Annotated in this window: 84 protein-coding genes (1 of these 84 cut by a window edge); 32 read left to right on the top strand and 52 right to left on the bottom strand. The window is 62.7% G+C overall.

From position 1 onward, the window contains the following. Nucleotides 1–230: 230 nt before the first annotated feature. On the bottom strand, nucleotides 231–929 hold the full coding sequence (locus J2Y68_RS21470) for a TrmH family RNA methyltransferase (RefSeq protein ID WP_397335520.1): 699 nt from the start codon (nucleotides 927–929) through the stop codon (nucleotides 231–233). A gap of 41 nt (nucleotides 930–970) precedes the next feature. Beyond that, complete coding sequence (locus J2Y68_RS21465) at nucleotides 971–2,143, bottom strand: hypothetical protein (RefSeq protein WP_309996860.1); 1,173 nt, start codon at nucleotides 2,141–2,143, stop codon at nucleotides 971–973. 303 nt (nucleotides 2,144–2,446) lie between these two features. Here J2Y68_RS21465 and J2Y68_RS21460 point away from each other — a divergent pair, with 303 nt between their 5' ends. Continuing rightward, on the top strand, nucleotides 2,447–3,277 hold the full coding sequence (locus J2Y68_RS21460) for an HAD-IIA family hydrolase (protein WP_090826227.1): 831 nt from the start codon (nucleotides 2,447–2,449) through the stop codon (nucleotides 3,275–3,277). A gap of 12 nt (nucleotides 3,278–3,289) precedes the next feature. After that, nucleotides 3,290–4,051, top strand: a complete 762-nt coding sequence (locus J2Y68_RS21455; RefSeq protein ID WP_309996855.1) for a tyrosine-protein phosphatase — start codon at nucleotides 3,290–3,292, stop codon at nucleotides 4,049–4,051. A 3-nt stretch (nucleotides 4,052–4,054) separates the two neighbouring features. Here the strand turns inward: J2Y68_RS21455 and J2Y68_RS21450 are convergent, their stop codons facing one another. The 20 genes from J2Y68_RS21450 to J2Y68_RS21355 all read right to left on the bottom strand — a co-directional run bounded on the left by J2Y68_RS21450 (nucleotide 4,055) and on the right by J2Y68_RS21355 (nucleotide 30,269). Continuing rightward, entirely contained in the window at nucleotides 4,055–5,179 is a 1,125-nt protein-coding gene (locus tag J2Y68_RS21450; protein ID WP_309996852.1) for a thioesterase domain-containing protein, read from the bottom strand. Nucleotides 5,180–5,284: 105 nt separating this feature from the next. Further along, on the bottom strand, nucleotides 5,285–5,857 hold the full coding sequence (gene pyrE, locus J2Y68_RS21445) for an orotate phosphoribosyltransferase (RefSeq protein WP_309996847.1): 573 nt from the start codon (nucleotides 5,855–5,857) through the stop codon (nucleotides 5,285–5,287). Nucleotides 5,858–5,862: 5 nt separating this feature from the next. Then, entirely contained in the window at nucleotides 5,863–6,876 is a 1,014-nt protein-coding gene (locus J2Y68_RS21440) for a LacI family DNA-binding transcriptional regulator (protein ID WP_309996869.1), read from the bottom strand. Nucleotides 6,877–7,004: 128 nt separating this feature from the next. Beyond that, nucleotides 7,005–8,288, bottom strand: coding sequence for a multiple monosaccharide ABC transporter permease (gene mmsB, locus J2Y68_RS21435; RefSeq protein ID WP_309996845.1), 1,284 nt, complete (start codon nucleotides 8,286–8,288; stop codon nucleotides 7,005–7,007). 5 nt (nucleotides 8,289–8,293) lie between these two features. Beyond that, the gene (gene mmsA / locus J2Y68_RS21430) at nucleotides 8,294–9,823 is read right to left on the bottom strand and encodes a multiple monosaccharide ABC transporter ATP-binding protein (protein ID WP_211713805.1); all 1,530 of its coding nucleotides are present in this window, start codon (nucleotides 9,821–9,823) and stop codon (nucleotides 8,294–8,296) included. 107 nt (nucleotides 9,824–9,930) lie between these two features. Next, nucleotides 9,931–11,079: a multiple monosaccharide ABC transporter substrate-binding protein gene (gene chvE / locus J2Y68_RS21425; RefSeq protein WP_309996840.1), complete on the bottom strand. Its 1,149-nt coding sequence runs from the start codon at nucleotides 11,077–11,079 to the stop codon at nucleotides 9,931–9,933. A 334-nt stretch (nucleotides 11,080–11,413) separates the two neighbouring features. After that, nucleotides 11,414–13,678, bottom strand: a complete 2,265-nt coding sequence (locus J2Y68_RS21420; RefSeq protein ID WP_309996837.1) for a gluconokinase, GntK/IdnK-type — start codon at nucleotides 13,676–13,678, stop codon at nucleotides 11,414–11,416. Further along, nucleotides 13,668–14,897 (bottom strand): D-mannonate dehydratase ManD, encoded by a 1,230-nt coding sequence (gene manD / locus J2Y68_RS21415; protein WP_235521359.1) that lies wholly within the window; start codon nucleotides 14,895–14,897, stop codon nucleotides 13,668–13,670. Before manD ends, J2Y68_RS21420 begins: the two co-directional genes overlap by 11 nt. A 133-nt stretch (nucleotides 14,898–15,030) precedes the next feature. After that, a complete protein-coding gene (uidB, locus tag J2Y68_RS21410; RefSeq protein ID WP_309996833.1) occupies nucleotides 15,031–16,452 on the bottom strand; it encodes a glucuronide transporter in 1,422 nt (473 codons plus the stop codon). A 335-nt stretch (nucleotides 16,453–16,787) separates the two neighbouring features. Further along, nucleotides 16,788–18,158, bottom strand: a complete 1,371-nt coding sequence (locus J2Y68_RS21405) for a mannitol dehydrogenase family protein (protein WP_309996830.1) — start codon at nucleotides 18,156–18,158, stop codon at nucleotides 16,788–16,790. Further along, nucleotides 18,155–19,561 carry a glucuronate isomerase gene (uxaC, locus tag J2Y68_RS21400; RefSeq protein WP_309996827.1) on the bottom strand — a complete coding sequence of 469 codons (1,407 nt, stop codon included), beginning with the start codon at nucleotides 19,559–19,561 and terminating at the stop codon, nucleotides 18,155–18,157. Before uxaC ends, J2Y68_RS21405 begins: the two co-directional genes overlap by 4 nt. A 92-nt stretch (nucleotides 19,562–19,653) precedes the next feature. After that, nucleotides 19,654–20,700: a LacI family DNA-binding transcriptional regulator gene (locus J2Y68_RS21395; RefSeq protein ID WP_309996824.1), complete on the bottom strand. Its 1,047-nt coding sequence runs from the start codon at nucleotides 20,698–20,700 to the stop codon at nucleotides 19,654–19,656. Nucleotides 20,701–20,778: 78 nt separating this feature from the next. Beyond that, the gene (locus tag J2Y68_RS21390) at nucleotides 20,779–21,945 is read right to left on the bottom strand and encodes a Gfo/Idh/MocA family protein (RefSeq protein WP_309996821.1); all 1,167 of its coding nucleotides are present in this window, start codon (nucleotides 21,943–21,945) and stop codon (nucleotides 20,779–20,781) included. Between the two features lie 27 nt (nucleotides 21,946–21,972). After that, nucleotides 21,973–22,809, bottom strand: a complete 837-nt coding sequence (locus tag J2Y68_RS21385) for a sugar phosphate isomerase/epimerase family protein (protein WP_309996817.1) — start codon at nucleotides 22,807–22,809, stop codon at nucleotides 21,973–21,975. Between the two features lie 88 nt (nucleotides 22,810–22,897). Beyond that, nucleotides 22,898–23,785, bottom strand: a complete 888-nt coding sequence (locus tag J2Y68_RS21380; RefSeq protein WP_309996814.1) for an ATP-binding cassette domain-containing protein — start codon at nucleotides 23,783–23,785, stop codon at nucleotides 22,898–22,900. Further along, complete coding sequence (locus J2Y68_RS21375; RefSeq protein WP_309996811.1) at nucleotides 23,782–25,653, bottom strand: dipeptide/oligopeptide/nickel ABC transporter permease/ATP-binding protein; 1,872 nt, start codon at nucleotides 25,651–25,653, stop codon at nucleotides 23,782–23,784. Before J2Y68_RS21375 ends, J2Y68_RS21380 begins: the two co-directional genes overlap by 4 nt. Continuing rightward, nucleotides 25,650–26,591: an ABC transporter permease gene (locus tag J2Y68_RS21370; RefSeq protein WP_235521368.1), complete on the bottom strand. Its 942-nt coding sequence runs from the start codon at nucleotides 26,589–26,591 to the stop codon at nucleotides 25,650–25,652. The genes J2Y68_RS21375 and J2Y68_RS21370 overlap by 4 nt, the downstream gene beginning before the upstream one ends. Nucleotides 26,592–26,597: 6 nt before the next feature. Then, nucleotides 26,598–28,136 carry an ABC transporter substrate-binding protein gene (locus J2Y68_RS21365; protein ID WP_235521369.1) on the bottom strand — a complete coding sequence of 513 codons (1,539 nt, stop codon included), beginning with the start codon at nucleotides 28,134–28,136 and terminating at the stop codon, nucleotides 26,598–26,600. 246 nt (nucleotides 28,137–28,382) lie between these two features. Then, the gene (locus J2Y68_RS21360; RefSeq protein WP_309996804.1) at nucleotides 28,383–29,390 is read right to left on the bottom strand and encodes a Gfo/Idh/MocA family protein; all 1,008 of its coding nucleotides are present in this window, start codon (nucleotides 29,388–29,390) and stop codon (nucleotides 28,383–28,385) included. Between the two features lie 33 nt (nucleotides 29,391–29,423). Then, nucleotides 29,424–30,269, bottom strand: coding sequence for a sugar phosphate isomerase/epimerase family protein (locus tag J2Y68_RS21355; RefSeq protein WP_309996803.1), 846 nt, complete (start codon nucleotides 30,267–30,269; stop codon nucleotides 29,424–29,426). A 200-nt stretch (nucleotides 30,270–30,469) separates the two neighbouring features. Here J2Y68_RS21355 and J2Y68_RS21350 point away from each other — a divergent pair, with 200 nt between their 5' ends. The 7 genes from J2Y68_RS21350 (at nucleotide 30,470) to J2Y68_RS21320 (ending at nucleotide 35,460) form a co-directional block, all read left to right on the top strand. Beyond that, entirely contained in the window at nucleotides 30,470–31,489 is a 1,020-nt protein-coding gene (locus J2Y68_RS21350) for a LacI family DNA-binding transcriptional regulator (RefSeq protein WP_257370084.1), read from the top strand. A 59-nt stretch (nucleotides 31,490–31,548) separates the two neighbouring features. Beyond that, nucleotides 31,549–32,370: an ammonia-dependent NAD(+) synthetase gene (gene nadE / locus J2Y68_RS21345; RefSeq protein WP_309996801.1), complete on the top strand. Its 822-nt coding sequence runs from the start codon at nucleotides 31,549–31,551 to the stop codon at nucleotides 32,368–32,370. A 218-nt stretch (nucleotides 32,371–32,588) separates the two neighbouring features. Then, on the top strand, nucleotides 32,589–33,239 hold the full coding sequence (locus tag J2Y68_RS21340; RefSeq protein ID WP_309996800.1) for a PadR family transcriptional regulator: 651 nt from the start codon (nucleotides 32,589–32,591) through the stop codon (nucleotides 33,237–33,239). A 76-nt stretch (nucleotides 33,240–33,315) separates the two neighbouring features. Beyond that, complete coding sequence (locus J2Y68_RS21335) at nucleotides 33,316–34,074, top strand: MerR family transcriptional regulator (protein ID WP_309996799.1); 759 nt, start codon at nucleotides 33,316–33,318, stop codon at nucleotides 34,072–34,074. Between the two features lie 44 nt (nucleotides 34,075–34,118). Further along, nucleotides 34,119–34,724: a TetR/AcrR family transcriptional regulator gene (locus J2Y68_RS21330; protein WP_309996798.1), complete on the top strand. Its 606-nt coding sequence runs from the start codon at nucleotides 34,119–34,121 to the stop codon at nucleotides 34,722–34,724. Between the two features lie 56 nt (nucleotides 34,725–34,780). Beyond that, nucleotides 34,781–35,185, top strand: a complete 405-nt coding sequence (locus J2Y68_RS21325; protein ID WP_309996797.1) for a VOC family protein — start codon at nucleotides 34,781–34,783, stop codon at nucleotides 35,183–35,185. Continuing rightward, entirely contained in the window at nucleotides 35,182–35,460 is a 279-nt protein-coding gene (locus J2Y68_RS21320) for a winged helix-turn-helix transcriptional regulator (protein ID WP_309996796.1), read from the top strand. The genes J2Y68_RS21325 and J2Y68_RS21320 overlap by 4 nt, the downstream gene beginning before the upstream one ends. A 16-nt stretch (nucleotides 35,461–35,476) precedes the next feature. On the opposite strand, the gene J2Y68_RS21315 is transcribed toward J2Y68_RS21320, so the two are convergent. Next, nucleotides 35,477–37,063, bottom strand: coding sequence for a molybdopterin-dependent oxidoreductase (locus J2Y68_RS21315; RefSeq protein ID WP_309996794.1), 1,587 nt, complete (start codon nucleotides 37,061–37,063; stop codon nucleotides 35,477–35,479). Nucleotides 37,064–37,167: 104 nt separating this feature from the next. Here J2Y68_RS21315 and J2Y68_RS21310 point away from each other — a divergent pair, with 104 nt between their 5' ends. The 4 genes from J2Y68_RS21310 (at nucleotide 37,168) to J2Y68_RS21295 (ending at nucleotide 42,281) form a co-directional block, all read left to right on the top strand. After that, entirely contained in the window at nucleotides 37,168–38,679 is a 1,512-nt protein-coding gene (locus tag J2Y68_RS21310) for an aldehyde dehydrogenase family protein (protein WP_309996792.1), read from the top strand. Further along, the gene (locus tag J2Y68_RS21305) at nucleotides 38,680–40,320 is read left to right on the top strand and encodes a GMC family oxidoreductase (protein ID WP_309996789.1); all 1,641 of its coding nucleotides are present in this window, start codon (nucleotides 38,680–38,682) and stop codon (nucleotides 40,318–40,320) included. A 180-nt stretch (nucleotides 40,321–40,500) separates the two neighbouring features. Then, the gene (locus J2Y68_RS21300) at nucleotides 40,501–40,695 is read left to right on the top strand and encodes a hypothetical protein (RefSeq protein ID WP_211713825.1); all 195 of its coding nucleotides are present in this window, start codon (nucleotides 40,501–40,503) and stop codon (nucleotides 40,693–40,695) included. A gap of 8 nt (nucleotides 40,696–40,703) precedes the next feature. Beyond that, nucleotides 40,704–42,281, top strand: a complete 1,578-nt coding sequence (locus J2Y68_RS21295) for an APC family permease (RefSeq protein ID WP_309996786.1) — start codon at nucleotides 40,704–40,706, stop codon at nucleotides 42,279–42,281. Between the two features lie 9 nt (nucleotides 42,282–42,290). Here the strand turns inward: J2Y68_RS21295 and J2Y68_RS21290 are convergent, their stop codons facing one another. Further along, a complete protein-coding gene (locus J2Y68_RS21290) occupies nucleotides 42,291–43,508 on the bottom strand; it encodes an acyl-CoA dehydrogenase family protein (protein ID WP_309996783.1) in 1,218 nt (405 codons plus the stop codon). Nucleotides 43,509–43,641: 133 nt separating this feature from the next. On the opposite strand from J2Y68_RS21290, the gene J2Y68_RS21285 reads away from it, so the two are divergent. Both J2Y68_RS21285 and J2Y68_RS21280 read left to right on the top strand, forming a co-directional pair. Beyond that, nucleotides 43,642–45,360, top strand: a complete 1,719-nt coding sequence (locus tag J2Y68_RS21285) for an AMP-binding protein (RefSeq protein WP_309996780.1) — start codon at nucleotides 43,642–43,644, stop codon at nucleotides 45,358–45,360. A gap of 37 nt (nucleotides 45,361–45,397) precedes the next feature. After that, the gene (locus J2Y68_RS21280; protein ID WP_211713829.1) at nucleotides 45,398–45,907 is read left to right on the top strand and encodes a MarR family winged helix-turn-helix transcriptional regulator; all 510 of its coding nucleotides are present in this window, start codon (nucleotides 45,398–45,400) and stop codon (nucleotides 45,905–45,907) included. Nucleotides 45,908–45,909: 2 nt separating this feature from the next. Here J2Y68_RS21280 and J2Y68_RS21275 read toward each other — a convergent pair whose 3' ends face one another. From J2Y68_RS21275 to J2Y68_RS21240, 8 genes are all read right to left on the bottom strand, one after another. After that, a complete protein-coding gene (locus tag J2Y68_RS21275; RefSeq protein WP_309996776.1) occupies nucleotides 45,910–46,878 on the bottom strand; it encodes a cyclase family protein in 969 nt (322 codons plus the stop codon). Continuing rightward, the gene (locus J2Y68_RS21270; RefSeq protein ID WP_309996773.1) at nucleotides 46,875–47,129 is read right to left on the bottom strand and encodes a hypothetical protein; all 255 of its coding nucleotides are present in this window, start codon (nucleotides 47,127–47,129) and stop codon (nucleotides 46,875–46,877) included. The genes J2Y68_RS21275 and J2Y68_RS21270 overlap by 4 nt, the downstream gene beginning before the upstream one ends. Nucleotides 47,130–47,138: 9 nt before the next feature. Beyond that, entirely contained in the window at nucleotides 47,139–48,476 is a 1,338-nt protein-coding gene (locus J2Y68_RS21265; RefSeq protein WP_309996769.1) for a TRAP transporter large permease subunit, read from the bottom strand. A gap of 90 nt (nucleotides 48,477–48,566) precedes the next feature. Next, nucleotides 48,567–49,358 (bottom strand): DUF1932 domain-containing protein, encoded by a 792-nt coding sequence (locus tag J2Y68_RS21260; protein WP_309996766.1) that lies wholly within the window; start codon nucleotides 49,356–49,358, stop codon nucleotides 48,567–48,569. A gap of 95 nt (nucleotides 49,359–49,453) precedes the next feature. Further along, on the bottom strand, nucleotides 49,454–50,086 hold the full coding sequence (locus J2Y68_RS21255) for an RraA family protein (RefSeq protein ID WP_309996764.1): 633 nt from the start codon (nucleotides 50,084–50,086) through the stop codon (nucleotides 49,454–49,456). Between the two features lie 42 nt (nucleotides 50,087–50,128). Next, nucleotides 50,129–51,130: a tripartite tricarboxylate transporter substrate binding protein gene (locus tag J2Y68_RS21250; RefSeq protein WP_309996761.1), complete on the bottom strand. Its 1,002-nt coding sequence runs from the start codon at nucleotides 51,128–51,130 to the stop codon at nucleotides 50,129–50,131. A gap of 45 nt (nucleotides 51,131–51,175) precedes the next feature. Further along, nucleotides 51,176–52,678: a tripartite tricarboxylate transporter permease gene (locus J2Y68_RS21245; RefSeq protein WP_309996759.1), complete on the bottom strand. Its 1,503-nt coding sequence runs from the start codon at nucleotides 52,676–52,678 to the stop codon at nucleotides 51,176–51,178. 2 nt (nucleotides 52,679–52,680) lie between these two features. Continuing rightward, the gene (locus J2Y68_RS21240) at nucleotides 52,681–53,184 is read right to left on the bottom strand and encodes a tripartite tricarboxylate transporter TctB family protein (protein WP_309996758.1); all 504 of its coding nucleotides are present in this window, start codon (nucleotides 53,182–53,184) and stop codon (nucleotides 52,681–52,683) included. 156 nt (nucleotides 53,185–53,340) lie between these two features. Here J2Y68_RS21240 and J2Y68_RS21235 point away from each other — a divergent pair, with 156 nt between their 5' ends. Continuing rightward, nucleotides 53,341–54,141, top strand: coding sequence for an IclR family transcriptional regulator (locus J2Y68_RS21235; protein ID WP_309996756.1), 801 nt, complete (start codon nucleotides 53,341–53,343; stop codon nucleotides 54,139–54,141). An 89-nt stretch (nucleotides 54,142–54,230) separates the two neighbouring features. Here the strand turns inward: J2Y68_RS21235 and J2Y68_RS21230 are convergent, their stop codons facing one another. The 7 genes from J2Y68_RS21230 to J2Y68_RS21200 form a co-directional block, all read right to left on the bottom strand. Next, nucleotides 54,231–54,527, bottom strand: coding sequence for a DUF4190 domain-containing protein (locus J2Y68_RS21230; RefSeq protein WP_309996753.1), 297 nt, complete (start codon nucleotides 54,525–54,527; stop codon nucleotides 54,231–54,233). Between the two features lie 150 nt (nucleotides 54,528–54,677). Next, entirely contained in the window at nucleotides 54,678–55,457 is a 780-nt protein-coding gene (locus J2Y68_RS21225) for an enoyl-CoA hydratase (RefSeq protein ID WP_309996866.1), read from the bottom strand. Between the two features lie 36 nt (nucleotides 55,458–55,493). Further along, nucleotides 55,494–56,417, bottom strand: a complete 924-nt coding sequence (gene mmsB, locus J2Y68_RS21220) for a 3-hydroxyisobutyrate dehydrogenase (RefSeq protein WP_309996751.1) — start codon at nucleotides 56,415–56,417, stop codon at nucleotides 55,494–55,496. A gap of 37 nt (nucleotides 56,418–56,454) precedes the next feature. Further along, on the bottom strand, nucleotides 56,455–57,519 hold the full coding sequence (locus J2Y68_RS21215; protein WP_309996747.1) for an enoyl-CoA hydratase/isomerase family protein: 1,065 nt from the start codon (nucleotides 57,517–57,519) through the stop codon (nucleotides 56,455–56,457). Then, complete coding sequence (locus J2Y68_RS21210) at nucleotides 57,519–59,018, bottom strand: CoA-acylating methylmalonate-semialdehyde dehydrogenase (RefSeq protein ID WP_211713834.1); 1,500 nt, start codon at nucleotides 59,016–59,018, stop codon at nucleotides 57,519–57,521. Before J2Y68_RS21210 ends, J2Y68_RS21215 begins: the two co-directional genes overlap by 1 nt. A 160-nt stretch (nucleotides 59,019–59,178) precedes the next feature. Continuing rightward, nucleotides 59,179–60,570 (bottom strand): cryptochrome/photolyase family protein, encoded by a 1,392-nt coding sequence (locus J2Y68_RS21205; protein WP_309996741.1) that lies wholly within the window; start codon nucleotides 60,568–60,570, stop codon nucleotides 59,179–59,181. A gap of 97 nt (nucleotides 60,571–60,667) precedes the next feature. Then, nucleotides 60,668–61,009 (bottom strand): hypothetical protein, encoded by a 342-nt coding sequence (locus J2Y68_RS21200; RefSeq protein ID WP_309996738.1) that lies wholly within the window; start codon nucleotides 61,007–61,009, stop codon nucleotides 60,668–60,670. Nucleotides 61,010–61,279: 270 nt separating this feature from the next. Here J2Y68_RS21200 and J2Y68_RS21195 point away from each other — a divergent pair, with 270 nt between their 5' ends. Further along, the gene (locus J2Y68_RS21195; protein ID WP_309996735.1) at nucleotides 61,280–63,436 is read left to right on the top strand and encodes an amylo-alpha-1,6-glucosidase; all 2,157 of its coding nucleotides are present in this window, start codon (nucleotides 61,280–61,282) and stop codon (nucleotides 63,434–63,436) included. 121 nt (nucleotides 63,437–63,557) lie between these two features. Here the strand turns inward: J2Y68_RS21195 and J2Y68_RS21190 are convergent, their stop codons facing one another. Both J2Y68_RS21190 and J2Y68_RS21185 read right to left on the bottom strand, forming a co-directional pair. Beyond that, nucleotides 63,558–64,985, bottom strand: a complete 1,428-nt coding sequence (locus J2Y68_RS21190) for a ferredoxin reductase (RefSeq protein WP_309996732.1) — start codon at nucleotides 64,983–64,985, stop codon at nucleotides 63,558–63,560. Next, nucleotides 64,982–66,286, bottom strand: coding sequence for an aromatic ring-hydroxylating oxygenase subunit alpha (locus J2Y68_RS21185; protein ID WP_309996729.1), 1,305 nt, complete (start codon nucleotides 66,284–66,286; stop codon nucleotides 64,982–64,984). Before J2Y68_RS21185 ends, J2Y68_RS21190 begins: the two co-directional genes overlap by 4 nt. Nucleotides 66,287–66,455: 169 nt before the next feature. Between J2Y68_RS21185 and J2Y68_RS21180 the strand changes: the two genes are divergently transcribed. Continuing rightward, on the top strand, nucleotides 66,456–67,388 hold the full coding sequence (locus tag J2Y68_RS21180; RefSeq protein WP_211713840.1) for a LysR family transcriptional regulator: 933 nt from the start codon (nucleotides 66,456–66,458) through the stop codon (nucleotides 67,386–67,388). A gap of 22 nt (nucleotides 67,389–67,410) precedes the next feature. Here J2Y68_RS21180 and J2Y68_RS21175 read toward each other — a convergent pair whose 3' ends face one another. Both J2Y68_RS21175 and J2Y68_RS21170 read right to left on the bottom strand, forming a co-directional pair. Further along, the gene (locus J2Y68_RS21175; RefSeq protein ID WP_309996725.1) at nucleotides 67,411–67,635 is read right to left on the bottom strand and encodes a hypothetical protein; all 225 of its coding nucleotides are present in this window, start codon (nucleotides 67,633–67,635) and stop codon (nucleotides 67,411–67,413) included. Between the two features lie 295 nt (nucleotides 67,636–67,930). Further along, nucleotides 67,931–68,611: a GntR family transcriptional regulator gene (locus J2Y68_RS21170; protein WP_309996724.1), complete on the bottom strand. Its 681-nt coding sequence runs from the start codon at nucleotides 68,609–68,611 to the stop codon at nucleotides 67,931–67,933. Between the two features lie 131 nt (nucleotides 68,612–68,742). Between J2Y68_RS21170 and purU the strand changes: the two genes are divergently transcribed. The 9 genes from purU (at nucleotide 68,743) to J2Y68_RS21125 (ending at nucleotide 81,914) form a co-directional block, all read left to right on the top strand. Further along, a complete protein-coding gene (gene purU / locus J2Y68_RS21165; protein ID WP_309996721.1) occupies nucleotides 68,743–69,660 on the top strand; it encodes a formyltetrahydrofolate deformylase in 918 nt (305 codons plus the stop codon). A gap of 48 nt (nucleotides 69,661–69,708) precedes the next feature. Continuing rightward, nucleotides 69,709–72,201 carry a GcvT family protein gene (locus tag J2Y68_RS21160; RefSeq protein ID WP_309996718.1) on the top strand — a complete coding sequence of 831 codons (2,493 nt, stop codon included), beginning with the start codon at nucleotides 69,709–69,711 and terminating at the stop codon, nucleotides 72,199–72,201. A gap of 101 nt (nucleotides 72,202–72,302) precedes the next feature. Further along, on the top strand, nucleotides 72,303–72,929 hold the full coding sequence (locus J2Y68_RS21155) for a cyclodeaminase/cyclohydrolase family protein (RefSeq protein WP_309996715.1): 627 nt from the start codon (nucleotides 72,303–72,305) through the stop codon (nucleotides 72,927–72,929). Then, nucleotides 72,926–73,810, top strand: a complete 885-nt coding sequence (locus J2Y68_RS21150; protein ID WP_309996714.1) for a bifunctional 5,10-methylenetetrahydrofolate dehydrogenase/5,10-methenyltetrahydrofolate cyclohydrolase — start codon at nucleotides 72,926–72,928, stop codon at nucleotides 73,808–73,810. The genes J2Y68_RS21155 and J2Y68_RS21150 overlap by 4 nt, the downstream gene beginning before the upstream one ends. A 10-nt stretch (nucleotides 73,811–73,820) precedes the next feature. Beyond that, nucleotides 73,821–76,151, top strand: coding sequence for an FdhF/YdeP family oxidoreductase (locus tag J2Y68_RS21145; protein ID WP_309996712.1), 2,331 nt, complete (start codon nucleotides 73,821–73,823; stop codon nucleotides 76,149–76,151). A 142-nt stretch (nucleotides 76,152–76,293) separates the two neighbouring features. Next, nucleotides 76,294–77,511, top strand: a complete 1,218-nt coding sequence (gene fdhA, locus J2Y68_RS21140; RefSeq protein ID WP_309996709.1) for a formaldehyde dehydrogenase, glutathione-independent — start codon at nucleotides 76,294–76,296, stop codon at nucleotides 77,509–77,511. A 108-nt stretch (nucleotides 77,512–77,619) separates the two neighbouring features. Beyond that, a complete protein-coding gene (locus J2Y68_RS21135) occupies nucleotides 77,620–78,879 on the top strand; it encodes a molybdopterin molybdotransferase MoeA (protein ID WP_309996705.1) in 1,260 nt (419 codons plus the stop codon). Between the two features lie 39 nt (nucleotides 78,880–78,918). Next, on the top strand, nucleotides 78,919–79,725 hold the full coding sequence (locus J2Y68_RS21130; protein WP_309996702.1) for an IclR family transcriptional regulator: 807 nt from the start codon (nucleotides 78,919–78,921) through the stop codon (nucleotides 79,723–79,725). A gap of 212 nt (nucleotides 79,726–79,937) precedes the next feature. Then, nucleotides 79,938–81,914: a BCCT family transporter gene (locus J2Y68_RS21125; protein WP_309996699.1), complete on the top strand. Its 1,977-nt coding sequence runs from the start codon at nucleotides 79,938–79,940 to the stop codon at nucleotides 81,912–81,914. Nucleotides 81,915–82,043: 129 nt separating this feature from the next. Here J2Y68_RS21125 and J2Y68_RS21120 read toward each other — a convergent pair whose 3' ends face one another. From J2Y68_RS21120 to J2Y68_RS21110, 3 genes are all read right to left on the bottom strand, one after another. Then, nucleotides 82,044–82,733 (bottom strand): fasciclin domain-containing protein, encoded by a 690-nt coding sequence (locus tag J2Y68_RS21120; protein ID WP_309996696.1) that lies wholly within the window; start codon nucleotides 82,731–82,733, stop codon nucleotides 82,044–82,046. Between the two features lie 338 nt (nucleotides 82,734–83,071). After that, nucleotides 83,072–83,206 (bottom strand): SOS response-associated peptidase family protein, encoded by a 135-nt coding sequence (locus J2Y68_RS21115; RefSeq protein ID WP_309996863.1) that lies wholly within the window; start codon nucleotides 83,204–83,206, stop codon nucleotides 83,072–83,074. A 332-nt stretch (nucleotides 83,207–83,538) separates the two neighbouring features. Next, nucleotides 83,539–83,919, bottom strand: a complete 381-nt coding sequence (locus J2Y68_RS21110) for a SpoIIAA family protein (RefSeq protein ID WP_309996693.1) — start codon at nucleotides 83,917–83,919, stop codon at nucleotides 83,539–83,541. A gap of 986 nt (nucleotides 83,920–84,905) precedes the next feature. Here J2Y68_RS21110 and J2Y68_RS21105 point away from each other — a divergent pair. Further along, nucleotides 84,906–85,727 carry a matrixin family metalloprotease gene (locus J2Y68_RS21105; RefSeq protein ID WP_309996690.1) on the top strand — a complete coding sequence of 274 codons (822 nt, stop codon included), beginning with the start codon at nucleotides 84,906–84,908 and terminating at the stop codon, nucleotides 85,725–85,727. 231 nt (nucleotides 85,728–85,958) lie between these two features. Continuing rightward, nucleotides 85,959–86,501 carry a GNAT family N-acetyltransferase gene (locus J2Y68_RS21100; RefSeq protein WP_309996688.1) on the top strand — a complete coding sequence of 181 codons (543 nt, stop codon included), beginning with the start codon at nucleotides 85,959–85,961 and terminating at the stop codon, nucleotides 86,499–86,501. Between the two features lie 254 nt (nucleotides 86,502–86,755). Here the strand turns inward: J2Y68_RS21100 and J2Y68_RS21095 are convergent, their stop codons facing one another. The 5 genes from J2Y68_RS21095 to J2Y68_RS21075 form a co-directional block, all read right to left on the bottom strand. Beyond that, complete coding sequence (locus J2Y68_RS21095; protein WP_309996686.1) at nucleotides 86,756–86,980, bottom strand: hypothetical protein; 225 nt, start codon at nucleotides 86,978–86,980, stop codon at nucleotides 86,756–86,758. A gap of 30 nt (nucleotides 86,981–87,010) precedes the next feature. Further along, nucleotides 87,011–87,904 carry a hypothetical protein gene (locus J2Y68_RS21090; protein WP_309996683.1) on the bottom strand — a complete coding sequence of 298 codons (894 nt, stop codon included), beginning with the start codon at nucleotides 87,902–87,904 and terminating at the stop codon, nucleotides 87,011–87,013. 579 nt (nucleotides 87,905–88,483) lie between these two features. Further along, nucleotides 88,484–89,044, bottom strand: a complete 561-nt coding sequence (locus J2Y68_RS21085) for a suppressor of fused domain protein (protein ID WP_309996681.1) — start codon at nucleotides 89,042–89,044, stop codon at nucleotides 88,484–88,486. 703 nt (nucleotides 89,045–89,747) lie between these two features. Next, entirely contained in the window at nucleotides 89,748–89,873 is a 126-nt protein-coding gene (locus J2Y68_RS21080) for a hypothetical protein (RefSeq protein WP_309996678.1), read from the bottom strand. Between the two features lie 15 nt (nucleotides 89,874–89,888). Continuing rightward, on the bottom strand, nucleotides 89,889–90,263 hold the full coding sequence (locus J2Y68_RS21075) for a VOC family protein (RefSeq protein ID WP_309996675.1): 375 nt from the start codon (nucleotides 90,261–90,263) through the stop codon (nucleotides 89,889–89,891). 215 nt (nucleotides 90,264–90,478) lie between these two features. On the opposite strand from J2Y68_RS21075, the gene J2Y68_RS21070 reads away from it, so the two are divergent. Continuing rightward, nucleotides 90,479–91,051: a GNAT family N-acetyltransferase gene (locus J2Y68_RS21070; RefSeq protein ID WP_309996672.1), complete on the top strand. Its 573-nt coding sequence runs from the start codon at nucleotides 90,479–90,481 to the stop codon at nucleotides 91,049–91,051. On the opposite strand, the gene J2Y68_RS21065 is transcribed toward J2Y68_RS21070, so the two are convergent. Then, nucleotides 91,044–91,811 (bottom strand): IclR family transcriptional regulator, encoded by a 768-nt coding sequence (locus J2Y68_RS21065; protein WP_309996669.1) that lies wholly within the window; start codon nucleotides 91,809–91,811, stop codon nucleotides 91,044–91,046. The two genes, J2Y68_RS21070 and J2Y68_RS21065, sit on opposite strands and share 8 nt — an antisense overlap. A gap of 172 nt (nucleotides 91,812–91,983) precedes the next feature. Here J2Y68_RS21065 and J2Y68_RS21060 point away from each other — a divergent pair, with 172 nt between their 5' ends. Both J2Y68_RS21060 and J2Y68_RS21055 read left to right on the top strand, forming a co-directional pair. Beyond that, on the top strand, nucleotides 91,984–92,700 hold the full coding sequence (locus J2Y68_RS21060) for a CoA transferase subunit A (RefSeq protein WP_309996667.1): 717 nt from the start codon (nucleotides 91,984–91,986) through the stop codon (nucleotides 92,698–92,700). An 18-nt stretch (nucleotides 92,701–92,718) separates the two neighbouring features. Beyond that, nucleotides 92,719–92,767: the 5' portion of a CoA transferase subunit B gene (locus J2Y68_RS21055; RefSeq protein WP_309996664.1), read on the top strand. The gene runs 653 nt beyond the window's last position; 49 of the gene's 702 nt are visible here — the first part of the coding sequence; it begins with the start codon at nucleotides 92,719–92,721; the stop codon falls past the right edge of the window.

Genomic DNA, 92,767 nt, shown 5'->3' with positions numbered 1-92,767 from the left:
CGACGACGTCACATTCACCGCGGGGAAAGCGAAACCGCCAGCCTTCGCACGATCGATCATCTCGGAGTAAATCTCTGGGGTTGCAATGGGCATGGTGACTCCTATGCTGAATTCGTCTGTGGGTTGGTAACCCTGGAGTAGACCGCTTACGGCTAGCACCCATCCTAGCGATATCCGCCGGGGCCCCGTGTTTCGGGTCACTGAGGCTCTTAACACTTCCGCCGAGTTGGTCAGGACACCGGCTGCTGGAACACGTGCCGGCGGACCCAGGCGTGCATGGCGATCGCCGCGGCCGACGCCGCGTTCATGGAACGTGTGGACCCAAACTGCTCAATGGACAGCGTTGCGACGGCGGCGTCGTGCACCTCGGGTGTGAGGCCGGGGCCTTCCTGTCCGAACACCAGGACGCACTTCCTTGGGAGGTCGTAGGTTTCCAGCGGCACGGAATCCGGGAAGATGTCGACGCCGATGACCGCCAGCCCCTCCCCCTCAGCCCACTGGACAAAGTCCTCAACCGTGGGGTGATGGCGGACGTGCTGGTAGCGATCGGTGACCATGGCCCCACGACGGTTCCACCGCCGTCGTCCAATGATGTGGACCTCCTTGGCGAGGAACGCGTTGGCGGTCCGCACCACTGTGCCGATGTTGAGGTCGTGCTGCCAATTCTCAATGGCGATGTGGAAGTCGTGGCGCTTGGAGTCGAGGTCCGCCACGATGGCCTCGTGCTTCCAGTACCGGTACTGGTCCACAACATTGCGGCGGTCACCGTCCCTCAACAGGTCCGGGTCCCAGTGCTCACCTTCGGGCAACTCGCCTTCCCAGGGCCCGACGCCGACCTCGGGTTTCGCTTCTGCCTCGCCATCAGATGTTGTCCCGATTGGGACCTCGGCAGGGGCGGGCAGGGCAGCGTTGGGGGGAAGGTCAGTCACCCCTCAACTTTAGCCCTGCCCATGCTCCCGTTCGGCCGGACCTAGCCCATCTTCCACTTGTTGATGCGGTAGGAGTTGGCCAACTGCTCAAAGAGGCCCGGGTGGGCATCCCAGTATTCCTTGTGTCCGCTGACCCCGAGCATCTGCGGGGTACCCCACGGCGTCACGGAGAACAGGTTCACGGCCTGGATCGCTTCGCCACGTGCGTTGCTGCAGGTGAAACCGATGACAACTGCGGCACCACGGCGGAACTCGCGTACTTCCGGCATGCTGGTCTTGAAGTCCGAGGCGCACTTGTGGCCCACCAGGTTCTGGGGAAGTTCGGTAGCGGTCATGCCCTTGTAACGGGCTTCGATGTCCTGGATGGCCTTCTTGATCTCTGCAGGATCCTTGCCGAACTTGCCCTCTTCGGACTCAGCGAAGAAAGCGTAGGCGAGCGCGATTCCGTCGCCGTCGGCCTCAACCGTCCCTTGGGCCTTCTTCTGGATTTCCTCGCCGGTGGTCGGATCCTTGGTAATGCCGAACGACTCGTCGTGTGTCCATTCCGCAAGGTACTGGAAGGACGATTCGCCCGTTACCCACTTGCTGAAGAGCGGGTCGCCGTCGGCCGGAACGTTCGTGGGGCCGGCGAACCCTTCCCATACTGCAGGCAACGGAATGGCGTCGGCGGGCATGTCGGTGGACGCGGACGGGTCGCTGGACGGTTCGCTTTCCGCGGACGGCTCGGCCGCTGCTTCTGAGGCCTCGTCGGATGAGGTCACGGAGGGAGCCGGGGTGTTTTCCGCGACCGGCTTGGTCATGGAGGGAATCAGCCAAGTGAACGCCACCACCAGGGCAACAATCACGACGACTGCCACGCCGCCCAGGATGAGGAACAGGGACTTCTTGTTGTGGTCGCCCGGGTTCTGGCCGGGTCCGCCGGGGTAGCCGGGCTGCGCGGGTCCGCCGGGGTAGCCGGGCTGCGCGGGTCCGCCGGGGTAGCCGGGCTGCGCGGGTCCGCCGGGGTAGCCGGGCTGGTTGGGCTGCGCGGGGAAAGCCTGGGTGGGTGCTGGCTGTGTTGGGAAGGCCTCGGTTTGGCCCTCCTGCGCCTGGCCGGGTTGGTATTGCTGTCCCGGCTGGTACTGGCGATAAGGTTCCTGACCGGATCCATAGCGTGGCTGTGGCACGCCTTCCGGGTTGTAGGGAGGCTGGGGTGCCCCGTTGTCGTTGCTCATGGCTGGCCCTTTCAGATGCTGTGGGACATCGGTTTGGTCTGGGAAACCGATGGACAATCAGGAAAAAGGGGACCTGCTGTAGCACGGGCGGCTTCTGGATCCACTGTGTCGATCCCCCGACCCACGGTGGCAGCATGCATGCGCCGCACCCAAGCGTAGTTCAGTCCCAGCAACACAGCACAAGTCACAGCCGTTATCCACATGGGTAGAACTATCCACATAGGCGGCATCCCGGGATGTCTGTCTGCCGGAATGATGGAAGACTGGGACGCAGTGCATGAACAACCCCAGTCGGAGGCAAATATGGCAGAAGAATCCACGCCCCACACGTCCACGTCGGTTTACCGAAACGGTCACGAGATCGAATGTTGGCTCACGGACATGGACGGCGTCCTGGTACATGAAAACCAGGCGATCCCCGGCGCGGCCGAGCTCATCCAGCGCTGGGTCGACACCTCCAAGCGCTTCCTGGTGCTGACCAACAACTCCATCTTCACCCCGCGCGACCTCGCAGCCCGCCTCCGCGCTTCCGGCCTGGAAGTCCCGGAAGAGAACATCTGGACGTCAGCGCTGGCCACTGCGCAGTTCCTCAAGGACCAGGTCCAGTCCTCGGATTCGGGCAACCGCGCCTACACGATTGGCGAAGCCGGACTCACTACCGCACTGCACGAAGCCGGGTTCATCCTCACGGACACCGACCCCGACTTCGTGGTGCTCGGCGAAACGCGCACGTACTCCTTCGAAGCGATCACCATGGCCGTCCGCCACATCCTGGCCGGTGCCCGCTTCATCGCCACCAACCCGGACGCCACGGGGCCCTCCAAGGACGGGCCCATGCCGGCGACCGGGGCCATCGCGGCCATGATCACCAAGGCCACGGGCCGCGAGCCGTACATCGTGGGCAAGCCCAACCCCATGATGTTCCGCTCGGCAATGAACCAGATCGATGCGCACTCCGAGACCACCGCAATGATCGGTGACCGCATGGACACAGACATTGTTGCGGGCATGGAAGCGGGCCTTCACACGGTCCTGGTGCTTAGCGGCATCACGCAGCGGGAAGAAATAGTGTCCTTCCCGTTCCGGCCCAACCAGATCCTGAACTCCGTGGCCGACCTCAAGAGCCAAATCTAGAAGGATAGAACCATGGCTGTGCTCAATCTGCGTCCCTTGGCCGGTGGCCGGATACTCAGGGGGAGCCAGCCATTCGGTTTGGATGCCGCTGCAACGTCGGGTTTCCTTGCGGCGCACGGCATCCAAACCATCGTGGACCTGCGGAGCGAGCTTGAGCGTTCTTTGGTCCCATGGCTCGTGGGTGATGTCGGAACTGCTTCGGGCAGCATCGAGTCGCCGGACGTGGCCGGGCCCGACGACGGCGGTAGGCTTGCCGCCGTCGTGCCGCCCGACGTCGAGCTCATCAACAATCCGCTGGACCCGAATACCGTGGCCGGGTCGCTGCAGGCTGTTGAAACGGCCGAGGACCTCGGTGAACTGTACCTGGGCTGGGTCCGGTTGCGACCGGAGTGGGTAGCCGACGCGTTGCGGCCCGTCGCCCGCGGCAAGCGCACCCTGGTGCATTGCTCGTTGGGTAAGGACAGGACGGGAGTGGTGTCCGCCATTGGCCTCCTGGCAACCGGCGGCACCGAGGACCAAGTGGTGGAAGACTACACGGCAACCACCGCCAACCTGCCCACGGTCCTGGAGGTCATGGCTGAAACGTGGCGCCTGAGTGTGCCCTCAACACCTGCCAGCTATTTCAGCCCTGACCTCATGATCCTGCAAAGTCCGGAGGCAGCGATGAGGCACTTCCTGGCCGGCTTCACTCACGAGTTCGGGGATGTCCGCGGTTTCCTGCAGCACGCCGGCCTCACCGCCGACGAGGTCCAAGCGCTCCGGAACGGCCATTAATGGCTAGGCAGGCCTGATGACTTTGCCATTCGGTTCCTTGTAGGACGGTATCTCGGGTTCAGGAGGCAGCGGCTCAAGTTCGTTCTGGACTTTCTCCAGCAACGGCCGGTAGAGGCCGCCGTTCCATTGCGGGCTGGCATGCGCGGGCCGCGCACCCTCGGTGCTGAGCGTGGGCAGTGCCATGTTGGCTCCGAACACTTTGCTCCAGCCAGCGCGCGCCGACTCGTAATTCACGGTGCCGTCGTCGGAGTTGCCCAGGAAAGCCATCCGGGCTCCACCGATCTTGCCCGCGAACCGCAGCCCGTCAAAGTGGTAAATATAGGCCGACTCCGTCTGGATAAGAACGCTGGACGGCGCGATCGGGGACAACTGTTCCATGGTTTGGTCCAGGATCTGCCGCCAGGTCCGTTCGTCCTTATGAGCCACCCGCTCCCCCAGTTCGTAGCCGCCACGCAGGACCGATGGAATGCGGAAACCGTTCTCGTAAAGAAACACCACACCGTCGAACCAACTCTGGTCCAGCACGTCGGCACGGCTGAAGGGGCTCGAGTCCAGGACGATCAGCTGTGTTTCCACGCCGTGGAGCTCCAGCAGCCGGGCGGCAACCTGGGTTGCGAGCATGCCGCCGAAACTGTGTCCGTAGAAGTACAGCTTCTCCAGCCCGAGCTCGCGGACATGGAGGATGAGTTCGCGGACGATCTCGTCCACGTCCAGTCCCAGGTTGGAATATCCGATCGCCGCGAGCCGTCCGCGCTGGTGCAGTGCGGGGCGGAGCGAGTTGAGGATCCATTGGGCCTCTTCCCAGCTGGTCTTGTACCCAGGGAACAGGATCCAGCTGGCCTTCGGGAAATACAGGTCCGAGTAGGAGTCGGGCACGCGCAGGATCTTGGTGGCCCTCCGTTCTGCCTGCACATGCCGGGTGAAGAGCATGTCCCCGGCCAGTGCGGCCGATACCCCGGCCGTCACAAGGAAGTTCCGGCGGGACGTCTTCTTTAGCCTGGCAGCGTAAGGCAGGATCCGGGCCCAGGAGCCCGGATCCTCGATTTTCGCCGGCTGCGGAGCCACCGGCGTCGGGAGGTCTTCATTCACCTCCGGTGGCGCCGGGAGCTTCCCTACTTGAACGTCCACGCAGCAAGCATAGGCTTCGCGGGCACCGCCTCGCAGCCCCGTGGATTATGTACAGCCAATGCCCTTAAGATGCCCCTGTCAGGGCATCGGGTGCACAGAAACTCTTTAGTCGAGGCCCAGCTCGTCCTTGCCAAAAGCGAAGAGGTACGGCACGCCGGTTTCGGCTTCGATTTTCTCCTTGGCGCCGGTGTTGCGGTCTACAATCACTGCGACGGCCACGACGTTGCCGCCGGCTTTCCGGACACCCTCGACGGCGGTCAGCGCGGACCCGCCCGTGGTTGACGTGTCTTCGAGGACAACAATGTTGCGTCCCTCCACCGAGGGTCCTTCAACCTGGCGACCCATGCCGTAGGACTTCTGTGCCTTGCGGACAACGAAGGCGTCCACGGCACGGCCGGCGTCTGCGGCCGCGTGCATGACGGCGGTACCGACGGGGTCGGCCCCCATGGTGAGACCGCCAGCGCACTCAACTGAAACGCCGGCGTCGTCAATCATCGCCAGCATGACCTGTCCCACCAGTTTGGACGCTTCGTGGTGGAGCGTGATGCGGCGCAGGTCGATGTAGTAGTCGGCTTCCTTTCCGCTGGAAAGGATCACTTTGCCGCGGACAACCGCCAGCTCTTTGATGAGTTCAAGAAGGCGGGCACGGGCAGCGGCAGTGTCAGGCGTGGAAGTCATGGGTCCTAGTTTAGTGGGGACGGAGCCAGGTCGACGTCGGGGCCCGGGGCAGCTGTTGTGGAACGGACCACCAGCCGGGGGCTGACGATTTGCGCTTCGCTGCCGCTTTCGCCGCCGAGCTGTTCCAGCACAGCCTCCATGCATCGTCTGCCGAGTTCTTCAAAGTCCTGCTTGACGGTGGTTAGCGGTGGTATGAAGAACTCCGCCTCTGGCTGGTCGTCGTAGCCCACTACGCTGATATCGCCGGGTACCCGAAGCCCGGCCTCCTGGACTGCACGGAGGACACCCACAGCCATTTGGTCGTTGGCGACGAACACGGCAGTGACGGTACGGTGTTCCACGAGGGCCACGCCTGCTCGGTAGCCCGAAGCAGCGTCCCATCCGCCCTGGAGAAGCACAGCGGCGTCCAGGCCGGCGCTCCCAAGGGCTTCCTGCCATCCCTTGATGCGTTCGGCGGCGTCGATCCAGTGCGGCGGTCCGGATATGTGCGCAATACGACGATGCCCCAGCCCGATCAGGTGCTCAACGGCGAGGCGGGCGCCCATGCGCTGATCGAGGGAAGCACCAGCCAGCTGGGTTCCGGCCCCGGAGCCGGCCGCCACAATTGGAACGGGCACCGAAACGTCCCGCATGACCGCGAGGACATCGGGGTGCGGAACCAGGATGACTATGCCGTCCACGGATTGGTTGCGGAAGTGTGCGATGGCGTCGTTGATGCTCTCACTGGTCACCTCCCGGAGATTGGCGATGCTCACAAAGTAGCCCGCTTCCCTGCCGGCCTGCTCCACTCCGAGGAGGGTATTCGCGGGCCCGAACTGGCCCGTTTCGCAGGCCAGGACCCCGATGGTCCGGGACCGTCGGGTGACCAGGCTGCGTGCGGCCGTGTTGCGGCGGTAGCCAAGGTTCGCGATGGCGGATTCCACGCGTTCCTTGGTCTTGCTGCTGACGTTAGGGTGGTTGTTCAGCACCCGGGAGACGGTTTGGTGCGAGACGCCGGCCATCCTGGCAACGTCGCCCATCACGGGAGCCCGGCCGGGGGATGCATCCGGAGACATCCGTACCTCGCTTCTGCGTTGAAGGAGCAGGATCGGCCCGCGTTTCGCTCCGTGATTACGGAACGGAACGCGGGCCACCCTGGACGCTGCGCCTATTTGGCGTCGACACCGACCGGTTCGGCCTTGGCCGCCGGAGCAGCTTCGGTGGCCGGGGGTGTGGTCTTCCATTTGAAGCGACGGCCCATACCGGAGCCTCCCCCGGTCCCGGTCCGGTTCTTGTTGAAGATGTCGAAACCGACGGCGAGCAGGAGCACCAGGCCCTTGATGAGCTGCTGGTAGTCCGTGCCAAGGCCAAGGATGGACATGCCGTTGTTGAGGACGCCCATGATCAGGCCGCCGATCATGGCTCCGGCCACGGTGCCGATGCCGCCCTGGACTGCCGCCCCGCCAATGAAGGCTGCAGCGATGGAGTCGAGCTCGAAGCCGGTGCCGCCTGCCGGTTGTGCTGAGTTCAGGCGTGCGGTGAACACCAGGCCGGCCAGTGCGGCGAGGACGCCCATGTTGACGAAGAGCCGGAAGGTGACCTTTTTGGTTTTGATGCCGGACAGTTCGGCTGCGTGCAGGTTGCCACCGATCGCGTACGTGTGCCGCCCGAAAATGCTGTTGTTCATCAGAGCCGAGTAGAGGATCACCAGGACTGCCAGGACAATGAGGACGATCGGGGTTCCGCGGTAGCTGGCCAGCAGGAAGGTGATGATGAGCATCAGCACTGCGATGAACCCGTTCTTGACGGCAAACCAGGCCATCGGCTCATTTTCCAGGTTGAACTTGCGGCGCACCCGGCGTTCCTTCAGGGCCTGGAACAGGATGGCTGCCGTACCGCCGACACCCAGGATGACCGTCAACCATTCAAGGACGGACGTGCCGCCGGAAATGTCCGGGAGGAAGCCACCGCCGAGGGCCCGCAATTCGCTGGGGAACGGGGTGATCTGCTGGTTTTTCAGGGTGATCAGGGTCAGGCCACGGAAAATCAGCATGCCTGCCAAGGTGACGATGAAGGCCGGGATGCCTACGTAGGCAATCCAGTAACCCTGCCATGCTCCCACCAGTGCACCCACCAGGAGGCAGGCCGGGATGGCAAGCCACCACGCCCAGCCCCAGTGCACGATCATCACGCCCGCCACTGCACCGATGAAGCCGGCGATGGACCCCACGGAAAGGTCAATGTGGCCGGCAATGATGACCATCACCATGCCGATGGCGAGGATCAGGATGTAGCTGTTCTGTACTACCAGGTTGGTGACGTTCTGCGGTTCCAACAGGATGCCGTTGGTCAGGACCTGGAAGAGGATGACGATGAGGATCAGTGCGACGAAGATGCCAACCTGGCGGAGGCGGCTTGTAAGGAAGCCAAGGGATTCTCGTAGGGCGGACATATTCGCTATTCCTTCTCTTTGGTCATGTAGTGCATGAGGGTTTCCTGGGTGGCTTCGGCGATGGGAACTTCGCCGGTGATGTGGCCTGCAGACAGCGTGTAAATCCTGTCGCAGATGCCCAGGAGCTCCGGAAGCTCAGATGAGATCACAATGACGGCTTTGCCCGCCGCTGCAAGCTCGGCAATGATCGTGTAGATCTCGAACTTGGCGCCGACGTCGATGCCACGGGTGGGTTCGTCCAGAATCAGGACGTCCGGGTCTGAGAACATCCATTTGCTCAGCACCACCTTCTGCTGGTTGCCGCCCGAGAGCTTGCCCGTGATGGCGGCAACGGAAGGGGCTTTGATGTTCATGCTCTTCCGGTACTGGTTGGCTACCGTGGTTTCTTTGTTGCCGTCCACCCAGCCTCGCTTGGCGAGCTTGCCCAGCGACGCCATGGAGATGTTCCGCTTGATGTCCTCGATCAGGTTGAGGCCGTAGTGCTTCCGGTCCTCGGTGGCGTAGGCAATACCGTTATCGATGGCGTCGGACACCGTGGAAGTGTTGATTTCCTTGCCGTACTTGTAAACCTTGCCCGAAACGGCGCGGCCATAGGTTCGGCCGAAGACGCTCATGGCCAGTTCTGTTCGGCCTGCTCCCATGAGTCCCGCCAAGCCAACAACCTCGCCCTTACGAACACTTAGGTTGGCGTTGTTGACCACCATGCGGGAGTGGTCCTGAGGGTGCTGGACAGTCCAGTCTTCAATACGGAGGACTTCCTCACCGATCTTGGGAGTCCGTTCCGGATAGAGGCTTTCGAGGTCGCGGCCCACCATTCCCCGGATGATGCGCTCCTGGGTGATCTGGCCTTGGTCGAGCCGCAGGGTCTCGATGGACTTGCCGTCGCGGATGATGGTGACGGCGTCGGCAACCTTGCGGATTTCGTTGAGTTTGTGGCTGATGATGATGCTGGTGACGCCCTGTCCCTTGAGGTGCAGGATAAGGTCCAGCAGGTGGTCCGAGTCTTCATCGTTAAGGGCAGCCGTGGGCTCGTCCAGGATGAGGAGCTTCACCTCTTTGGAGAGCGCCTTGGCAATTTCAACCAGCTGCTGCTTGCCAACGCTGATGTGCTGGATGGGGGTAACCGGGTTTTCGCTGAGGCCTACCCGGGCCAGCAGCTTTGCGGCTTCCAGGTTGGTTTTACGCCAGTCCACCCAGCCGTTGTTGGCCAACTCGTTGCCGAGGTAGATGTTCTCTGCGATCGACAGGTAGGGGCTCAGGGCCAGTTCCTGGTGGATGATCACGATGCCGCGCTTCTCGCTGTCCGTGATGCTGGAGAAATCGCAGGGTTCGTTCTCGAAGAGGATGTCGCCGTCGAAAGTGTTGTGGGCGTAGACGCCGGACAGCACTTTCATGAGGGTGGACTTCCCGGCTCCGTTCTCACCGCAGATGGCGTGGACTTCACCTCTGTTGACGTCCAGGGTGACGTCCTGAAGGGCTTTCACCCCGGGGAAGGTCTTGGTGATTCCTCGCATTTGAAGAATGGGTACGTTCATCGTCAATTCCCGCTGACTGGTTGAAACTTGGCCGGGCCGAGGACTCGACAGGCTCTAAGGGAGGCGCGGCTCCGCCGTACTGCTGGACGGCGGAGCCACGCAGGGTGCTACTTGACGTCGGATTCCTTGTAGTAGCCCGAGTCGATGAGTTCCTTCTGGAAGTTGTCCTTGGTGATGATGACGGACTTCAGGAGGAAAGCCGGGACAACCTTGACCTTGTTGTTGTAGGTCTTGGTGTCGTTGGTTTCCGGCTCAGTTCCCTTGAGGACCGCGTCAACCATCTTCACGGCCTGTGCGCCGAGCTGGCGGGTGTCCTTGAAGATCGTGGAGTACTGCTCACCGGCGATGATGGACTTCACTGAGCCCTTCTCAGCGTCCTGGCCCGTTACTACGGGCAGGCTTCCGGTGGAGTAACCGCCGGTGCTGGTCAGTGCGGAGATGATGCCGATGGACAGGCCGTCGTACGGGGACAGCACACCGTTGAGCTTGGTGCCCGAGCTGTACGCCGAGGTGAGGATGTCTTCCATTCGCTTCTGGGCTACGGGTGCCTGCCAGCGGAGGATGGCTGCCTGTTCGAACTTGGTCTGGCCACTGGGAACCTTCAACGTGCCTGCATCCAGGTAGGGCTTGAGGGTGTCCATGGCGCCAGTCCAGAAGAAGTTGGCGTTGTTGTCATCCGGGCTGCCGGCGAAGAGCTCAACGTTGAACGGGCCCTTGCCTTCAACCTTCTTGCCGCTTGCGTCAACAAGACCCAGGCCGGTCAGCAGGGACGTAGCCTGCTGGACGCCCACGGTGTAGTTGTCGAAGGTGGTGTAGTAGTCCACGTTTGGTGTTCCGTTGATGAGGCGGTCATACGCGATGACCTTGACGTTCTGCTCTTTGGCCTTGGCCAGGACATCGGTCAGGGTGGTGCCATCGATCGCGGCGATGATGAGTGCCTTGGCACCCTTCGTCAGCATGTTCTCGATCTGGGAAACCTGGGTGGGAATGTCATCGTTGGCGAACTGAAGGTCGGTCTTGTATCCGAGGTCCTTCAAGGACTTCTCAACGTTGGCGCCGTCAGCGATCCAGCGCTCGGACGTCTGCGTCGGCATCGAAATGCCCACCAGCGAATCGGCGGGTTTCGCGGTGCTGCTGGATTCGGCACCGCCTCCACGGCTGCCGCAGCCCGTGGCTCCCACGGTCAAGGTGAGGACAACCGCTACGGCGCCCAGGAGTTTCTTCAATCTCACGTTGCTCTCCTTCCGCGGCAGCATTGCCGCGAACTCTGATGCAGCCGGAGCATCTGCGCGTCCGGCACGGTAACGCTTTGGTGGGCCTGTGGGCTTGGGGGCGGCACATGCCACTTCAAGGTGGTGCGACTGCCATTGTGAACGCTAACAATACCGTCGGTCAAGTGCTGTAGATCACGAAATGGTTGCAAGCTACTGCTGGGTACCCAACCCTTGACTTGAAACGTTGTTAGCGTTCACAATTAGCGTCCGATTCTTCGCGGAACGCCAAAAACCCGGCACCCCCTTGTGGGCGGTACCGGGTTCAGGCGTTCCTCCGTGATGGCACGAGGAACTCTCCCCTGCTGGGAACAGGGAATCAGAGGCGGGTGTCGAACGAATCGCAGAAGACGTTCTGGTTGAACGTCCCCTGGAACCCGGACTTGCCCTGGATCTTCTGGATGGTTGCCCGGATGGCTTCGAGCGAATCCGCGTGCGCATGGATTGCGGTCTTGACCATGGGAACGTCGATCAGATGGTTCGGCTGGTTCAAGGAGACGAACACCGTGGGGACCTCGGTGGCGTACCAAGGAATTTCAGCAGCCATGGGCGAAGACCACTTGATGCGGATAGCCGCCTCCTGGGCAAAGCCCTTGACGTTGGCGAACACGAAAGCAGCGTCGAACCGCTCCGCGTAGTCACCTGTGGCTTCCTCGGAAAGGACCCGCATGAAGTTCATGCCGGATTCCCCCGCTGCTTCGCGCTGCTCAGCGGTCTTGAACACGCTGACCTCAAAGCCTGCAGCTTCAAGCTCTTCCCGGACGGTGTCCAGATAGCCCAACGGATCGGCGCGGGTGAAGTCGGCTCCTCCAGAAATCCCGTAGAGGCGGATCCTGGGATGCGTCTGGGGAGTGAGGGGCAGGTTGCGGGCCGTGTCCTTCACCAGGGTGACGGTCTTGTCAGCCACCTCGGCGGCGACTGCACGATGAGCTTCACTGCCGATGACGGAGAGGGCATCCGCGGAAGGAACCAACGATTCCCGGGAAGCGAGGTGCAGTCCCAGACTCGCCTTCAGGCCCAGAATCCGCCGAAGTGCATCCTGGAGGCGGGACTCGGAGATCACGCCGGACTTGTAGCCGTCCAGCATGTACTGGAAGTCTTCCTCGGGGTTGCGGAAGAACAGGAACATGTCGCAGCCGGCTGCGATGGTTGCAGGCACTAAATCGCGCCGCTTCATGGCCTGAGTCAGTCCGACCATCAAGGAGGCGTCCGTGAGGACCAGCCCGTTGAATCCAAGCTCGCCGCGCAGCAGATCCTGCAGCAGCTCCGGAGCCAGCGTCGCGGGCAGAACCTCGGCGTCAGTCAACCCAGGCCGGAAATGCCTGGACACCTCGGGCGCGCCGATGTGGCCCACCATGATGGACTGCACGCCGTGGCCAATCATTTCGCGGTAGACGTGCCCGTACGTCTTGTTCCACTCGTCGTAGGCGAGCGTGTTGTAGGACGTGACCACGTGCTGGTCGCGCTCATCGATGCCGTCGCCCGGGAAGTGCTTCATGGCGCAGGTAGTGGGTGATTCGCTGATGCCGTCGAAGTACTCCTTGGCCCGCTCCACAACGATCTCCGGAGTGTTGCCAAACGCCCGCGTCGAGATCACGGTGTTCCGCCAGTTGTAGTGGATATCCACGATCGGCGCGAAGGCCCAATTGCAACCTAGCGCAGCAGTTTCGACGCCGGCAACCTGGCCCATGCGCCGCGCGATCGACTTGTCCGGGTGCGAACCCGCCTGCAGGTGCGTGGACACGAAGGTGCCGTCGTCGCAGCTGCCCGCGCCGCCCATTTCCGGGTTGGAGGCTATGAGCAGCGGGATGCGGGTCTTGGATTGCGCGTAGCGGATATGTTCCTGAACGGCTGAGGACGGACCTGGCCGGTACCGCATGCCGCCCACATGGAAGTTCTCCAGCACGCCGTCGAGGTACTCCGGGGAGTAATCGTTGTTGTGGTTGATGAACAGCTGGCCGATCTTCTCTTCCAGCGTCATGGAGCCGATAGTGCTCTCCACCCACTCCATAGCGGCATCGTCAAGGTTGAACGGGGCCGCTTTGAGGTCCACCAGGAACGGGCCGGAACCTTCCTTCAGCCAGGTGTTGATCTGATCCACCATGTCCTCCACGGGTTGGGCGATGTCCACAACAATCCCTGCTTCATCGGCCCGCAGCAGCTCGAGCGTTGCCAATTGGGAGTCCAGCAAAGATGCCGGCATGAAGTGCCCGGGTCGGGCGTTCATGCGCTGGTTCAGCAGGTCGCGCGTGCCTTGCAGGTGTACGAACACCACCGACGGATCAGCGCTGCGGATGATGTCCCGGTAAGAACGCTTGAGCGCGCTGCACGCGATGATCAAAGAAACGTCCGACGCCGGGAATCGCCTGCCGATTTCCGCCAGCCAAGGTGCGCGGTCGTCGTCGTTCAGCGGAGTACCCGAAGCCATCTTGTCGATGTTCGCCTGGGGGTGCAGGGAATCGCCGTCGAGAAATTCAGCACCGATCCGCTCGGCGAGGGCGGCACCAATGGTGCTCTTGCCACAGCCGGCTACTCCCATCACCACAATGTGGTGGCGAGCGCCGAAGCCCGGTTTACCAATCATGAACCGTACCGTCCACGAGGCGGTTGTAGGGCAGGTAGGCCTGCTGGTACGGGAAGGCCGCTGCGGCTTCCTCGTTGAACTCGACGCCGATGCCCGGCTCGTCGCCGGGGTGCAGGTAGCCGTCCTTGAAGGTCATGGACTGCTGGAAGACCTCGTTGGTCTTGTCCGAGTGCTGCATGTATTCCTGGATGCCGTAGTTGTGGATGGCCAGGCCAACATGCAACTGGGCGGCGAAGCCCACCGGGGAGATGTCCGTGGGGCCGTGGAAGCCGGACTTGATCTGGTATTGGGCAGCGAAGTCCATGACCTTCTTCAGCGGGGAGATTCCGCCGAAGTGGGTGGAGGCGGCGCGGACGTAGTCGATCAGCTGTTCCTTGATGATGGTCTGGTAGTCGTACACGGTGTTGAAGATTTCGCCGATAGCCAGTGGCGTGGTGGTGTGCTGGCGGACCAGGCGCAAGGCTTCCTGGTTTTCAGCCGGAGTGCAATCCTCCAGCCAGAAGAGGTCGTATGGTTCCAGCGCCTTGCCGAGCTTGGCCGCCTGGATGGGAGTCATGCGGTGGTGGCCGTCGTGCAGCAGCGGGATTTCAGGGCCGAACTCATTGCGTACGGCTTCGAACACGGTGGGCAGGTGGCGGAGGTAAGCGCGGGTGTCCCAGTCTTCTTCCTGCGGGAACGCGCCTCGTCCGGCGGGCTCGTAGTCGTAACGTTCGCCTGAGGCCTGGGCCTGCGCGGCAACACCGTACACGGCCTTGATGCCGGGAATGGCGGTCTGGATGCGGATGGACTTGTAGCCCAGTTCCAGGTGCTCACGAACGGAATCAAACAGCGACGGGATGTCCGCCCCGGAGGCGTGGCCGTAGGCACGGAGCCCGTTGCGCGATGCGCCGCCCAGCAGCTGGTAGACCGGCATCCCGGCCAACTTGCCCTTGATGTCCCACAACGCCATGTCGACGGCGGCAATGGCCGCCATGGTGACCGGGCCCCGGCGCCAGTAGGAGCTGCGGTAGAGGAACTGCCAGGTGTCCTCGATCCGGTGCGGATCCTTGCCGATGAGCAGCTGCGCTACGTGTTCTTTGAGGTACGCGGCGACGGCGAGTTCGCGGCCATTGAGGGTGGCGTCGCCGATGCCCGTCACTCCGTCCTCGGTGGTGATCCGGAGGGTAACGAAGTTTCGGGACGGGCTGGTCACGAAGACTTCAGCGGCAATGATTTTCACAGCTTTTCCTTTCGGGATTCTGCTGGGTGAAGCGTTGCACTCGCATCGACGCGATGCGCGCTTCAGAGATTAAGTAGGATTTTAGTTTGGATTGCAGTTAATGGCAACCGGTTGCCGTTGGTTTTTGATAAATTTAGAGCCTCGACGTTTTGCCCAGTGGGGCAGGGTCAGAAGTGCCGGCGCCGGGTTCATCCGAAGCATGGGCCGCCGGCTCCCCGTGCTGCTCCAGCGAGCGGCGCGCCCGGATCTCCCCCACGATCTGCGCGTGCAGAACATCCGTGAGCTTGTACCTGGACATCACTGCAATGGCCAGAATCGTCATGATGGCTGGGAGCGCACCGGCGGCAAACTGGATGCCCAAGACGGCTTCGGCACTCTGCGCCGCGCCGGACTTGTAGCCTCCGAAGGCGAGGCAATAAGCGGCGAGGGCGCCGCCAACAGCCTGGCCGGTCTTCCTCGTGAAGGAGAACAGCGCGTAGGTGATCCCCTCGGTGCGGACGCCCGTTTTCCACTCGCCATATTCAACGGTGTCCGCTTCCAGTGCCCACACCACAATGTTGACGGCCATGACACCCATCAGGCTGATGACCAGTCCCGAGAATCCCACCCAAGTCATGAATGCGGGCGCGAAGAAGACGATGATGCCGCCGACCATGGAGAGGATGCCCGCGGTGATGTACACGTTCTTCTTACCCAGTTTCCGGACTAACCTCGGCATCATCGGCGCCATTGCCAGCGTCATGACAAGTTGGACAATTGCCAGCACCGGGTACAGATCCAAGCGGCCCAGGACGTCGCGCAGATAGTAGAGCTGCACGGACGACAGGGCCATGTAACCGGTCAGGAAGAGGAACGAACTCATGCACAGCATGAGCAGCGGACGGTTGGTCTTCAGGGTGTCCATACTCTGCTTGAAGGAAACATTCGGCACCGGGCGGTGGACGCGCTCCTTGGCCGTGAGCACCGTGAAGAAGTACAGCGCAGCGCCGACCACCACGAAAATCAGGGTGATAGTGGTGAACGTTGACTGAAGGTCGGCACCCGGCTTGATCAGCGGAGCCACGAAGATTCCCAGCGCAGAACCCACCAGCAGTGCGCCCACCGCACGGGCCGAGCCAAGCTTGGCGCGATCCCCCGGGTCCTGCGTCATGGCGCCGGCCAGGGAGCCGTACGGAATATTGACCAGCGAATACGCCAGGCCCAGCGCCGCGTAGGTTACGTACGCGTAGAGCAGCGTCCCCGTCTCGCCCAGTTGGGGCACGGAGAACGTGGCCACGCTGAGGAGCAGGAGCGGGATGGACCCAAACATGATGAAGGGCCGGAACTTGCCGAACTTCTTACTGTAACTACGGTCAACCAGGCGTCCAGCGAAAACGTCGGCGAAGGCGTCGAAGACCCTGACCACCAGGAGCAGCGTGCCTGCTGCGGCAGCCGAAATTCCTGCGACGTCAGTGTAGTAAACGAGCAGGAACATGGTGGCGGTAGTGAAGGCCAGGTTGTTGGCGGCGTCGCCTGCACCGTAGCCGGCGATGCTGAGTTTGCTGAGCTTTTTCAATTCGGGCTCCTTTACCCTTCGCGTCATTGCGGTCCGAGTCGACTCAACATGGGCAAGGGCCAACGGAATCGGGGGTTCGGCTTGTGCAGCTGTTGTAATTCTAATCACTTTGGCAAGCCGTTGGCAATCGGTTGCCGCAAATTTCCTTGAAAGTTTTACCAAGGCGTGCGGAGTTGCGAGGCCCGCCTTGGGCTCCACAACGACACCGGACCCGCTCGCCAAGCCCCACGATGCGCGTGCTGGCAGCCGGCTAACGCTTGCAGAGGGTAAAACAACAGCGGCCCAGACCCCGTGAAATACCAGGGCTGAGCCGCTTCGTCATGTGTAGCCAGAGCTTAGGCCGCCGTCTCCGAGACCCCGGCGTTGGAGGCGGGAGCAAAGGCAATGCTGAGCCTATGGACAAGCTCAACGACGGCGGGATCACCGGCAAGTTCCGGGTCCAGCAGCGCCAACAACGCGGAAGTCCGGGCTTCACCGGAGAGCTGGTTCGCGTCAGCCACGGACTCGGACTGCGGGTCCTGCAAACCGGGGCTGGTTGCCACGAACGCCGCCCAGACGGCAATCATCCTCGCAGCCGCAGCCCCTTCCCGCCCTGCAGTTCTCTCCGCGCGCAGCACAGGAATCGCGCGCATCCGCAGCTTAGTGGTTGCGTCCATGGCGATCTGCGCCAAATGGTGCGCGATCCGCGAGTTACCAAAGCGCTCCAGCAACGCGGCCCGGTAGCCGGGTACCCCCAGCTCATCACCGGGAAGGTGGCGGGACGCCTCGTCCCAGAACTCCTCCACCGCCTTGCGGCACACTGAGTCGTTCAACGCCTCGGCCACTGTCGTGTGACCCCGCAACTGCCCGGCATACGCCAGGATCGAATGCGCGCCGTTCAGGAGCCACAGCTTGCGGTTCTCGTACGGTTCGATGTCATCCACGAAGACCGCGCCAGCGTCCTCCCACCGCGGTCGGCCAGCGGGAAAGTCACCGCTGAGAACCCAATTATGGAACGGCTCGGTGACCACAGGGGCTTCGTCCCGGTACCCGCACGAGGCCGCTACGGCGTCGAGGTCCGCCTCGGTGGTGCGCGGCGTAATCCGGTCCACGGAGGTGCTGACGAAACTGGCGTTTTCCTCAATCCAGGCGGCAAGTCCGGCGTCGAAGGCCCCGGCGATGCCCAGCACCCCATTCCGGGCGACGTTGCCGTTGTCGGAGAGGTTGTCGCAAGAGACCACGGCGAGCGGTCCGGCGTCGGCGTCCCTGCGTGCGGCGAGGCCAAGGACCAAGCGGCCCAACGGCGTCGTGGGCTTTTCACCGGCAAGCAGCAGCGGAACGTCGTCGTCACCGAGCCCGTAGGCTGCTTCAGTGATGGTCAGCGTGACCACCGCAGTCCGCGGCGCGGCGAGCAGTTCCACAAGGCGGTCCATGTTGGCGCCATCGGCGGCTTCTACGATGCTGCCAACAACCTCAAAGGCATCACCGGAATCTGCGCGTTCAACAAGGGTGAACAACCCTTCCTGCGCGGCGAGGACTTCAGCGGCATCCGGGCGCCGACCGGTGAAGGAAGCGATGCCCCACTCCCCCGAATCGCCGGCGTGCTGCGTGTACCAGGCCTGGTGGGAGCGGTGGAACGCACCCAGACCGAGGTGCACTATGCGAACGGGTGCTTTGTCGGCAGGCGAAACGCCCCGGTTAAGGCGGGGCAGGTTACCGGCGGTCACAGCTTGAACACCCTGCGCGGCGAGGAATCGACGACGTCGAGGATCAGCTCGTGCGCGCGGTCTTCCGTCACGCGGTGCTCGGCGACAAGGCGTGCCAGGAACGATGCTTCAATCCTGCGGGAAGCGTCGTGCCGGGCAGGGATGGAGCAAAACGCGCGGGTGTCATCGATGAAGCCTGATGACCGCGAGAATCCGGCGGTTTCCGTGACTGCTGAGCGGAACCGCAGCATGGCGTCCGGTGCGTCAAGGAACCACCACGGCGCCCCGATGTACACGGAGGGGTAGAAACCGGCCAGCGGCGCCAGTTCGCGGGAAAAAACGGTCTCGTCCAGCGTGAAGAGCACCAGGTGGAAGTCCTTGGCCGTGCCGAAGTCCTGCAGCAGCGGACGGATGGCCTCGGTGTAGTTCACCGCGAACGGAATGTCATGGCCGGTGTCGGCCCCGAATTCACTGAAGGTGGGCCCGTGGTGGTTTCGGTAGGAACCCGGGTGGATGGTCATGACCAGCCCGTCCTGCACGGACATCCGGGCCATCTGGTACATCATGTGCGCCTCGAACGCATCCCGGTCCTGTGCCGTGGCCTGACCGGCACGCGCCTTCTCGAAGAGCGCCCCGGCCTCAGCTGCGTCCAGTTTGAGCGTGGCAGGAGTGCGGACGCCGTGGTCCGCGGACACCGCGCCATGCTCCACGAAATAACGACGGCGGTTTTCCAGGGCTGCGATGTAGCCGGCGTAGCCGCTTGCGCCCTCACCGGCGGTTTCGATCAACGCGTCAACGTTGGCGCTCCAGCTGGGGTGGGCCACGTTGAGATAGGCATCCGGGCGGAAAGTGGGCAGGACGCGGCCGTTGAAACTGGGGTCCTCGGTGAGGGCCCGGTGGCTCGCCAGGTTATCCAAGGGATCGTCCGTGGTGGCCAGGACCTCAATGTTGAAGTCCTTGAAGAGCTGCCGCGGACGGAAGTCCGGCTCCACCAGCTTTGCCGCGATCGCGTCGTAGCTCGCATCGGCTGTCATGTCGCTGAGGTCGGCTCCGAGCTTGAATACGTCGTCGAACTGGGTGCGCAGCCAATAGCCGGAGGCGGTGCCATCAAAGAGCGGCCAGGCCTCTACGAACTGCCGCCAGATTTCGCGTGATTCCGGTGCGGAGGCAGTGCCAGTCAGCAACTGGCCCATCGGAACACCATTGGCGTGGATCAGGCGGGTGACGTAATGGTCGGGGCTGACCAGCAGTGCGGCGGGATCGGGGAACGGCGTGTTCTGCTCGATGACAGCGGCGTCAACGTGGCCGTGCGGGGAGATGATGGGCAGGTCCTGAACGCGCTCCAGCAAGGAGCGCGCAATGCTGCGGGTCCCGGGATCTGCGGGCAGGAGCCTGTCAGGGTGTGCGGCAATGGACTGTGACATAGGTCAATCTTGCGACCCGCTTGCCATCCTTGTCAACCGGTTGCCAAAAATTGCCAACTAGTTGCTACGAGGTACTTCCTGAGCGGGGTTGCCTAGGTGAGCAGCCTGCCGCTGGAGCCGCGCACCACGAGTTCGGTTTCCACGCTCACTGCCTCTTCTGGAGCATCGTGACCTTGGAGGACGTCCAGCAGGATAGTCACGGCGCGGGTGCCGCACTCCCCCAAAGGTGAACGCACCGTGGTCAGTGCAGGGGTGGTGAAGTCCGCGCCAAAGATGTCATCGAAGCCAACAATGCTGATCTGGTCGGGAACACGCATGCCTCCGGCCTGCAGCTCCTGCATCAAACCGATGGCAAGGAGATCGTTGTAGGTGATGACCGCCGTCGCCCCGCTTTCCAGGACTTCGCGCGCAACCTGCCTGCCGCCGTCGACCGTTGGCTTGGACGATTCAAGGCGCGCGGCGCTGAGCTTGGACCATTCCGCAGCGGCTTTGACACCTTCCCAACGGCGGCCCGTCATCCACGATTGCGCCGGCCCGGCGACATACGCGAGCTTCTGGTGGCCATTGGCTGCAAGGCTCCGGACGGCCTCGCTGATGCCCTTGTTGACGTCCGGAACCACGCACGGCACGCCTTCGATTTCGCGGTTGATGACCACCACCGGCTTGTCCGCTGACAAGGCGCGGATATGGTCGTCGTCCATGCGTGGACTCGCCAGGATGAGGCCGTCTACCGTGCTCAGGAGGCGTCGGGCAGCGGTAACTTCGGTCTCCGGTGACTCTGCGGATTCAGCCAGGACCAGCGTGTAATCGCGGGCTGATCCGGTGGTTTCCGCGCCACGGATGATGTCAAAGAAGGTGGGGTTGGTGATGTCCGCGACAATCAGCCCGATGGTCTGGGTGCGCCCCGTCGGCAACGCGCGGGCGAACGGGTTCACCTGGTAGTTCAATTGCTCAGCCGCGTCCTCGATGATTTTCTGTGTCTTCGCGCTGACCCTGCCCGGCTTACTCAAGGCGCGCGACACCGTGGATGGGTTCACCCCTGCGAGCTTTGCGATGTCATAGATGGTGGCCGAGGACTTTTCCCCTCGGCCACGCTTGGTGGGGGCGGTTGCTGCTCCGGGGCTCGTCACGTCGGTCACCGCTCCATCGTAGACCGCGTGGCAACAAAACAGGCCGGTTGCCAGAAGAATGTTGACAACCGGCCCGCTTCGAATGGGCTAGGAACGCTCGGGGAACTTGCCTTCTTCAGCGATGCGCTTGTTCAGCTCCTGCAGGAACTCGTCCTCGTCGAAGTCCAGGGCGACTTCCTTTCCGGTCCAGCTGGAGAGGTGGATGGCGTTGGCCAGGCGGACACCGTTGATGCCGTCGGAACCCGGGGCAAGCAAAGGCGTGCCGTCGAGGATGTTGGCAGCGAAGTTCTCCAAAACACCTGCGTGTTGACCGCCCCATACCGACTCAAACTCAATCACTTCAGTGCTGTACAACTCTTCGCGGTTCAACTGGCCCATGAAGAGCTTCCGAACGTCGTCCATGCCCATGGAGTCGCTGATCTCACGTTCAGGTTTGACCAGGCGGGTGACAGTGGCAACCTTGCTGTCCTCCACGACGATCTTGCCTTGGTCGCCAAGGATTTCGAACCTGTCGGTTCCCACAATGTCGTGGGTCGCCGTGACGAAAACGCCAGTGGCGCCGTCGCCATAATCCACTACCGCGGTAACTTCATCCTCGACGGCGATGTCCCGCCGGAAGCCGAACGCCACCTTGGAATACACGGACTTGGGGACCCCGCAGATCCACTGCCACAGGTCCAGCTGGTGCGGGGCCTGGTTGACCAGGACGCCGCCGCCTTCGCCGCCCCACGTGGCGCGCCATTCGCTGGAGTTGTAGTAACCCTGCGGACGCCACCAGTTGGTGATGATCCAGTTGGTGCGGCGAATGCTGCCGATCTCGCCGTTGTCGACGATTTCCTTGAGCTTCTTGTAGAGGGGGTTGTTGCGCTGGTTGAACATGATCCCGAAGGACAGCTCTGGTTTGGAAGCAGCGAACTCATTCAGTTCCTTGACCTGCTTGGTGTGAACGCCGGCGGGCTTCTCGACAAGGGCGTGAACGTTGCGCTTGAGGGTTTCAATGCCCATCTCGGGGTGCAGGAAATGCGGCACGCAGGTGACGATAGCGTCTACGGAACCACTGTCCAGCATCGCGATGTAGTCGTCGTAGAACGGAACCTCCGGGTACTGGGACTCGGCGAGTTCCTTCTTGGCAGGGTCAACGTCGCAGATGGCACCGATCTCCATGTTCGGTACGAGTCCGTCTTTGATGAACCTGGCGTACGCGCCACCCTGCTGGCCCAGGCCGATAATGCCAAGGCGTACTTTCTTGCTCATGAGTGTTTTCTCCTGTGTTGGAAAGGTCTAGAAAAGGTCGCCGTGGCCCATGGCCACCAGGTTGTCGTACGAGGTTTGGAGCGCGTCCCAAACGGTGCGGCCGTACAGCTCGTCCTGTTCCACGAGCAGGTACTGGGCGCCTGCAGCCACAGCGGCGGGCACGATCGATGGGAAGTCCAGGTTGCCCTCGCCCACTTCGGCGAACTGGACAACATTCTTGAACTCGGCCATGAAGGCCGGGAAGTCGCCCTTCTCCAGGAGCCCGAACGCGGCCTCCGGCATTTGTCCGATCCGGTAGTCCTTAAGGTGCACCATGGCCGTGTTGCCCGCGTACTTTTCCAGTGTGCGGACCGGATCCAGGCCTCCCCGTTGGACCCAGTGGACATCGATTTCCATCCCCATCGCCGGGGAGTTGTCCGCGATGATGTCCAGCATGTATTTACCGTCAAACTTCGCGAACTCGATGTGGTGGTTGTGGTAGTAAAGACCGATCCCGTGTTCCTGCAACCGCTCGGCGTACCCGTTGGCCTGCTTGGCGAACTCCACCACGGCGTCCAGGGACTTCATGGCCGGGAACGGCAACATACCGATACGCAGCAGCGAGGTGTCCAGCCGCTTCGCATCGTCCACAATCTTGTCGAAATTCTCTGCCAGGGATTCCACCGGCATTCCCTTGCGGCCTTCCACGTTGACCGAGAGCGCGGCGATGTCCATGCCCAGCTCCGAGCGTGAGCGGCCGAGTTCTTCAACGTTTTCCGGGGTCATGGGGATCTGGGAGATCTCCACTGCGTTGTATCCGATTGCGTTGACTTTCCGCAGGGTTTCGAAAGCTCCGACTTCGGCGAAGCTATCCTTCAACATCATCGCCTGTACGCCTATTTTTGCCACTGTGTTCCTCCGTGGTGTTGTGGGCCCGCGAGGACCCTTTGGTATCCGCTGGCTGTCGTTGCCCTCAGGCCACGGCACCTGCCTGTTCGTTTTGACGTTGTTGGTTGGCCAGCAGCCGGTGCCTGTCTGCCCGGCGTTGTTCCTGCCGGTCGGGGTCGGGCACGGGTGAGGCGAGCAGGAGCCGCTGCGTATAGGGGTGTTCGGGATCCCGGGTGACAACCTCCGCCGGGCCCTGCTCCACGATTTCGCCGTGGTACATGACGGCAACCCGGTGGCTGATGTGCCGTACGACGTCGAGGTCGTGGGACACAAACAGGTAGGAAACGCCGGTGTCCCTCTGGATCTGCAGGAACAGGTCAAGGACACGGGCCTGGGTGGAAAGGTCCAGTGCGCTGACGGGTTCGTCGCACACGATCAGCTTGGGAGAGAGCGCCAACGCCCGGGCAATCGCGACGCGCTGCCGCTGACCGCCGCTGAATTCACGGGGGAGACGGTGGATCGCGTCCGATGGCAACCCCACCTGGTCCAGCAGCTCCCTGACCCGCTTCTTGGCTGCCGCCGGCTCCATGCCCTGCACGGCCAGCGGTTCGGCGAGGATGTCGCCGATTTCCAGCGCCGGGTTCAGCGAGGTGTAGGGGTCCTGGAAGACCACCTGCAGGTCGCGGCTGAGGGTTCGGCGCTCCTTGCGCGAAGCATTGCTGATGTCGTTGCCTTCGAAGACGACCTTACCGGCGGTCACCGGTGCAAGGCCCAGGACAGCGCGGCCAAGGGTGGTCTTCCCGGAACCTGACTCCCCCACCAGCCCCAGGGTCTCTCCTTGGCCAATAGTGATGTTGATGTCGGTCAGGGCGCGGAATGGCTTGGCCCGGAATCGCTTGCTTGGGTACTCGACCACCAGGTTTTCCACTGACAACAGTGGCGCATTTTTCGGTGCTTCAACAGAGGTACTCATGCCACCGGCTCCTTCTGTGGGGTGACAAGCATGGTCATGGGGGTCTTTCCTTCAAGCATGGATCCCAGGAGTGTCTGCGTGTACTGCTCTTTCGGGTTGCGGAGAATGTCCCGGACTGTGCCTTCTTCCACCAACCTGCCGTTCTGCATCACGGCCACGCGGTCGCAGAGGTCGGCGACTACACCGAAGTTGTGGGTCACCAGGATGACGCCGATGTTGAGCCGCTGCTGCAGCTCGCGAAGGAGGTCCAACACATCCGCCTGGACAGTGACGTCCAGCGCGGTGGTCGGTTCGTCCGCTATCACCAGGTCCGGTTCGCAGCTGATGGCGCCGGCGATGAGCACACGCTGTGCCATACCGCCGGAGACCTCGTGCGGGTAGGCATCGAAGGTGCGTTCCGGGTTGGCGATTCCGACGTCGGTGAGCAGCTTGAGTGCCCGGGTCCGGGCCTCGGCTTTGGTGATCCCAAGGACGCGCACCATCGGGGTGACCAGTTGATAGCCGATGGTGAAAGCGGGATCCAGGTTGCTCATGGGTTCCTGCGGAATATAGGAGATCCGCTTGCCGCGCAGCTTGGACAGCCGCTCCTGGTTGACGCGGTCATCGCCGGGAGCCACCGTGTAGTTGCCGTCGAACTGGATGGAGCCACCCACAATCCGGGCGTTGTCCGGCAGCAGGCCAAGGATGGAGAACGCGGTTTGGGACTTGCCCGAACCCGACTCGCCAACGATGCCCAGGATCTCGCCACGGTCCACGTGGAACGAGACATCGTCCACAACCTTCTTGACCGAACCGTCCGCCTGCGGATAGCCGACGCCGAGGTTTGTCACCTTGATCAGGTGGTGCTCGGTTCCAAGCTCGACGGCGGCCACGGACTTCCGTGACGGGCGTGCCTTGGCGGGTTCCGCCGTCGTGCCTTCAGCTGTTGCAACCGACCGCTTCTTGCGGTGCTTGATCTTTTCGCCGTCTTCCAGGGCGTCACGGATGGCGTTGCCTAAGAGGACGAGTCCACCGATGGTCAGTGCCATGGCCAGGGCCGGCCAGAGCAGCAAGGTGGGAGTGAGGTAGACGTTCTTGAAGCCTTCGGAGAGCATGACGCCCCACGTGGCCTTGGTGGGATCGCCCAGGCCAAGGAACTCAAGGCCGGACTGGATGGCGATGGCCACACCGGCGATCGCCGCGGTCTGGATGATGATGGGGGCGCGGACCACGGAGAAGATGTGCCGGGCGATGATGCTCAGGTCCGAGAGCCCGGAGACCCTGGCTGCGTCGACGTAGAGCTCGTTGCGGACCGACTGGACCGCGGTACGGGTCAAGCGGAAGTACGACGGACTGATCAGGACACCGAAAGCGATCATCGAAATCCATACCGAGGGCCCGAAGGCAGCACGAATGGTGAGCAGGACAATCAGGCCGGGCAGGCTCATGAGAATGCTGACCACCCAGTTGGAGACGGCCTCGAACTTTCCGGCGTAGTAGCCGGCGATCAGGCCGGCCGGCAGGCCGATGGCGATAGCGACGCCGGCACAAAGCAGCGCGGACAGCAGAGTGAGTTGGGCACCGAAGAGCAGGCGGCTCCAGGTGTCACGGCCGGCGCTGTCCGTGCCCAGGATGTTTACGGAGTCTGCAGGGGCAAGGGTCTTGGAGATGTTGGCGAAGTTCTCCTCGAACGGCGCAAGGACCGGAGCGAAGATGGCCAGGATGGCGATGGTCCCCAGGATGACCAGCGAGGCTATACCCAGCGGGTTCCTGATCAGGCGGCGCATCACGGTGGAGCGGACCACTGTGCCGCTCTGGCCGGTTCCCGGCTTCGCCGCAAGGCCTGCGGCGTCCGCGGTTACTGCTGATGAATCTATGGAGTCGCTCATGAGACACGTACTTTCGGGTTGAGCCAACCATTGAGGATGTCCACCAGGAGATTGACGACGATGACCACTACCACGGTGTACATCACCACCCCCATGACGACGGGAAGGTCGGACTGGCCGGTCGCTGCTACCGCGAGGGGGCCCATTCCGGGGAGGGCGAAGATCTGTTCGATGATCACCACGCCGCCCAGCATGCCGATCAACTGCAGGCTCAACACCGTCAGGCCTGCCGGAGCAGCGCTGCGCAGCACGTGCTTGAAGAGGATTTCCCGCTCGCCGATACCGCGGCTGCGCAGGGTCCGGACGTAGTCACGTTCGAGCTGCTTGATCACGGCGCTGCGGATTTGCTGCGCTCCGCCGGTGACCCCGTTGATGAGCAAGGCAATGACGGGAAGCGTCATGGACACCACCCACGCTTCGGGTCCCACTTCCGGAGAGATGGTGCTGGTTGCCGGGAAGAGGCCCAGCTGGATGGCCAGGATGGTCACCAGGAAGACGCCGATGACATACCCCGGGATGGAGTCGCCAACGATTGCGCCGATCTGGACCACCCTGTCCACCCAGCCGCGCTTCACGGCTGCGGCAACGCCGATAAGCGCTGCGCAAAGGGCGATCAGGATCATTGCGGTGAAGACCATGGTCATGGTCACGGGGATCCGGGTGGCCAGTGAGTTGGCCACAGGCTCGGACGTGAACCACGAGGCTCCAAGGTTTCCTGTCAGGGCATCACCCAACCAGGCGAAGTAACGGGTCACAAGCGGCTGGTCGAGCCCCAGTTCCTGTTCCTTCAGGGCAACTTGTTCCGGGGTGGCTTGGTCGCCAAGGATGTTCTGGGCGATGCTTCCGCTGGAGATGTAGAGCAGCGTGAAGGTGAGCGCCGAGACGACGAACAGCACCACCAGACCGCTTCCCAGCCTTTTCGCAATGAACTTGATCATGGGGTCCTACTTGGCAGGCGAGTAGTTGTAGATGGAGGGAACGGCTTGCTGGGCCTGCGGCGTGACGTTCACTTTGTCGTTGTGGTAGTACATCTGGTTCACGCGGAACAGAGGAGCGAACCATGCCTGTTCAACCACGTACTTGTTGACTTCCTGCGCCAGCTTGCCGGCATCTGCCCCACCGGTGCGCACAGCCTGGATCTTGGCCTCGAGCTCGGGGCTGGTGGTCTTGAACGGGTTGTAGAGGGCCTTGGTGGAGACGATCTGGTCGATCGCTACCGTGGGCTCGCCCTGGAAGAGGTTGAAGTACATCGCGTTGTACTTCTGCGCTGCGACATCTGCGGTGAACGTGTTGGTAATGGCGGCGCCGGGGTTCAGGGTGATTCCGACATCCGCCAGCTGCTGCTTGAGCACGGAGATCAAGGTTTCGGCGCCGGGCAGGGTGGGAACATCGATGCTGACCTTGCCCTCAAAGCCGGATTCCTTCAGGAGCTCCTTGGCCTTGGCGGGATCGTAGGTGTAGTAGTTCTCCAGTTCCTCGGTCCAGGCGCCGCTATCCTTGCCAAAGGGCTGGGACGTGGGGGTACCTTGGCCCAGCATGACCTGGTCGAGGATGGTTTTGCGGTCGAAAGCGTAGTTGATGGCCTGGCGGACCTTCACGTTGCCCAGGGCCGGGTTCTTGGTGCCATCGCGGTCCAGGAGAAGCAAGCCTGCCCAGTCAACCTGGTTGGCTTCGAGCTTCATCTTGGCGCCCTCAGCCTGCTTGCCGTTCTTCGGGTCCAGCAGCGTGGCGTCGATCTGGCCGGACACCAGCGCGTTGGTGCGGGCTGTGGGATCCAGGAGGACCTTGAGGGTGAGCTTCTTGTATTTCTGGAGGTCCTTGTTCCAGTAGCCTTCCCGGGCGGTGAAGACAGTCTGGGAATCCTTCACAGAAGCTGCCTTGTCCATGACGTAGGGGCCGGAACCCACGGGCACGGTCTTGATGGCGTCGGTACCCAGCGCGGCGGGGCTTCCCATGAGACCGGCCGCCTGGCTGAGGAAGAATTCCAGTGCCGGCTCGGGAGCGCTGAGGTTGATGTCGATCGTGTCGGCGTCCACCACGGCAACGTCGGAGACTGAGCTCAACTGTGCCATCTGCGGGCCGTTGGCCTTCTTGAAGTGATCCAGGTTGGCTTTGGCCGCGGTGGCGTCGAACTTGGCGCCGTCGCTGAAGGTGACATCCGTGCGGAGGTCCACTGTGAGCTTGGTGTTGGTGTCGTTGTACTTCCACGCGGTTGCCAGCATGGGGCTGAGCTTGCCGTCCGGTTCACGCAGGATCAGGGAGTCGTAGGCAGCCTGGTACGGCTGAAGTGCGTGGCCGACGTGGGCCTGGGCCGGATCCCACGAAGTGAGGTCTCGGAGGGTGCCCAGCGTCAGCGCCGTGATGGTTTTTCCGCCGCCGGCGTTCGAACCAGCTCCGGCCGCGCCGCCGCCACCGCATGCGGTGAGCGCCAGGGAGGCACTGAGTACGATGGCGGCTGCTGCCGCCTTGGGACCTAACTTCATTGTCGGCTCCTACTATGTTCTTGCCTGATGCGAGTCAGAGCATTTGGGTGTGGTCTGCACCACATATTTCCGGGTGTGGGATTTACAGTACGGACTTATTGGGGGCTTGGCAACCGATTGTCAAAAGTTTCTTAACTTGTTGCCAAGCCGCTGATGAAAGTGAGACAAGATCGCGGAGGTGGGCACGAAAATGGCCGGAACCCCCAACGGTTTCCGGCCCCAATCGCCAAACGGTTGCACTGGATCTCAGGCCACACGCCCGGGCATGTCCGGGTAGCTTTGCGCGTAGATGTCCTTAATGATCGCCAGTGATTTTCCGGCCTCAGCCGGGTTGATCCAGAAGGGTCCAGGCTCTCCAAGGCGTGCATAGAAATCGGTAATGAGTAGCTCATGCGAGACACCCCAGTAGGCGCGGCCGCCTGATTCTGCCACCCGCTCACGAACAACCTCCACGGTCCCGTCGGCGTAAGTAATGGTCAGGTCGCCGCGCAGGCTGAGCGTCGCCTTCTCCGTCACGATGTCCAGCGTCACCGGAGCGTTAACCGCGTTGGCCAGCGTCGCGTAGAAGACGCTCCGGGCCCCGCCAACGTGCTCCGCCACGAATTCGGCAGTGTCCTCCACCTCGATGACACCACTCAACGACCGGGTCGATGCACGACCCTCCACCTTGGCAACATCGCCCACCAACCACTGCAGCAGGTCCACGGTATGGATCGCCTGGTTCATCATCAGGCCACCCCCACCCCCGGCCCAGGTTCCACGCCACGGCCGGCTCCGGTAATAGTCACCGTTCCGGTGCCACATGACGGTGGCGGACGCGCCGATCACTTGACCCAGCCCGCCGTCGTCGAGCATTTTACGCATAGCCTGCGACGTCGCGTTGTAGCGGTTCTGGAAGCAAACGGCGATTTTCGCCGGACTGCGCTCGGCCACCTCGATTAGCCGCTTGCCCTCCGCCAGCGTGTGCGCGAGCGGCTTCTCGACGATCACATTGACGCCGCGCTCAAGGCAGTCGGCGGCCACTGAAGCGTGAAGATGGTGCGGCGTACAGATATGCACGACGTCGGGCCGCACCTCGTTGAGCATCTCCAGGTAGGCCGCGTACCCGGGTACGTCGTGGGCGGCTGCCGCCGCCTTCAGCCGCGCCGGGTCGGTGTCGCACACCGCCACGAGTTGGACGTCGTCCATTGTGGCGATCGCTGCAAAGTGGACGGTTGAGATGTCACCGCAACCAATGATTGCCGCTGTAGTCATTCCTGCTCCTTCGAAGGATGCTGCTTGAGTGGGTCAGGCGAGGGTGACGCCGTTCTTTGCTGCGAGTCCAGCGAAGGCGCGGGCCGCGACGCCAAAGGCGACCGGGCCGGAGTAGCCGCCCAGCTCGTGGGCACTGGCAAGGTGCGGTTCCAGCGAAGCGAAGCCCGCGTACCCGTCAGCTGCGAGCGCGGCAATGGTTGCATCCAGTTCCCCGTCGCCCTCACCGGACGGAACCACTTCACCGGTGGTAGCGATCGCATCCTTGACCTGGAGGTATTCAAGGTACGGGCGCAGCATGGCGTAGCCCTCGGTGTACGGCTTGACTCCCACCTGGACAAAGTTCGCGTTGTCCCAGGCAACCCGAAGCGCCGGCGAGTTGACCGTTTCCATGATGTCCAGGACGCGGTCCGGCGTATCACCGAAGATGCCCTTTTCATTCTCGTGAAGAAGGACGACGCCGGCCGCCGCTGCTACCCCTGCCAGTGCAGACATCCGCTCCATGACTGCATCGCGAATGTCTTCCTGGCTCTGGCCCTCAGCGCGATAGAAGGAGAAAATCCGAATGTACTTGGTCTCCAGCGCTTGGGCGACCGAAATGATCTGACGGAGCCGGGCCACCTCGTGTTCCACCGGCAGGGTGACATCCACCTTGCCGATCGGACTGGCGACGGCGGAGACTTTGAGGCCCTTTTCATCGAGGATGGCCTTAAGCCGTTCGACGTCGGCCGGCGCAAGTTCGGAGACGTTGGTGCCCCACGCGCTACGAACCTCGATGTGGCTGGCACCGAGGGCCAGCAGCACGGCGGCCTGGATTGTGGGATCGGGATCTACTTCGTCGCCGAAACCGGACAGGTTCCACACGGCATGGGGTTGAGTCACGAAATCTCCTAAGTAGTCCTGTGGCAGCTCCGGCGGGGCCCGGTGACGCAGTTCACAGGCAAGTCATGTTCCCCACGAGTTTAGCCACCTTGGCACGGCCTTGACAACCGATTGCCATTCTCTGCCAAGTTGTGGCACTCTTGATCAACGGTGTGGCACTTGTCACAGCCGCATGATCTGACGTTCAGAGAGGAACGCCCATGGCGACGCAGCCCGTGGCTGCAGGCAGGCCTGCAACCATCCATGACATTGCCGCCCTATGCGGCGTCGCGGCATCAACCGTTTCCAGGGCCCTCGCCAATCCGGACCGCGTCAACATCCGCACCCGTGAGCGCATCCAGGCAGCCGCCGCCGAACTCAATTACACCCCCAACTCCCAAGCTAAAGCGCTGAGCTCAGGCCGGACCGGAGCCGTGGGGGTCCTTGTACCGGACATCACCAACCCGTTCTACTTCGACCTCATCCGGGGAACGCAGCTCCAACTCAAGGCAGCCGGGTACACGCAGCTGCTGGTGGACACCGAAGAATCTGACGAAGTCGAGGCAAGCACGCTGGAGCAGCTGCGCAAGAGCGCTGACGGCGTGATCGTTGCAGCGTCCCGACTCAACGACGAAGCCCTCGCCGATGCTGCCGCGCGGATGCCCATGGTCACCGTCAACCGCGACGTCGACGGCGTCCCGGCAGTCCTTATCGACACCCCCTCGGCCATGCCTCAGGCCCTGGACCATCTGATTTCACTGGGGCACACGTCCGTTGCCTACGTAGGCGGGCCGGCTGTATCGCAGTCCAGTGCCCGACGCTGGGGTGCCCTGTCCGCGGCCGCGGAAAGCCGCGGCGTCGAGGTCCGCAGCCTCGGTCCGTTCGCCCCCAAAACCCAGTCCGGTGCCGCCGCCGCCGACGCCGCCGTACACAGCGGCGTCACGGCGTGCATCGTATTCAACGACCTCATTGCCATTGGCATGCTGCAGAGACTCCGGGAACGGGGACTGCGGGTGCCGGAGGATATGAGCATCGTGGGATGCGATGACATCTTCGGCGCGGACTTCTGCAATCCACCTCTAACCACCATGAGCTCGCCCATCGAACAGGCCGGACGGGTGGCAGTTTCCATGCTCCTGGCCCAGTTGAACCCGCTGGCCGGCGGCGGAAACCGCAGCCGCTCCATCATGCCTACACATCTCACAGTCCGCGGCTCAACAGGTGCGGCACCCTCCGTATAGGCCGAATCACGACGCAATATGGTTGAGCCTTTGTGACCGGGCTGACTAGTGTGGAACACATGCGCGAACTCCAGGCCAAGATCATTGAGGAAATGGGCGTCCAGCCCCGGATCGATCCTGCGGAGGAGATCCGCAAGCGGGTCGCCTTCCTGAAGGACTACCTGAAAGCTACCGGCACCAAAGGGTTCGTTTTAGGTATCTCAGGGGGCATCGACTCTTCGCTTGCCGGCCGCCTGGCCCAATTGGCCGTGGAGGAACTGGAAGCCGACGGCGTGGACGCGAACTTCGTTGCGGTCCGTCTCCCCTACGGCATCCAGCATGATGAAGACGACGCCCAGGCAGCTTTGGACTTCATCAAGGCCAAGACCGAATGGACCTACAACATCTCCCAGGCCGTGGATGGCTTCGAGGAAGAGTTCGAAAAGACCACCGGTGCGCCCATCTCCGACTTCCACAAGGGAAACACCAAGGCCCGCGCCCGCATGATCGCCCAGTATGCGTTGGCCGGCGAGCATAACTACCTGGTGATCGGCACGGACCACGGCGCAGAGTCCGTCACCGGCTTCTTCACAAAATTCGGCGACGGCGGCGCGGACATCCTGCCGCTGTTCGGCCTGAACAAACGACAGAACCGCGCACTCCTCGCAGAACTCGGTGCTCCGTCCCGCGTCTGGGAAAAGGTGCCCACCGCCGATCTCCTGGACGACAAGCCCGGCCGCACCGACGAGGATGAGCTCGGCATCACCTACGACCAGATCGACGATTACCTCGAGGGCCGCGACATCCCCGAGGGCGCCGCTGAGCTGATCGAGCAGAAGTACCTCCGGACACGCCACAAGCGCACGGTTCCGGTGACGATCTTCGATACGTGGTGGAAATAGCTACCCACTAACCACAACTGCTCAACCTACGACGGCGGGTGCCGGCTTCCGTACGGAAGTCCGCATCCGCCGTCGTACTTTAAGACGCTCTCTCACATCCCACCCCCTTCCCCCGAACGCTCACTCACAAACCCTTGACGTCACGATAGTTACCGATATATCGTTAACTATCACCGATACTCCTTCGGCGTACCAACAACCGAAAGGACGATGCTGCTATGAAAGGCATCAACGAACACGACAACAACTTCCCGGAACACGGCCACGGACACCCTGAACACGAGCATGGCCGGGGTCGCTTCAATCGAGGCAAGGGGCGCCGCGGACCGGGCGGACACGGTGGCGGCGGATTTGGTCCAGGGTTCGGCCCCGGCGGTTTCGGCCCTGGCTTTGGTCCCGGTTTCGGACCAAGGGGCTTTGGGCCTGGCGGCTCCCGTCGAGCAAACCGCGGCGACGTCCGCGCCGCGATCCTCTCGCTTTTGGCGGAGGCTCCGTCAAACGGCTATGGCCTCATCAAGACCATCGCCGAGAAAACATCCGGAGCCTGGCGCCCCAGCCCGGGTTCGGTCTACCCTACGCTGCAGCAGCTGGTCGATGAGGAACTGATCGTCGCCGTCGGCGAAGGCCGGCGCACCGAATTCACGCTTACTGACGACGGCAAGGCCTACATCGCCGAGCATGAGGAAGAACTCGCCAACGCCTGGAACACCGAGGCCGATGGAACCGGGGCCGCATTCCACCAAAGCGTCGGAAAGCTCATGGGCGTCATCCACCAGTTCCGGGCAGCGGCCACCGACGAACAGCGCCAGGCTGCAATCGAAAAGCTGGACGAAACCCGCAGGGCGCTCTACCTGATCCTGGCTGACTAGTGATCGCCACAGTCCCCTTGACCTTGACGTAGCGTCAACCTCTACTGTCGAAGAACAAGGCTAGGACGGAGGACTGATGGACTGGTCAATCCAGGAAATCGCAAAGATCGCAGGCACCACCAGCCGCACGTTGCGTCACTACGACGACATCGGGCTGCTGAAACCAAGCCGGACCGGCCATAACGGCTATCGCTACTATGACGGTCCGGCCCTGGTTCAACTCCAGCGCATCCTCCTGCTACGGGAGCTGGGTCTCGGCCTGCCGGCTATCGCCGAAGTGCTCAATCGCGAGACGGACACCGTCAAAGCGTTGAGCGGCCATCTGGAATGGCTCGCCAGCGAGCAGGACCGGCTGTCACGGCAGGTCGCCTCCGTCCGGCAAACCATCGACACATTGAAAGGGGATGGAAAGTACATGGCACAGGACATGTTTGATGGCTTCGACCACACGCAATACAAGGACGAGGTGGAGGAGCGTTGGGGTAAGGACGCCTACGCCGCCAGTGATTCGTGGTGGCGAGGCATGAGCACCGACGAGAAGCAGCAGTGGAAAGATCGTCTGCAGAAGCTGGGTGCCGACTGGATTGCTGCAGCCGAATCCGGGGTTTCGCCTGAGAGCGCTGGGGCGCAGGACCTCGCCCGACGTCACTTTGAGTGGCTGCGCGGCATACCGGGAACCCCGACGGCGGTACCCGGCGGAGACGTCAAAGGTTACGTCACGGGACTCGGCGAAATGTATGTCGCGGATCCGCGTTTTGCCGCTAATTATGGCGGGGAGACAGGAGCGTCATTCGTCCGGGATGCACTGCGGTTCTACGCGGAGAAGAACCTCTAGGCGACCGGGATGCGCCGATGCCGGTTTGGCAATAGTCTGGCCGAATGGGTACAAGCACCGTTAAATCCGGCGAACAGGCTGACAGGCAGACGCGCATCCTCGAAGCGGCCCTGGAACTACTGTCCCGCCACGGCATTTCGGGCATCAACATGCGTGCTGTGGCACGTGAAGCCGGTGTCGCCCTGGGACTTGTGAACTACTACTACGAAGACAAATCGAGCCTGATCAGCGCGGTGCTCCACCAGATTGAAGAGCACGATCTCCTGCTGGTAGCGCCGGCACCCACGTCAACCCCGGACGAGCAACTCCGGGAGTCGCTTCGACGGGTCGCCGACCCCGAACTCCTGACGACGCCATATCTGTCACTTCGCCTCCACCTGTGGGCCCTCGCCCAAGCAAATGAGGACTTTGCGCAGATCAACGCCGCGGCCTTTGACAGATACCTTCAAGGGCTCGCGGCCCTGATCGGCAACGCCGTTCCCGGGCTCTCCCCGGATGAATGCAAGGATCGGGCAGCCGATGTTGTCGTCGTGCAAAACGGTATGTGGCTCACCACGTTGCTTGGTATAGACAAAGCAGCCATCGAGAGGGGAATTGCGCGCACGGAAGAGATCGCATTCGCGCCAACGCAACACGACAACCTCGGATAACGGTGGCACCCGGCAGGGGGTTGACGCCTTACTTGCATTTTGCAAGTATGGACCGCATGAGCCTCTTCATAACCTGCCCGGTCGAGAACGTCGAACGCGCGACTACCTTCTATACAGCCCTCGGCTGGACCCTGAACACCAAGATGTCCGATCACAACGTGTCATGCTTCGAAATCGCGCCCGAGCAGTACGTCATGCTCGGTAGCCGCGAGATGTACGCAAGCGTCGGCGGCGCCGAGGAGTTGGTAGGCGGACCCGACACCCCCTCAAAAGTCACGGTCTCGTTCGACCTTGGCAGCCGCGAGGCAGTGGACGAGCTCACCGAACGTGCCGGCGCCGCCGGCGGGCGGATCGGTGACACCGACGACTACCCCTTCATGTACCAGCGCCAGTTCGACGACCCCGACGGTTATCACTACTCGCCGTTTTGGATGAAGCCGGACGCCGATCCGACCGCGTGAGCAACCTCGCCGCGGCCCTCGACATTGTCGGATCGCGGTGGGCCCTGCTCATCGTGGAGCGGCTGCTCGACGGGCCACAGCGTTACGGCGATCTGCAGCGCGACCTCGGAGTGCCGACCAACATGCTCGCCACCCGCTTGCGCGAACTCGAGACCGCGGGCGTACTGTCCCGTTTGCCCCTCCGGCACAACACCCGAGCCTATGCGCTGACCGATCGCGGGCTTGCCTTGAGAGAGGCGATAGCCGCGCTTGCACGCTGGGGCGACGAGCAGTAGCCGGGGTGTGGCGCGCTCACTCAACCGTCACCATCACCGACGGCCACCCCGAGGCTCCGTCGGGCACCGGGTCGGCTCGCTTCTCCGTCTGGACTTCGCCGGTGCCGTCAGTGGCCCTGGCCTTGACGTAGTGAATACCTGGAGTGGCGTCCCATTCGTAGGACCACTGGCGCCACGTAATAGTGGAAGCCTCGGTGGACAGGGTTGCCTCGACCCACTCGCCGTCGTCGATCTGGACTTCAACCTTGGTGATGCCCCGTGTCTGGGCCCATGCGGTGCCGCCCACGGCGACCTTCCCTGGCGGGAACTTCGCGAAGGACTTCGGTACGTCCACACGTGCCATGGTCTTGATGGGCCCACGCTCTGACCAGCCACGTTCAGTCCAGTAGGCCTTGCTGTCCGCGAAACGGGTAACTTCCAACTCCACCACCCATTTGGTAGCGGAGACGAAACCGTACAGCCCCGGAACCACCATCCTCACGGGGTATCCGTGTTCCACCGGGAGCGGCTCCCCATTCATTCCGATTGCCAGCATGGCATCGCGGTCATCCTGCAGTACCTCCAGCGGGGTGGAAGCGCTGAAGCCGTCAATGGATCGCGAGAGCACCATGTCCGCCCCCTCCTTGGGCTTGGCCCTTTTCAGGACTTCACGGATGGGGAGGCCCAGCCACTTGGCGTTGCCGGCCAGCTTTCCGCCCACAGGGTTGGATACGCAGGTGAGGGTGACGTGCGATTCGATCAGTTCCGCGTCGAGCAGGTCCTGGAACGTGAGGGTGACCTCCTGCTCAACCATGCCGTGCACCCGCAGTTCCCAATCCTTGACGTTGATTTCCGGGACGCTCAAAGCCGTGTCGATGCGGTAGAACTCGTTGTTCGGTGTCAGCCAAGAAGAGACTCCCGAGACCGGCGACTGGACGCCCACCGGCACTGGGGCGGCGGCCCTGGCCGGTGTCGGCAGCCGGAGGGCATCCCGGGCTTGGGCCACGTTGTTGCGCGCTGCGCTCAGCAGCCGTCCACCGGTCGCCGCTATTCCAGCGGCCACAGCGGTGACCCCGGCGGCGGCAAAGAAACGACGGCGGCTGGCGCCGGCGCCGCCAACCTGGGCGTCGGCGTCGGCTGCTACATCGGCGGGAGCCTCGGGCCAGGATTTCAATCCCCACAACGGCACCATCAGGCGGCGAAGGACGATGAGGCCGGCAATGGTTCCGATGACCGAAGGGATGGCGTCGACGGGGCCCACACCGGCACGGGTCAGGACGCAAGCCACGATCACTGCGCCCATGAAGAGCACGCCCAAGGCGCCCAGCGCCCATTTCCGGTAAGCCACTATGCCCAAAACGCAAGCCAGCAAAGCGATGGTGACGCCCATGCCCACGAACAGCGCAGCCTTGTCGTTGGTGCCGAACGTGGCAATGGCAAAGTCTTTCAGCGGCGGCGGCGTGAAGTCGATGAACGTGGAACCCAGGGCGAACAACGGTGTTGCCCTGGCGGTGAAAAACGCGCCGATCAACTCGGCGACTGCCAGCACGACGGCGGCCGACACCACGCCTGCCAGCGCTGCCATGGTTTGGGTACCTCTGGTGCGGTCTCCGAGCTTTTTCATGTCAATGGTTCGTAGCGGCAGGGAGCAAGGATGGGTGAGTCACTTTGAACATCTGTTCATAATTTTCCTTGAACAGATGTTCAAAGTGCACTAACCTGCTTCGTATGACCCAAGCCACATTTTCCGATTCCGCCTCCACTCTTTTCATCAATGGCTCATGGCAGCCGGCAGCATCCGGCGCGGTCCGCGAAATCCGCAACCCGGCCGACGGCGAACTGGTCGCCACCGTGTCCGAAGCTGGACGCGAGGATGCCGAGCGCGCCATTTCCGCAGCCCGCGCAGCGTTCGATTCCGGCGTTTGGTCCTCGGTCCCCGCTCCCGACAGGGGCGCGTTCCTGCTCAAGGTCGCCGCTGAACTTCGCGAGCGCCGGGAGAAGTTCGCCCGTGCCGAATCGCTGGACACCGGCAAGCGGATCATCGAGAGCCGCATCGACATGGATGACATCGCCGCCTGCTTTGAATACTTTGGAAGGCTCGCCGGCCAGCAGCCGGGCCGTGTAGTGGACGCCGGAAATCCCGACGTCGTCAGCCGGATTGTGTACGAACCCGTTGGTGTTTGCGGCTTGATCACGCCGTGGAACTACCCGCTGCTGCAGGCCGCCTGGAAGATCGCGCCCGCACTGGCGGCTGGATGCACCTTCGTCCTGAAGCCCGCCGAGCTGACCCCATCCACCGCAATCCTTGCCATGCAGCTGCTGAAGGACCTCGGCCTGCCGGACGGCGTCGCCAACCTGGTGACCGGCCCCGGCGCGAAAGCGGGCGTGCCACTGACAGAACACCCCGACATTGACCTGGTTTCCTTCACGGGCGGCCTGGAAACCGGCAAGCGCATCGCAGCAGCCGCAGCCGGCACCGTGAAAAAGGTGGCGCTGGAGCTCGGCGGCAAGAACCCCAACGTCGTGTTTGCGGACGCTGACTTCGACGCCGCCGTCGACAATGCACTCAACGGTGCCTTCGTCCACTCAGGACAGGTTTGCTCCGCCGGAGCGCGCCTGGTGGTGGAGGAATCCATCGCCGAGCGATTCGTCGACGAACTGGTCCGCAAGGCCAACAACATCCGCCTCGGTGGTCCCTTCGACGAATCCGCCGAAACCGGGCCCCTGATTTCCGCGGCACACCGCGAGAAGGTGGACGCCTACGTCCAGCGCGGCGTGGCAGAAGGCGCGCGGTTGCGGTGCGGCGGCGCGGCACCTGAAGGTGAGAAGTTCGACGCCGGGTTCTACTACCAGCCCACCATCCTGGACCGCGTCCAACGGGGAATGTCGGTAGTGGTCGACGAAGCCTTCGGCCCGGTAGTGACGGTGGAGACCTTCCGTACAGAAGACGAAGCGGTAGCCACTGCCAACGACACCATCTACGGGTTGGCCGGTGCCGTCTGGACCCAGGATGCCGGCAAGGCCCAGCGGGTAGCGGGCCGTTTGCGTCACGGCACGGTGTGGATCAACGACTACCACCCCTACCTTCCGCAGGCCGAATGGGGCGGCTTCGGCCAGTCCGGCGTGGGCCGCGAGCTGGGTCCCACGGGGCTCGCCGAATACCAGGAAGCCAAGCACATCTACCAGAACACCAGCCCGCAGGTGACCGGCTGGTTTGCTGACCACGGCAAGGAGAACTAGATGCACATCGACAACATCGGGAACCTCAGTGAGCGCGGTTTCGACTACGTCGTCATTGGCGGCGGATCTGCCGGAGCTGCCGTCGCCGCCAGGCTAAGCGAAGACCCCGCCGTCACCGTGGCGTTGGTGGAAGCCGGCCCGGATGACCGCGGCCTCCCGGAGATCCTGCAGCTTGACCGCTGGATGGAACTGCTGGAGTCAGGGTACGACTGGGACTACCCGGTGGAACCCCAGGAAAACGGCAACTCCTTCATGCGCCACGCCCGCGCCAAGGTCATGGGTGGCTGCTCCAGCCATAACTCCTGCATCGCTTTCTGGGCTCCCCGCGAGGACCTGGACGAGTGGGAGTCGAAGTACGGTGCCACCGGCTGGAACGCTGCCGCAGCCTGGCCCTTGTACCAGCGGCTGGAAACCAACGAGGACGCCGGACCGGACGCTCCCCACCACGGTGACTCGGGACCGGTGCACCTCATGAACGTGCCCCCGGCGGACCCCGCTGGCGTCGCGCTCCTCGATGCCTGCGAGCAGACCGGTATTCCCCGCGCAAAGTTCAATGACGGCACCACCGTGGTCAACGGTGCCAATTTCTTCCAGATCAACCGCCGCTCGGACGGGACACGTTCCTCCAGCTCGGTCTCCTACATCCACCCGATCATCGATCGCGCCAACTTCACGCTGCTGACCGGCCTGCGGGCCCGCCAGCTGGTTTTCGACGCCGACAAGCGCTGCACCGGCGTCGACGTCGTCGACTCGGCGTTCGGCCGGACGCACAGGCTGAACGCGCATCGCGAGGTCATCCTGTCCACCGGCGCCATCGACTCCCCCAAGCTCCTCATGCTCTCCGGCATAGGCCCGGCTGAGCATCTGCTCTCGCACGGCATCGAGGTGATTGTGGATTCCCCCGGCGTGGGCGAACACCTCCAGGACCACCCCGAAGGCGTCGTACAGTTCGAGGCCAAGCAGCCCATGGTGGAGACCTCCACGCAGTGGTGGGAGATCGGCATCTTCACTCCCACCCAAGAGGGCCTGGACCGCCCGGACCTGATGATGCACTACGGCTCGGTGCCCTTCGATATGAACACTCTGCGGTACGGCTACCCCACCACGGAGAACGGCTTCAGCCTGACTCCCAATGTCACCCATGCACGTTCGCGCGGGACGGTTCGGCTGCGGAGCCGGGACTTCCGCGACAAGCCCATGGTTGACCCCCGCTATTTCACCGACCCCGAGGGCCACGACATGCGCGTCATGGTGGCCGGCATCCGCAAGGCCCGGGAAATAGCTGCCCAACCGGCCATGGCCGAATGGACCGGGCGGGAGCTCTCCCCCGGTATCGAGGCACAGACCGACGAGGAACTGCAGGATTACATCCGCAAGACGCACAACACCGTTTATCACCCTGTGGGCACGGTCCGCATGGGACCTGTGGGCGACGATATGTCACCACTGGATCCCGAACTCCGCGTCAAGGGCGTCACCGGACTGCGGGTGGCCGACGCCTCCGTCATGCCCGAACACGTCACCGTGAACCCCAACATCACGGTCATGATGATTGGCGAGCGATGCGCTGACCTCATCCGGGCCGGCAGGACGGAGGAAACCACGACGACGGAGGCGGACTTCAGCCTGTCACTTGCCTAAACAGGGGTGACAGCCGGGCAAAAACCACGGTGGAGGGTGTCCGAACTCCCACCGCGGTTTTCCGCGCCCTCACGCGCATCCACACAGGCGTTGGGGGCCGAAAGGGCCCACGCATTATTCTTGAACATTTGTTCATTAGCAAGTCTTGAACGCATGTTCAAACTCAACTAACCTGCTTCTATGACCCACGCCACACCTGAACGGTTGCGGCTTGGCGGCCATGGCCTGGACCTCGAATACCTCGATTGCCCCAGCCAGCCACGCAATAACTTGGGGGAAAAACAGCCGGAGGCACAAAGCGGTGCCCGGTCTTTTGATTTCGACTGCGTCCAATGGCGGCCGCAGGTCAGCACCATTCGCGCATGTCTGAGTTAGGAGTTCGAATGTCAGAACCCAGCAAATTAGGACCCCGCAAGAGCGACGCAAGCGGCATGGACGAGTTTGGCTACGCCCAAACCCTTGACCGCAGCATCGGTAAGTTCGCCAGCTTCGCGGCCGGCGTCAGCTACATCTCCATCCTCACCGGCGTTTTCCAACTGTTCTACTTCGGATTTTCGACGGCGGGACCCGCCTACGCCTGGTCGTGGCCCATCGTCTTTGTCGGCCAGTTGATGGTCGCCTTGTGCTTTGCCGAACTGGCCGGACGCTATCCCGTGGCCGGATCGGTCTACAACTGGGCCAAGAGGCTCTCCAGCGGAACGTGGGCCTGGCTGGCCGGGTGGCTACTGCTGCTCTCCTCGATCATGGCCCTGGGGTCCGTTGCCCTGGCCCTCCAAATCACCTTGCCGCAGATCTGGAGCGGCTTCCAACTGGTGGGCGACGGAACCGGCCCTTACGACTTCGCGGTGAACGGGGTCATCCTCGCCAGCATCATGATCGGCATCTCCACACTCATCAACGCTTTCGGCGTGAAACTCATGACCATGATCAACAGCGTGGGTGTGTTCGTGGAACTGGTTGCGGCCGTCCTGCTCATCGTGGCGCTCATCTGGCACGCGGTGCGGGGGCCGGAAGTCCTCCTGGACACGGCCGGATTCGGTGAGGAGCACCCCTTGGGCTTCTTCGGCGTGTTCCTGATCGCCGCCATGGCTTCCGGTTACGTCATGTACGGATTCGATACTGCCAGCTCCTTGGGTGAAGAAACCAAGGACCCCAAGAAGACGGCTCCCAAGGCTATCCTGCGTGCCGTTACGGCGTCCTTCCTCCTGGGCGGACTGCTCCTCCTGGGCGGAATGCTGGCCGCGCCCGATCTTTCCGATCCCAAGCTCGGAGCGGCCGACGGCGGGCTGCAGTACATTGTGCTTTCGGTGCTCGGCGGACCCTTCGGCAAGGCGTTCCTGGCGTGCATCGTGGTGGCCGTCGTGGTCTGCACGCTGGCCGTCCACGCTGCGGCCATCCGGATGATGTTTGCCATGGCCAGGGATAACAACCTTCCCTTCAGCCGTCAGCTCAGCAGGGTGCACCCCACGCGGAAAACTCCGACAGTGGCGGCCATTGTTATTGGTGTGGTGGCAGTGGTTCCCCTGCTCGTCAACATCTCCCAGCCAGCCATCTTCACCATTCTTTCCAGCATCAGCATCGTCCTGATCTACCTCTCCTACCTGCTGGTCACGGTACCGATGCTGCGGCGCCGGTTCCTCAAGAAGTGGCCACTGAAGGACGACGGATCGGAACCCGGATTCAGCCTGGGCAAATGGGGACTGCCGGTGAACATCCTGGCCGTGCTCTGGGGCGGGGCCATGACACTGAACCTGGTGTGGCCGCGGCCGGAGATCTACAACTCAGTGCCACCCTTTGAGTGGTACCTGCAATGGGGCGGCGTCATGTTCGTTGGGGCAGTCGTCATCGGCGGAACTCTGCTCTACCGCCTCCGCATCAGGCACCGGACCGGAGTCCTGGCTGAACACGCAGCCGCGGCCCCCTCCCCGGACCCGGACCTGGTGGCAGCCCAAAACTCCTAGCGTGCAGCCTCAGACGAACGCCGACTTTCCCGTCACTGCCCGGGCAACAATGAGCGAGTTGATCTCGTAACTGCCCTCATATGTATAGAGGATCTCGGCGTCTCCGAAGAGCTTGCCCATCTCGTAATCCGTGGTGATCCCGTTCCCACCCAACAATGAGCGGCCCATGGCCACCGAGGAGCGTGCCAGCCGGGTGGTGGTGGCCTTGCACATGGCAGCCTGGACCATTTCGAGCTTGCCTGCCTGCTGGATCCGGGCCAGTTCCACCATCATGGACAGCGACGCGTTGGCGTTGCCGAGGATGTCCGCGAGCTGCTGTTGGACCAACTGAAACTTGGCCAGTTCCTTGCCGAACTGCCGACGCTCCAGCGCGTAGGCACGGGCAATGTCGAAAGCGGCGAGCTGGATTCCCGCGGCCTGCCAGCCAACCCAGGCCCGGGAATCACGCAAGAGGTCATTGGCCCGGGAGAATTCCGAGGCCCCGGGAAGGAGATTTGATTCAGGAATGCGGACATCATCCAGCATGATGTCCGCATTCTGCATGATGCGAAGGCCGATCTTGTTGGAGATCTTGGTGGCCGTGAAGCCGGCCCGGTCCGTTTCCACGATGAAACCCTTGATGTGCCCGTCGCCCTCATCGCGGGCCCAGACCAAGGCGAAGTCTGCAATGGTAGCTGCCCCGATCCAGCGCTTGGCACCGTTGATGACCCATTCGCCGCCGTCGCGCCGCGCCGTCGTCGAGAGTCCTCCGGCGATGTCGGAGCCGTGGTCCGGTTCGGTGAGCGCGAAAGCACCCAGCTGGGTAAAGGATTCGAGGCCTGGCAACCACTTGCGCTTCTGCTCGTCAGAACCGAGCTCGTTGATCATGCCCACGATGAGTTCGTTGTGGATGCCCACCAAAGCCGAGAGGGATACGTCAGCCCGGGCAATTTCGGTGTACATGAGGCCCTTGAACAGCTTGGTGGAACCGTCAGTCTGAAGCCCGCCGAGCCCGAACTTGGCCATATCGGCGAGCAACCCGAACGGGAATTCCTCGCGGTTCCAGTAGTCGATGCTGGCCGATCGGATGCGCGTTTGCAGGAACTCCCGGATCTCGAGGTACCGTGCGCGCTCCCCTTCGGGCAACAGATCGATGACGTGCATCAGGTCCGCCTCCGGATAGGGAGGGAGGACGTGTTCTGTTGCCGTGCCACTTGTAGTGGTGCCGGCAGCTTTTTCGTCGAGCATTGGACCCCTTCGTCATGTCCCGTGCAGGCTCTTCCAAACCCTTGGATGTCCTAGTATATTGCAAGGTGATGTGGATCACTAGGCGGGGACATCGGCGAGGATGCCAGGTCAACCCGAAGGCGAAAGGCGGACTATGACAGTCACAGAAGACTTCCGTGCGGCCCGCGACCGGCTGCTGGAACTGCGCGAAGACTACAAACTGGCGCACGCAGAATTCGAGTGGCCGCGCTTTGAGTACTTCAACTTCGCCCTCGACTGGTTCGATCACATCGCTGCGGATGAGACCAGTGGTACCAAGCCGGCATTGGTGATCGTAGAACAGGACGGCAGCTCAACCCGGCGCACATACCGCGATCTATCGGAGCGGTCGTCCCAGGTCGCCAACTGGCTTCGGAGCCAGGGCGTCAAGCGCGGCGACCATATGATCATCATGCTCGGCAACCAGGTGGAACTCTGGGAACTCATGTTGGCCGGCATCAAGCTGGGCATCGTCATGATTCCCACCACCACCCTCATGGGCGCCCGCGACCTCCAGGACCGGGTGGAGCGCGGAGGGGCGGGCTGGGTGGCCGTCGGAAGCGCCAACATCGGCAAGTTTGATTCTGTGCATGGCGATTACACCCTGATTGAGGTGGGCGCGAATAGCGCCAATCAGCAGGCAAAACAGTACGCGGATTCGTACGACGCCGGCAGCGACTTCACGCCCGATGCCCCCACCCGCGCCGATGAGACCCTGCTCCTCTACTTCACCTCCGGCACCACCTCGCGCGCCAAACTGGTGGAGCACACGCACACCTCATACCCCGTGGGCCATCTGTCCACGATGTACTGGATCGGGTTGGAACCCGGCGATGTCCACCTCAACGTCGCCTCTCCCGGCTGGGCCAAACACGCCTGGTCCAACGTCTTTACGCCCTGGATTGCCGAGGCGTGCGTCTTCATCTACAACTACGAACGCTTCGACGCAGCTGCGCTCATGAACCAGATGGGCCGTGAGGGCGTGACGAGTTTCTGCGCTCCCCCAACTGTCTGGCGGATGCTCATCCAAGCAGACCTCACGCAGCTCACCAGCCCGCCCAGCAAGGTGGTTTCGGCCGGCGAGCCCCTGAACGCTGAAGTGATTGGCCAGGTGGAGAAAGCCTGGGGCGTCACCATCCGTGACGGTTTCGGGCAGACAGAGTCCACGGTCCAGATCGCCAATACGCCCACCCAAGCGGTAAAGATCGGCTCGATGGGACGGCCATTGCCCGGGTACGACGTCGTCCTTGTGGACCCGGTCACCGGGCAGGAAGCCGACGACGGCGAACTCTGCCTGCGTTTGGACCCCCGGCCCGTGGGGCTCATGAAGAGCTACTTCGGCGACGAAGCGAAAACAGCCGAAGCCTTCCGTGACGGCTACTATCACACAGGCGACATGGCCAGCCGGGACGCGGACGGCGTCATCACCTACGTTGGCCGGGACGATGACGTGTTCAAGTCCTCCGACTACCGCTTGTCGCCTTTCGAACTCGAAAGCGTCCTGATCGAACACCCCGCAGTGGCGGAAGCCGCCGTCGTACCTTCACCTGACGCGGTGAAGCTGTCGGTGCCCAAGGCCTTCGTGGTGCTGGCCGCCGGCTACGAACCCGGTCCCGGCGTCGCAGAGGACATCCTCCGCTACTGCCGCGAACACCTGGCCCCCTTCAAGCGCATCCGACGGCTCGAATTCGGTGAGCTGCCCAAGACGATCTCGGGCAAGATCCGGCGCGTGGAGTTGCGCGGGACGGAAGTGGCCCGGCATGGCGACGGTCCGCTGCCTGCCGGTCTGGGCGTGGAATATACCGAGGAAGAGTTCCCGAATCTGAAAGACTAACCACCCGGGATACTAGGCCAGCAACCGAAGGAGGCCCATGGGCACCCCACTCCCCCGCGATCCCATTGCCGATGCCCAGCGCAACTGGGAACGGCATGGTTGGGGCGATGTCGCCGCGCCCATGGCAGCCATCACCGCGATCATGCGGACCCAGCAAATCCTGTTGGCACGCATCGAGACGGTGCTCAAGCCTTTTGGCCTGACCTTCGCGCGCTACGAGCTGCTGGCACTGCTCAGTTTCGCCCGCAGCGGCGCCCTGCCCATGAACAAAGCCAGCGCGCTCCTGCAGGTCCATCCGACGTCGGTGACCAACGCCGTCGACCGTCTCGAAAAGGCCGCCCTGGTGGCCCGCTCGCCGCACCCAACAGACGGCCGCACCACCCTGATCGAGCTCACCGCTGATGGCCGCAGCCTGGCCAAGAAGGCGACGGCGGCGCTGAACGCCGAGGTTTTCGGCAAGTCCGGTTTCGGGGACGACGACGTCGATCACCTCATCCGCGTACTGGGCACCTTCCGCAGGGATGCCGGGGATTTCACGGACGACTAACGTCAGGTCAGCGCCGTGGCGTTGGCAGGAGAACCGGTCCCGCCAACGATGTTGAGCGGCTTAATGCTGACGAAAGCATCCCAGTGGCCGGCACTTCGCAGGTGCCGCGCGAGGGGGCCCAGCTTCCACAACTCGCCTAACGGCATGCCGAGCTTGGCCAGGAGTTGCTGGTGCATCATCCCGTTGTCGTTTGGCGCCGACTCCATAAACGGGCTATCCGAAACCGGGGGCAGGCATTCGAACGCAAAGTTGTCCGCCGCGAGCACGGAGAGCTGGTTGTCCCAGGCCCAGGCCACGAATTCTTCGGATTGCTCCACCCCTGAAGCCTTCCGGCTGGCCCGGACCTCCTGCTTCCGGTCCGACGGCAGCGCGAGGAACCACTCGCACCAGCCAGTATGCAGCATGAGGATATCTCCCGGCTTCAATGTGAGGCCCTGCGCCAGGATGGCGGCCTGGATCAGCGCAAAACCCAACTGCTCCCCTGCCGCATGGTCAATGGGCTGGCCCGCCGCAGAGCGGTAACCGTCGAGGTCCACCAACACTCCACGCCCCACGATGGGTTGCTCCGCCCACTCCTGGATGCCAAGCTCCGCGGTCCCTTCGCAGACCAGGCCATCAGGGGTGCCGTTGTAGAAACCCACGTCATCGGCACGGCGGTGCCTGAGGCCGTCGATCTGGGTGGAACCCTGAAGGTAGTAGCCATCCAGGTAATCGTCACGGTGGGCCGGGTGCGCCGAGTAGATGATGTGCCGGGGGGCTCCACGCTTGAGCGACATCCCGGGGTCGAAATCATCGGCTGCGTAGTCCAACCCGAAAACTGTTCCCGTCCGGATACAGTCCTTCGCCGTGAGGACGGCTTCGGGGGTGATGAAGGACGGCGTTCCCCGGTCTTTCTCCCGGAACAGCTCCCACGAGGTGCCCGCCAGCCTGCCCTCCCGTTGCAGTAGCTGCGCGTAGGAAGGGTAGCTCATTGCGCTGCCGCCTTCTGTTTTACGTCCGCGTCCTGTGTCTTGTTGTAACTCAGCAGGAACCCGGCCACGGCACACACGGAAGCCATAATGCACATGCCCGGTTTGAAGAACTCGTTGAAGAACGCCAGCCATGCGCCCTGCCCGGCAACCAGGCCCGCGGCCTGGCCAACCACGAACACCACACCTCCCACCAGGAGAAGGGCGAGGGTGATGACGAAGGTCGCCTGGATGGTCCGTCGAATCTGCTGCATGGATATTCCTTAGATGGGGAGGACGCCCAGGATGATCAGCACACCGATCCCCAGCAGGGGCAAGGCATAGTGCGTGAGGAGCCTGGAGAAGGTCTTGATCGGGTTGACGTCAGCGATGCCGCAGGCCACGTACAGCGGGGCACCCCCGGGCGGGACCGCCGCCTCACAGGAGGAGAAAACGAGCACCGCCACTGCTGCGGTCGTGGCCGGCACACCGGCCGCTACAAGGGTGGCGACTCCGACAGTTCCGACGGCGGCCATGGTTGCGGTCGCGCTGAGCGGCGCAGCGACAGCTATGACGATCAAGCCGATGAGGATGGCCAGGAGCCACAAGGGCAGGTTCATTTGGCCCAACAGCGCCGTCATCTGCTTGGGCAGTCCGGTCGCGGCCAAGGCGTTGGCACCGGCGAAAGCGAACACCACGGTAATTCCCACCACTCCGAAGCGCGGAGCGGAGCCCTGCAGCAGGTCCCACCACGCCCGGCCATTCCGGGGAAGCGCCTTCTGGCCGAGCAATGCTCCGGTAATGATGAGCACCACGGGAATCCAGACGATGATGCTGAGTGACTTGGTGATGTCTCCTCCGGTCCAGTCGGACAACGCCGAAGCAATGGCGCCGGAGGTGATGACCAGGGGAACTGCCACCACGACGAAGAGAAGAAGCGTGGCCCAGCCCTGGCCGAACGCCGTCCGTACAGCCAACCTGTGCGCGGGATCCAGGGGCGTCATGCTGCTCTTCCGTACCAGCAGCCAAGTGACGAACAGCCGGTGGAGGAAGCACCACAGCCCACCAGCCAGCAGTGGCAGCACCAGGTCGTTGATGTCCAGCAGGGGCCCTACAGTAGCCGATCCGACCAGTACGAACATCGACGCACTGAAAGGAAACGTGATGCCCATGCCCGCATTGCCTGCTACGAGCGTGGCCGCAGCGGGCTTGTCCAGTTTGGACTTCTCCATCCACGGAATCGTCACCGACCCAACAGTTGCAGCGATTGCTGCCTGGTTATGGACCACGCCGCCAAGCCCGGCGGAAGCCACGGTGGAAACCCATGCAGGTCCTCCCTTCACGCCGCCGATCACCGAATTCAGCAGGTCGATCAGCTTGTCCAGCACGCCTGTCTTGTCCAGGAGATACCCCATGAACACGAAAGCAACGGTGGCATAGACGATTTCGTCGGTGACCGCAGAGTAGAGCGCAGACCAACCAACCTGCGCCGCGGCAGCCCCGGTAAAGGGCAGGACCACCAGGAATCCAATGATCATCGCCTCCCCCACGCTGCGCTTGAACAGCGTGGTCCAGAGCAGGATGACGGCAAGGTAGGCGCCGAGGGCCCAGATGCCGATCATGGTGCTGCTCCTGACAGGACTTGCGATGCCGGTGAGTACTTCATTGTTCTCTTATTCCAATTCTTCAGTTCTTCCGCGCAAGGCGCCAGCTCAGCGCAGCGCAGCTTCCCGCTCTGCAGATTCGCCGGCCATGCGCACCAAGGCCGCAGCAGCCGCCGTCGTCATTTCTGCCGGCACGTTGAGGTCGTCCGCGAGGTAGCTCGCCGTGTCCTGCATTTCCTTGGAACGCCGCTGCGCATGTTTGGCCGTCCCCACCAGGAACCGGTCAATGACTGCTTGACCGTCACCGGCCAGCTGGCGCGCAATCTGGTCCCGGATCCACCCTTCCAATCCGGCAGCCCGGCCCGCGGTGACGGCCTCGACCACAACCGAAGCCAGGCCCTTCATCAGGACGCTCCGCAGAAGCTTATGCGCCATGGCGGCCCCCGGTTCGCCGTCGGCAATTTCGACGACGGCACCCAGCGGAGCGAGCAGCGCGGCCACCGCAGCGGATCCGGGGCCGCTCACCATCAAGGGCGTCTTCACACCCTGTGTGGGCACCGGACCAAGAATCGCGACGTCGGCGAATGCGGCCTCGGACGGGATCCGGCCCAGTTCCTGCATGACCTGCGGAGAGGAGGAAGTGAAGTCCGCGTAGCAACCGCCCTTGGCCAGCACCGGCAGGCACTCCGCGGCGACAGCGGGGGCTGCCGCCGCGCCTGTCAGGACCAGAACAATGTCCGCCCCGACGGCTGCTTCAGCAGCGGTGGCTGCGCGGACAACTCCTTCCGGAGCGGAGGGTGCCACGGGGTCGAACCCCTTGACGTGGTGACCGGCGGCAACGAGGGCTGCCGCGTAGGTGGCTCCGGCCTCGCCGAGGCCAATGACCGTGCAAACTGTCATGATCGTGTCTTTCCTGTGTGGTGTTCTGCGGGCACGCCGGCATCGCCCTGCCGGGCCGGGGGTTCGGTCCGGCAGGGCAATGCGTGGCGCGGTGCTTACTTGTGGCGTTCCGCGACGATCGCGGAGCGGCGGTTGGTTTCGTCGGCGAAGACGGCCTCGGCAGCTTCGGCGACGGCGGCGGCCTGCTCCCGGGGGACCACCACCACGCCATCGGAATCACCAATGATGATGTCGCCCGGCATTACCGGCACACCGCCGAAAGCGACCGGGCTTCCCAGCCGTGAGGGACCGTTCTTGTACGGACCGGCAGGAGTTATGGCCCGGGCGAAGACGGGCATCCCGATCTCGCCCAGGGCTTCAGCATCGCGGACGGCACCGTCCAGGGCGAAGCCGGCTATACCGAGGTTGATGGCACGTTCGCCAATCAGTTCGCCAAGCAGGGCACGGGATTCATCCCCGCCGCCGGCCACCACGATCACATCCCCGGAACGCGCCAACTGGAGAGCACGGTGGATTCCTTGGTTGTCACCGGGGCGGGTCCACACGGTAAACGCGGGACCGGCCAGGCGGGCGCCCGGCCAAACGGCCTGGATGGCGGAGTCCGCTACGCCCAGGCGGTCCATGGCATCGCCGATGTTGGCTGCCGGGAGCTTGGCGAGGCGGTCAATGACGTCCTGGTCGGGGCGGGGGAAGTCAGCGTCAAGGTCTTCGAGGACAGGAGCACTCATGGGTGTCTTCGCTTTCTGTGAGGTGGGTGGGAGCCGTTGGGGCTAGTCCTTCTTCTGGACCAGTGGCAGGACTTTCTTGAACCCGTCTTCCTGGCCGGCCCAGAACTCCTTGTAATCAGCGCCGTTGAGGTAGCTGGTCTGCAAGCCAAGGTCCTTCATCTTCTGGACCACAGTGGGATCCTCGATCGCCTTCTGGAGGGCTGCTTCGAGCTTCTTTGCGACGGCGTCCGGCAAACCTGCCGGTGCGGAGTAGCCGCGGACCGTGCCGGCTTCGATTTCATAGCCGGACTCCTTGAACGTCGGAACGTCAGGCAGTGACGGAGCGCGCTCGGCTGTCATCACGCCAAGGACGCGCGCCTTCCCCTGCTTGGTCAGGTCCGTCACGTCGCTGACGTTGGCAACCAGCACGTCCACGTGCTTGCCCAGGAAAGCCGTGGTGGCCTGCGACGCACCTTCGGAGAAGTGGACCGGGGCGAACTCGGCTCCCGTGGTTTGCTGAATCTGTGCGAGCGCGAAGTGTTCACCGGTCTGCAGGCCGGTGGTGCTGGCCGTCATGGACTTCGGTTTTGCCTTGGCAGCCTCAAGGAGTTCCTTGAGGGTCTTATACGGGCTGTCCGGTTGCACGGCGATCACGGTGGGGTCGATCACCTGGCGGCCGAGGGGCTGGAAGCTGTCGCGTGTGTACTTCGCGCCGCGCGCCGGGTCCAGCGGGGATACCACGACAGACGGCGAGCCCGTGGCGCCGATGGTGTAGCCGTCCGGCTTGGCACTGGTCAGCTGCGTGTAGCCGATCTGCCCGCCGGCACCGGGCTTGTTGATCACCTCAACATTGGTGCCCAGTTCCTTTTCAAGGATGGGTTGTACCAGGCGGGCCGCTGTGTCCACGGCCCCTCCGGATGAGAAGGAAACAATCAGGTCGATCGACTTGCCCTTCTTGGGGAAATCGTCAGCGGCTGTGTTTGCGGCGCCGGCATTGGCTCCGCAGCCGGTGAGGGCAACGAGGGTTACTGCAGCGAAGGCTGCGATGATGCGTGCACGAGGCATGGTCTTCTCCTTTGAAGTGAGGGGGATCTTGCGGGCGGGGCTTGTTTACGTTTCGGGGTCTTCCGTGAGCGCCTTGGGTTTGCGGAGCTTCAGGAGCGGGCTGAGGACAATCAGGAGTCCGATGCCGATCAGCACCATGGAGATGGGCCGGTTGACGAAGATTCCGAAGTCCCCCTGCGAGATCTCCAGCGATTCGCGCAGCGACCGTTCCATCAGCGGGCCGAGCACCAGCGTGAGCACCATGGGGGCCAACGGGATGTCCAAGTGCCTCAAGCCCAGGCCGAGGAGCCCGAACCCGATCATGACGAACACATCGAACACGTTGAAGTTGATGGTGTAGGCACCAATGACCATAAAGAGCAGGATCAGAGCGGTGAGGATGGAGGCAGGGACCCTGAGGATCGAGGTCCACAATCCCACCAGCGGAACGTTCAGGAGCAGCAGCAAAAGGTTGCCAATAAAGAGGCTGGCGATGATGGCCCAGGCAATTTCCGAGTGCTCGGTAAAGAGCGTAGGTCCCGGGGTGAGGCCCTGCTGGAGGAATGCGCCCATCAAAACCGCGATGGTGGGTGAGGCCGGGATACCCAGGGTGAACAGCGGAATGAGCGCGGCGTTGGCGTGTGCGTTGTTGGCCGTCTCCGGTCCCGCGACGCCCTCAATCGCTCCACTGCCCAGCTGCTTGCGGTGCTTCGAGAACTTCTTCTCCGCGCCGTAGGCAAGGAGGGAGGAGACAGATCCGGTCATGCCGGGAATGAGGCCCAGACCGAAACCGATGCCTGTGCCGCGTGCCATGGACGGCACACTGCGGCGCCACTCTGCCCGGTTGGGCAGCAAGGATCGCAGGCCGGGCGCGTGGACGACGTCGGCTTTGTCGCCTTTCCGGTAGGACAGGATTTCGGAGAGTCCGAAGACACCGACGATCACGGCGACGAAGCTGACGCCATCCAAAAGGTTGTCCGAGCCGAAGGTGAAGCGCGGCGCTCCCGCAACGGGATCGATGCCCACCATGGAGATCAACAAACCCAGGGCTCCGGAAATGAGCGCCTTGACCATGGACTTGCCTGCCAATGCCACCAGCAGGGAGATGCCCACCACCATCAGTGCGAAGAATTCGGGCGGACCCACCAGGAGACCCAGCTCGCCCAGCGGTTTCGCCGCGGCTACGAGGCCAAGGGTGGCTATGGTCCCGCCAACAAAGGATCCGACGGCGGCAATGGTGAGTGCCGCTCCGGCCTTGCCGATCTTGGTCATCGCATAACCATCAATGGTGGTGATCGCGGACGCTGCCTCACCCGGAGTGTTCAGCAGGACGCTGGTGATGGTTCCCCCGTATGCGGTGCCGTAGAAGATGGCACAGAGCATGATGATGGCTCCGGTCGCATCAAGGTTCATGGTCAGGGGGATGAGCAGCGCGACGCCGGCTACCGGTCCGATACCTGGCAGCACACCAATGATGGTGCCCAGGAGGCAGCCCAGGAAGGCGAAGATCAGGTTCTGCCACGTCATGGCAGCGGCAAAACCGCCAAGGAGCTCGTTAAGAGTGTCCACGTCTAAAGTCCGATCGAGTTCAAAAGGGAAATACCGGCCGGGGGAAGGGTGACGTTGAGCCCGTAGTTGAAGGCGTAGAACGCCCCGACGCTCCCGGCCAGCGCAATGATCAGGGATGAGGCCCAGCCCCTGCGTCCCCGCACCTTCAGGTGGTACATCAGGAACAGGAACATGCTGAGTTGGAAGCCGATCAAATCGAGCACGGCGGCAAGGACCGCGAGGCTCACGACGACGGAGATCACCACACCGCCGTCAACTCCCTGGGGCGTTTCGCTGGGATTTTTGAGCTCCTGGAACAGCCAGACCACGGCCATCGCGACCAACAGTCCGCCCATGGCGAAGGGGAACAACCCTGGCCCTGGACCCAGGCTGGTCCACAGGCCAAGGCCGATGGAACTGACCAGTACATAAACACCCACCGCGGCGAACGCGGCAATACCCGCCAGCACGGACTTCGCCACGCGACCCCGCGTTGTGGGCTCAACCCTGAGTGACTCCGTTGTCATGGATTCCTTCTCACGTATTTCTTGGCTCTTCCACTCCGCGATCCCCTTCGTTGCGGGATTTTGTGTTTCATAGAATGAAAGAACATTGCGTATAGAGAAATAGTGACAGGAGCCACAATGCCTGTCAAGCACAAGGAAGTTACATAGAATGAAAGGATGACTGTCAGCTCCACGCATTCCGCCAGCTCAGCCGAAGAAGGGCCCAAGGCTGCGAACATGCGCTCGCTATCCCGGGCCATGGAAGTTTTCGCGGAGCTCCAGCGCGCCGAACGCCCGCAGCGGCTCAGTGATTTAGCCAGGACCTGCGGGATGAGCCTGCCGACCACGCTCCGGATCCTCCGGGTGCTGCAGGACTTCGGCATGGTGAGCCAAACGGACAAGTCGTACCGAGTGGGGCCGGCAGTTCTCCCGGCCGCCCGGAGTTACATCGAGAACGACCCCTTGGTGGTTGCGGCCCGCCCCATACTTCAACAGGTGGCCTCACAGACGCGCCTCACTGCGTCTTTGTACACAAGGCTTGGCTTTGAGCGCATCCTGGTAGCCCGCGTTGATGGCGAGTCCCCGCTCCGCTACGACCTCCCTCTGGGCAAGCGACTTCCGCTGACGGTCGGTGCAGCCGGGAAGATCCTCCTGACCACGGCCTCGAAGGATGAGCTGGAACAGGTCGCAGCTGCAGCCGTGGCCGGTGGGCAGGAAAAGGACACCTTCACAGTGGACGAACTTCGTTCGCGGCTGCCACAGGACGGGGAGGATTATGCCTACTCGGAAGACGAGCGTGCCACGGGAGTCCTCTCTGTGGCCGTGGCGGTCCCCAACCCACATGGACGTCCCAGCGAATCCATCGCCCTGACCAGCCCCGTGGAATCAGCCAACGAGGCAGCGCTCAAGTCCGGAGTGCCCGAACTCCGGCGTGCTGCCGGCCGGCTCTCGGAACTCCTTCAGGGGTCGGTGTACTGAACCAGCACCGAAAGCCCACATCGAGGGGCGACATCCCACCCCAAAGCGCGCAGCGAGAGTGCCGAGAGGTCGCCCCTCGGCGGCCGGCGCTAGGACGCTGCGGAGGTGACGGCGAAGATCAGCGCGGAGCCGAGGGAAAGGATCCCGATGCCGTAGCCCACAACCAAAGCGCCGATGGCGAACGCACGTCCCCGTTCGCCACGCTGCTGTATCTGGTTCAAGGCGACGTGGCCTGCACCCACGACGAAGATCGCGATGACAGCCATGCCTGCGAAGAACAGGCCGACGATCGCGAGCACGGCCATGGCGGCGGCCACGATGGCTTGGCGGTTGACCGGCTGCAAGGACGTATCAGCTGGCACGGTGTGAACGATCTCCGTTGACATGTTCTCTCCCCATTCGTAAGTGCCCCGAGTCTATCCACGCTGCACCCAAATACCGGGCAGCCCCGCCTGTGGCGTGCGAGGACGTTGCCGGCCCGCTATTCCGTTGCTGGCCAACGACGAAATAGCGGGCCGGCGACGGGGAGTCGCGGGTTACCTGTGCTTGAACTCAGGTTGGCGCTTCTCGCTGAAGGCGGCCATGCCTTCCTTCTGGTCCTCGGTGGCGAAGAGCGAGTGGAACACCCGGCGTTCAAACACCACGCCCTGGGCCAGGCCCATCTCAAAGGCCGCATTGACCACTTCCTTGGCAACCATCGCAGCGGGCTTCGACTTGGACGCGATGGCTTCGGCTGCCTTCAGGGCCTCTTCGATCACTTCGGCCGCAGGAACCACCCGTGAGACCAACCCTGAACGCTCGGCTTCTTCCGCATCCATGAAGCGACCCGTCAGGATCATGTCCATGGCCTTTGCTTTGCCCACGGCCCGTGTCAGCCGCTGCGAGCCGCCCATGCCCGGGATCACTCCCAGGTTGATCTCCGGCTGGCCGAACTTGGCGTTGTCTCCGGCGATGATGAAGTCGGCCATCATGGCCAGCTCGCATCCTCCGCCCAAGGCAAACCCGGAGACTGCGGCGATCACGGGAATCCGCAGCCGGGTGAGGTCCTCCCAATGCCGGAACCAATCCGCGGCATACATCTCCATATAGCTCTTGGAGGACATCTCCTTGATGTCGGCCCCGGCAGCGAAGGCCTTGGCCGAGCCGGTGATCACCACGGCGCCGATGCCGGGATCGGTATCCATGTCCCGCACCGCGGAAACGAGTTCGTTCATGAGTGCCGTGTTGAGCGCATTCAACGCCGAGGGCCGGTTCAACGTCACCAAACCAACCCGTCCCCGCTGCTCCACCACGATGTTCTGGTACTGCTCCGTCATGCGCTCCCTCTCGCTAATGCTCATCAGGCCAGACTCTCACACGGACTTTTCGCGGATATCGGTGATGATGCCCGAGAAATCCCTGCCAGCACCTTCCCCGGCCGCATAGGCGTCGTAGATCCGGGACGCCAGCGGCCCCATTTCCGCGGCAACGCCCGTGCTCTCCAGCGCGTTCAGTGCCAGGCGCAGGTCCTTGGCCATCAATGCACCGGCAAAACCCGGTTGGTAGTCGCGGTTGGCGGGGCTCGTAGGGACAGGACCGGGAACCGGACAGTTGGTGGTCAGCGCCCAGCACTGCCCGGAAGCATTGGAAGCGACGTCGAACAACGCCTGGTGTGTGAGCCCCAGCTTCTCGCCCAGCACGAAGGCCTCTGAGACGGCAATCATGGACACACCCAGAATCATGTTGTTGCAGACCTTCGCAGCCTGTCCGGCGCCGTGGTCACCGCAGTGCACAATCCGTTTGCCCATCAGTTCCAGGATCGGCTTCACCGTTTCGAAGTCTTCCAGCAAGGCCCCCACCATGAAGGTCAAGGTCCCCGCTTCGGCCCCCACCACACCGCCGGAAACCGGGGCGTCCACGGAACGGTGGCCGGCTTCCACAGCGATGACGGCCGCCTCGCGTGCCTCGTCCACGTTGATGGTTGAGCAGTCCAGGAACAGCGTGTTCGGGCGCGCCACCGTCAACAAGCCGGCCCCTCCAACACCCCGGTAAGCGTCCAGGACGTGCTTCCCGCTGGGCAACATTGTCAGCACTACGGATGCCTCCGCGACGGCCTCCGCCGGGGTGGCGGCCATGGGTATTCCGTGCGCCGCGGCTGCTTCGACGGCCGCTGGTACGGGATCAAAGCCGATGACGTCATGCCCGGCCTTGATCAGGTTGGCAGCCATTGGCCCACCCATATGGCCGAGTCCCAGGAAAGCGATGAGTCCCGTTGCCGATTCTGCGTTCTCTGTCATGTGGTCTCCTTTAACTGGCTGCTGGACACTCTGCTGGTCACTTGGCTTCGACGGACGCGATGGCGAGTCCCAGCTCGCGTTCGCCGAGCGGTGCGAAGTACCCTTCGACGTCGGACCGCTGGACTTCTGCGAGCGTCGGCGGTTTCCACTGCGGGTTGCGGTCTTTGTCCACCACCTGCGCACGGATGCCTTCGCGGAAGTCGGGTCCGGCCAGGCAGCGAAGCCCCACCCGGTACTCCTGGTCCAGCGCTTCCTCGAGGGACAACCCCCGGACCCGCCGCAGCGATTCCAAGGTGACCTTCACGGACGTCGGCGACTTCGCCTCGATGGTGTCGGCCGCGGCAGCAGCTTCAGCACCCGCAGTGCGCAGGCTCCGGACGATCTCTTCGGCGTCGTCATGCGAGTAGGCGGCGTCGATCCACTCACGCTGGGCCGCCAGTGGCGAGTCCGGCGCGGCTTGGGCAAAGCGCTCGACGGCGGCAGCCGCCGTCGAGCTTTCCAGCGCTTCCGCCAGCGCGGGGAGGCTTTCGGACGGGACGAAGTGGTCCGCCAGCCCAAGGAACAAGGCGTCCGCACCGGAAAGGTGCGCGCCCGTCAGCGCCGCGTGGGTTCCGGTCTCCCCCGGTGACCGTGACAGCAGCAGGGTGCCCCCGACGTCGGGCACGAACCCAATGGTGGTTTCGGGCATGCCGGTGCGGGTCCGTTCGGTCACCACACGCACCGAACCGTGCGCCGAAACACCCACCCCGCCGCCCAGTACCAGCCCGTCCATGAAGGCGACATACGGCTTGGGATACTGCGAGATCAGCGCGTTCAGGCGGTATTCGTCGGCCCAGAACGCTGCTGTTTCCGTCCCGCCGTGGAGCATGTCCTTGTAGATGGCCACGATGTCGCCGCCGGCGCACAACCCGCGGTCGCCGGCTCCGCGCACCAAAACTGTGGCGATGGCTTCGTCGTCAGCCCAGTCGGTGAGCTGCTGGAGCATGGCCTTCACCATCCCGGCATTCAACGCGTTGACTGCCTTGGGGCGGTTGAGCGTGACAATGCCGAGGTGCCCACGGCGCTCAAACAGGACGTCTTCTTCCGTCTCCGCCAACCCCATCAGCTGCCTGCCGGCATCACGAAGCTGGCGCCCTGGCGGATGCCGGAGGGCCACCGTGACGTCACGGTCTTGGTCTTGGTGTAGAAACGGAAAGCGTCGGCTCCGTGCTGGTTCAGGTCACCGAAGCCGGAGGCCTTCCAGCCGCCGAAGGTGTAGTACGCGATCGGCACGGGAATGGGCACGTTGATGCCCACCATGCCCACCTCCACGCGGCTGGCGAAGTCGCGGGCGGAGTCGCCGTCGCGGGTGAAAATTGCGACGCCGTTACCGAACTCGTGCTCGCTGCAGAGCCTGAGCGCTTCGTCATAGTCAGCTGCGCGCAGCACGCTGAGGACGGGGCCGAAGATCTCTTCCTTGTAGATCTTCATGTCCTTGGTGACGTTGTCGAAGAGCGTGGGACCCACCCAGAAGCCGCCGTCGTAGCCGTCCACGGTGAGGCCGCGACCATCGGTAACCAGGGTGGCGCCCTCGTCCACGCCGGACTGGATGTAGCCCTCGATCCGTTCCTTCGCCGACGCTGCCACCACTGGCCCGAAGTCCGAGTCCTTGTCCAGGCTGTGGCCCACCTTCAGGTCCTTGACGCGCTCGGTCAGCTTGGCCACCAAGGCATCTGCTGTCTCCTGCCCCACTGGAACGGCAACGGAGATTGCCATGCACCGTTCACCCGCGGAACCGTAGCCGGCACCAATGAGGGCGTCGGCGGCCATGTCCAGGTCGGCGTCGGGCATGATCACCATGTGGTTCTTTGCCCCGCCGAAGCACTGTGCCCGTTTGCCGTGCGCTGCTGCGGTGGCGTAGATGTACTGGGCAATCGGAGTGGAGCCCACGAAGCCGATTGCCTTCACCCGCGGATCCTCCAGGAGTGCGTCAACGGCTTCCTTGTCGCCGTTAATGACGTTGAAGACACCGTTGGGCACGCCCGCTTCGCTGTACAGCTCGGCCAGGCGCAGCGGCACGGAAGGATCGCGCTCGGAGGGCTTGAGGATGAAGGCATTACCGGCTGCGAGGGCCGGGCCGGACTTCCACAGCGGGATCATGGCCGGGAAGTTGAATGGCGTGATGCCCGCGACGACGCCCAAGGGCTGGCGCAGCGAGTGGACATCGATCCCCTGGCCGGCGTTGTCCGAGAATTCGCCCTTGAGCAGATGCGGCGCACCTGCGGAGAATTCGACGACTTCGATGCCGCGCTGGATATCGCCTTTGGCGTCCGCGAACGTCTTGCCGTGCTCGGAGGATAGGAGCTTGGCGAGCTCGTCCATGTTCTCGTTGACCAGGTCCACGAATTTGAGCAGGATGCGTCCCCGTCGTTGCGGGTTCATGGCAGCCCATTCGAGCTGGCCCTTCTCGGCATTTGCGACGGCGTCGCGGACCTCGTCAGCGCTGGCCAGCGGGAGCCGGGCCTGGACTTCGCCCGTGCAGGGGTCATAGACGTCGCTGAACCGGCCGGATGTGCCGTCGATCCTCTGTCCGTCTACGTAGTGTGAAAGCTCGCGCACCATGGTGGAATGCTCCTTTGCATCGTGAATGACTGCCGTGCCGCTGGGTCTGGGACCTAGGCGGGGAACACGTGACCAACTGTGATCCAGGTCATCTCTGAACCCGAATATACTCGGACTTCCTACTAATTTCCAGAGGGCTGTTTTCCGGGCGTGGCAGCCCCTAGTGGACCTCCTTCATCCCCTTGTAGGCCTCCAGCGCCTCCGCCCGGGTGGTCTTGAGGTCCACGATCCCCTCCGGATAGTCGGGCGTGCCGAACTCGGGAATCCAGTGGGCGATGTACTTTCCCTGGGGATCGAACTTGACGCGCTGGGCCTCCGGGTTGAAAATCCGGAAGAACGGGGAAGCGTCTGCTCCGGAGCCGGCCACCCACTGCCAGTTGGCGGGGTTCGACGCCGGATCTGCATCCACCAGGGTGTCCCAGAACCACTGCTCGCCCAGTTGCCAATGGATGCCAAGGTTCTTCACCAGGAAGCTGGCAGCAACCATGCGTACCCTGTTGTGCATCCAGCCGGTGCGCCACAGTTGCCGCTGCCCCGCGTCAACCATGGGGAAACCGGTGCGGCCTTTCTGCCAGGCACGGAACTCCTCAGGGGCGGACTCGTGGCCCGGGTGCTGGCCGCCGCTCCCGTCGGAGCCGGGCCAGGCCCACGGGAACCGGTCAAATTCAGTGCGAAGGTTGGCCGTAGCCAGGTCTGGATTGTGGAAGTACTGGTGCCAGCAAAACTCCCGCCAGCCCAACTCCGAAGCGTAGATCGAAGCGCTTTCCGAGCGTCGGGAACCCAGGGCGTGCCACACCTGGAATGGGCTCAGCTCACCCCACCGCAGATAGGGCGACAGGCAGCTGCTGCCATCGGTATCGGGACGATTACGTCCCTCGCTGTAGTTGGAAAGCCCCTGGTCCACGAACTCCGCCAGGCGCTTGTGCCCTGCGGCTGCCCCGGGCGTCCACATTTCCGCCAGCCCTCCGGCCCAGTCGGGGCTGGTGGGCAGCAAGGACCACGATTCGAGGTCATCGTAGGCCGGCAGCTCACCGCCGAAGCCATGGCCCTTCTCCGGGACAGCCAAGGGTTCACGGAATTCCTGCGCGGAAATCGTCCGCCAAAAGGGAGTGAAGACCTTGTACTGGCCACCGGTCTTGGTAGTCACCTCCCAAGGCTCATGGAGCAACGAGGCCTGAGAACTTGAGGCATGCAGTCCGGCGTCGCCCGCCCACGACTTGATGCCGGCGTCGACTGTTCGCTCGGCGGAACCGTAACGGCGGTTCCAGTACAACGCGCCGGCACCTATCGCCGTCGCGGTTTGCTGGACAACCTCACCGGCCGGTCCGCGGCGGAGCAGCAAAGGAATGCCAAGGGCGGCGAGGTCTTCGCGCAGGGCTGTGAGCGAATGGTGCAGCCACCAGCGCGCCGCACCGCCATGGGGACGGATGCCGGGCGATTCTTCATCAAGGACGTACAGGGCAACAGCCGCCCCATCATCGACTGCGGCACGCAATGCTGGATTGTCGGCCACGCGGAGGTCGTCACGGAACCAAACGACGGAAGGCTTCACATCTTTCCTTTCAGCGGGCGGCCGGGAAATGGGAACAGCCCGTACCCCTATCAAATCCTAGGGGTACGGGCTGTTCGGGTATTCAGGTCAAGTCCGGTCAGGCGATGGAAGCGACAGCTTCCTGGTCGATGAGCTCTTGCACCGGCACGTCGGTGGCGGTCTCGGTCCACATGGGAACGGAGTTCACCACGTAGTCCCGTGCAGCGGCGCCAACCATGCTCATGCCCGGGTAGATCCGCTGTCCGTTTTCCTTGACCTGCTTGAGTCCTTCGAGGGCCAGCGCGGTCTTGAAGGCGGAGTCAGGAATCGGGACTTTCCGGCCGAGTACGCACCAACTGATGTACAGGCCGTAGAGTGTGTCAAAATCCAAGCCCTTCTCAGTGTCGTCCTCGAACACCACGGAGTCGCTCAGAAATATGCTGATTTGGGTGTCGGTCATTTTTCGGGGCCTCTTCTTAGAGAAGTAGGGGCCGCCGGGCTGCATCAGCGAATGTCCTATTTGCCTACTATAGCCCCTTTTTGGCCACCCAGAAGAGGAAAGCAGATTAACTCTGGATGACGGACCGGCACATCCTTGCGTTGAGAGGTCATAAAGAGCGGCCGGGATCTGGCGCCGCCCCTCGCGTCGGCGTAGCGTCGACTTCATCTCCACAAGCGGCCGAACAGGCGGCAGCGGCGGCAGCTCAAGCGGATCGGTAAGGAGCGTCTCGTGGCTGGATGGAACGCTGACACAGCAGCCGGACCGCTTGGTGCCGGGACAGTGACCTTGGTGGAAGGCTCGTCTTTCTGCATCTCCTCCGCCAACGGAGACATCCATCCTGAATTGCCCCAGGGCGTCTTCCATTTGGACACCCGGATCCTGTCCAAATGGGAGCTCACTGTCAACGGACAAGTCATCGAACCCTTGGCGGCAGAAACCAGGGAACCGTACCGGGCGTCGTTTGTCGGGAGGGTTCCCCGTCCGGATGGGCACGCCGACAGCCCCTTGCTGGTGGAGCGGCTTCGGGAAGTCGGTAACGGAATCCGCGAAGAAATCACCGTCCGGAATTACTCAAACCAAGCGACGCAATGCCGCATCCTGCTTTCTGCCGAATCAGATTTCGCCGATCTTTTCGAAGTCAAGGAAGCCCGGATTACGCGGCAATGGACCGAAACCCACCTGCCTGACGGCGATTCCCTGGAAATCCGCGGAAAATGGGAGGAAATCCGGAAAAGTGTGGTGATCCGGGCCGATGGCGCCGGTGCAGGTGCCAGGGCACTGGGTTTCACGGCCAAAATTCCCGCGTTCGGGAGCTGGAGTACGCGTGCCAGCGTGGTGCCAAAGCAACAAAGCGCCGGGGCCGCTTTTACCCATCAGGATCCGGTCGGACTCTCGCCCAGCGATCAGCGCAGGCAGGATTGGGTAGCCCGGATCCCCGTCGTGCAGCTCAGCAACCGGTCAATCGAAGACACCCTCCGCCGCAGCTACGAGGACCTCGGCGCGCTCCGCATCCAGGATCCGGACCACCCCGAAAGGGTGGTGGTGGCCGCCGGCGCCCCGTGGTTCATGACGCTGTTCGGCCGGGACTCCCTGTGGGCGTCCGAAATGGCCCTCCCCGTAGACCCCTCCCTGGCCTTGGGCACCCTCCGGACGCTGGCCGACCGCCAGGGCACGGTGGTGGATCCGGCCACCGAAGAAGAACCCGGGAAGATCCTGCACGAGGTCCGGCTGGGGGTCTCCGGGGGCCTGGCCTTGGGCGGCAAATCCGCTTATTACGGGAGCGTGGACGCCACCCCGCTGTTTGTGGTGGTCCTTGGCTCGGTGAGCCGCTGGGGTTTCGGCAAAGACGCGATCTCGGGCCTGCTCCCCCACGCGGACCGTGCCCTGGAGTGGATCCGGACCTACGGCGACCGGGACGGCGACGGGTTCGTGGAGTACGGGCGGCCCAACGAGCACGGACTCATCAACCAGGGCTGGAAAGACTCGTGGGACGGCATCAATTTTGCGGACGGCACCTTGGCTGAACCGCCCCTGGCGCTGTGCGAGGTCCAGGCGTACGTGCATGGCGCCTATGTGGCGCGCGCCTGGATGGCGTACGACGACGGCGACCTCACCTTGGCGGAAAGCCTGCGGGAACGCGCGGAGGACCTCAAGAAGCGGTTCAACGAACAGTTCTGGATGCCCGACAAGGGCTACTACGCTGTGGCACTCGACCGCGACAAGCGCCCCGTGGACGCTTGTGCTTCCAATATGGGCCACTGCCTGTGGTTCGGTTTGATTGACGACGACAAGGCCCCCGCCGTGGTGGAGCGGCTGATGTCCCCCGAAATGTTCAGCGGATGGGGTGTCCGGACGCTCGCCAAAGACATGGGTGCCTACAACCCCGCCAGCTATCACAACGGCTCCGTATGGCCGCATGACAACGCGCTGATCGTTTCCGGGCTGCTCCGCTATGGCTTCGTGGAGGAAGCCCAACGGATAGCAACCGCAATGCTGGAAGCCGCCGAGATCTCAGGCGACCGCCTACCCGAGCTCTTCTGCGGATTCGATCGCACTCAATTCCGGGAGCCCGTCCCTTATCCGACGGCCTGCTCGCCGCAGGCGTGGGCCGCCACCACGCCCATCCACCTGGTCATGAGCCTGCTGCGCTACGACACCCACATCTCACTGGGCGGCATCTGGCTGGACCCGGTGCTGCCGCCGTCGTTCGGGGACCTGCACATCCGCAACGCGCCCATGGGCAGCGGGCGGATCACCATTGACGCCGCAGGCACGCAAGCCACGGTCAAGGGTATTCCCGAAGGCCTCACAGTCCATCACGGGCAACGGCCGTGGATGACCGACCTTGTTGAGCGGGCCCATCACCGGACTCCCGACAAAACCTAGGCACGGAAGTCTGTTACTGGATGGCTGCCTTGAGTTCCTTCGCTGCCAGTTCCGGAAGCTGGACGTCCGGTCCCGCACTGAGGCCATTGCTCTGGCCCACAGCGCGGGACTCCGGTAATAGCTAGGCGTCGATCACCATATCGGTGCGTGCCGTGGAGCAGCAGGGCAGGAACTTGCCGGCGTCGATTTCCCGCGACCGGATTCCGCCCTGGTGGTTCATTTCCACCTCGCCTGACAACTTGACCACCTTGCACGAACCGCACATTCCTTCCTTGCAGTTGGCACCTATCCTGACACCCGCGCGCTGGGCCGGCCCGAGGATATGTTCGCTGGGGTCGATGCGCACATTGATGCCGGTCCGCATGAAGGACAGGGTGAGGCTTCCGGTTCCAACGGTCTCGAAGCTCGAAGCATCAGGTGCTGCAGCCTCGGGCGCGGTCGCCACGCCGTCCCCGGTCCCGCCGTCATTCGCTTCGGAAGCCGAGGCTCCGGCGTCGACGGTTTCCAGGGTGAGCCCGGACGCTTCCAGTGTCCCTTCCGCGTCGTAGCCGGGCTCGTAGAGACCGAACGCGGCTGGCTGGCTTTCAAAGTAATCCTCGGCAGAATCGGCGATCTCGTCCGCGATTTCCTCGGCAATGTCGGCCGCGATGGCCAATTCTGCCTGGTACTCCAGGAGCGTTTGGCGGTCGCCGGTGAAGAACTCCATGTAGATGGACGTGTCGTCGACGCCCACCTTCTTCAGGAGCTCCGTGGCTGTATTCAGGTAGCCCTCCGGACCACAGGCATAGACCTGCCTGCCGTTGGCATCAGGGGCCACCTCATCGAGCATGGCCGCCGTCAGCCGTCCGCTGAACCCTTCCCATCCTTCCGGCTTGCTGCGGTCGCCCAAGGAGTAGAAGACCTTGACGCGGGAATCCACGGAGGCGATGTACGCCAGCTCCCGGTGAAACGCGAAGCCCCCGGCCTCAGCTCCGTGGTACAGCACCACAACGTCGGCGTGGCCGGGCAGGGAATGGATGGTCCGGACCATGGACATGATGGGGGTAATGCCTGCGCCGGCCGCCAGCAGCAGGTAGCGGGCGCGCCGGTCGGCGTCGGGCAGGTGGAAGGCTCCCACGGGACCGAGCATCTCCAGCACCGTGCCGGGCTTGACGTTCTCATGCACCCACGGCGAAACCAGACCCCCGGCGTCGCGCTTGACGCTGATGCTGAAAGTCCACGGCTCGGTGGGGGAACTGGACAACGAGTAGCTGCGGTCCACCGGCTCCTGGTCCTCGCCGTTCACTGGGAATGCGATGTTGACGTACTGTCCGGCACGGAACGCCAAGGGCGCACCATCGCAGCGCCGGAAGACGAAGGTCATGAGGCCGCCCGCTTCGGGAACAGTCTCCACGCATTCAGCCATGAACTCCTGGGGATGCCACGGGCCCAGCGCACGGGCCGCACGGGCTGGCGCCTCAGCGCTTCCCATCACCCTGTTCCAGGGCATCTCGAGGCCGCGGATGCGTTGAGGTTCCTGGATGGCGGTCTCAGTGAGGAGTTCCATCATGCCAAGTGCTCCTGGACCCGCTGCACGTACCAGTTGATGAAGGCCTCCACCTGGTATTCGCTCTTCATGTACGGGCCGGGCTCGTAGGCGGGGCTGCCGGCGCCCTTCTGGCAGAGCTCCACGAACGCCTTGTCCTGCAGGTTGGTTTGCTTCCAGGTGTACGTGAGTTTGTCCAGATCGTAGTCGACGCCTTCAACGGCGTCGTCGGCCACCAGCCACGTAGTACGGACAAGGCTCTGGTGTTCGTTGATGGGGAAGACTCCGAAGGTGATCACGTGGTCACCGAGGAAATGGAACCAGCTGTTGGGCTGCAGGTGCATCGAACAGCGGCCAAGGCGGAAGTCCCTCAAGTCGCCGAGCAACTTTTTGGAAAGCCTCCGGCCATCGGGCGAGAACGATTCGCCTTCACCGTCCAGCGATTCGCGTGAGATGCGGATTCCTGCGATGCGCGTGTCCAGCTCTTCGACCACTTCATAGGGAAGGCCGTAGCGGCGGCAGCGCTCTTCCAGCGAGGACTGTGCTTCCTTGTTGCGGTCCCACACTTCCTCGAGGTGTGCCGGGATCAGTCCCTCAGTGAGGCCCCAGGTAGGGAAGAGGGAGCAGGCGAGCTCCGGGTGCCCGTCACAGTGGTAGCACTCACGGTTGTTCTCCATGACGAGCTTCCAGTTGCCCTCTTCGATGATGTTCTGCTGATAGGCAATCTTCGTTTTGGACAGATCGTGGGGCGCGAGGTACGGCTCGAAGATCTTGGAGGTCTCGTCGAAGTCGGTGGGGGGCTCGTCGGCGATGCAGACAAAGATGAGTCCGGCGACCTCACGGCTGTGGGCACGCTTGAGGGCGAAGCAGTTCTTGTCGAACTTGGCCTCACCGGGTGCTGAAGCGTGGATCAGGTTGCCCTCGGGCGAGTAGGTCCAGGAGTGGTAGCCGCACACCAGGTTTCCCGTGGAGCCGGTGGATTCGGTCAGGACGCGGGCGCCGCGGTGGCGGCACACATTGTGCAGGACGTTGACGCCACCATCGTCGTTGCGCAGCACGATCAGGGAGTAGGGTCCGTAATCCACCGTGATGTAGTCACCGGGCTCGGGCAGTTCGGCAACGCTTCCGGCAAAGATCCAGTGCTGGCCGAAGATGGCTTCCATGTCGATGTTGAAGATCGTGGAGTCCGTGTAGAAGGGGGCGTCCAGGGAATACCCCGGGCGGCGGAACTCGAACAACTCCGTAATTTCAGCGAGCTGCTCGGCGGGCAATGTGGAGGCGAGTTTTCCGCGTGCTTTGAGGGGTGAGTTCACTGGAGCAGTCATGGGGTTCCTCCCGGGAGGCTGGGTGAGTACGTGTTTGGGGGATGCCGCGGGTGCTTCTTTGCGCCCGGCGTTTTCGAAGTCTTCGTAGTAAGAGATTAGGGACGATCGACCTGCAACAAAAGCGCAACATTTAGGAGATAACTCTGCACTTTAGGTGCATGATGGGTGCATGATCGATCCACGGCTGATTACCCTCCGGGTGTTTGCCCGCTGCGGCACCGTCGGGGCAACCGCGGAACTCACCGGCTACTCTCCCTCCGCAGTTTCCGCCCAGCTGCGCGAGCTCCAACGCATGCTGGGGATGCAACTGCTCACCAAGGACGGCCGGGGCGTGCGCCTGACGGCTACGGGCCGCTTCCTCGTCTCCGGCTCGGACACCCTGATTGCGGATTGGGAAAACCTGCGGGCCGCGGCCATGAAGGCCGGCGACCAGGTCCAGTCCCACTTCGGCCTCGGCGGATTTTCGACGGCGGCCGCCCAGTTGCTCGCGCCGCTGGCCGCCACGCTCCGCACAACCCGGCCCCTCCTGGAAGTGCAGGTTTTGGAGGCCAACCCCTCACGCTGCTTCGATTTGCTGGTTGCCGAGCGAATCGATCTCGCAGTCATTGTTGCCATGCAGTCCGACACCTACGGGGAAGACGATCCGCGTTTCGAGCAAACCGTCCTGCTGGACGATCCCCTGGACGTCATCATTCCCGCCGACCACCCACTGGCGACCCGTGCAACGGTGACACTCGAAGAGCTGGCATCCGAACCATGGATCACCGAGGCGGCCGGCTCCACCTACCATTCCTTGTTCACGGCGGCATTCACCGCCGTCGGAGTCACACCGCGGATAGCCCATGAGGCCGTGGAATGGGAGACCCAGATCGCCTTCGTGGGAGCAGGTCTGGGCGTGGGCCTGTTGCCGAGGCTGGCACCATTGCACGGTGCCGAAAACGTGGTCCGGCTACGCATTACGGGCAAGGGCAAGCCTGCACGCCGCATCGTCGCTGCGGTGCGCAGGGGAAGCATGGCCTCGCCCCTCATCAAGGAGTCACTGGATATCCTCCAGAAGACGGCGCAGCGCATCCTCACGGCCCGGCCCGAGGATGAGGCCTGAGCCTGGCGCGTTCGCTGTTCGGCTAGGCCCACACCTCGTACCCGGTGGACTGATCAAAAAGCTTCCGCCGATCGGCTCCGTGCGCTGCGATCCAAAGGACGGAGTCATCAGCCGCCGCCTGTTCCACCACCCCGGTCATTACGCGGTCGCCCTCGAGCCACACTTCCACCACATGTCCTGTCAGCTGGGCCCAGTCCTTGCGCAAGGCCCGCCCATCCACCGTCCTGGGCTGCGTCGTCTGCGGCATCCCACTCACCAGCCGCGCTCGGCGAGGCGGTGGGGCTGCGGGATCTCGTCGACATTGCTGCCGGCCATCGTGCCGCCCGTGAAGCGAATGTGTTCCAAAAGCGGGTCTCGTGTAGTCATGTGATACTCCGGGGAATTGGGGGGATTCCATCTCAAGCACCGGATGGACGCTGGGTAGCTGCCAGCCGACCCCTGATATACGGATGATATATTAGTAGAAGGATCCAGTATGCTGGGCCGTTAGCGCCGCGTCAACCGTCCCCACGGGAGCTGTCGCGTCAGTGGAACTACTGCCCCTATGCCGCGAACAATGCCTGACGGACGGCGCGCTCAAACCCGTTGACATGGACCCTGGCGAGCTCGGCGGCCTCATCTTCTTTGCCATCGATAACTGCCTTCAGAAGGTCCAGATGCTCGCGGACGTGATGTTCCAGGTCCGGCAAGCGGTCCAGCACCATGCACCAGATGCGCGTCGCCAGGTTGTCGTAACGGATCAGGATGTCTTCCAGGTGCGGGTTGGCAGCCGCCGCGTAAATGCCCTGGTGAACGCTTGCGTCGAGCCGTAGCGTCTCCACAACCGAGGCGGCACTGACATCAAAGTCCTCCACAGCACCCATCACGCTCCGCAGCCGCTCCCTGGTGGCGGCCGAGGCGACCCGTGCCGCACGGGCTGCGGCAAGGGGCTCCAATTGCGCCCGGATTTCGGAGATGAAGGCCAGGTCGGTCACTTCCACACGGGTGGCAAATGTTCCCCGCCGCGGGTAGGTAATCACCAGGCGGTCCAGCTCCAACCGCTTCAGGGCTTCCCGAACGGGAGTGCGCCCGACTTCCAGTTCCTTGGCGAGTTGCTCGTCGTTGAGGATATCCCCCGGTTTGATCTCAAGCATCAGGAGTCGATCACGCAACCGTTCATATGCCACGTCAGCCAGCGATTTCCTGGTGGCGTCGCCGATGCTTGCAAGAGTTCCAGTAGCCACCGAGCCAACTCCTTTTTCAAGAACGGGAAATCTATTGACCTGCTCTGGACACCAGTATACGCTGATTTCCAATCCTAATATATCAGTTCACGTCCCAAGAATATATCTAGGCAAACATCCCAGGAGGACCCATGACCCTCGTAGCTTCAGACCCCCACCTCAGCACTCTTCCGGCTGAACGCGGCCAGCTCAAGGACGAGCAGGCGCAGAAGTTCGTACTCACATTGTCGTGCGTCGAACAGCCCGGCATCGTGCAGGCAGTCACCACTTTCCTCTTCGACCGAGGCTTCAATATCGAAGAACACCAGCAGTTTGACGACAGCCTCCGCCAGACCCTGCACCTCCGCACGGCCTTCTCTGGGGCCAAGAACTACACACCGGAGCAGCTTGAGGACGAGTTCCGCTCCATCGCGGACCGCTTCGACATGAAGTTCAGCTTCCACGGCGAAACCAAGCAGCGGGTCCTGGTGATGGTCTCCAAGTTTGGCCACTGCCTCAACGACCTCATCTTCCGCTGGCGCGGGGGCAGCCTTGGCGGTGAGCTGGTAGCAGTTGTCTCCAATCACGAGACTCACCGCGCGATGGCCGAGGCAGCGGGCCTGCCCTTCATCCACGTTCCCGTCACCGCGGACACCAAGGCCGAAGCGGAGCAGAGGCTCCTGGATCTGGTGGACGAATACGAGGCCGACCTCGTGGTCCTGGCCCGCTACATGCAGGTCCTCTCTGACGACCTGTGCCGCAAGCTCGAAGGCCGGGCGATCAACATCCACCACTCCTTCCTGCCCGGCTTCAAGGGTGCCCGCCCCTACCACCAGGCCTATGACCGCGGAGTAAAGCAGGTGGGCGCAACAGCCCACTACGTCACTGCCGAACTGGACGAGGGACCGATCATCGAGCAGGAAGTCATCCGCGTGGACCACAGCTACGGCCCCAACGCGCTCTCCACCGTGGGCCAGGATGCCGAAGCCCTTGCGCTTTCCCGTGCCGTCCGCTGGCACTGCGAACACCGCGTCCTCCTGGACCAGACCAGCACGATCGTCTTCCGCTAACCAGCCCGTCCAGCCCCAGACCCACGAACTTCAGCAGGAGAATTCTTCATGGCAACCACGCCTCGCATTGTCATCATCGGAGCCGGGATCGTCGGCACCAACCTCGCCGACGAACTCGTCACCCGTGGTTGGAACAACATCACCGTCCTGGACCAGGGACCACTGAACATGCCTGGCGGGTCCACCTCGCACGCACCGGGCCTGGTCTTCCAGACAAACCCCTCCAAGTCCATGGCCCTCTTCGCCAAGTACACGGTGGAGAAGCTCCTGTCCCTCACGGAGGACGGCCAAAGCTGCTTCAACCAGGTAGGCGGCCTTGAAGTTGCCACCACCGAAACCCGCTTGGCGGACCTCAAGCGCAAGCTCGGCTATGCGCAGGCGTGGGGCATTGATGGCAAGATCCTCTCCCGGGAAGAGTGCAAGGAGCTTTACCCGCTCATCAACGAGGAAGACATCCTCGGCGGACTCCACGTCCCCAGCGATGGTTTGGCCCTTGCCGCCCGCGCAGTCCAGTTGCTCATCAAGCGCACTGAGGCCGCAGGCGTCACCTACCTGGGCAACACCACCGTCACCGGAATCGAGCAGGAGGACCGCCGCGTTACGGGTGTCCAGACCGCGGACGGCGTCATCCCCGCCGACATCGTGGTTTCCTGCGCCGGTTTCTGGGGTGCCAAGATCGGCGAGATGATCGGCATGTCCGTGCCGCTCCTGCCGCTGGCACACCAGTACGTCAAGACCACTCCGGTGCCGGCCCAGAAGGGTAAGAACCCGCAGCCCAACGGTGCTTCGCTGCCCATCCTGCGCCACCAGGACCAGGACCTTTACTACCGCGAGCACGGCGAGCGCTACGGCATCGGCTCCTACGCACACCGCCCCATGCCGGTGGACCTGGATGAGCTTGGCGACTACGAGCCCAGCAGCATCAGCGAACACAACATGCCGTCACGCCTGGACTTCACGCTCGAAGACTTCCTCCCCGCGTGGGAAGCAACCAAGCAAATCCTCCCGGCATTGCGCGAAAGCGAAATCGAGGACGGCTTCAACGGCATCTTCTCCTTCACCCCGGACGGCGGCTCCCTGGTGGGCGAGTCCAAGGAAGTGGATGGTTTCTTCGTTGCCGAGGCCGTGTGGGTCACCCACTCCGCCGGCATCGCCCGCGCGGTGGCAGAGCTCCTGGTTGACGGGAAATCGAAGATTGATCTTGGCGATTGCGACATCCACCGCTTCGAAGAGGTCCAGCTCACGCCGGAGTACGTCAGCGAGACGTCCCAGCAGAACTTCGTGGAAATCTACGATGTCATGCACCCGCTCCAGCCCAAGCTCTCCCCCCGCAACCTCCGCGTCAGCCCCTTCCACGCCCGCCACAAGCAGCTCGGCGGCTACTTCCTGGAAGGCGCCGGCTGGGAACGCCCTTACTGGTTCGAGGCCAACGCCGAACTGCTGAAGGAAATGCCGGACGAGTGGCAGCCACCTGCACGTGACGCCTGGTCCGGGATGTTCAGCTCCCCCATCGCTGCAGCGGAAGCCTGGAAGACCCGCACGGCAGTTGCCATGTACGATATGACGCCGCTGAAGCGCCTGGAAGTTTCCGGCCCCGGAGCCCTGAAGCTCCTGCAGGAACTGACCACCGGCGACCTCGCCAAGAAGCCCGGTGCCGTCACCTACACCCTGCTCCTGGATGAAGCCGGCGGGATCCGAAGCGACATCACGGTTGCCCGCCTGGATGAGGAGACCTTCCAGCTGGGTGCCAACGGCAACATCGACACCGCCTACTTTGAGCGCGCGGCCCGTCACCAGACCAAGAACGGAAGCGCCAGCGACTGGGTCCAGGTCCGCGACACCACTGGTGGCACGTGCTGCATCGGCCTGTGGGGTCCGCTTGCCCGCGACCTGATGAGCAACGCCAGCAGCGACGACTTCACCAACGACGGCCTGAAGTATTTCCGCGCCAAGAAGGTCACCATCGGCGGCGTCACTGTTACGGCCATGCGCCTTTCCTACGTAGGTGAACTCGGCTGGGAGCTTTACACCAGCGCGGACAACGGCCAGCGCCTCTGGGATGCGCTCTGGAAGGCCGGCCAGCCATTCGGTGTCATTGCCGCAGGCCGTGCCGCGTTCAGCTCGCTGCGCCTCGAGAAGGGCTACCGCTCGTGGGGAAGCGACATGACCACCGAGCACGACCCCTACGAATCCGGCCTGGGCTTCGCCGTGAAGATGACCAAGGAGAACTTCATCGGCAAGGCCGCCCTTGAAGGACGCACCGAGGAAGGCTCCGCGCGCCGCTTGCGCTGCTTGACGGTCGACGACGGCAGGAGCCTGGTGTTGGGCAAGGAACCGGTGTTCTACAAGGACCAGGCTGTTGGTTACGTCACCAGTGCCGCTTACGGCTACACGGTGAGGAAGCCGATTGCCTACGCCTACCTGCCAGCCGCTGTGTCCCTCGGCGACTCAGTGGAAATCGAGTACTTCGGACGCCGTATCCAGGCCACCGTCACCGAAGATCCGCTGTACGACCCCACCATGAGCAGGCTCCGCGGCTAAAGCCCGGCGCCCCAGTCGGCCAGCGGCCCGGACCCAACCCAGCGCAACCAGGTCCGGGCCGCTGCCATTCCATGCTTCTCCACCTCAGCCCAGGAAGACTCATGATCAGTTCAGAATCCATCACCGACTACCTCGCGAGGCTCGCTTCACGCCAGCCCACCCCGGGAGGGGGTGCTGCCGCAGCAGTTCACGCTGCCCAAGGTGCGGCGCTGGTGGGAATGGTGGCCAGGTACACCACCGGTCCGAAATACGAGCAGTACGCCGATCACGTCGCCCGCATCACCACCGAGGCGGACCAATTGGTGGTTGAAGCGTTGCGCCTCGCCGACGCCGACGAGCATGCTTTCCAAGGCGTCATTGACTCCTACAAGCTCCCCTCGGGTACGGACGAACTCAAAGCTGCACGAACGGCGGCCATCCAGGACGCGTTGGTCCAAGCCGCCCAAACTCCCGCGCAGCTCATCACGCTTGCCGGAAACGTAGTGGACCTTGCAGCCGAGCTCTTTGACGTGGCAAATCCCAATGTCATCAGCGACATCGCCGCAGCAGCGGATGCCGCCCGCGCTGCGGCCACCACGGCCCGCGTGAACATAGACATCAACGTAGTTGCCATCAAGGATGGTGCTGCCCGGTCCCGCTTGGCTGAACAGACCGACGGACTCGAGGACAAGGTGGTCCTCGCGGCCGATTCCCTGACGAAGCGCGTCCGCGAAAGGATCCTCGCTTGAATACCTCAGTACTGTCCGGCAAGAGGCTCGCCGGCCTCATCCAGCAGCGGGCACAGGACGAAGCCCGCCCCCTTGAGGCCAGTGGCCTGCGCCCCGTCCTGGCGGTGGTAGTGGCTACGGAGGACGAGTCCACACATTGGTATGTCCGATCCATTGAGCGTTCAGCCGCACGCGCAGGAATCGACTGCCGGATCGTCGACCTTGGCCACGACGCCACCGAAGAAGTGCTCGCCGGGGTGTTGAGGGACCTGAGCGCGGAACCTTCCGTCAACGGCATCATCCTCCAGACGCCGCTGCCTGCCGGCGTCCGGGCTGACGGACTGGTGGGCCTCATAGCTCCGGATAAGGACATCGACGGCGCCAATCCCCTTAGTCTCGGACGCCTGGCTGTCGGCCAGCCCGCGTTCGCTCCGGCCACGGCACGCGCCGTTGTTGAACTTTTGGACCACTACGAGGTTCCCGTCGCTGGAAGAAGCGTGGCCGTCGTCGGGCGTTCCGCCGTAGTAGGCAAGCCGCTGTCCCTGCTGCTCCTCCAACGGGACGCAACCGTCACCATCTGCCACTCGAAATCGGGCGAGCTGGGGCGCTTTACCCAGCCAGCCGACGTCGTGGTTGTTGCCGCCGGACGGACCGGGCTGCTGAAGGGCAGCCATGTGACGCCGGGGACGGTAGTGGTGGACGTCGGCACCAATGTCCTGCCCGACGGTTCCCTTGTAGGGGATGTTGACGAAGCCACCGTCACCGGGGTTGCAGCCGCATTGAGCCCGGTTCCGGGCGGCGTCGGGTCAGTGACCACCGCACTCTTGCTGCTGCACACCGTCGAAGCTGCCCGGCAGCAGTCCCGCAGCGGATTGCTGACCACTTGCACGTCCCGGATCTGAAGGGATTCCCATGCATTCCAAAGCTCCCCGTGAAAACATCGACGAGTCGAAGCTGACCGTCACCAAACCCAAAACCAAGGCTGTGGGCATCCCCGCCGTGGCCAATGCCCTGAAGATCTCGCTGGAACAGATGGGTCCGATCCGCAGCGTCCAGACCTTGTTGGCGGTCAACCAGCTCGATGGATTCGACTGCATGGGCTGCGCTTGGCCCGAACACGAAAAGCGCAACGCGGCCGAATTCTGCGAGAACGGCGCCAAGGCCGTCGCCGAGGAAGCCACCCGACGCCGGGTCACTCCAGAATTCTTCGCCCAGCACTCGGTGGCTGAGCTGAAAACCCGCGATGACTTCTGGCTGGGCCAGCAAGGTCGGCTCACCCATCCCATGTTCCTTGATCAGGGTGCCAGCCACTACCGTCCCATCGGGTGGGACGAAGCCTACGACCTCATGGCCGAGGAGCTTCGAGGCATGGACCATCCGGACCAAGCCGTGTTTTATACCTCCGGCAGGACCTCGAATGAGGCAGCTTTCGTGTACCAACTCCTGGTGCGGGGCCTGGGCACCAACAACCTCCCTGACTGTTCCAACATGTGCCACGAATCCTCCGGCTCGGCCCTGGTCGAAACGATTGGCATCGGGAAAGGCTCCGTCAGCCTGACAGACCTGGAAACGGCGTCACTGATCTTTGTCGCGGGCCAGAATCCCGGCACCAACCACCCCCGCATGCTCAGTGCCCTGGAAAAGGCCAAGAAGAACGGCGCGGTGATCGTGTCCGTCAATCCCCTCCCCGAAGCCGGGCTCCTGCACTTCGAGAATCCGCAGCACGTCGCCGGGATGGTGGTAGGAACGCAGCTGACTGACGATTTCCTGCAGATCCGCGCCGGCGGAGACCAGGCCCTCTTCCAGGGCCTGGGAAAGTACCTGCTGGAGGCCGAAGCGGCCGGGCGGAAAACTCCGGGCATGCAAACCGTGCTGGACCACGAGTTCATCACCAACCACACCGTGGGAATCGACGACTACCTGCGTTACCTGGAGAAAGTGGAGTGGGAGGACATCGTGGAGGCAACAGGCCTCACGCTGGAACAGATCCATTCCACCGGGGAACGGCTGCTCGCCTCAAATGCCACGATCGTGTGCTGGGCCATGGGCCTTACGCAACACAAACACTCCGTTCCCACCCTCCGCGACGTAGTCAACGTCCTGCTCCTTCAAGGCAACATCGGCAAACCCGGGGCAGGCGTTTGCCCGGTGCGTGGGCACTCCAACGTCCAGGGCGACCGCACCATGGGAATTTTCGAGAAGATGCCGGAGGCGTTCCACGACCGGCTGGATCACGAATTCGAATTCCGCTCCCCCAGGGAACACGGCTACGACACCGTGGCAGCGATCCGGGCCATGCGTGACGGCAAGGTAAGGGTGTTCATGGGAATGGGCGGGAACTTCGTCCGTGCGGCCCCCGACTCGGATGTCACCGAACAAGCGCTGGCCAACACACGATTGAGCGTCCAGATCTCCACCAAGCTGAACCACTCCCACCTGTCCACGGGACAACGGGCGCTGATCCTGCCCACCCTTGGACGGACCGAGAAGGACACCCAGCTGACCGGCGACCAACGCGTCACCGTGGAGGACTCCATGAGCGCGGTCCACGCATCGCGCGGACGCCTCAAGCCGGCCAGCGAGCACCTGCATTCCGAAGTGGCAATAGTCTGCAACCTCGCCCACAGGCTCTTCACCGATGACAGCGTCCGCCGGCCCAACACTCCCAGGGCAGCGTGGCTGTCCATGCGGGATGACTACACCCTCATCCGCCAGCACATCGAGGCAGTCTTTGACGGTTTCAAGGATTTCGAAGACCGGATCCAGCATCCCGGAGGTTTTGTCCTTCCGCACCCGCCGCGCGACGCCCGGAAGTTCGACACCGCCTCCGGCAAAGCCCATTTCACGGGCAACGAGCTGGAATACATCAAGATCCCGGCCGGCCGGTTGGTACTTCAGACCCTCCGTTCACACGACCAGTACAACACCACCATCTACGGCAAGGATGACCGCTACCGCGGCATTCACGGCGGCAGACGCGTGGTCCTCATCAACGCCGACGACATCCACGAGCTCGGGTTCGCGGACGGGGACATGGTCAACCTGGTGTCCGAGTTCCAAGGCACCGATCGGATTGCGGAGAACTTCAGGATCGTTGCCTACTCCACCCCCAAAGGCTGTGCTGCGGCCTACTACCCCGAAACCAACGTCCTTGTACCGCTGGACTCCGTCGCAGACACCAGCGGAACGCCGACGTCCAAGTCCGTGATCATCAGGCTGGAACGGCCCATCGCCAGCCCATAAGCCCAGAAAGACAGCTGATCAGTTGCCCGTAAAAGGTGCTTCGATGCCTGAAACCTGGGGAGGTATTTCCTCATCGGAGCACCGCTTTCGGGCAACTGGCCAGCCCCACATTTCCGCACCACCAAACACCCTAAGGAGTGTCATGTCAGGAAACAGAGCAGTCGCCTACAAGGAACCCGGTGTCGTAGAAATCATCAATACCGAGTACCCCACGTTCGAACTCAAGGACGGGCCAGGGGTCAATCCGGCCAACGTCGGCCGGAAGGTACCCCACGGCGTCATCCTGCGCACCGTGACCACCAACATTTGCGGCTCGGACCAGCACATGGTCCGAGGCCGCACCACCGCGCCGAAAGACCTGGTCCTTGGCCACGAAATCACGGGCGAAGTGGTGGAGGTGGGTCCCGACGTCGAGTTCATCAAGGTGGGCGACATCGTCTCGGTGCCGTTCAACATTTCCTGTGGCCGCTGCCGGAATTGCAAGGAACAAAAGACCGGGATCTGCCTCAACGTCAACCCGGACCGCCCAGGCAGTGCCTACGGTTACGTGGACATGGGTGGCTGGGTGGGCGGACAAGCCGAGTACGTGCTGGTCCCCTACGCTGACTGGAACCTGCTTCGCTTCCCCGACCGTGACCAGGCCCTGGAAAAGATCATGGACCTCACCATGCTCTCGGACATTTTCCCCACCGGCTTCCACGGTGCCGTCACTGCCGGCGTGGGCGTCGGTTCCACCGTGTACGTCGCCGGGGCCGGACCCGTGGGAATCGCGGCTGCCGTCGGCGCGCAACTGCTGGGTGCCGCCGTCGTCATTGTGGGTGACATGAACGAAGACCGCCTCGCACAAGCGCGCTCCTTCGGCTGCGAAACCGTCAACGTATCCAAGGGCGATCCGAAGGACCAGATCGAACAGCTCCTCGGCGTGCCGGAAGTCGACTGCGGCGTGGACGCCGTGGGCTTCGAAGCCCGCGGACACGGCAAGGACGCATCGCATGAGGCACCAGCCACCGTGCTGAACTCGCTGATGGACATCACAGCGGCCGGAGGGTCATTGGGCATCCCGGGCCTGTACGTCACGGGCGATCCGGGCGGAATCGATGAAGCAGCCAAGCACGGTTCGCTCTCGCTGTCCTTGGGGACCGGCTGGGCCAAGTCCCTGTCCTTCACCACCGGGCAATGCCCAGTCATGAAGTACAACCGTCAACTCATGATGGCCATCCTTCATGACAAGGTCCAGATCGCCAAGGCCGTCAACGCCCAGGCTATTCCGCTCGAAGACGCGCCACGCGGCTACGCAGAGTTCGACGCCGGGGCGGCAACAAAGTTCGTACTGAACCCCAACGGCTACGTGAAGAACTAAAGTACCCCGAGGTTAAGTACGCACTCAACGGATGCCGGGGGCGGCGCGGCAGTAATTACGGGAAGGCCGAGCTGCCCCCGGCATCCACCACACGAGGAAATGGGCAGCATGCTCGCACAAGCAATATCCGACGTCGGGACCTTCCGCATGCCTTGCGTGACGAAGGGCGCCACGTGGTCCGAAGCGCGTCGATTGGCCTTTCGATCCGCAACGCCGCTCGGGTCCGTCTTGGTGCCGCTTGAGAAGGGCATCGGATCGGTACTGACCTCCGGGGTGTCCGCGCGTCGGGACATCCCGCATTACGCCTCCTCCGCCATGGATGGTTGGGCCTTCAGCGGTGACGGGCCATGGACCCTCACCGCCCCGAACTCGCCACTCACCCCCGGCCAAGCAAGCGTCATCGCCACAGGAGGGTTGGTTCCGGCCGGCACCTCAGGCATCCTCCGCAAGGAAAGCGGCCTCGTATCCGGGGACGCACCAGGAACCCAACAGCTCACGCTGAAGCCCGACGCCGGACGCGGCGAAGCGCTCCCGGGCCGCCACATCCGCCCTGCCGGCGAAGAAGCATCCGCCGGCGAAGTCCTCATACCGGCCGGCACCCTCCTGAACCCGGCACACATCGCCCTCGCAGCCGTAGCAGGCCACGACCAGGTGCGGGTGCAGCGTAAGCCCGTCGTCGCCGTCGTACTTACGGGCTCCGAAGTGGTGACCTCGGGCGAACCGGCACCGGGGCAGGTTCGCGACACCTTTGGGCCGCAACTGGGCGCAGTCCTCACCCAGCTCGGGGCGGTGCCGGGCGGGCAGCGAAGGATTGGCGATTCGTACCAGGAATGGTTGTCCGCCCTTGCCGTGGCGCCCGATGGCCCACGGGCGGACGTAACTGTCACCACCGGTGGCACCGGAAAATCCGGAACCGACCACTTCCGTGCTGCAATCGAGGCCATGGGCGGGCACCTTCTGCTTGACGGGATCGCGATGAAGCCGGGCCACCCTGCGGTGCTGGGGAAACTTCCCGACGGCCGGTTCGTCCTTGGGCTTCCGGGAAATCCCCTGGCCGCCATGATGGCCCTCCTCACCCTTGGCGAGCCTTTGCTGGCCGCCCTCGGCAACCGACAGCTGGCCGTGGCCGGGCAGCTGACTTCCGGAGCCGACGTCGAACCGGACCCCGGCAGGACGAGGCTGGTCCCCTGCATCTTTAGCCACGGACTGGCCGTCCCTGTCGCGCACACCGGGCCCGCCATGATGCGGGGCCTCGCCCAGGCTGATGGCTTCATGGTTGTGCCAGCTGAAGGCGTCCAAGCCGGTGCTCCCGTTCCTGTCATGCCGCTGCCATGGACGACGCCACCGGAGGCTCGCATGAGCCCGTAGCCCCGAACCGGCCCTGGGCGTCCGTCTAGGATGAGGTCCATGGCCGCACGCATCAACCCGGACATCGACAAGGACGCTGACGCCCAGGGCGGCGGCGTCCAGTCAGTGGACCGCGCACTTCAGATCATGGAAATCCTGGCCCGGAAGGGCGATGCTGGCGTCAGCGAGATCGCCGAGGAAATGGGCGTCCACAAATCCACCGTGTCCAGGCTGATGGGCTCGTTGGTGAGCCGGGAACTCGTCCGGCAGAACAGCGAACGGGGCAAGTACCAGCTGGGCTTTGGAATCCTCCGCTTGGCTTCGTCCATTCCCGGCAGACTCAGCGTGGTGCATGAGGCACGGGAGGTCATGGAAGCCCTCGCGTCCGAATACAAGGAAACTGTCAACCTGGCGGTGTTGCGCTCCAATTACGCAGTGAACGTGGACCAAGCCATGGGGCCTTCGACGCTTGCCACCCATGACTGGGTGGGCAGCCTCACCCCGCTGCATGCCACGTCCAGCGGCAAGGTGCTCTTGGCTGCCCTGAGCGCCGATGAAAGGAGCCGGGTGTTCAAAGCCGTGGGCCTGCCTGCGCGAACGCCCCGCACCATCACCAACCGCGACGAGTTGGAGAAACAGTTGCTCGACGTTGCCCGGGACGGGTTCGCCTCGGTCCACGAAGAATTTGAAATCGGACTCAATGCTGTCGCAGCGCCCATCTACAACCACACGGGAAGCGTCATTGCGGCGATCAGTATTTCCGGACCTGCGTTCCGCTTTGCGCCGGAGGACCAGCCGGGACTTATCGATGCCCTCCGTGAGGCGGGGCTGACCATCAGCGCCAAGATGGGTTTCCGGGGTCGGTAAACGCCAACCCACACTCGAAGCCAATTGATATATCAATTTAACTTCAAAGAGCCGAAAACTCTTGACTTTGCCTGTGACGGAGCGCACTCTGTTGCATACCGCGAATGTTGTTGATTCCTGCGGAACACCTGCCGGGCTTTGAGTCCCAGCACCAACACCCCCAACCAGTAATTAACCGAAAGCCCATGACTCGCCGAGCAAAGGACCCGCTCATGGCTACAAACAGTGACACAAAATCCTTGGTACCCGAGGATTTACCTGCCAACGCAGCACCCAACCCCGTCCACGTGGAGATCAGTGTCTCCCCCGATGCAACAGCCCTCAACGATGAGGACGGAGGCGCAGCAGCTCTCCCGGATTCCGAAGAATACGAACAGATCCTGGTAGAACTGCGCAACGCCAAGACCGAGCAGGCCGTTTCGGCCCGCCGGAACCAGAAACTTACCCTCGACAAAGTCACCTTCGGAATCACGGGCGCCATCGCCGTCGCCTTCGTGGTCTGGGGCTTTGTGGGGCGCGACAGCCTTTCGGAAACATCCAAGGGTGCCCTGAACTGGGTCATGGAATACACCGGCTGGCTGTTCATGGTCCTCGCATCATTGTTCGTTGTCTTCGTGCTGTGGCTGGCCCTGGGCAAGTTCGGCAACATCCCGCTGGGCAAGGACGGCGAGAAGCCGGAATTCCGCACCGTCTCATGGGTGGCCATGATGTTCGCCGCAGGCATGGGCATCGGCCTCATGTTCTACGGCGTAGCCGAGCCGCTCTACCACTACATCTCGCCCCCGCCCGGAACCGTGGATGGGCGCACTCCCGCCGCCATCCAGACCGCCATGGCCACCTCGATCTTCCACTGGACCCTCCACCCGTGGGCCATGTACGCAGTAGTCGGCATTGCCATGGCCTACGGTACGTACCGTCTGGGCCGCAAGCAGCTGGTCTCCGCAGCGTTCACGTCGCTGTTCGGTATCAGGATGGTGGAAGGGCCCGTTGGCAAGTTCATCAACATCCTGGCTATCTTCGCCACGCTGTTCGGAACCGCCGCGTCCCTCGGCCTCGGCGCCCTCCAGATCGGCAGCGGCATGACGTCCAACGGCTGGATGGGCGAGATTGGCACTCCGGTGCTGGTAGTCATCGTGGCCATCCTGACCTTCTGTTTCGTCGCATCAGCGGTCTCCGGCATCAGCCGCGGAATCCAGTGGCTGTCCAACATCAACATGGTGCTGGCCGTGGTGCTGGCACTTATTGTCTTCATTGCCGGCCCCACCCTTTTCATCCTCAACCTGATTCCCTCCGCCATCGGCGACTACGCCCGCGACCTCGCCGAAATGTCATCCCGGACCGAAGCCGTGGGCGACGATGCACTGCGCAGCTGGATGACCAGCTGGACCATCTTCTACTGGGCATGGTGGATCTCCTGGACGCCGTTCGTTGGCCTGTTCATCGCACGCATCAGCCGGGGCCGCACCATCCGCCAGTTCGTCACCGGCGTCCTCCTGGTCCCCAGTGTTGTCAGCGTGATCTGGTTCGGCATCTTCGGCGGAGCCGCTTTCCAAGTCCAACAGGAAGCGGACAAGGCAGGCACACCTGGGCTGGTAACCACCACCAACGGGGTGCCCTCCGTCAACTTCGACGGTGCTCTCTTCGACCTGGTCAAGAACCTTGGGATGCCCGGATGGGCCACAGCCGCTGTCATTGTCCTGGCCATGGTGCTCGTAGCTATCTTCTTCATCACCGGAGCCGACGCGGCCTCGATCGTCATGGGTTCGCTCAGCTCCAACGGGGCTGAGCACCCGCGGCGCGCCGTCGTCATCTTCTGGGGAAGCCTCACCGGTGCTGTTGCCGCCGTCATGCTCCTGGCCGGTGGTGACGAACCATCGGAGGCTTTAGCCGGGTTGCAAAGAGTCACCATCGTGGCGGCGCTGCCGTTCGTGATCGTCATGCTGTTGCTCTGTTTCGCGCTGACCAAGGACCTGAGGCGCGATCCCCTGTCGCTGCACAAGCGCTTGGCCACGTCCGTGGTGGAACGTGCCATCCGCACCGGGGTGGAGCAACACGGCGGTGTCCAATTCGACCTCGTCACCAAGCATGAGTGTGCCGAGAGCTGCACCGAGTCGGATTGCCCAGGAGGGACGGCCACAGGGACCATCCCGTTGGTTGGACAGCCCCCGCTGAACTCCAGCGAAAAGTAGCAGCGGCTCGGAACACAACCGGCCCGGCTCCTACGTCGACACCGACGTGAGCAGCTAACACCGCAACATAACAACAAAGCAGGCGCCGGATCCCGGCGCCTGCTTTGTTGTTACCAAAGGCGGTAAGGCCTACTTGGGCATCAGTACCGAATCAACCAGGTAAACCGTTGCGTTGGCGGTGTGAACGCCACCGCAGATCACCTTGGCGCCGTCAACCGTGAGGGCGTCCTTGGAGCCGGCTACGGTCACTTCTCCACCCTGGACGGTCTTGTGGGTGCCAGCGATCTTGTCCGGGCTCAGCTGGCCGGGGACTACGTGGTAGGTGAGGATCTTGCTCAGCAGGGCATCGTCCGTCTTGAGCGTCTCAATGGTTGCGGGGTCGATCTTGGCGAACGCGTCGTCAACCGGCGCGAACACCGTGAATTCGCTGCCGTTCAGGGTGGAAACCAGGTCCACCTTGGGGTTGAGCTTGCCCGAAACAGCGGCGGTCAGCGTCTTCAGCAGCGGGTTGTTGGACGCAGCTACTGCTACCGGGTCCTGGGCCATGCCCGTAACGGAACCGGCGCCGTCGGGAACCTGTGAGGCGTAACCGGCGCAGCCGGGGCCAACCAGGTCACGGGCCGGATCCATGGCGGTGCTTGCCATGGCCGAGGACGATGGCGACGGTGCCATGGAAGAAGGAGCCGCGGATGACGGCGCGGCTGCCGACGAAGAAGCGGGGGTGCTGGAGGTGCTTGAACCACCACAGGCCGTGAGTCCGAGAAGGGCGGCTGCAGTGAGGCCAACGAAGGCGAGGGCGGGGCGCTTTGTGGACAACATGTCATTCTCCTTGTTTTTGGAACCAGGGCGTTGGATCCATTCGGTAGTGGGACACGGGCGGCCCGGCGTTGCTTCTGCGCCACCGGTTGTTTGTGTCTCACCAGCTATTCGGAGGGTGGGGCTGGGTGGATGGGTGGGGATTGAAAAAGTTTTTTTATCGGTCCCAGCCCGGTCTGCGACGGCTTGGTTACGTACGCAGCGTTCGACGCCGGTCCCGCCACAGGCGCGAAGGCTGCGGACCGCGGCTGGTTCAGGGTGCGTTGAGCTCGCGTGGTTGCTCAGGAAACAGCTCCTGGAGTTTTCGGCTGACGAGTCCTGGGAAGAAGATTGGATAAGAGTTAGTTCGGGATCTTCTTGCCATCCTCGGGCTTCTGCCACTTGTAGTAGCCCTCGGCGGGAACGATTTCCCTGCGCTTGACCGCAGCTGAGCGGAACGACGGGCTCTCCAGGATGCTCTCGCTGCGAGCATTGATCAGCTTGGAGCCGAGCTTGATGTCCTTGGCCCAGGATGGGATCAGGCCCCACCGGCGATCAGCAGGCGCCGGTCGATGGTGCCTTCATCCAGGCATTCGGCCACGATGGGCACGTTCTGGGTCGGGGCGACGTTCCAGCTCGGCCCGGCGGGCTGCCTTCGATCTCCTTGGCCTCGAAGTGGCTTAGAAGGTCACTGGTTGCTTTGGACATCACGTATCTGCCGCACATGAGCCTATTCTGCCCACAAAACAGTCACCCGAAACCCTGACGGCACAGGGCCTTGCCGGGTTTTGCCGAGGGCCAAGGCAGAGCCGCCAGATGCAGCTCTCCGTTAGGGAGAGGGCGTGTGCAGAAGCCAATTCATCGCCTCATCACGGGAAGTGAAGAAGCGGGTAGGGCAAGGAAGAGTACGACGTGACATGGCGAAATTTGCGATGACACGATTGACCGGACTTGATCCGAGCAAGGCAATCCTCGACGCAGCACACTTGGTGCTGAACGCGGCCTTGGCTTGCCGGGTGATTGACCGGGTATGCGTGATGTCGATCAACATCGGGTACTCAGCACCGTGGGCCAGCTCGTTGATTGCTTCTATCGCCGCGTGCACGTCCTCAACGGCCAATGCGGTCTCTGGCTTCCACACCAGATGGAAGAATCCCCCCGCATCGAGCCCTACGGTTCCCTTGCCGCCATCAACAGTGATTGATTCCATTCACGCCCCCATATCGTATGGATCGCCATGCTACCTCTGTCCATTGAAAAGAACCTACGGTTTCGTTCCCGTTGTCTCCAGCAAATAGCAAACCAGAACGTCGAAAGAGTCTTCGGGCAGACCCGTCAGGATCGCCGTCGTCTCTCTGACCACGCGCGGAATGTCCTCAACCGCTCGGGCATGAACCTCAAGCTCAGGCAACTCGATCACATAGAGTTCCAGCCTGCGTCCGTCGCTTTACGAATCTTCGCCGTAAGTACCACAACGTCCTCCTAGCCCTCCACCCCCCCCCCCAACGCCACTTTACGGATGCATTCGAACAAGATGCGCCTTCTTACCCCTGTTCCTGTTTGATCGACGGCAACAGGTATCCCACTTCCTTGGAACTGGGACACAGTTTCATTCAGGCTTCAAGCCTGAATGGTTGCCGGTGGCGCCGTTCCCTGTTAGGTTTCCCCTAATCGTTGGGGGAACAATGAATAATCGGCTCCGTCTCGTTCTAGGCACTCTAATTCTCTGTGTCGGAACGCTATCTATTCCTGCTTGCGCGCAACCAAGCGAACCAGCATGTGAAGCGCCTACGCCGACCCCTTCCGCTAACTCTCAGTCAGCCGTCGACGTGCCCGCTCCCTCGGCTGCTTCGCCGAGCCCTTCACCTTCTGACACGTGCAAGGACTACACACTAATAAGTAGATAGAAATTCATATTGGGGGAAATTGAAGATTCAAAAGTATGCTGCACTGGTGGTGGCGACGTCGTTGCTGCTGATCACCGGGCCCTTCGCTCCTTCGGCCAGCCAGGCCGACGTGCCCAAGACGTGTCAGCTGCCCGCCTCACCTCACGAGCAGGCCACACGCGTCATAGAAGCCCGCAACCTGCCCTTGGATGACTCGACCTCGTGCGCTCTTGTTGGCGCGAAAGTCAGGCTACCCTCGGGGGCACTTATGACGGTGCCTCGCCCTGGGGATACCGTCACCCTCAGTGCCATGACCGCGGCCGGTTACGAAGAGTTCCCCGAAGTAATCGCCCACACAAGTGCAGAGGGGACCCTAGCCGTCATGGAACGGTATTCCGATGGCAGAGAGAGGATCCACGGCTCACGAAAGTTGGAATCGAAGCTAAAGAAGAAAGATATCGACGACAACCCGTTCGCATCCATAGGGACGGGAGTTCCAACTGCGGTTACGAACACCAAGTGCGCCTACAACAAGGTGAACATCGGCCCTAAGAGCTGGACCGATGTGGATTACATCTGGAAAATGACCTCAAGCGCGTCCTACCCACTACCCGGCCCCCAACAGGTTGTTGAAGCCAACCTCACCCAGCCATCAGCTGTTTGGGAGAATAGGGGAACGGATTGCAATGTCAATTACCCAATCATGAAGATCGAGACCTTTTACCAGGGAACAACATCTAGTATCGCCAGCGTCAACTCAGATAGAACCTGCGGACTACTCCCTGACCATCGAAATACAGTGACGTTCAAAGCGATCAATGACCCCGGGACGCTCGCCGTGACATGCGCCTATGCTGATGCCACTCGCATTTACGACGCTGATATCGCTTTTGACAGCTCAAACAGAAACTGGGCGCTTAATCAAAACGGAAGCTCCCTATGTTCAGGCACCACCTACGTCCTGGGCGGAGTGGCGGCTCACGAATTTGGGCACGCATATGGCATGGCTCACGCTGGTTTGCACCAAGAGACAGAGCAAGTGATGCGGCCAGAAATGGGAACCTGTATGTGGTCAGATTATTCACTCGGTGCCGGTGACCTAGCGTCCTACTACGCGCATTACCACTTCTAGGCGGACACGAGCTTCAGTGATACTGACGAAGTCCAGAAGCCATTGTCCAGCACCCATGGATCAATTCTGCTCCCACTGCATAGAAATTTGATTCCGTAAGCGCGGGGCAGTTGCCGGTCAATAATGATGACTGAGACCTACTTACACTGGGTGTCCCAGTTCCTTGGGAGTGGGACGGTGGCAGTTTCGGTATCTCCGACGCATCCCGGGGACTCCGCGTAGAGTCTGAGAATGAATACCCTGGTGCAGCCTGTACTCGTCGCGTCTCCTTACAGGCTCCGCCCGTTTACGGCGGCCGATGTTCCCGTGGTCCAGGAAGCCTCGAGCGATCCACTGATTCCTCCCATCACGACGGTTCCCGCCAGCGGTTCACACCAGGCAGCTCTGGCCTTCATCGAAAGACAGCAGCAACGCTTAGTTGATGGCACCGGGCACTCCTTCGCTATTGCTGATTCCTCCTCTGATCAGGCGGTTGGCCAAATCGGACTGTGGCTGAAGAACCTTAGCCAGGGCCGGGCGAGCATTGGCTATTGGGTGGCACCCGCCCATCGAGGGAAGGGAGCTGCTTCCTCTGCTTTAGGTGCCCTCGCCGCCTGGGGTCTTGCCCAGCCCGGGATTCATCGGCTGGAACTCTACGTCGAGCCGTGGAATGAGGGATCCTGGCGCGCAGCCGAGCGCAGCGGGTTCGCACGTGAAGGGACGATGAGGAGCTGGCTAGAGATTGGCGGCCAACGCAAGGACATGTACATGTACTCGCGCCTTCCTGCTCATTAGGAATCACGCTAACCGGACCTCGCTGCTCTGCCGCGGTTTCGGTGTTCCCACTTCCTTGGAAGTGGAACAGTCCCGGTGGATTACCCCCGTCGCCGGTAGTGATCGTGTATGCGGATGGTCGCGATGACTGACGTCTGGCTTCTGAGCGACGAGGTAATGGTGAACCAATCAGGGCTTGTCAGAAGGAACAGAAAAGGCCGGCACCGGTCAGGTCCGGTGCCGGCCTTTCATCCGTTTAGGGTCTTATCATTTGGCTAGTCCCGGTAGGCGTGCGCCAACTTGGATTGACGGCTGAGCTGGCCTGGCTTGCCTTGCGCGGACCGCTTCTCACGCCGGTCGATCACTATCTCGTTGATCGAGAAGGGGATCAGCACGATCAAAGGCAGCAGAATTCCCTGCCAGAAAGGCCACAGCGAGAGCACAAGCGGGATGAAGGAAGCGACGAATAAGACACTATGCACGTATCGGTACCACTTCATGTCATTGCGTCCTTTCAGTGACGGGTTTCATCAGAACCCGCAGTCCCGTGCAGGCATTGAGCGTAGGCCCCACCCTGGATTGGTTATGTACACTCCGTAGCAGCCTAGCGGTTGGACGCTAGAGTTCGAATAGGTGTTGCTCACATAATTGACCACTCCTGCGACTCCGCCTACGCCAACAACGGTGCAGATTTGGCTCACGATCTTGGCGGCAACTCCGGTGACCTTGCTGAACGTGCAACCAGCCCACGCGCCGCCAGCTCCGATTGCAACCGCGATCGAAGAGAACATCTTGATTTCGATACCGCTCACTGCCAGGACCGGCCAAGGAACCCATTGGATACTCGGATCGGCCACTACCGGATAGACCGTTGACGAGCTGTGCTGAACGGTTTGTACCAGGACGGAACCATCGAGCGAGAACTTGGTGGGCACGGCGACCCCGTTAGCGTCGTAAGCCCAAGGTGCGTCTATCTGCCCCAGCGTCTCGCCGCTGGCAGCAGTGATTGCGATGCTTCCGTTAGCACTGATTGCCGTGGAGACGCCCTCCGGAAGATCCATTGCGAATCGGTATTCCTGCGGGGCGTCCTCTCCAGTGATGGAGATGAGTGACTGGGTTCCCTTTTCCGTCGCGTAGCTGGTGATCGTGGAATCCGGCAGGGCAGTCTTCAGAAGAGGATCGCCTTCGCCCTTGAAAAGTCCTGAAGGAACGTGACGTGTATCTGCCTGCTGAGAAGTAATGATTGTTCCAGGAACCAAGACGGAGAGATTCTCTGCGCCTGCAGGTCCCGTCAGAATGGTTGCGGAATCCTTTAGCACCTCTGCTTTGTCGATGACATGAAGTCCCGCATCCTGTACCGCAGGAGCGGGGACCGGCGCAGCTGCAGCCGAATTGATCCCGGCAGCCAGAGCTGCGACCGTCATGAGGCCAGCGACAACCGACCTCAAAAAATGATGCTTCAAAATACCCCCAAAATGATAACGTTCCGCCGCCTGAGCTGCGGAAACGTTCCGGCGCTGTGCCGAACCCACAGTATCGATGGCTAACTTTCACTTCGCAAGTCAAGTGTCCAGAGAACCCCATAGGGAACATTGGTACCCCAGCGCGGCTCTGCCAGGTACTCCGCGCTAGTTGCGGTCACACTGCCTCGGAGGGTTTGCTGACAGAGGTGTTCCAGTTCCTTAGGACTGGAACACCTCGTTAGGACGCTCTCGCCCCGGCGTTGGCTGCGGCACCTTCGTATATTGGACCCAACTCTGTTCCCTTAGCTTTGCGAGGGAAGCGGATCCCCGGTGATCCTGGCCGGACCGTTCAGGTGATGTTGACGGTGTCCATGAATTGGGTGGCCAGACGGGTATCGCCTTCCCATGAGACCTCAGCGTCAACTAACGAAACTCGCTGAGTGCCCCAGCTTGGGAGGGAGATGCCCGGAGCCGTCATGCGTGCCGAAGGAATCCCGTCTCCTGGCTCCGGGTCGACGGCCCAGGTTACGCTCGTCATCCTCAGAGATCAGGAACCGCGGGACCTCTGTTCGGATCCCAGAAAGGAACCATGTTGTCTTCCCACCAGCCCATGAGTGCTTCTACGCCGTAGCTACGTTTAAATATCAGCTCCGACTCATGCAATGGAATGGCTTGTAGAAAATGAACATGGGATCCATCGGACAGCTGCGACTTTGGGATAACTTCCTCCTGCTCCAGAATCAGGAACGCCATCATTTCCGTTCCTGGCCAAAGCGGGCCGTCGGAAGGTACCGTGTCCCCACTCTTTATAGTGGCGCCAACCTTCAGTTCATAAATACCTAACGACGCCAACGAGCCGACCACAGCATCTTGTGCCGGATGAAGGCCTAGCAAAAACTCGGTTCGATGTTTTGCCGTGTTTTCGTTCTTTAGGTTTCCGATACCGGAGCCAACAGTTACGTAGATGTCCACGCCCTCACCGGTGGCTTCGGCATCCCATTTCAAAATCTCGATGGAGAGATCTTGGCCTTCGAAAGTTGCTCTTCTGGCGGGCTCACCCCACCGGGAGAGTAGATGTGCTGGGGTTGCTTCGCGCGTCATTTATGGACCTCCAAATGGCCACCATACGCCCTTTGGCCAGGCGGATGGCCACCATTGGCCCGCACCTTCTCCAAGATCCTTCGCTCCTTTGCTTCCATTGCAGGGTTGGCAAGCACCCGATCTGGAGATCGGAAATCCGCAAGTTGGATTCGTCTTACGCGAGCAGCTCGAAGGTTCCCATCAAAGGATCTATTGATGACATAAACGCAGGAAGCTGACAAATTGCGGAACTCCCCGTCATTGCGCATTTCACCGCACGGGGGTGCGTACATGCCGGGGATCGTGATCCAACGACGTCCCGGATACGCCTTCGTTGATGAACGTTGAGGGCCGGCGTACGGGCGGGCTAGCTAGGTTAGCCCCCGTAAATCACAATCAATGCCGCCAAGCCATCCAGTTCTAGAGTGCCGCTATCCGGCCCGCCATGATTTAGGGCACGGCTGCTTCTCGCCGCTCCAGCACAGCCTCAGGAAGCATTTAGTTTCCAAGACAATCACGCACACATGCGGCACCGAATCTACGTGACTCCTGCCGATCGCAGTGGGTTGCCCCGGCCGCCCAGCCTGAGGCGCGTTTGTCCGACGTCGGCCTGCCGCCATGGGCGGCCCTCTCAACCAGGTGCACGGCACGTTTCCGAACGTGAGTACCGACACCCATTTTCGATGTTGATCCAACCAGAGCGGCGTCCTCTCCGGACCCGGCCTCAGCGGATGAGGAAGTAGGCAATCGAAAAGAGAAGTCCCAGCACGAAACCCACAATTCCCAGGACCTTCCCGGCAGTGGCTTCCACGCCGTAAGCCTCTGCCTTTCGAGCAGTCGCAAACGCCATCACGGCGAAGACATCTTAGAAGTACGGTTTGGTGATCAGCTCCAGCGCGTGCCCCGAGGGGTCTTTAAAGTACACCCCGCGGCCGCCGTGTTCGGTGTTCGTCTCGCCCGGCCGGGTCATTTGCGGATCGGCCCAATGCTCGACGTCGTCACTCACCAGGCGCGCATAGGCGCGGTCGAAGTGCGCCTCATCAACAAGGAACGCATAGTGCTGCATCTGGATCTCCACCGGCGGCTCGGCAAACTGAAGCATCACCCCGCCGGCCAGTGAGAGGTTGGTGAACGGCCCCCAACTCGGAGCGTCAGTTGCTTCGAGGATTGAACGGTAGAACTCGGCTGATGCGGCGCGGTCGACTGAGGCGATGATGGTGTGGTTGAAAAACGCGGGCATGTGTAACTCCTTTTCGGTGGGATCAGTTCGGTGGGGAAATTGATCCACGAAGGAGGTGCCCGGGGCGTGCAAGCGCAGCGGGCGACACAACGAGTCAGAGGTCGGCCGGGTAGCCGATCCGTGCAGGGCCGAGGCCCGATCCGGTCATCACGTCGGTAAGTCTAGCGGAGCAATTTCTCTGGCGGAGCAACCAATCCCGATGGCAGGATGGGCGGATGGCTATCGAAGTTCGCCCCGCCACGGTGTTCGATGACGTCAGGACCATGGTGGGACCCAAGAACCCTGGCTCCAATGTGTGCTGGTGCCTGAGCTACCGCATCCCATCCAAGCTGAACCTGAGCCTCCAACGCGAAGAGCGCGGCGCATACGTTGAAAAGCTGGTCGCCGAGGATCCTCCGCCGGGGGTGTTGGCGTACGACGGCGACGAGGTAGTCGGGTGGGCAGCGGTCCACCCTCGCGCGGACACCAGTTTCGCGAAAAACCGGAAGATCCCGAACGTGGACGATGCAGCGGTGTGGTCCGTGTGGTGCATCCGGGTGCGGCCCGGGCATCGCGGAAAGGGCATCTCGCACGAACTCCTGCGTGGAGCCATCGACTTCGCGAAGGCCCACGGTGCCCCCGCATTAGAGGGCTACCCCGTGGACAACAAGGGCGGAAAGGTGGACCTGACCATGGCCTATGTCGGGACAAGGAGGCTGTTCGAGAAGGCCGGCTTCAAGAAGGTCGCCGAAACCACATCGGTACTCAACGGCTTTCCAAGAGTGCTGATGCGGCTGGAGCTCAGCTAGTTCCTTGCAACCGGGCTGTCATCCGGTGCGCTTCCTCAAGCAGCAGCTTCCCCAGGTATTCCTGGCGTTCCGGGCGGAAGCGTGGTTCGATCCCGGTCAGCGACAAAGCCCACGCCGGCCGGCCCTGCTGGTCGAAGACTGCAGCACCCATCCCCCAACTGCCTTCGAGGATCAAACCGGGATTCACTGAATACCCGGCCAGCCTCGTTTGCTCCAGGTTCTCCCGCACCACGTCAGCAGGATGGCCGTCAGCAAAGTCACCTGCGTGCTCTGCCCATTCGGCCAGCAACGCTTCCTGTTCTTCGGCGGGCAGGAAGGCCAGGATCGCCGTGCCCGCCGAGGCAACGCCCAAGGGAAACCGCACACCTTCATGGAGCACGAACGATCGCACGGGGAACGAGCCCTCCTCGCGCAGCACACATACGGTCTCGTTGCCTCGACGGATGGAGAAGAATGCGCTCTCTCCCGTCTCGGTAGCCAGCCTGCGAAGGGATGGGCGGGCGATGTCCTCCATAGGGAAACGGGCAGCTGCAACAGACCCGAGCAGGAAAATTTCAGGTCCGAGTACCCATTTGCCGGTGCCGGAATCGTGTTCCAGGAAGCCCTCGGCGGCCAGCGACATCAGCAGCCGGTGAACAGTGGGCCGGGTGAGCCCGGATTCGCGGACCAACCCCGCCAAGGAAGTCCCCTCAGGCTTGCGACCCACCAAGCGCAGCAGTATCGCCACCCGACCCACAACCTGCGCTCCCTGAACTGCCACGGTACCCTCCAAGAGATTTCATCCACATTATGGACACGTATCAGTCTATCGTCCACACCGTGGGTGGTTGACACTCCGGCTTCTTGACCCCGGAGGTGACCAAACCTAGGCTCCTAAGCAAGAAGGAAATGTCCACAACGTGGAAGCCAACCAGACTCAAAGAGGAGTTCCCGTGTCCAAGATCCACGCGAGCGCAGCCACAGCGCTCCATGACCTCATGGCAGATGGCCTGACCATCGCCGTCGGAGGTTTTGGCCTGAGCGGTATTCCCGCGGACCTGATCGACGCCGTCCGCGAGTCGGGCGCGAAGGACCTGACCATCGTCTCCAACAACATGGGCGTGGACGGTAAGGGGCTCGGGGTGCTGATCGAGGCCGGGCAGGTCCGGAAAGTCATCGCATCCTATGTTGGCGAGAACAAGCTTTTCGCGGAGCAGTACCTGGCCGGACAGTTGGAGGTCGAGTTCACCCCGCAGGGCACACTCGCCGAGCGCCTCCGCGCCGGTGGCGCCGGGATTCCGGCCTTCTACACGCGAACGGGTGCGGGCACCTTGGTTGCCGAAGGCAAGCCGTTGGAAGAGTTCGACGGCGTGACGTACGTCCGCGAGCGCGCCATCACCGCCGACGTTGCGCTGGTCCACGCCCATACGGCGGACACGGACGGCAACCTGATCTACCGCTATACAGCCCGGAACTTCAACCCGGTGGTTGCCACCGCGGGTGCGGTGACCATCGCCGAGGCCGAGGTCATCGTCGAGCCAGGCGAATTGGATCCCAACCACATAGTCACCCCTGGCGTCTACGTCCAGCGGCTTGTCCAGGCAAGCAACAGGGTCAAGGACATCGAACAGCGCACGGTCCGGCAGCGGCCCGAACCCCTGACGGTCTGAAGCAAAGGAGCACACACCATGGCATGGACACGTGACCAGATGGCTGCCATCGCGGCCGAAGAACTGA

The organism is Paenarthrobacter nitroguajacolicus (genome assembly GCF_031455195.1).
GTDB lineage: Bacteria > Actinomycetota > Actinomycetes > Actinomycetales > Micrococcaceae > Arthrobacter > Arthrobacter nitroguajacolicus_D.
Note: the sequence above shows the minus strand (reverse complement) of the source record. Positions and strands in the feature narration are given on the sequence as shown.

Bases quoted from the DNA above. Each gene is read 5' to 3' on its own strand.
- purU (WP_309996721.1), top strand. From the start codon at position 68,743: ATGACCCTCGTAGCTTCAGACCCCCACCTCAGCACTCTTCCGGCTGAA.
- J2Y68_RS21215 (WP_309996747.1), bottom strand. From the start codon at position 57,519: ATGGGGTTGGCGGAGACGGAAGAAGACGTCCTGTTTGAGCGCCGTGGG.
- J2Y68_RS21075 (WP_309996675.1), bottom strand. From the start codon at position 90,263: ATGCCCGCGTTTTTCAACCACACCATCATCGCCTCAGTCGACCGCGCC.
- J2Y68_RS21190 (WP_309996732.1), bottom strand. From the start codon at position 64,985: ATGATGGAACTCCTCACTGAGACCGCCATCCAGGAACCTCAACGCATC.
- J2Y68_RS21180 (WP_211713840.1), top strand. From the start codon at position 66,456: ATGATCGATCCACGGCTGATTACCCTCCGGGTGTTTGCCCGCTGCGGC.
- J2Y68_RS21085 (WP_309996681.1), bottom strand. From the start codon at position 89,044: ATGACGCGCGAAGCAACCCCAGCACATCTACTCTCCCGGTGGGGTGAG.
- J2Y68_RS21370 (WP_235521368.1), bottom strand. From the start codon at position 26,591: ATGATCAAGTTCATTGCGAAAAGGCTGGGAAGCGGTCTGGTGGTGCTG.
- J2Y68_RS21280 (WP_211713829.1), top strand. From the start codon at position 45,398: ATGGGCACCCCACTCCCCCGCGATCCCATTGCCGATGCCCAGCGCAAC.
- J2Y68_RS21110 (WP_309996693.1), bottom strand. From the start codon at position 83,919: ATGGAATCAATCACTGTTGATGGCGGCAAGGGAACCGTAGGGCTCGAT.
- J2Y68_RS21310 (WP_309996792.1), top strand. From the start codon at position 37,168: ATGACCCAAGCCACATTTTCCGATTCCGCCTCCACTCTTTTCATCAAT.
- fdhA (WP_309996709.1), top strand. From the start codon at position 76,294: ATGTCAGGAAACAGAGCAGTCGCCTACAAGGAACCCGGTGTCGTAGAA.
- J2Y68_RS21070 (WP_309996672.1), top strand. From the start codon at position 90,479: ATGGCTATCGAAGTTCGCCCCGCCACGGTGTTCGATGACGTCAGGACC.
- J2Y68_RS21375 (WP_309996811.1), bottom strand. From the start codon at position 25,653: ATGAGCGACTCCATAGATTCATCAGCAGTAACCGCGGACGCCGCAGGC.
- J2Y68_RS21145 (WP_309996712.1), top strand. From the start codon at position 73,821: ATGCATTCCAAAGCTCCCCGTGAAAACATCGACGAGTCGAAGCTGACC.
- J2Y68_RS21360 (WP_309996804.1), bottom strand. From the start codon at position 29,390: ATGACTACAGCGGCAATCATTGGTTGCGGTGACATCTCAACCGTCCAC.
- J2Y68_RS21270 (WP_309996773.1), bottom strand. From the start codon at position 47,129: ATGCAGCAGATTCGACGGACCATCCAGGCGACCTTCGTCATCACCCTC.
- J2Y68_RS21235 (WP_309996756.1), top strand. From the start codon at position 53,341: ATGACTGTCAGCTCCACGCATTCCGCCAGCTCAGCCGAAGAAGGGCCC.
- J2Y68_RS21155 (WP_309996715.1), top strand. From the start codon at position 72,303: ATGATCAGTTCAGAATCCATCACCGACTACCTCGCGAGGCTCGCTTCA.
- J2Y68_RS21160 (WP_309996718.1), top strand. From the start codon at position 69,709: ATGGCAACCACGCCTCGCATTGTCATCATCGGAGCCGGGATCGTCGGC.
- mmsB (WP_309996751.1), bottom strand. From the start codon at position 56,417: ATGACAGAGAACGCAGAATCGGCAACGGGACTCATCGCTTTCCTGGGA.
- pyrE (WP_309996847.1), bottom strand. From the start codon at position 5,857: ATGACTTCCACGCCTGACACTGCCGCTGCCCGTGCCCGCCTTCTTGAA.
- J2Y68_RS21250 (WP_309996761.1), bottom strand. From the start codon at position 51,130: ATGCCTCGTGCACGCATCATCGCAGCCTTCGCTGCAGTAACCCTCGTT.
- J2Y68_RS21285 (WP_309996780.1), top strand. From the start codon at position 43,642: ATGACAGTCACAGAAGACTTCCGTGCGGCCCGCGACCGGCTGCTGGAA.
- J2Y68_RS21295 (WP_309996786.1), top strand. From the start codon at position 40,704: ATGTCAGAACCCAGCAAATTAGGACCCCGCAAGAGCGACGCAAGCGGC.
- J2Y68_RS21315 (WP_309996794.1), bottom strand. From the start codon at position 37,063: ATGAAAAAGCTCGGAGACCGCACCAGAGGTACCCAAACCATGGCAGCG.
- J2Y68_RS21465 (WP_309996860.1), bottom strand. From the start codon at position 2,143: ATGAGCAACGACAACGGGGCACCCCAGCCTCCCTACAACCCGGAAGGC.
- J2Y68_RS21120 (WP_309996696.1), bottom strand. From the start codon at position 82,733: ATGTTGTCCACAAAGCGCCCCGCCCTCGCCTTCGTTGGCCTCACTGCA.
- J2Y68_RS21385 (WP_309996817.1), bottom strand. From the start codon at position 22,809: ATGATGTTGAAGGATAGCTTCGCCGAAGTCGGAGCTTTCGAAACCCTG.
- J2Y68_RS21335 (WP_309996799.1), top strand. From the start codon at position 33,316: ATGGACTGGTCAATCCAGGAAATCGCAAAGATCGCAGGCACCACCAGC.
- uxaC (WP_309996827.1), bottom strand. From the start codon at position 19,561: ATGTCACAGTCCATTGCCGCACACCCTGACAGGCTCCTGCCCGCAGAT.
- J2Y68_RS21440 (WP_309996869.1), bottom strand. From the start codon at position 6,876: ATGGGCGACGTTGCCAGGATGGCCGGCGTCTCGCACCAAACCGTCTCC.
- J2Y68_RS21200 (WP_309996738.1), bottom strand. From the start codon at position 61,009: ATGACCGACACCCAAATCAGCATATTTCTGAGCGACTCCGTGGTGTTC.
- J2Y68_RS21230 (WP_309996753.1), bottom strand. From the start codon at position 54,527: ATGTCAACGGAGATCGTTCACACCGTGCCAGCTGATACGTCCTTGCAG.
- J2Y68_RS21090 (WP_309996683.1), bottom strand. From the start codon at position 87,904: ATGACGGTCGCAGCTCTGGCTGCCGGGATCAATTCGGCTGCAGCTGCG.
- J2Y68_RS21210 (WP_211713834.1), bottom strand. From the start codon at position 59,018: ATGGTGCGCGAGCTTTCACACTACGTAGACGGACAGAGGATCGACGGC.
- mmsB (WP_309996845.1), bottom strand. From the start codon at position 8,288: ATGTCCGCCCTACGAGAATCCCTTGGCTTCCTTACAAGCCGCCTCCGC.
- J2Y68_RS21300 (WP_211713825.1), top strand. From the start codon at position 40,501: ATGACCCACGCCACACCTGAACGGTTGCGGCTTGGCGGCCATGGCCTG.
- J2Y68_RS21330 (WP_309996798.1), top strand. From the start codon at position 34,119: ATGGGTACAAGCACCGTTAAATCCGGCGAACAGGCTGACAGGCAGACG.
- J2Y68_RS21260 (WP_309996766.1), bottom strand. From the start codon at position 49,358: ATGACAGTTTGCACGGTCATTGGCCTCGGCGAGGCCGGAGCCACCTAC.
- J2Y68_RS21095 (WP_309996686.1), bottom strand. From the start codon at position 86,980: ATGAAGTGGTACCGATACGTGCATAGTGTCTTATTCGTCGCTTCCTTC.
- J2Y68_RS21185 (WP_309996729.1), bottom strand. From the start codon at position 66,286: ATGACTGCTCCAGTGAACTCACCCCTCAAAGCACGCGGAAAACTCGCC.
- J2Y68_RS21455 (WP_309996855.1), top strand. From the start codon at position 3,290: ATGGCTGTGCTCAATCTGCGTCCCTTGGCCGGTGGCCGGATACTCAGG.
- J2Y68_RS21240 (WP_309996758.1), bottom strand. From the start codon at position 53,184: ATGACAACGGAGTCACTCAGGGTTGAGCCCACAACGCGGGGTCGCGTG.
- J2Y68_RS21225 (WP_309996866.1), bottom strand. From the start codon at position 55,457: ATGACGGAGCAGTACCAGAACATCGTGGTGGAGCAGCGGGGACGGGTT.
- J2Y68_RS21325 (WP_309996797.1), top strand. From the start codon at position 34,781: ATGAGCCTCTTCATAACCTGCCCGGTCGAGAACGTCGAACGCGCGACT.
- J2Y68_RS21340 (WP_309996800.1), top strand. From the start codon at position 32,589: ATGAAAGGCATCAACGAACACGACAACAACTTCCCGGAACACGGCCAC.
- J2Y68_RS21135 (WP_309996705.1), top strand. From the start codon at position 77,620: ATGCTCGCACAAGCAATATCCGACGTCGGGACCTTCCGCATGCCTTGC.
- J2Y68_RS21290 (WP_309996783.1), bottom strand. From the start codon at position 43,508: ATGCTCGACGAAAAAGCTGCCGGCACCACTACAAGTGGCACGGCAACA.
- J2Y68_RS21125 (WP_309996699.1), top strand. From the start codon at position 79,938: ATGGCTACAAACAGTGACACAAAATCCTTGGTACCCGAGGATTTACCT.
- J2Y68_RS21350 (WP_257370084.1), top strand. From the start codon at position 30,470: ATGGCGACGCAGCCCGTGGCTGCAGGCAGGCCTGCAACCATCCATGAC.
- J2Y68_RS21105 (WP_309996690.1), top strand. From the start codon at position 84,906: ATGACCGCGGCCGGTTACGAAGAGTTCCCCGAAGTAATCGCCCACACA.
- J2Y68_RS21265 (WP_309996769.1), bottom strand. From the start codon at position 48,476: ATGATCGGCATCTGGGCCCTCGGCGCCTACCTTGCCGTCATCCTGCTC.
- J2Y68_RS21380 (WP_309996814.1), bottom strand. From the start codon at position 23,785: ATGAGTACCTCTGTTGAAGCACCGAAAAATGCGCCACTGTTGTCAGTG.
- J2Y68_RS21080 (WP_309996678.1), bottom strand. From the start codon at position 89,873: ATGGCGTTTGCGACTGCTCGAAAGGCAGAGGCTTACGGCGTGGAAGCC.
- J2Y68_RS21175 (WP_309996725.1), bottom strand. From the start codon at position 67,635: ATGCCGCAGACGACGCAGCCCAGGACGGTGGATGGGCGGGCCTTGCGC.
- J2Y68_RS21305 (WP_309996789.1), top strand. From the start codon at position 38,680: ATGCACATCGACAACATCGGGAACCTCAGTGAGCGCGGTTTCGACTAC.
- J2Y68_RS21460 (WP_090826227.1), top strand. From the start codon at position 2,447: ATGGCAGAAGAATCCACGCCCCACACGTCCACGTCGGTTTACCGAAAC.
- J2Y68_RS21100 (WP_309996688.1), top strand. From the start codon at position 85,959: ATGAATACCCTGGTGCAGCCTGTACTCGTCGCGTCTCCTTACAGGCTC.
- nadE (WP_309996801.1), top strand. From the start codon at position 31,549: ATGCGCGAACTCCAGGCCAAGATCATTGAGGAAATGGGCGTCCAGCCC.
- J2Y68_RS21420 (WP_309996837.1), bottom strand. From the start codon at position 13,678: ATGATTGGTAAACCGGGCTTCGGCGCTCGCCACCACATTGTGGTGATG.
- J2Y68_RS21275 (WP_309996776.1), bottom strand. From the start codon at position 46,878: ATGAGCTACCCTTCCTACGCGCAGCTACTGCAACGGGAGGGCAGGCTG.
- chvE (WP_309996840.1), bottom strand. From the start codon at position 11,079: ATGCTGCCGCGGAAGGAGAGCAACGTGAGATTGAAGAAACTCCTGGGC.
- J2Y68_RS21255 (WP_309996764.1), bottom strand. From the start codon at position 50,086: ATGAGTGCTCCTGTCCTCGAAGACCTTGACGCTGACTTCCCCCGCCCC.
- J2Y68_RS21390 (WP_309996821.1), bottom strand. From the start codon at position 21,945: ATGAGCAAGAAAGTACGCCTTGGCATTATCGGCCTGGGCCAGCAGGGT.
- J2Y68_RS21365 (WP_235521369.1), bottom strand. From the start codon at position 28,136: ATGAAGTTAGGTCCCAAGGCGGCAGCAGCCGCCATCGTACTCAGTGCC.
- mmsA (WP_211713805.1), bottom strand. From the start codon at position 9,823: ATGAACGTACCCATTCTTCAAATGCGAGGAATCACCAAGACCTTCCCC.
- J2Y68_RS21130 (WP_309996702.1), top strand. From the start codon at position 78,919: ATGGCCGCACGCATCAACCCGGACATCGACAAGGACGCTGACGCCCAG.